The organism is Salinicola sp. LHM, assembly GCF_034479735.1.
Classification (GTDB): Bacteria; Pseudomonadota; Gammaproteobacteria; order Pseudomonadales; family Halomonadaceae; genus Salinicola; species Salinicola salarius.
Genome location: NZ_CP140261.1, coordinates 3,612,220 through 3,726,859, shown reverse-complemented (window position 1 = coordinate 3,726,859; position 114,640 = coordinate 3,612,220). Strand labels below are relative to the sequence as shown.

General features: G+C 62.0%; 102 protein-coding genes, 4 pseudogenes and 1 CRISPR repeat array (2 of these 107 running past the window's edge). Of the genes and pseudogenes, 46 read left to right on the top strand and 60 right to left on the bottom strand.

The features are described from left to right. Positions 1 to 657, bottom strand: the 5' portion of a protein-coding gene (locus tag R5R73_RS16945; RefSeq protein WP_322528135.1) for a metal ABC transporter ATP-binding protein. Its footprint begins 54 nt before the window's first position; 657 of the gene's 711 nt are visible here — the first part of the coding sequence; it begins with the start codon at positions 655 to 657; the stop codon falls past the left edge of the window. Next, on the bottom strand, positions 657 to 803 hold the full coding sequence (locus R5R73_RS16940) for a hypothetical protein (RefSeq protein ID WP_322528134.1): 147 nt from the start codon (positions 801 to 803) through the stop codon (positions 657 to 659). Before R5R73_RS16940 ends, R5R73_RS16945 begins: the two co-directional genes overlap by 1 nt. A gap of 168 nt (positions 804 to 971) precedes the next feature. On the opposite strand from R5R73_RS16940, the gene cas1f reads away from it, so the two are divergent. Then, entirely contained in the window at positions 972 to 1,955 is a 984-nt protein-coding gene (gene cas1f / locus R5R73_RS16935) for a type I-F CRISPR-associated endonuclease Cas1f (RefSeq protein ID WP_322528133.1), read from the top strand. After that, entirely contained in the window at positions 1,952 to 3,994 is a 2,043-nt protein-coding gene (cas3f, locus tag R5R73_RS16930; protein WP_322528132.1) for a type I-F CRISPR-associated helicase Cas3f, read from the top strand. The genes cas1f and cas3f overlap by 4 nt, the downstream gene beginning before the upstream one ends. Positions 3,995 to 4,053: 59 nt before the next feature. Here the strand turns inward: cas3f and istB (R5R73_RS16925) are convergent, their stop codons facing one another. Both istB (R5R73_RS16925) and istA (R5R73_RS16920) read right to left on the bottom strand, forming a co-directional pair. Further along, a complete protein-coding gene (gene istB, locus R5R73_RS16925) occupies positions 4,054 to 4,833 on the bottom strand; it encodes an IS21-like element helper ATPase IstB (RefSeq protein ID WP_322528131.1) in 780 nt (259 codons plus the stop codon). Beyond that, positions 4,830 to 5,852: an IS21 family transposase gene (gene istA / locus R5R73_RS16920; RefSeq protein ID WP_322528130.1), complete on the bottom strand. Its 1,023-nt coding sequence runs from the start codon at positions 5,850 to 5,852 to the stop codon at positions 4,830 to 4,832. The genes istB (R5R73_RS16925) and istA (R5R73_RS16920) overlap by 4 nt, the downstream gene beginning before the upstream one ends. A 108-nt stretch (positions 5,853 to 5,960) precedes the next feature. Here istA (R5R73_RS16920) and R5R73_RS16915 point away from each other — a divergent pair, with 108 nt between their 5' ends. From R5R73_RS16915 to R5R73_RS16880, 8 genes are all read left to right on the top strand, one after another. Then, a complete protein-coding gene (locus tag R5R73_RS16915; protein ID WP_322528129.1) occupies positions 5,961 to 7,343 on the top strand; it encodes a hypothetical protein in 1,383 nt (460 codons plus the stop codon). A 402-nt stretch (positions 7,344 to 7,745) separates the two neighbouring features. Then, positions 7,746 to 9,098 (top strand): type I-F CRISPR-associated protein Csy1, encoded by a 1,353-nt coding sequence (gene csy1 / locus R5R73_RS16910; protein WP_071230851.1) that lies wholly within the window; start codon positions 7,746 to 7,748, stop codon positions 9,096 to 9,098. Beyond that, on the top strand, positions 9,095 to 10,105 hold the full coding sequence (gene csy2 / locus R5R73_RS16905; RefSeq protein ID WP_071230850.1) for a type I-F CRISPR-associated protein Csy2: 1,011 nt from the start codon (positions 9,095 to 9,097) through the stop codon (positions 10,103 to 10,105). The genes csy1 and csy2 overlap by 4 nt, the downstream gene beginning before the upstream one ends. A 19-nt stretch (positions 10,106 to 10,124) precedes the next feature. Further along, positions 10,125 to 11,156: a type I-F CRISPR-associated protein Csy3 gene (csy3, locus tag R5R73_RS16900; protein WP_071230849.1), complete on the top strand. Its 1,032-nt coding sequence runs from the start codon at positions 10,125 to 10,127 to the stop codon at positions 11,154 to 11,156. Between the two features lie 3 nt (positions 11,157 to 11,159). Next, a complete protein-coding gene (gene cas6f / locus R5R73_RS16895; RefSeq protein ID WP_322528128.1) occupies positions 11,160 to 11,729 on the top strand; it encodes a type I-F CRISPR-associated endoribonuclease Cas6/Csy4 in 570 nt (189 codons plus the stop codon). A gap of 414 nt (positions 11,730 to 12,143) precedes the next feature. Then, a complete protein-coding gene (gene istA, locus R5R73_RS16890; protein ID WP_416221188.1) occupies positions 12,144 to 13,667 on the top strand; it encodes an IS21 family transposase in 1,524 nt (507 codons plus the stop codon). Next, entirely contained in the window at positions 13,660 to 14,433 is a 774-nt protein-coding gene (gene istB, locus R5R73_RS16885; protein WP_322527534.1) for an IS21-like element helper ATPase IstB, read from the top strand. The genes istA (R5R73_RS16890) and istB (R5R73_RS16885) overlap by 8 nt, the downstream gene beginning before the upstream one ends. A 65-nt stretch (positions 14,434 to 14,498) precedes the next feature. Then, positions 14,499 to 18,726: a CRISPR direct-repeat array (repeat unit 28 nt; unit sequence GTGCGCTGCCGCCCAGGCAGCTCAGAAA). 216 nt (positions 18,727 to 18,942) lie between these two features. Further along, on the top strand, positions 18,943 to 19,317 hold the full coding sequence (locus tag R5R73_RS16880; RefSeq protein ID WP_071230847.1) for a hypothetical protein: 375 nt from the start codon (positions 18,943 to 18,945) through the stop codon (positions 19,315 to 19,317). 217 nt (positions 19,318 to 19,534) lie between these two features. Here R5R73_RS16880 and R5R73_RS16875 read toward each other — a convergent pair whose 3' ends face one another. After that, a complete protein-coding gene (locus R5R73_RS16875) occupies positions 19,535 to 20,653 on the bottom strand; it encodes an NAD-dependent formate dehydrogenase (RefSeq protein ID WP_071230846.1) in 1,119 nt (372 codons plus the stop codon). A 434-nt stretch (positions 20,654 to 21,087) separates the two neighbouring features. Here R5R73_RS16875 and R5R73_RS16870 point away from each other — a divergent pair, with 434 nt between their 5' ends. After that, positions 21,088 to 21,465: a hypothetical protein gene (locus R5R73_RS16870; RefSeq protein WP_322528127.1), complete on the top strand. Its 378-nt coding sequence runs from the start codon at positions 21,088 to 21,090 to the stop codon at positions 21,463 to 21,465. Between the two features lie 153 nt (positions 21,466 to 21,618). On the opposite strand, the gene R5R73_RS16865 is transcribed toward R5R73_RS16870, so the two are convergent. The 4 genes from R5R73_RS16865 to R5R73_RS16850 all read right to left on the bottom strand — a co-directional run bounded on the left by R5R73_RS16865 (position 21,619) and on the right by R5R73_RS16850 (position 24,779). Continuing rightward, positions 21,619 to 23,001, bottom strand: a complete 1,383-nt coding sequence (locus R5R73_RS16865; protein WP_071230844.1) for an alpha,alpha-trehalose-phosphate synthase (UDP-forming) — start codon at positions 22,999 to 23,001, stop codon at positions 21,619 to 21,621. A 217-nt stretch (positions 23,002 to 23,218) separates the two neighbouring features. Continuing rightward, complete coding sequence (gene otsB / locus R5R73_RS16860) at positions 23,219 to 24,022, bottom strand: trehalose-phosphatase (protein WP_083387230.1); 804 nt, start codon at positions 24,020 to 24,022, stop codon at positions 23,219 to 23,221. 198 nt (positions 24,023 to 24,220) lie between these two features. Beyond that, positions 24,221 to 24,490, bottom strand: coding sequence for a hypothetical protein (locus R5R73_RS16855; protein WP_071230842.1), 270 nt, complete (start codon positions 24,488 to 24,490; stop codon positions 24,221 to 24,223). Beyond that, the gene (locus tag R5R73_RS16850) at positions 24,474 to 24,779 is read right to left on the bottom strand and encodes a hypothetical protein (protein ID WP_071230841.1); all 306 of its coding nucleotides are present in this window, start codon (positions 24,777 to 24,779) and stop codon (positions 24,474 to 24,476) included. Before R5R73_RS16850 ends, R5R73_RS16855 begins: the two co-directional genes overlap by 17 nt. 273 nt (positions 24,780 to 25,052) lie before the next feature. On the opposite strand from R5R73_RS16850, the gene R5R73_RS16845 reads away from it, so the two are divergent. Next, the gene (locus R5R73_RS16845) at positions 25,053 to 26,255 is read left to right on the top strand and encodes an ABC transporter substrate-binding protein (protein ID WP_322528126.1); all 1,203 of its coding nucleotides are present in this window, start codon (positions 25,053 to 25,055) and stop codon (positions 26,253 to 26,255) included. A 148-nt stretch (positions 26,256 to 26,403) separates the two neighbouring features. Here R5R73_RS16845 and R5R73_RS16840 read toward each other — a convergent pair whose 3' ends face one another. From R5R73_RS16840 to typA, 5 genes are all read right to left on the bottom strand, one after another. Further along, complete coding sequence (locus R5R73_RS16840) at positions 26,404 to 27,783, bottom strand: branched-chain amino acid ABC transporter permease (protein WP_322528125.1); 1,380 nt, start codon at positions 27,781 to 27,783, stop codon at positions 26,404 to 26,406. Beyond that, on the bottom strand, positions 27,783 to 28,781 hold the full coding sequence (locus tag R5R73_RS16835; RefSeq protein WP_322528124.1) for a branched-chain amino acid ABC transporter permease: 999 nt from the start codon (positions 28,779 to 28,781) through the stop codon (positions 27,783 to 27,785). The genes R5R73_RS16840 and R5R73_RS16835 overlap by 1 nt, the downstream gene beginning before the upstream one ends. Positions 28,782 to 28,874: 93 nt before the next feature. Further along, entirely contained in the window at positions 28,875 to 29,579 is a 705-nt protein-coding gene (locus tag R5R73_RS16830) for an ABC transporter ATP-binding protein (protein WP_322528123.1), read from the bottom strand. Positions 29,580 to 29,646: 67 nt separating this feature from the next. Beyond that, complete coding sequence (locus tag R5R73_RS16825) at positions 29,647 to 30,417, bottom strand: ABC transporter ATP-binding protein (protein ID WP_303856477.1); 771 nt, start codon at positions 30,415 to 30,417, stop codon at positions 29,647 to 29,649. A 298-nt stretch (positions 30,418 to 30,715) separates the two neighbouring features. Beyond that, positions 30,716 to 32,569 carry a translational GTPase TypA gene (typA, locus tag R5R73_RS16820; protein ID WP_322528122.1) on the bottom strand — a complete coding sequence of 618 codons (1,854 nt, stop codon included), beginning with the start codon at positions 32,567 to 32,569 and terminating at the stop codon, positions 30,716 to 30,718. Between the two features lie 556 nt (positions 32,570 to 33,125). Here typA and R5R73_RS16815 point away from each other — a divergent pair. Then, positions 33,126 to 33,674, top strand: a complete 549-nt coding sequence (locus R5R73_RS16815) for a nucleotidyltransferase family protein (protein WP_322528121.1) — start codon at positions 33,126 to 33,128, stop codon at positions 33,672 to 33,674. A 20-nt stretch (positions 33,675 to 33,694) separates the two neighbouring features. Here R5R73_RS16815 and R5R73_RS16810 read toward each other — a convergent pair whose 3' ends face one another. Next, positions 33,695 to 34,684 carry a polysaccharide deacetylase family protein gene (locus R5R73_RS16810; RefSeq protein ID WP_322528120.1) on the bottom strand — a complete coding sequence of 330 codons (990 nt, stop codon included), beginning with the start codon at positions 34,682 to 34,684 and terminating at the stop codon, positions 33,695 to 33,697. 421 nt (positions 34,685 to 35,105) lie between these two features. On the opposite strand from R5R73_RS16810, the gene glnA reads away from it, so the two are divergent. The 5 genes from glnA (at position 35,106) to R5R73_RS16785 (ending at position 40,759) form a co-directional block, all read left to right on the top strand. Continuing rightward, positions 35,106 to 36,512 (top strand): glutamate--ammonia ligase, encoded by a 1,407-nt coding sequence (gene glnA / locus R5R73_RS16805; protein WP_087720099.1) that lies wholly within the window; start codon positions 35,106 to 35,108, stop codon positions 36,510 to 36,512. A 221-nt stretch (positions 36,513 to 36,733) separates the two neighbouring features. Next, complete coding sequence (locus R5R73_RS16800; RefSeq protein WP_322528119.1) at positions 36,734 to 37,306, top strand: DUF4124 domain-containing protein; 573 nt, start codon at positions 36,734 to 36,736, stop codon at positions 37,304 to 37,306. Between the two features lie 141 nt (positions 37,307 to 37,447). Then, positions 37,448 to 38,491: a nitrogen regulation protein NR(II) gene (gene glnL / locus R5R73_RS16795; RefSeq protein WP_322528118.1), complete on the top strand. Its 1,044-nt coding sequence runs from the start codon at positions 37,448 to 37,450 to the stop codon at positions 38,489 to 38,491. A 324-nt stretch (positions 38,492 to 38,815) separates the two neighbouring features. Beyond that, positions 38,816 to 40,225 carry a nitrogen regulation protein NR(I) gene (glnG, locus tag R5R73_RS16790; protein WP_071230829.1) on the top strand — a complete coding sequence of 470 codons (1,410 nt, stop codon included), beginning with the start codon at positions 38,816 to 38,818 and terminating at the stop codon, positions 40,223 to 40,225. Positions 40,226 to 40,312: 87 nt separating this feature from the next. After that, entirely contained in the window at positions 40,313 to 40,759 is a 447-nt protein-coding gene (locus tag R5R73_RS16785; RefSeq protein ID WP_416221198.1) for an alpha-amylase family glycosyl hydrolase, read from the top strand. A 6-nt stretch (positions 40,760 to 40,765) separates the two neighbouring features. On the opposite strand, the gene R5R73_RS16780 is transcribed toward R5R73_RS16785, so the two are convergent. The 6 genes from R5R73_RS16780 to merT (R5R73_RS16755) all read right to left on the bottom strand — a co-directional run bounded on the left by R5R73_RS16780 (position 40,766) and on the right by merT (R5R73_RS16755) (position 43,863). Beyond that, positions 40,766 to 40,900, bottom strand: a complete 135-nt coding sequence (locus tag R5R73_RS16780; protein WP_008957399.1) for a hypothetical protein — start codon at positions 40,898 to 40,900, stop codon at positions 40,766 to 40,768. 81 nt (positions 40,901 to 40,981) lie between these two features. After that, positions 40,982 to 42,631 carry a mercury(II) reductase gene (merA, locus tag R5R73_RS16775; RefSeq protein ID WP_008957401.1) on the bottom strand — a complete coding sequence of 550 codons (1,650 nt, stop codon included), beginning with the start codon at positions 42,629 to 42,631 and terminating at the stop codon, positions 40,982 to 40,984. Then, complete coding sequence (gene merF / locus R5R73_RS16770) at positions 42,624 to 42,869, bottom strand: mercury resistance system transport protein MerF (RefSeq protein WP_006911916.1); 246 nt, start codon at positions 42,867 to 42,869, stop codon at positions 42,624 to 42,626. The genes merA (R5R73_RS16775) and merF (R5R73_RS16770) overlap by 8 nt, the downstream gene beginning before the upstream one ends. Before the next feature lie 73 nt (positions 42,870 to 42,942). Further along, positions 42,943 to 43,200, bottom strand: coding sequence for a mercury resistance system transport protein MerF (gene merF / locus R5R73_RS16765; protein ID WP_021031449.1), 258 nt, complete (start codon positions 43,198 to 43,200; stop codon positions 42,943 to 42,945). Between the two features lie 2 nt (positions 43,201 to 43,202). Then, complete coding sequence (gene merP / locus R5R73_RS16760) at positions 43,203 to 43,499, bottom strand: mercury resistance system periplasmic binding protein MerP (protein WP_006911918.1); 297 nt, start codon at positions 43,497 to 43,499, stop codon at positions 43,203 to 43,205. Between the two features lie 13 nt (positions 43,500 to 43,512). Further along, positions 43,513 to 43,863 (bottom strand): mercuric ion transporter MerT, encoded by a 351-nt coding sequence (merT, locus tag R5R73_RS16755; protein WP_006911919.1) that lies wholly within the window; start codon positions 43,861 to 43,863, stop codon positions 43,513 to 43,515. A 73-nt stretch (positions 43,864 to 43,936) separates the two neighbouring features. Between merT (R5R73_RS16755) and merR (R5R73_RS16750) the strand changes: the two genes are divergently transcribed. Continuing rightward, on the top strand, positions 43,937 to 44,383 hold the full coding sequence (gene merR, locus R5R73_RS16750; RefSeq protein ID WP_006911920.1) for an Hg(II)-responsive transcriptional regulator: 447 nt from the start codon (positions 43,937 to 43,939) through the stop codon (positions 44,381 to 44,383). Positions 44,384 to 44,461: 78 nt separating this feature from the next. Beyond that, entirely contained in the window at positions 44,462 to 45,763 is a 1,302-nt protein-coding gene (locus tag R5R73_RS16745) for an ISL3 family transposase (protein WP_022997615.1), read from the top strand. A 49-nt stretch (positions 45,764 to 45,812) separates the two neighbouring features. Here the strand turns inward: R5R73_RS16745 and R5R73_RS19310 are convergent. Beyond that, positions 45,813 to 45,977 (bottom strand): annotated as a pseudogene (locus R5R73_RS19310) (DUF4158 domain-containing protein); the annotation flags it as partial. Positions 45,978 to 46,125: 148 nt separating this feature from the next. Between R5R73_RS19310 and R5R73_RS16740 the strand changes: the two are divergent. Then, the gene (locus R5R73_RS16740) at positions 46,126 to 46,893 is read left to right on the top strand and encodes a citrate/2-methylcitrate synthase (RefSeq protein WP_322528117.1); all 768 of its coding nucleotides are present in this window, start codon (positions 46,126 to 46,128) and stop codon (positions 46,891 to 46,893) included. A 358-nt stretch (positions 46,894 to 47,251) separates the two neighbouring features. On the opposite strand, the gene R5R73_RS16735 is transcribed toward R5R73_RS16740, so the two are convergent. The 8 genes and pseudogenes from R5R73_RS16735 to merT (R5R73_RS16700) form a co-directional block, all read right to left on the bottom strand. Next, positions 47,252 to 48,298 (bottom strand): alpha/beta fold hydrolase, encoded by a 1,047-nt coding sequence (locus R5R73_RS16735; RefSeq protein WP_322528116.1) that lies wholly within the window; start codon positions 48,296 to 48,298, stop codon positions 47,252 to 47,254. Positions 48,299 to 48,551: 253 nt separating this feature from the next. After that, positions 48,552 to 51,311: pseudogene (locus tag R5R73_RS16730) on the bottom strand (Tn3-like element IS1071 family transposase); the annotation flags it as partial. A 95-nt stretch (positions 51,312 to 51,406) separates the two neighbouring features. Then, positions 51,407 to 51,541, bottom strand: coding sequence for a hypothetical protein (locus R5R73_RS16725; RefSeq protein WP_008957399.1), 135 nt, complete (start codon positions 51,539 to 51,541; stop codon positions 51,407 to 51,409). 81 nt (positions 51,542 to 51,622) lie between these two features. Further along, positions 51,623 to 53,272 (bottom strand): mercury(II) reductase, encoded by a 1,650-nt coding sequence (merA, locus tag R5R73_RS16720; protein ID WP_008957401.1) that lies wholly within the window; start codon positions 53,270 to 53,272, stop codon positions 51,623 to 51,625. Beyond that, positions 53,265 to 53,510, bottom strand: a complete 246-nt coding sequence (merF, locus tag R5R73_RS16715; RefSeq protein WP_006911916.1) for a mercury resistance system transport protein MerF — start codon at positions 53,508 to 53,510, stop codon at positions 53,265 to 53,267. The genes merA (R5R73_RS16720) and merF (R5R73_RS16715) overlap by 8 nt, the downstream gene beginning before the upstream one ends. Positions 53,511 to 53,583: 73 nt before the next feature. Next, positions 53,584 to 53,841 carry a mercury resistance system transport protein MerF gene (merF, locus tag R5R73_RS16710; RefSeq protein WP_021031449.1) on the bottom strand — a complete coding sequence of 86 codons (258 nt, stop codon included), beginning with the start codon at positions 53,839 to 53,841 and terminating at the stop codon, positions 53,584 to 53,586. A gap of 2 nt (positions 53,842 to 53,843) precedes the next feature. Further along, positions 53,844 to 54,140 carry a mercury resistance system periplasmic binding protein MerP gene (gene merP, locus R5R73_RS16705; protein ID WP_006911918.1) on the bottom strand — a complete coding sequence of 99 codons (297 nt, stop codon included), beginning with the start codon at positions 54,138 to 54,140 and terminating at the stop codon, positions 53,844 to 53,846. 13 nt (positions 54,141 to 54,153) lie between these two features. After that, complete coding sequence (gene merT / locus R5R73_RS16700) at positions 54,154 to 54,504, bottom strand: mercuric ion transporter MerT (protein ID WP_006911919.1); 351 nt, start codon at positions 54,502 to 54,504, stop codon at positions 54,154 to 54,156. 73 nt (positions 54,505 to 54,577) lie between these two features. Here merT (R5R73_RS16700) and merR (R5R73_RS16695) point away from each other — a divergent pair, with 73 nt between their 5' ends. The 3 genes and pseudogenes from merR (R5R73_RS16695) to R5R73_RS16685 form a co-directional block, all read left to right on the top strand. Continuing rightward, complete coding sequence (gene merR, locus R5R73_RS16695; protein ID WP_006911920.1) at positions 54,578 to 55,024, top strand: Hg(II)-responsive transcriptional regulator; 447 nt, start codon at positions 54,578 to 54,580, stop codon at positions 55,022 to 55,024. 78 nt (positions 55,025 to 55,102) lie between these two features. Further along, positions 55,103 to 56,404, top strand: a complete 1,302-nt coding sequence (locus R5R73_RS16690; RefSeq protein ID WP_022997615.1) for an ISL3 family transposase — start codon at positions 55,103 to 55,105, stop codon at positions 56,402 to 56,404. Positions 56,405 to 56,461: 57 nt separating this feature from the next. After that, positions 56,462 to 57,847: pseudogene (locus R5R73_RS16685) on the top strand (alpha-amylase family glycosyl hydrolase); the annotation flags it as partial. Between the two features lie 60 nt (positions 57,848 to 57,907). On the opposite strand, the gene R5R73_RS16680 reads toward R5R73_RS16685, so the two are convergent. Beyond that, complete coding sequence (locus R5R73_RS16680) at positions 57,908 to 59,020, bottom strand: cobalamin-independent methionine synthase II family protein (RefSeq protein ID WP_276233103.1); 1,113 nt, start codon at positions 59,018 to 59,020, stop codon at positions 57,908 to 57,910. Positions 59,021 to 59,376: 356 nt separating this feature from the next. Between R5R73_RS16680 and R5R73_RS16675 the strand changes: the two genes are divergently transcribed. The 5 genes from R5R73_RS16675 to R5R73_RS16655 all read left to right on the top strand — a co-directional run bounded on the left by R5R73_RS16675 (position 59,377) and on the right by R5R73_RS16655 (position 67,054). Continuing rightward, positions 59,377 to 60,240, top strand: coding sequence for an isocitrate lyase/PEP mutase family protein (locus R5R73_RS16675; RefSeq protein ID WP_071230826.1), 864 nt, complete (start codon positions 59,377 to 59,379; stop codon positions 60,238 to 60,240). Between the two features lie 247 nt (positions 60,241 to 60,487). After that, complete coding sequence (locus tag R5R73_RS16670; RefSeq protein ID WP_071230825.1) at positions 60,488 to 61,822, top strand: deoxyguanosinetriphosphate triphosphohydrolase; 1,335 nt, start codon at positions 60,488 to 60,490, stop codon at positions 61,820 to 61,822. A gap of 765 nt (positions 61,823 to 62,587) precedes the next feature. Next, entirely contained in the window at positions 62,588 to 64,651 is a 2,064-nt protein-coding gene (gene betT / locus R5R73_RS16665; RefSeq protein ID WP_071230824.1) for a choline BCCT transporter BetT, read from the top strand. Positions 64,652 to 64,800: 149 nt separating this feature from the next. Continuing rightward, positions 64,801 to 66,426, top strand: a complete 1,626-nt coding sequence (locus tag R5R73_RS16660; RefSeq protein ID WP_322528115.1) for a sodium:solute symporter — start codon at positions 64,801 to 64,803, stop codon at positions 66,424 to 66,426. Then, positions 66,419 to 67,054: a hypothetical protein gene (locus R5R73_RS16655; RefSeq protein ID WP_322528114.1), complete on the top strand. Its 636-nt coding sequence runs from the start codon at positions 66,419 to 66,421 to the stop codon at positions 67,052 to 67,054. The genes R5R73_RS16660 and R5R73_RS16655 overlap by 8 nt, the downstream gene beginning before the upstream one ends. An 18-nt stretch (positions 67,055 to 67,072) precedes the next feature. On the opposite strand, the gene R5R73_RS16650 is transcribed toward R5R73_RS16655, so the two are convergent. Then, positions 67,073 to 68,053, bottom strand: coding sequence for a sugar kinase (locus R5R73_RS16650; RefSeq protein WP_322528113.1), 981 nt, complete (start codon positions 68,051 to 68,053; stop codon positions 67,073 to 67,075). Between the two features lie 125 nt (positions 68,054 to 68,178). Continuing rightward, positions 68,179 to 69,102 carry a nuclease-related domain-containing protein gene (locus R5R73_RS16645; protein ID WP_071230820.1) on the bottom strand — a complete coding sequence of 308 codons (924 nt, stop codon included), beginning with the start codon at positions 69,100 to 69,102 and terminating at the stop codon, positions 68,179 to 68,181. 221 nt (positions 69,103 to 69,323) lie between these two features. Between R5R73_RS16645 and R5R73_RS16640 the strand changes: the two genes are divergently transcribed. Then, on the top strand, positions 69,324 to 70,184 hold the full coding sequence (locus tag R5R73_RS16640; RefSeq protein ID WP_322528112.1) for an NAD-dependent protein deacetylase: 861 nt from the start codon (positions 69,324 to 69,326) through the stop codon (positions 70,182 to 70,184). Between the two features lie 55 nt (positions 70,185 to 70,239). On the opposite strand, the gene R5R73_RS16635 is transcribed toward R5R73_RS16640, so the two are convergent. The 14 genes from R5R73_RS16635 to R5R73_RS16570 all read right to left on the bottom strand — a co-directional run bounded on the left by R5R73_RS16635 (position 70,240) and on the right by R5R73_RS16570 (position 83,285). Then, a complete protein-coding gene (locus R5R73_RS16635; RefSeq protein ID WP_322528111.1) occupies positions 70,240 to 71,232 on the bottom strand; it encodes an aldo/keto reductase in 993 nt (330 codons plus the stop codon). A gap of 88 nt (positions 71,233 to 71,320) precedes the next feature. Next, the gene (locus R5R73_RS16630; RefSeq protein ID WP_322528110.1) at positions 71,321 to 71,740 is read right to left on the bottom strand and encodes a YbaY family lipoprotein; all 420 of its coding nucleotides are present in this window, start codon (positions 71,738 to 71,740) and stop codon (positions 71,321 to 71,323) included. A gap of 130 nt (positions 71,741 to 71,870) precedes the next feature. Next, positions 71,871 to 72,245 carry a translation initiation factor Sui1 gene (locus R5R73_RS16625; protein WP_071230817.1) on the bottom strand — a complete coding sequence of 125 codons (375 nt, stop codon included), beginning with the start codon at positions 72,243 to 72,245 and terminating at the stop codon, positions 71,871 to 71,873. A gap of 213 nt (positions 72,246 to 72,458) precedes the next feature. Continuing rightward, positions 72,459 to 73,139, bottom strand: a complete 681-nt coding sequence (locus R5R73_RS16620) for an HAD family hydrolase (RefSeq protein WP_322528109.1) — start codon at positions 73,137 to 73,139, stop codon at positions 72,459 to 72,461. A gap of 256 nt (positions 73,140 to 73,395) precedes the next feature. After that, positions 73,396 to 74,703 (bottom strand): TRAP transporter large permease, encoded by a 1,308-nt coding sequence (locus R5R73_RS16615; RefSeq protein WP_071230815.1) that lies wholly within the window; start codon positions 74,701 to 74,703, stop codon positions 73,396 to 73,398. Next, positions 74,700 to 75,308 (bottom strand): TRAP transporter small permease, encoded by a 609-nt coding sequence (locus R5R73_RS16610; protein WP_322528108.1) that lies wholly within the window; start codon positions 75,306 to 75,308, stop codon positions 74,700 to 74,702. Before R5R73_RS16610 ends, R5R73_RS16615 begins: the two co-directional genes overlap by 4 nt. A gap of 12 nt (positions 75,309 to 75,320) precedes the next feature. Beyond that, on the bottom strand, positions 75,321 to 76,319 hold the full coding sequence (locus R5R73_RS16605) for a TRAP transporter substrate-binding protein (protein WP_322528107.1): 999 nt from the start codon (positions 76,317 to 76,319) through the stop codon (positions 75,321 to 75,323). Continuing rightward, positions 76,316 to 77,374: a LacI family DNA-binding transcriptional regulator gene (locus R5R73_RS16600; RefSeq protein WP_322528106.1), complete on the bottom strand. Its 1,059-nt coding sequence runs from the start codon at positions 77,372 to 77,374 to the stop codon at positions 76,316 to 76,318. The genes R5R73_RS16605 and R5R73_RS16600 overlap by 4 nt, the downstream gene beginning before the upstream one ends. Before the next feature lie 556 nt (positions 77,375 to 77,930). Then, positions 77,931 to 78,917 carry a 2-hydroxyacid dehydrogenase gene (locus R5R73_RS16595; RefSeq protein WP_071230811.1) on the bottom strand — a complete coding sequence of 329 codons (987 nt, stop codon included), beginning with the start codon at positions 78,915 to 78,917 and terminating at the stop codon, positions 77,931 to 77,933. A gap of 212 nt (positions 78,918 to 79,129) precedes the next feature. After that, a complete protein-coding gene (gene msrQ / locus R5R73_RS16590) occupies positions 79,130 to 79,768 on the bottom strand; it encodes a protein-methionine-sulfoxide reductase heme-binding subunit MsrQ (RefSeq protein WP_322528105.1) in 639 nt (212 codons plus the stop codon). Further along, positions 79,768 to 80,799, bottom strand: coding sequence for a protein-methionine-sulfoxide reductase catalytic subunit MsrP (gene msrP, locus R5R73_RS16585; protein ID WP_322528104.1), 1,032 nt, complete (start codon positions 80,797 to 80,799; stop codon positions 79,768 to 79,770). Before msrP ends, msrQ begins: the two co-directional genes overlap by 1 nt. A 163-nt stretch (positions 80,800 to 80,962) precedes the next feature. Next, a complete protein-coding gene (locus R5R73_RS16580) occupies positions 80,963 to 82,342 on the bottom strand; it encodes an SLC13 family permease (RefSeq protein ID WP_322528103.1) in 1,380 nt (459 codons plus the stop codon). Between the two features lie 74 nt (positions 82,343 to 82,416). Further along, positions 82,417 to 82,818, bottom strand: coding sequence for a DMT family transporter (locus R5R73_RS16575; RefSeq protein WP_322528102.1), 402 nt, complete (start codon positions 82,816 to 82,818; stop codon positions 82,417 to 82,419). Then, complete coding sequence (locus R5R73_RS16570; RefSeq protein ID WP_322528101.1) at positions 82,731 to 83,285, bottom strand: DMT family transporter; 555 nt, start codon at positions 83,283 to 83,285, stop codon at positions 82,731 to 82,733. Before R5R73_RS16570 ends, R5R73_RS16575 begins: the two co-directional genes overlap by 88 nt. Positions 83,286 to 83,495: 210 nt before the next feature. On the opposite strand from R5R73_RS16570, the gene R5R73_RS16565 reads away from it, so the two are divergent. Next, on the top strand, positions 83,496 to 84,320 hold the full coding sequence (locus tag R5R73_RS16565; protein WP_322528100.1) for a sugar phosphate isomerase/epimerase family protein: 825 nt from the start codon (positions 83,496 to 83,498) through the stop codon (positions 84,318 to 84,320). Positions 84,321 to 84,338: 18 nt separating this feature from the next. Here R5R73_RS16565 and R5R73_RS16560 read toward each other — a convergent pair whose 3' ends face one another. After that, positions 84,339 to 85,280, bottom strand: coding sequence for an AEC family transporter (locus R5R73_RS16560; protein WP_322528099.1), 942 nt, complete (start codon positions 85,278 to 85,280; stop codon positions 84,339 to 84,341). A 185-nt stretch (positions 85,281 to 85,465) separates the two neighbouring features. After that, the gene (locus R5R73_RS16555; protein WP_322528098.1) at positions 85,466 to 86,251 is read right to left on the bottom strand and encodes an IclR family transcriptional regulator domain-containing protein; all 786 of its coding nucleotides are present in this window, start codon (positions 86,249 to 86,251) and stop codon (positions 85,466 to 85,468) included. Between the two features lie 710 nt (positions 86,252 to 86,961). On the opposite strand from R5R73_RS16555, the gene R5R73_RS16550 reads away from it, so the two are divergent. Both R5R73_RS16550 and R5R73_RS16545 read left to right on the top strand, forming a co-directional pair. Further along, entirely contained in the window at positions 86,962 to 88,296 is a 1,335-nt protein-coding gene (locus tag R5R73_RS16550; RefSeq protein ID WP_322528097.1) for an adenylosuccinate lyase family protein, read from the top strand. 333 nt (positions 88,297 to 88,629) lie between these two features. Then, positions 88,630 to 89,100 (top strand): MarR family transcriptional regulator, encoded by a 471-nt coding sequence (locus tag R5R73_RS16545; RefSeq protein WP_322528096.1) that lies wholly within the window; start codon positions 88,630 to 88,632, stop codon positions 89,098 to 89,100. A 165-nt stretch (positions 89,101 to 89,265) separates the two neighbouring features. On the opposite strand, the gene R5R73_RS16540 is transcribed toward R5R73_RS16545, so the two are convergent. The 5 genes and pseudogenes from R5R73_RS16540 to R5R73_RS16520 form a co-directional block, all read right to left on the bottom strand. Continuing rightward, the gene (locus R5R73_RS16540; protein WP_322529618.1) at positions 89,266 to 90,528 is read right to left on the bottom strand and encodes an FAD-dependent monooxygenase; all 1,263 of its coding nucleotides are present in this window, start codon (positions 90,526 to 90,528) and stop codon (positions 89,266 to 89,268) included. A gap of 65 nt (positions 90,529 to 90,593) precedes the next feature. Continuing rightward, positions 90,594 to 91,367 (bottom strand): IS21-like element helper ATPase IstB, encoded by a 774-nt coding sequence (gene istB / locus R5R73_RS16535; protein WP_322527534.1) that lies wholly within the window; start codon positions 91,365 to 91,367, stop codon positions 90,594 to 90,596. Beyond that, positions 91,360 to 92,883, bottom strand: a complete 1,524-nt coding sequence (istA, locus tag R5R73_RS16530; protein ID WP_416221188.1) for an IS21 family transposase — start codon at positions 92,881 to 92,883, stop codon at positions 91,360 to 91,362. The genes istB (R5R73_RS16535) and istA (R5R73_RS16530) overlap by 8 nt, the downstream gene beginning before the upstream one ends. A gap of 89 nt (positions 92,884 to 92,972) precedes the next feature. Beyond that, the gene (locus R5R73_RS16525; protein WP_322528095.1) at positions 92,973 to 93,674 is read right to left on the bottom strand and encodes an FAD-dependent monooxygenase; all 702 of its coding nucleotides are present in this window, start codon (positions 93,672 to 93,674) and stop codon (positions 92,973 to 92,975) included. Between the two features lie 409 nt (positions 93,675 to 94,083). Then, positions 94,084 to 95,140 (bottom strand): annotated as a pseudogene (locus R5R73_RS16520) (IS3 family transposase); the annotation flags it as partial. 541 nt (positions 95,141 to 95,681) lie between these two features. Here R5R73_RS16520 and R5R73_RS16515 point away from each other — a divergent pair. The 11 genes from R5R73_RS16515 (at position 95,682) to pcaG (ending at position 106,658) form a co-directional block, all read left to right on the top strand. Further along, complete coding sequence (locus R5R73_RS16515; RefSeq protein WP_322528094.1) at positions 95,682 to 96,500, top strand: CoA transferase subunit A; 819 nt, start codon at positions 95,682 to 95,684, stop codon at positions 96,498 to 96,500. Continuing rightward, positions 96,497 to 97,309, top strand: a complete 813-nt coding sequence (locus R5R73_RS16510) for a CoA-transferase subunit beta (RefSeq protein WP_322528093.1) — start codon at positions 96,497 to 96,499, stop codon at positions 97,307 to 97,309. Before R5R73_RS16515 ends, R5R73_RS16510 begins: the two co-directional genes overlap by 4 nt. After that, entirely contained in the window at positions 97,306 to 98,523 is a 1,218-nt protein-coding gene (pcaF, locus tag R5R73_RS16505) for a 3-oxoadipyl-CoA thiolase (protein ID WP_322528092.1), read from the top strand. Before R5R73_RS16510 ends, pcaF begins: the two co-directional genes overlap by 4 nt. Positions 98,524 to 98,560: 37 nt before the next feature. Next, positions 98,561 to 99,877, top strand: coding sequence for a short-chain fatty acid transporter (locus tag R5R73_RS16500; protein ID WP_322528091.1), 1,317 nt, complete (start codon positions 98,561 to 98,563; stop codon positions 99,875 to 99,877). A 31-nt stretch (positions 99,878 to 99,908) separates the two neighbouring features. Next, positions 99,909 to 101,090 (top strand): alpha/beta fold hydrolase, encoded by a 1,182-nt coding sequence (locus tag R5R73_RS16495; protein WP_322528090.1) that lies wholly within the window; start codon positions 99,909 to 99,911, stop codon positions 101,088 to 101,090. Between the two features lie 125 nt (positions 101,091 to 101,215). Continuing rightward, a complete protein-coding gene (locus R5R73_RS16490; RefSeq protein ID WP_322528089.1) occupies positions 101,216 to 102,235 on the top strand; it encodes a TRAP transporter substrate-binding protein in 1,020 nt (339 codons plus the stop codon). Between the two features lie 13 nt (positions 102,236 to 102,248). Then, positions 102,249 to 102,767, top strand: a complete 519-nt coding sequence (locus R5R73_RS16485; protein WP_322528088.1) for a TRAP transporter small permease — start codon at positions 102,249 to 102,251, stop codon at positions 102,765 to 102,767. Beyond that, the gene (locus tag R5R73_RS16480) at positions 102,764 to 104,056 is read left to right on the top strand and encodes a TRAP transporter large permease (RefSeq protein ID WP_322528087.1); all 1,293 of its coding nucleotides are present in this window, start codon (positions 102,764 to 102,766) and stop codon (positions 104,054 to 104,056) included. The genes R5R73_RS16485 and R5R73_RS16480 overlap by 4 nt, the downstream gene beginning before the upstream one ends. Positions 104,057 to 104,185: 129 nt before the next feature. After that, complete coding sequence (gene pcaQ, locus R5R73_RS16475; RefSeq protein WP_322528086.1) at positions 104,186 to 105,112, top strand: pca operon transcription factor PcaQ; 927 nt, start codon at positions 104,186 to 104,188, stop codon at positions 105,110 to 105,112. 172 nt (positions 105,113 to 105,284) lie between these two features. Continuing rightward, positions 105,285 to 106,022, top strand: a complete 738-nt coding sequence (gene pcaH, locus R5R73_RS16470; protein ID WP_322528085.1) for a protocatechuate 3,4-dioxygenase subunit beta — start codon at positions 105,285 to 105,287, stop codon at positions 106,020 to 106,022. 3 nt (positions 106,023 to 106,025) lie between these two features. After that, the gene (gene pcaG, locus R5R73_RS16465) at positions 106,026 to 106,658 is read left to right on the top strand and encodes a protocatechuate 3,4-dioxygenase subunit alpha (protein ID WP_322528084.1); all 633 of its coding nucleotides are present in this window, start codon (positions 106,026 to 106,028) and stop codon (positions 106,656 to 106,658) included. Between the two features lie 258 nt (positions 106,659 to 106,916). On the opposite strand, the gene R5R73_RS16460 is transcribed toward pcaG, so the two are convergent. The 4 genes from R5R73_RS16460 to R5R73_RS16445 all read right to left on the bottom strand — a co-directional run bounded on the left by R5R73_RS16460 (position 106,917) and on the right by R5R73_RS16445 (position 110,385). After that, a complete protein-coding gene (locus R5R73_RS16460; protein ID WP_322528083.1) occupies positions 106,917 to 107,849 on the bottom strand; it encodes a DMT family transporter in 933 nt (310 codons plus the stop codon). A gap of 34 nt (positions 107,850 to 107,883) precedes the next feature. Next, the gene (locus R5R73_RS16455; RefSeq protein WP_322528082.1) at positions 107,884 to 108,327 is read right to left on the bottom strand and encodes a hypothetical protein; all 444 of its coding nucleotides are present in this window, start codon (positions 108,325 to 108,327) and stop codon (positions 107,884 to 107,886) included. A gap of 13 nt (positions 108,328 to 108,340) precedes the next feature. After that, positions 108,341 to 109,234 carry an ABC transporter substrate-binding protein gene (locus tag R5R73_RS16450; protein WP_322529617.1) on the bottom strand — a complete coding sequence of 298 codons (894 nt, stop codon included), beginning with the start codon at positions 109,232 to 109,234 and terminating at the stop codon, positions 108,341 to 108,343. 185 nt (positions 109,235 to 109,419) lie between these two features. Then, positions 109,420 to 110,385 (bottom strand): PDR/VanB family oxidoreductase, encoded by a 966-nt coding sequence (locus R5R73_RS16445; protein WP_322528081.1) that lies wholly within the window; start codon positions 110,383 to 110,385, stop codon positions 109,420 to 109,422. Positions 110,386 to 110,478: 93 nt separating this feature from the next. Here R5R73_RS16445 and R5R73_RS16440 point away from each other — a divergent pair, with 93 nt between their 5' ends. Together R5R73_RS16440 and R5R73_RS16435 are read left to right on the top strand one after the other, a co-directional pair. After that, a complete protein-coding gene (locus R5R73_RS16440) occupies positions 110,479 to 111,795 on the top strand; it encodes a Rieske 2Fe-2S domain-containing protein (RefSeq protein ID WP_322528080.1) in 1,317 nt (438 codons plus the stop codon). A 923-nt stretch (positions 111,796 to 112,718) separates the two neighbouring features. Then, the gene (locus tag R5R73_RS16435) at positions 112,719 to 112,943 is read left to right on the top strand and encodes a hypothetical protein (protein WP_322528079.1); all 225 of its coding nucleotides are present in this window, start codon (positions 112,719 to 112,721) and stop codon (positions 112,941 to 112,943) included. 189 nt (positions 112,944 to 113,132) lie between these two features. Here the strand turns inward: R5R73_RS16435 and R5R73_RS16430 are convergent, their stop codons facing one another. Further along, a complete protein-coding gene (locus tag R5R73_RS16430; RefSeq protein ID WP_322528078.1) occupies positions 113,133 to 114,047 on the bottom strand; it encodes a LysR family transcriptional regulator in 915 nt (304 codons plus the stop codon). A 51-nt stretch (positions 114,048 to 114,098) separates the two neighbouring features. Continuing rightward, positions 114,099 to 114,640, bottom strand: partial view of an IS66 family transposase gene (gene tnpC, locus R5R73_RS16425; RefSeq protein WP_023004967.1) — the end only. Its footprint extends 898 nt past the window's final position; the window shows 542 of its 1,440 coding nt (coding positions 899-1,440); its start codon lies off the right edge, out of view — the gene reads right to left on this strand; it ends in the stop codon at positions 114,099 to 114,101.

The window sequence follows — 114,640 nt, the reverse complement described above, 5'->3', positions numbered from 1 at the left end:
CCAGATCCCGTGCCCACGTTCCAGCCGCAGGACGCGATCGGCCAGCCGCGTCATCTGATCGTGATCGTGCAACACGATGATGATCGCCGCGCCCTCGGCCGCCATGGCGCGAAGCACATCGATCAGGACCTCGACCGTGGCGGCATCGACATTGGCAAACGGCTCGTCGAGCAGCAGCAGCTGAGCCTCCTGCATCAGCGTACGGCCGAGCAGCGCGCGCTGGCGCTGGCCGCCGGAGAGTTCACCCAGCGGCCGGTGTTCGAACGACTGCAGGCCGAGGCGCTGCATCACCGCCTGGCCGCGGCGATACTCCGCCGGCCCGTAGCGCTTGAAGCTGCCGTGGGTCGGCCAGCAACCGCTCATGACCAGCTCTTCGACGCTCATGGGGAAGGTCAAATCCAGCGCCAGCTGCTGCGGCAGCCACGCGCGCCGCGCATTGGGAACCTCGCAGCGAACGCGGCCGCTGACCGGGCGCAGCTCGCCCATGATCCCCTGGACCAGCGTGCTCTTGCCGGCGCCGTTGGCCCCCACCAGCGCAGTGATGGTGCCGGCCTCGAAATGGCCGTCGATATTCTCCAGCACCATACGGTTGCCCTGCGCCAGCGACAGGGATTCCAGCGCCAGCAACGTGTCGGGCTTTGCTATCGAACGAGCCATCAACCGAACACCCCGGCAGCCCAGCCCGCGACGAGCCACAGCACGGCCAGAGGAATGAGCGCGAGCAACACGCGCCGCCCGGCGCCCAGCGACATCAGAGAAAAGTGACACGGCCCATCGGGGCGGTGCCGGTGACGATGTGACATGAAGAGACCCTTTGGATGAGGCAGAAAGGTTATATCATAACAAAATTGGTGCCAAGCGGAGATTGGCTGACACCATTTGTAAGAGATCCCTGACAATCCTTTTGGCGGGCTTGTCGGTTCGTAAAATTTGCGTTACCAACGGTTACAAGACAGCTGGCAGGTGACGCCATGATGGAAGATCTCTCTTCAAGCGATCTCAAAACGATCCTGCACTCGAAGCGTGCGAACCTGTACTACCTGCAGCACTGCCGCGTATTGGTCAATGGTGGGCGTGTCGAATACGTCACCGACGAAGGCAAGCGCTCGAAATACTGGAACATCCCCATTGCCAATACCACTTCGCTGCTGCTGGGAACCGGCACCTCGATTACCCAGGCGGCGATGCGCGAGCTAGCCAAGGCCGGCGTGCTGGTCGGCTTCTGCGGCGGTGGTGGTACGCCGCTGTTCGCAGCCAATGAAGTGGACGTGGATGTCGCCTGGCTGACTCCGCAGAGCGAATACCGGCCGACGGAATATCTACAGTACTGGGTTCGCTTCTGGTTCGACGACGACAAGCGGCTGGAAGCGGCCCGATGTTTCCAGCGTGCCCGGCTCGCTCAGGTCGAACGCCTCTGGACGGCGCCACGCTTCCAGCGCGATACCGGCTTTACCCCCAGCAAGGCAGAACTGGACGCATTGCTCACGCGTAGTCGGCAGGCGATCGACTCGGCTCCCGATACCACCGCGCTACTGACCGAAGAAGCTCGGCTCACCAAGCAGCTGTTTCGGCTGGCAAGCCATGCTGCCCAGTATGGTGAGTTTATCCGCGTCAAGCGCGGGCAGGGCGCCGATCCGGCCAATCGCTTCCTCGATCACGGCAATTATCTGGCCTACGGGTTGGGCGCTACCGCGACCTGGGTGCTGGGGATTCCACATGGCCTCGCGGTGCTGCATGGCAAGACACGCCGGGGTGGCCTTGTCTTCGATGTCGCGGATCTGGTCAAGGACGCCGTGATCCTCCCACAAGCGTTCATCTCGGCCAGCCGCGGGGATGAAGAACAGGAATTCCGCCAGGCGTGCATCGATAGGCTCACGCAGGTGGAAGCCCTGGATGTGATGATCGATACCCTGAAGGCGACGGCCGAACGCCTCGGCCATGGGATCACACCATGAACGTGCTGTTGGTGTCGCAATGCAGCAAGAACGCGCTCAAGGAAACGCGCCGTATTCTCGACCAGTTCGCCGAACGTCGCGGCGGACGCACCTGGCAGACCTCGATTACCCAGGCCGGGCTCGACACACTACGCAAACTGTTGCGCAAGACGGCCCGCAAGAATACCGCCGTGGCGTGTCACTGGATTCGCGGCCATGACCACAGCGAGCTGATGTGGGTGGTAGGCGATGCCTCGCAGTTCAACACCCGGGGCGCGACGCCGACCAATACCACACGGCGCAATATTCTGCGTACGGAAGATGAGAATGATTGGCACACGGCAGAAGATATCCGCTTACTCGCGCAAATGGCGGCGTTATTGCACGACTTGGGAAAAGGGAGTGTTGCCTTCCAGGACCGTCTGGATGGCAAGCTAAAGGAGAAAAACCTTTACCGGCATGAGTGGGTGTCGCTGCGCCTGTTCCTGGCTTTCGTCGGTCTGGATGATGATGAAGGCTGGTTACAGCGGCTAGCGGATCGAGACGGTTTCAATGAACGGGAATGGATCGCTTCTGGCCGTTATCAACGCGATGGGCTGGATGCTGACAACAAGTATCCGTTCCGTGACCTGCCTCCACTGGCTGCCGCCATTGCCTGGCTGATTGTAAGCCATCACCGCTTGCCGGTAGTGCCGGTCAAGAATGCCGATGGGACACAAGAGCGGCTTGGAAAACGCTCGCAAAGTCACAACTCGCTCTGGTTGGAAAAACCGCTCTCGCTGGTCGCCCACGATTGGAACGAGATCCGCCAATCTGCCGAGCGTGCGCAAATCAAGCCCTACTGGCAATTTGCCGGTTCGCTGCCGATGAGTGAACCAAAGTGGCGTGAGATAGCGGCACGGCTCGCCAGGCACCTCTTGGCGTTACGTCAGCGTCGTAACGACGAGTGGCTCAGTAACCCCTATGTCATGCACTTGGCCAGGCTTAGTCTCATGCTGGCCGACCATTATTATTCGGGGCTGGGCTTGGACAAGGAGGATAAGCCTGTTTGGGAGCGTAAGCGGTTCCTGGATTCCGAAGCATCGCTGATGGCCAACACGACACGAGACCGACATGGTTCTACGGTAGCGAATCAGTCGTTGAACGAGCACCTGCTTGGCGTGACTCACACGGCAGGCTTGATGGCTCATGCTCTGCCCGGTTTCGAGCGTTATCTACCACGATTGGCCAACCACCGTGGGCTGCGCAAACGAAGCAAGGTCGATCGTTTCAGGTGGCAGGACAAGGCAGCCGATGCCGCCACGGCGTTGCGCGAGTCGGCACGCGAAAATGGCGCCTTTATCGTCAACATGGCTTCTACCGGCTGCGGCAAGACCCTCGCCAATGCTCGCATCCTCTATGCATTGGCTGACCCTCAGCAAGGCATGCGTGCTACCTACGCTTTGGGCTTGCGTACCCTGACGCTCCAGACGGGGCGTAGCTATCGCACCGACCTTCATCTCGGTGATGACGAACTGGCTGTTCAGGTTGGCGGTTCAGCCAGCCGCAGTCTGTTCGAGTTTTACGAAGCACAAGCCGAAGCGCATGGTTCAGCATCGGTGCAGAACCTGATCGAGGAAGACAGCTACGTTCTCTACGAAGGCGTCACTGCCGATCATCCGTTACTGTCACGCGCGATGAGAGATAGCAATATCCACAAACTGCTGTCGGCACCGATACTGGCCTGTACCGTGGATCACATGGTGCCAGCGACCGAATCGCTGCGTGCCGGTCGTCAGATCGCCCCCATGCTGCGCCTGATGAGCAGCGATCTGATACTGGACGAACTGGACGATTACGATCTCAATGACTTGCCCGCGCTGACCCGATTGGTGCATTGGGCAGGCATGCTGGGTACACGGGTAGTGCTCTCTTCGGCGACCTTGCCGCCTTCGCTGGTGACCGGCATGTACCAGGCCTATCGCGCCGGACGTCAACAATATCGGCAGAACCGAGGCCGCGACGGCGGCCGTACCGACGCAATGGTAGAAGTGCCCTGTCTATTTGTCAACGCCGACTGAAAAGTGACCCTCTTTGGCTCTGAATCGCCGAAGTAATATTGACCCCCTGGATCCGTCGGTTATTCGGCTGCCGTTGCCGGCGGAGTGGTACCAGCTCTTCGCTTGTCCTTGAGACGGTAGCTCTCGCCGGTGATCTGCACGATGTGGGCGTGATGCAAGAGCCTATCCAGCATCGCGGCGGTCAGCGTCTGATCGTCGGCAAAGGTCCCGGCCCACTGCGTGAACGGTAGGTTGCTGGTCAGAATCATACTGCCGCGCTCGTAGCGCTTGGCAACGACGTTGAAGAACAGGTTCGCCTCGTCGCGCCCGAAGGGCAGGTAGCCGATCTCGTCGATCACCAACAGGCGCGGCCCCATCACTACGCGGTTGAAGTACTCCCTGAGCCGTTCCTGGCGGTGTGCCGCCGTGAGCTGCAGCATCAGGTCGGCCGCGCTGACGAAGCGCGTCTTGATCCCCGCCATGACGGCGCGGTAGGCCAACGCAATCGCCAGGTGGCTCTTGCCCACGCCGCTGGGGCCGAGCAGGACGATGTTCTCCGCGCGCTCGATGAAGCTGAGTGCCGCCAGTTCCTGAAGCTGCGCACGTGGGGCTCCCGAGGCGAAGGCGAAGTCGTAGTGCTCCAGCGTCTTCACCGCCGGGAAGGCGGCCATCTTCAACAGCGTCTGGCGCGAACGCTCGGCCCGGGCATCGGCTTCGGCGCTCAGCAACGTCTCGAGAAAGTCGGCAAAGCTCGCCTCGCCGTTGGCCGCCCGCTGCGCGAGGTGCGACCAATCGCTGCCGATGCGTTCGAGCTTGAGGCCCTGGCACAGCTCGCTGATGCGGTCGTGCTGCAAGTTCATGGGCGGGCCTCCAACAGCTGGTCATACACGGACAAGGGATGCTGCAGGCTCTCATGCGGTAACGCGCGCCCCGGCCGCAACGCCGGTACCGGAACGATGCTGGTGGTCGTCGCCGGCAGCGGTAACAGGACCCCGCGCTCCTCGGCCAGTCGCATCGCCGGCGGCACGCCGGTGGTGCCATGCACCCGCTGATGGGCGATCTCATCGAGCCAGCGGCCGATGTGGGCATTGGCCGTCGGCACGTCCAGGATCAATCCGGCGCTCTTGAGCGTGGCGGCCAACGGCGTGATGAAGCTGCCCTTGAGATAGCCGTTGAAGCGCTCGACCTTGCCCTTGGTCTTGGCCCGGTAGGGGCGACAGACCCGAGGGCGAAAGCCGTACTCCTCGGCCAGCGCCGCCAGGGCCGGATGCCAGCGATGCCGGCTGTCACCGTAGGCGTCGCGCTCGGTAATGATGGTGCCGGCGTTATCGAACAGCGCCTCTTCGGGGACGCCGCCAAAGTAGACAAACGCCTCACGCAGGCCGGTCAGCCATGCCTCGCTGTCCTCGCGTGTCGAGAAGCGCACGAAGGTCGCTCGGCTGTAGCCGAGTGTCGCAACGAAGGCCTTGAGCGGCTCGCGGCCGCGCCGGATCGTGGTGAAGTCGACCTGCAACTGCTTGCCCGGCGGCGTCTCGAAGCGCACGACCGGGTCCTCCGGTCGGCCCTTGAAGGGCGCCAGATAAGCCTTTAGCTGGCTGATGCCGCCGGCGTAGCCTTGCGCCTGAATCTCACGCATCAGCACGGTCGCCGGAATCCAGTGCGGGCGGGCCGCCGCGATACGTCCCTGAAGATAGGGCTTGAAGGCGTCGAGCTTGCCGGGTCGCGGTACTCGCGCCTTATAGCGTGGCAAGTCTTTCTCGCCGCGTAGGTACTTGCGGACGGTATTGCGCGAGAGCCCCAGCTCCCGGGCGATCGCCTTGATGCCATGGCCCTGACGGGCCAACACTTTGATCTCCACTGACTGCTCCTGGGTCAACATCTCGGCGGCTCAAAAGCCACCATCTTCGCCCAGAGGGGTCAAATTTACCTCGGCGTCAGGGGGTCAGTTTTACATTGGCGATGACATCTATGGACCGATGAGTTTGGTGTGCATACCGCCTCCTGCTCCAATGGCCGCGAGTTCCTCAGCGAGCACAACACGTTTGTCGGTAAACGCGCCACACAACTGGTAAACGCAGAGAAGAAAAGTGGGCCTTTGCGGCGCGGTGCAATCCTTCCCCTGACTATTGCCACCAATCTTCCAGGCGAAAAGATACACGCCGAGTTCGCTCGACAGGTGCGGGAGGCCTGCCTGCGGCTACACCAGGACCACGCCGAAACCGATCCCGTCAGCAGTAAGCAAGTCAGCTTCGGCTTGGTACGCATGGCCAACATCGACCCGCTGTTCGATGTGGCGCAAACCTTGTTCGCTCTCGGTGCGCCGGATGATACCCGCATTCATCTATGCGTTTATCATGCTCGCTTCCCGCTGGTACAGCGCTCGGCTATCGAGTATCAACTCGATGCCGCTTTCAACCGACGTGGCAAGGAAGGACAAGCGGTATACGAGTTGCCCAGCGTTCGCAATGCACTGGATGCTTATCCTGAAAAACATCATTTATTTATTGTCTTAGCGAGTCCTGTATGTGAGGTAGGCAGAGATTGGGATGCCGGCTGGGCCGTGGCAGAACCTTCATCAATGCGCTCGTTGATTCAGTTAGCGGGGCGCGTACAGCGGCATCGCGGCAAGTGCGGCGATAAACCCAACATGCTGATCTTCGACACCAACTTGAAGCATTTCAAGAAAGGCGCTCGGGATGGCGTGGCATATATCCGGCCGGGATTCGAAAAAACGGGAGGTGGTGAGCGCGCACACCATTTTCAGTTATCTACCCACCGATTGAGTGAGCTATTGACCGAGGAAGAGTACCGGGCAATCAATGCGTTGCCACGTGTCTTTCCCCGCCCAACAGAGGCTTGGCAACCTAACCGTAGTCTGGTCGATCTCGAACAGGCCAGAACGGCCACCAGCATGCTGCCACCCGCCCGCAAGCCCGGCGCCGAAGCGCCCCCTTTGGAGCTGGATGCAGCCTTCGCTACTTGGAAATACCCCGGCGCAGCCCTGACAGGTGTACTTCCTCAGCAACAACCCTTTCGTGACGATCCTTCTCGAACCACCACGCTGGTCTTCCTGCCGGATGACGAAGAAGAGATGTTGAAGCTGCACCGCATCGAAGATGACAAGACACGACGAGGCCAGAAGCTCTACCCGCTTGTCGAAGGCAACCAGCGTCACGATGTGGTGTTTGAATTTGGGGAACGTATCGGTCCGTGGGGCGAGTTTGACTTGATGAAGCTGCTGGCCGAGCAGGCTGACTATCTCGATTTGCCACTGTGTGATTGCGCTAAACGCATGGCAACAGTGGAAGTGCCTGCCAACGATGAAGGGTGGCGGTATCACCCGCAACTGGGCTTCGGAAAAAAACGGTAGGGGCCTTGCGGCCCCAGGCTGCCTGTGCGGCAGCTAACGTGCATGGACAGCATCAGCCATACAGTTTTCTGAGCGACCTATCCGGCCGTTAAGCAAATGTATCGCATTAACCAGACAGTGGTAAAGCATTAGTCAGACAGTGGCATTGACAGGCGGTAGGCAGGGTGTCAGGCTTAAGAACGCTCAGGAATCGCGCTAACGATTCCTGAGCTTAACAGCAAGCCGATTGAGCCCGGCTCCTACCCTACGCAAGCAGAGCTAAGGAGGAAGTGTGTTTTACCAACACATGATCAGAAGCGCCAAATAAAAGACTTTGGTCTTTTAGCAACGCCTCTACGGCGGCTTGCTGCCGTAGAGATTCTACATGCACGACCCGTTAGGGTCGAATGCAATGGAGTCTCAATGAGTAAAGAATCGAAACGTTCCGGGCACTTTCGCTCAGCCATCGCCGCCTTTATCGAGGCACGACGCGAGGTCAAGCTGAAAGGCAAGGAAGACGATGCCGAAGCGGCCGCAAAATATGAGTATGCGGCTTGGCTGGCCGATGCTGCCCGGCGGGTCACCCAGATTCAGGCTGTCACCCATGTACTCAAGGCCTCTCACCCCGACGCACGCGGTAGCAGCTTACACGCCGAACCTGAAACATTGCCTAGCCATGCCGAAGTTGGCTCCCATCTGTTGAGGGATAGCTACTCTGAGGACATCGTCGGCAATGCGGCAGCCTTGGACGTGTTCAAATTCCTCAAACTAGAGGTGGAGAACCGTCGCCTGCTGGATTGGATGCGGGATGGCGATCCCGATCTTCGGGACGCCCTGAGTGCTGATGCCGAGCTTGCTTCCGGCTGGATGGAAGCTTTTAGCAGCCTGGTGCGCAGTAATACCGCCCCTGTCTCGCATGAAATGGCTAAGCAGGTCTATTGGTTGATTGGCAATGAGCCGGCACGCAATGATCAGTATCACCTGCTACAACCGATGTTCTCCAGCAGCTTGGCACATGCCGTTCATGCCGACATTCAGGATGCACGCTTCGGTGAAGCCAACAAACTGGCACGACAGGCCTTCCGCGCAAAAGAAACTTATAACGAAGAGTATCGTGATTATCGCAATCTCATTGCGCGCAAATTAGGCGGCACCAAGCCCCAAAATGTCAGCCAGTTAAATAGCGAACGGGGAGGGGTGAACTATCTGCTGGCATCGCTTCCTCCCAAATGGCAGCAAGAACGTAAACCAAGGCTGCTCAATCTGGATTCGGCCGTAGAGCGGTTCGCGTGGTACGAGGGAGTGCCATTCCTGCTGCGCAAATTGGCAGCTTTCCTGAAATCCGTTGCCGACAAGCCACGCAATATGGATCTCGTCGAGAAGCGCGAAGCCATCGAGCAGGCATTGGGACAGCAACTGGCCCTTTTTGCCGTATCCATCCGCGCCAGCCTTGAACCGGGCTGGACCCGAGACCCTGACTGCACGCTGCCCTTGTGCGAAAAACTGTGGCTGGACCCGGAGCGCACCGAACTTCCTCTTCGCCGCGATCCCGAGCAGGCTGATGATGACCGTGCATTCAACGCAGCTTATACATTCGGCGACTGGCCGGATGAGGTCGCCGGCCGTTTTGCCAACTGGGTCAATGAGCGGCTGCGCGAAGCCGGGCTTACGGCGGTAAGCGAAGTCGAGTACCGGCATTGGGCCAAGCAGGCCATTATTGATGCCGCCTGGCCGGTGCCTATGCAACGGCGTGCCTCCGCGGGAGGTGAAGCATGAGCACCTGCCCGAACTTCAACCATTTGCTGGTACTGCCTCGCCTGCAGGTACAAAACGCCAACGCCGTTTCCAGCCCGCTGACCCACGGCTTTCCCTCGATGACGGCCTTCCTCGGTTTGATGTGGGCGTTGGAGCGCAAAGCGCATTCGGCGGGGTTGGACCTCAAGTTCAAAGCGGTCGGCGTGGTTTGCCACGACTACCAGGAACTCGTTACCGAGAGCGGATTCGTAAAGGCTTTCCGTCTGACTCGCAATCCCGTTGGCAGGGACGGCAAGCCGCCCGGCATCGTCGAGGAAGGCCGTATCCACCTGGATCTGAGCCTGGTGCTGGCGGTCGAAAGTAACCATTGGCAAAAGGAGCCGGAAGCTCGCCAGGACGATGCTGCGGCCGTGGCGGAATTACTTGCCAGCATGCGCATTGCCGGCGGTACGCTGATACCTCCAGCCCACCCTGGGCTTCCTCGTTATCAACCCTATGTACTCGACTTGACCGGCACGGAAGCCGATTGCGATGCCATTTTCCGCAAGGCACGCATGCGCTTACTGCCCGGCTTTACCTTGGTCTCCCGCGATGACCGGCTGAAAGAACGCTTGACCGAAATGCAGGCAAATGACCCGAAGGCCAGCCCGCTTGATGCCTGGCTTTCCTTGTCGCGCATCAACTGGCATTACGAAGTAGACGAGGAAACAGGTAAGGGTAAATGGCTCAACGATCGCCGGGGAAAAGGTTGGGTCGTGCCGATCCCCATTGGTTACGGTGCACTTGGCGAACTACATCCGGCAGGCAGCGTCAGCAATGCACGTGATGCCGAAGTTCCATTCCATTTTGTTGAAAGCCTCTATTCCGTAGGCGAATGGATAAGCCCACACCGTATCCAGTCTGCCCGGCAACTCCTCTGGTACGCCGACAGCCAGCCGGAAAATGACTTGTATCGCTGCCGCAACGACTATGACCAGGCCGCTGATAGCGAAGAGCCCGCTTACCACTTCGAATTCGATCTCGACTGACTAGACAAGGAATTTCATCATGGCTAAATCCAATAATGCTTTGACAACTGCCTCCGTCCTCGCCTTCGAACGCAAACTCGACCCCTCCGATGCGTTGCTCTACGCCGGACAGTGGGCGCAACGTAGTGATCTCGATGCCTGGCAGCCGATCGAAGTCCGCGAAAAATCTGTGCGCGGCACCATCTCCAATCGCTTGAAAGCCAAGGATCAGGACCCTGCTAAACTGGACGCCAGCATCCAGAACCCCAACCTGCAGACTGTCGATGTCGCCACCCTGCCCCATGAGGCTGATACGTTGATGGCGCGTTTCACTCTGCGGGTGCTGAGCGGTGCCGGCACCCCCTCGGCCTGCAACAATGCCGACTATCAGGCCAAGTTACAGCAGACCGTAGCGGGCTATGTAAATGAACACGGCTTCAGCGAACTCGCACGGCGCTACGCCCACAACCTCGCCAACGGGCGCTTCCTATGGCGTAACCGCGTCGGTGCCGAGCAGGTTGAGGTACGCATCCGGCATATGGAGCGTGGTCAGGTTGCCCAGGAATGGACATTCGACGCGCTGTCCCTTTCGTTGCGTGACTTCGGTGATGATGGACAGACAGCCGCACTGGCACAGTTGATTGCTGATGCGCTGGGAGGTAAACGCTATCTACTGCTCGAAATCGTTGCCTTCGCGCATGTCGGTGCCGGTCAGGAAGTCTTCCCCTCGCAAGAGCTGATTCTGGATCGCGGACGCGGCGACAAGAGCAAGACGCTCTATCAGGTCAATGGCATTGCCGGCATCCACTCCCAGAAGCTGGGTAATGCCCTGCGCACCATCGATACCTGGTATCCGGCGCCGGAAGACGGCAGCGACCTTGGCCCCATCGCCGTCGAACCTTACGGCTCCGTGACTACTCAGGGCACTGCCTATCGCCAGCCGAAGCAGAAGAAGGATTTCTACAACCTGCTCGATAACTGGCTACTCAAGGATCAGGCTCCCGCCCCCGAAGACCAGCACTTCGTGATGGCGACGTTGATTCGCGGCGGTGTCTTCGGCGACGCGGGGTAAGTCATGGACCACTACATCGACATTCGCCTGCGCTCCGATCCGGATTTCCCGGAATCGATGTTGATGGGCGCGCTCTACGGCAAGCTGCATCGGGCGCTGTTTGACCTGGAAGCGAACGATATCGGCGTCAGCTTCCCTGATCACAAGATCGGTGCGCGCGCCCGTACACCAGGTGATCGGCTGCGGTTGCATGGCAGCAAGGAACGGCTGGAGCAACTGATGGCGATGCCGTGGCTCGCCGGTATGCGGGATCATGTACAGCTAGAAGCCGTTCAGCCGGTGCCCGCCGAGGTGAGCTATCGGATCGTCCGGCGCAGGCAGTTCAATACGGGCAGCCCAAGCCGGGCAAAACGCTATGCCAAGCGCCATGGCATCGAGTTCGACGAAGCGCAACGCCTGATGGAGAAGCCCGCCGAACGGCAAATCGCCTTGCCCTTCGTACAAGTCAGTAGCCGATCCAGTGGCCAGCGTTTTGCGCTGTTCATCGAACACGGCGAGACGCAGTCGCAGCCCACTGCCGGTAGCTTCAATCACTACGGCTTGAGCTCGGAAGCCACAGTGCCCTGGTTTTGACCCTTTTTTATAGAATAAATATGGGTCTTTAAAAATCAATCATTTAGCGGCATTGCTCGAAAAAGGGGAATGTCGCTTTTTTTCATCCAAAGCTCTTTAACAATCAGGACGTTATTTGTAGTAATCTCTAGTGCGCTGTCGCCCAGGCAGCTCAGAAAGTGCCGTGCGCGTCACGCACGGCGGTGATCTGGTGCGCTGTCGCCCAGGCAGCTCAGAAAGCTCAACGTCGCGCCTGGTGACGAAGCCACCGGTGCGCTGTCGCCCAGGCAGCTCAGAAAGTCGCCGAGGCGACGCCGCACCTGCATGTCGCGTGCGCTGTCTATAGAGCGACAATTACTCTGGCCGGCCGACGACAACTACTGTGACCGGTTGCCCTAAGCTTGACCGCTTGTCCCGACCCACCAGGGAGCCGGTATGGCGGTCACCAGCCAACAGGTCACGCTCTATATGTCGCAACGTCAACAAGGCCAGACCCAGGAGGTCGCCGCCGCCAAGGCCGGCCTCTCCGTCAGAACCGCTCGCCGCCTCGAACGCCGGGCCGAGTCCTCCGAGCCGCCGGCATCACGGCACTGGCGAACCCGGCCCGACCCCTTCGCCGATGTGTGGGAGACCACGCTCGTCCCCCAGCTGGCCGCCGCCCCGGGCTTGCAGGCACTGACCCTGCTGGAGTGGTTGCAGGAGCAGCACCCCGGCCAGTACCCGGACAGCCTGCTGCGAACCCTGCAGCGCCGGGTCAAGGGCTGGCGAGCCGCGCACGGCCCGGAGAAAGAGGTAATGTTCCCGCAAACCCATGGCCCCGGGCTGCGCGGCCTCTCCGACTTCACCGAGCTCAAGGGGATTGTCATTACCGTGGCAGGGGAGCTGCTTGATCACCGGCTCTACCACTTCCGCCTGGCCTACAGCGGCTGGTGTTATGTCCGGGTGGTGCTCGGTGGCGAGAGCTACCCGGCGCTGGCTGAAGGCCTGACCCGTGCGCTGGAGCGGCTTGGCGGTGTCCCCGCGGAGCACCGCACCGACAGCTTGTCGGCGGCCTTCCGCAACCTCGGCCGGGAGGCGGAAGCCGACCTCACCGAGCGTTATGCTGCCCTGTGCGCTCACTACGGCATGACGGCCACCCGTAATAACCCAGGGCGCGGCCATGAAAACGCCAGCATCGAGTCGCCACATGGCCACTTCAAGCGGCGCCTGCAACAGCGCCTGACGCTGCGCGGCTCCCAGGACTTCGCTAGCCTCGATGACTACCAGGCCTTCCTCGATGAGGTGACCACCGCGATCAACCGCCGCAACGCGGCCCGGATCACCGTCGAGCGTGGCGCGCTGCAGCCACTGCCCAGCCGGCCCGGTACCGACTACAGCGAGGTGACGGTGCGCGTCACTACCTCCAGCACCATCCAGGTGCGCAAGGTGCTCTACTCGGTGCCGTCCCGGCTGATCGGCGAGAACCTGCGGGTGCACCTTTACGATGATCGCTTGGTGCTGCATCACGCACAGCAAGCATTGCTGACGCTGAGGCGGCTGCATGCCACGCCGGAAAGCGGCCGGTTGCGGGTCATCGATTACCGCCATGTGATCGGCTGGCTGGTCCGCAAGCCCCGGGCGCTGGCGGGGCTGACGTTCCGCGACGACCTGTTGCCGAGTGCGGAGTGGCGCGAGCTGTACGCCCGGCTGACCGCCGCCTTGCCGGTCGCCGAGGCCTGCAAGCGCATCGTTGGCGCTCTGGCGTTGGCCGCCGAGCAGGACCAGGCCGAGGCGATCGCCAGTTACTGGCTGGGCGCCCTGGCGCGCGGGAAGAGCCCGACGCTGGCCGAGCTCCAGGCCCGCTTCGCCGCCACGCCGAGCGCCACGCTGGTTTTCCCCCAGGTGACTCAGCATGACATCGCCAGCTACAACCATCTGGTGCCCAGCGTGCCGACCACAGAGGTGTGCTGCCATGCCTGATGCCCAGACGCTGCCGCTGCTACTGCGACAGCTCCGCCTGCCCACCATGGCCGCCTGCTGGCCCCAGCTGGAAACCCGCGCCCGAGCCGAAAACTGGAGCCTGCCACAAACACTGGCCGCCCTATGCGAGCACGAGCTGGCCGAGCGTGAGCGACGCCGGCTGGCCCGGCACCTCAAGGAGGCCCGGCTGCCGGTGGGCAAGACGCTGGAGTCCTTCGAGTTCGACGCCATCGCGGCCGAGCAGCGCCAGCAACTGAGCGCCTTGGCCGGCGACACGCAGTGGGTCGACCAGGCTCACAACCTGCTGCTGTTTGGGCCCTCCGGCGTCGGCAAGAGCCACGTGGCGGCCGGGCTCGGGCATACGCTGGTCGACCAGGGTTACCGGGTGCGCTACGCCACCGCCTCAAGCCTGGTCCAGGAGCTCCAGGCTGCCAAGCAGGCACTGCGCCTGAGCGACGCCCTGATCAAGCTCGACAAGTACGCCGTGCTGGTGATCGACGATATCGGCTACGTCCAACGCAGCGAGGCCGAGACGTCAGTGCTGTTCGAGCTGATCGCCCATCGCTACGAGTCGGCCAGCCTGATCATCACCGCCAACCAGCCGTTCAGCGCCTGGGACAGTATCTTCCCCGACAGCATGATGGCCGTGGCCGCCATCGACCGGTTGGTGCACCACGCCACGCTGATGGAGCTGAGCGGGGAGAGCTACCGTAAGCGTGCTTATCAACGACAATTACAAGGAGGAAAAGCTGGGTCGTCGGACTGACGACAACTACCCCACCCAACCGGCCATTTTAATTGTCGCCAAGCGGCCAAAGTAGTTGACGTCGCATACGCTGTCGCCCAGGCAGCTCAGAAAATGAGCTGCTGACCCTCGACGACCGTGCAAACGTGCGCTGTCGCCCAGGCAGCTCAGAAATGGCGAATCAGCCAGTCGATGGCCTCCTCGCTGTGCGCTGTCGCCCAGGCAGCTCAGAAATGGTCGCGCAGCTCCGCGAGCTCTCGCTCGTAGTGCGCTGTCGCCCAGGCAGCTCAGAAACGCGAGCTGGGGCGCGAGCTGTCGCTGCCGGTGTGCGCTGTCGCCCAGGCAGCTCAGAAAAAGTCGTCGCTCGAGTATTACGCCGCCGTAGCGTGCGCTGTCGCCCAGGCAGCTCAGAAATGGGAGGGTCTGCGCTTTGGCGATCCGCGCACGTGCGCTGTCGCCCAGGCAGCTCAGAAACTCCAGGTCACCGATATCGAATCGCCAGATCAGTGCGCTGTCGCCCAGGCAGCTCAGAAAATCGAGCAGATAACCACTGCCGTCGAAAATGAGTGCGCTGTCGCCCAGGCAGCTCAGAAATTGCGTGCTACACCGCTGAAGCGCTGATCAATGTGCGCTGTCGCCCAGGCAGCTCAGAAAATCGAGCAGATAACCGCTGCCGTAGAAAACGAGTGCGCTGCCGCCCAGGCAGCTCAGAAAACGTGCACGCCCCGTATCCACCGGCGTGCGGGGTGCGCTGCCGCCCAGGCAGCTCAGAAAGCCAACGCTGACAGGCTTCGCCCGTACCCCGGGTGCGCTGCCGCCCAGGCAGCTCAGAAATTGATGGCAGCGAAGACGCCTTCAGCTCGTTCGTGCGCTGCCGCCCAGGCAGCTCAGAAAAACTGGAAGCCGCCTTGGCTTGAAGGCGTGCTGTGCGCTGCCGCCCAGGCAGCTCAGAAAAGTCGATCGGCTCTATCTCGTTTTTTAACGTGGTGCGCTGCCGCCCAGGCAGCTCAGAAAAGCAAAACAATGCTTAACACGGATGCGGTACGGTGCGCTGCCGCCCAGGCAGCTCAGAAAAAGTGCCCCCGTGGCGATAGACAGCCTATCTGGTGCGCTGCCGCCCAGGCAGCTCAGAAAGCCGGTGAGTTCGATGCCGTCCCAGATCAGCAGTGCGCTGCCGCCCAGGCAGCTCAGAAATTCGTCGTAAGCCAGATTCAGGGCGTCGACAAGTGCGCTGCCGCCCAGGCAGCTCAGAAAATGGAGCAGCGCGCTCAGGATGTTGATGATAGGTGCGCTGCCGCCCAGGCAGCTCAGAAAATTGTTGCGACGTAGCTGCCCATCGCCTTGACGTGCGCTGCCGCCCAGGCAGCTCAGAAATTGACAGCGGGAAGAGCGCCGCCAAAGCTATCGTGCGCTGCCGCCCAGGCAGCTCAGAAAGACCCGAAGAACTTCTATCGCGACTACTACGCGTGCGCTGCCGCCCAGGCAGCTCAGAAAGAGCGAGGCCAGCAGCGCCTCGTTACGCAAAAGTGCGCTGCCGCCCAGGCAGCTCAGAAATGCTCGGACTGCCAACGCTGGGCACTGCTGCTGTGCGCTGCCGCCCAGGCAGCTCAGAAATTGCTATTACCTAGGTCGAGCGTGATCGAGAAGTGCGCTGCCGCCCAGGCAGCTCAGAAAGTCACGTTCTCGGCGCAGGATGACTCGCCGACGTGCGCTGCCGCCCAGGCAGCTCAGAAAGGAGATCCAAGGCGACGATATCGACGAAGACGGTGCGCTGCCGCCCAGGCAGCTCAGAAATGTGGGAAAACACGCTGGAGCGCATGGACGATGTGCGCTGCCGCCCAGGCAGCTCAGAAAGTTGTGGCCATCGTGATAAGGAAGAGAAACCCGTGCGCTGCCGCCCAGGCAGCTCAGAAATTCGGCTCGCTCACTCATACCGCACCTCCGCCGTGCGCTGCCGCCCAGGCAGCTCAGAAATTATGGTCATTCACCGTGCGCACAATGCGGTCGTGCGCTGCCGCCCAGGCAGCTCAGAAAGCCGCTCGGCTTGACCTGCACGCCGATATCGCGTGCGCTGCCGCCCAGGCAGCTCAGAAATTGAGCACCTCGTCGGCGAGCTCGTTGCCGGTGTGCGCTGCCGCCCAGGCAGCTCAGAAAACCATCGGCAACCAGGCCGCGCCGGTCATCGTGTGCGCTGCCGCCCAGGCAGCTCAGAAATGGAAGAACGCCCGCTCGCACCTGTACCGCATGTGCGCTGCCGCCCAGGCAGCTCAGAAACGGGGCCGGTTCGGGCCTCGACGCCGACAAGCGTGCGCTGCCGCCCAGGCAGCTCAGAAATCGACGGACAAGGCCCAGGCGAGATACGGCAGGTGCGCTGCCGCCCAGGCAGCTCAGAAAGGCATCGCTCTGCGCGACGTAGTCGATCGCGAGTGCGCTGCCGCCCAGGCAGCTCAGAAATGATCGGCGCCGCCCTGCCCGTGGGCGTGACCGTGCGCTGCCGCCCAGGCAGCTCAGAAAGCTGGGCTACGTGCGATCGAGGGCGTCAAGACGTGCGCTGCCGCCCAGGCAGCTCAGAAAGAACGCTACGACGCGATAGCGACCGTCAAGGCGTGCGCTGCCGCCCAGGCAGCTCAGAAACGCCAGCATTACCGCCAGCTACTGCATACCCCGTGCGCTGCCGCCCAGGCAGCTCAGAAAAACTGGACGTCGACGCCCCAGCGTGCCTTCTGGTGCGCTGCCGCCCAGGCAGCTCAGAAAAGACCAGCACCTCGTATTTCCTCAATATGTAAGTGCGCTGCCGCCCAGGCAGCTCAGAAAGCCGCGATGGCCTGGCAGCAACGCTGCGCAGTGTGCGCTGCCGCCCAGGCAGCTCAGAAATCTTCCGGTTGCCGTGTCATACCCTATGTAGCGTTCGCTGCCGCCCAGGCAGCTCAGAAACCGGACATGTCGCACAACCAGCACTCGTCGCGGTTCGCTGCCGCCCAGGCAGCTCAGAAAAGAGGCTCTAAACCCGTTTCCGCGCTACGCGCGTTCGCTGCCGCCCAGGCAGCTCAGAAAGTGATGAGAATGCCAAAGCTCGATGAGGTCAGGTTCGCTGCCGCCCAGGCAGCTCAGAAAGGTGACGTCGCCGAGCCCCTCGCCGGCGCCGGGTTCGCTGCCGCCCAGGCAGCTCAGAAAAGTCTCAACCGGCAGTTATCCGACTACCAGATGTTCGCTGCCGCCCAGGCAGCTCAGAAAATTGGGCGAGCGGTACCCAGGCGTTGGATAGCGTTCGCTGCCGCCCAGGCAGCTCAGAAATCAAGGACGCGACGGCGCTGACGGGGGAGCAGGTTCGCTGCCGCCCAGGCAGCTCAGAAATTTAACCTTGCCCTGCCCCCGCTTGCTGAGCAGTTCGCTGCCGCCCAGGCAGCTCAGAAAATCGACCTGTTCGACACCATCTGGATCGTCGGGTTCGCTGCCGCCCAGGCAGCTCAGAAAAACCGCCGCCGCTGCGGCAGCGTCACCGTAAAGTGCGCTGCCGCCCAGGCAGCTCAGAAATCAGCCATCATCATCGACCATCCGATGACCGGGTGCGCTGCCGCCCAGGCAGCTCAGAAAGTCGAGGCCGCCACCGGCGGGCGCTGCACGATGTGCGCTGCCGCCCAGGCAGCTCAGAAAATTGCTCAGGGCAGGCAGCGACACGGCGGTGCGTGCGCTGCCGCCCAGGCAGCTCAGAAACAGACCGCCAAGCCGACAGCCCGCGAGCCATTGTGCGCTGCCGCCCAGGCAGCTCAGAAATTGATGCGTTCATGCCATATGGTTTCGCAGGTGTGCGCTGCCGCCCAGGCAGCTCAGAAATGATGGACACGCAGTACGGGGTCAACGGCTACGTGCGCTGCCGCCCAGGCAGCTCAGAAAGCGATAGCTGGGCGGCGCAGATCAAGGATGCCGTGCGCTGCCGCCCAGGCAGCTCAGAAATTTTCGAGCGTGCGCTTGGTGGCCTCGCAGCGGTGCGCTGCCGCCCAGGCAGCTCAGAAATGCTTGCTGAGAACGAACGCCCGCGCTTCCAGGTGCGCTGCCGCCCAGGCAGCTCAGAAAACGCTTCCCACGCGCACTGAACGTGATAAAGCGTGCGCTGCCGCCCAGGCAGCTCAGAAATGTAATGTGCCTCGCAGTAATGCAGATCAGGCGTGCGCTGCCGCCCAGGCAGCTCAGAAAATCTACGCCGCTGCCGACGGCAACCTGCAGGCGTGCGCTGCCGCCCAGGCAGCTCAGAAAGGACTATCGCGGGCGAACGCCGGTCGGCACCGGTGCGCTGCCGCCCAGGCAGCTCAGAAAGGTTAATCCCCACGTTTGCGGGGAACGGATCGTATGCTGCCGCACAGGTAGTTCAATAGCATGGCAGGGGGTATGGCGGGCAGTTGGTGCCCATCAATCCCGCTGATACTCGACTTTGTGCCAATTTATTAGCCACCTAATTAGTTGGCCTCCATAATCTCGTCATCGGTTAGGCCAAGGGGCCTGCCACGCAAACGCAGATATTGGAGTGTCATCATGAAAACTCGCATTCTCGCCGCTATCGCACTGGTCGTTGCACTGCCTGCCGCCGCTCAGGCCAACAGCGTCATGGAAGAGCGCGCATTCGCCCAACAGCACGAAGCGCTGAATACCCAGACGACTTCCGGCTATCAGTTGCTGCCGACCGACTATCGCATCGATACCGTCAGCGGTGGTCATAGCACCGCAGCCGACCATTCACTGGCCTATGTCGCGGCAGTCACGCAGCGAGCAACCGATATCGCTGGCGGCAACGTTGGGCTCGTCGGCCAGGGTCAGAGCGTGGCCGCGGCGCAGGCGCTGCAGAACGTGAACGGTGGCGCCGATGCCGGCCAGGGCAATGTCGAAGTGACCTTCGCCAGCCTCGACTGATCGCGCCATATCAACGGTTGGCGCCCGAGAGGCGGGCGCCGAGCAGCGTGTCCCTCGATTTCCCCCATACCTCCAACTTCCCCGGTCCATCCCTTGGTCCGGGGCTTTTTATGGCTGGTGTTCGGGAGCTTCGGGATGCGCTGGCGTCAATGGGAGTCTAAGGAGCTGTTCGGGTTATCGCCGACCGTTCCCTCAGCGCCTCGCGGCCGGTCGGCGATCAAGGGTCGCCGACTTTTACATACTCTTCGCGAATGGGCTGACCGGCGAAGTAGGCTTCGAGAATTTCCCGTACGCCAGCGGCGTAGCGCGCCTGGGCCGGCAGCGTCGAGCCCGAGACGTGCGGCGTCATGTTGTTGTGCGGCATGGTTCGCCACGGATGATCCTCGGCCGGCGGTTGCGGATACCACACATCGCCTGCGTAGCCGGCGAGATGGCCGCTCTCCAGCGCCTCGACCACCGCGTCGCGATCGCATAGCTCGGCGCGGGCCGTGTTGATCAGATAGGTGCCGCGCTTCATCTTGCTGATCATCTCGGCATCGACGATATGCCGGGTCTCCTTGGTCAACGGCGCGTTGAGGGTGATCACGTCGCAGGTTCTGGCCAGTTCCTCCATGTTGTCGCACCAGGTCAGGCCATGTTCCTTTTCGAGTTCCTCGGAACGGCGATGGTGCGAGTTATAGTAGAGCTCGACGTCGAAGGGCTTGAGACGCTTGAGCACGGCGAAGCCGATTCGGCCGAGCGCCAGCGTGCCGACCTTCATGCCTTCCAGATCATAGGCGCGCTTCACGCAGTCGGCGATGTTCCAGCCGCCATCGACTGCCCACTGATGGGAAGGGACGAAATTGCGCACCAGGCTCAGGATCAGCATCACTACGTGTTCGGCCACGCTGATGCTGTTGGACTGAGTGATCTCGACGACTTTCACGCCGTGCTTCTCCGCGGCGTCCATGTCGACATGATCGGAGCCGACCCCGGCGGTGATCGCCAGCTTCAGCTGCCTGGCCTTTTCCAGCCGTTTGGCATCGAGATAGGCCGGCCAGAACGGCTGGGAGATGACGATATCGGCCTCTGGCAGCTCGCGCTCGAACTCCGAATCCTCGCCGTCCTTGTCGGAGGTGACGATGAGTTCATGACCGTTGTCCTCGAGGAATCGGCGTAGCCCCAGCTCGCCCGACACGTCGCCCAGCAACTCGCCGGGCGTGAAGTCGATATGGCTCGGCTTGGGCATGGCCTGACCGTCCGGATACTTTTCGAGCTTGGGGATGTCCTCACGGGCATATTCGGTGGGGTGCCCATCGATGGGATCGTCATACAGAACACAAAGCACTCTTGCCATAGCCTGCCTACCTCCTTGTAGAGAGTGAAACCGCACGCTGACTTTCAGTCGGCTGTCTTCATGCGGTCTAGATAGGCAGCGTAGAAAAGGATGGCGGGATTGATACACGCGCAGCGCGTAAAACAGGATTCAAAATGTATCTCGGTCAATAACCGGATACGACTGAACCGATCGAGCCGGAACCGCCAGTGATCGGCGATGGAGCCTATCGCTATCCCGCCCTACGCCTGGAGTGAATCGCTTCGAACGCCGGGCGCTCTGCCGCCAAGGCAGCGCGAAGTGGCAAGACGCTGACAGCGAGCCGCTATCCATCAATCCCGCTGATACTCGACTTTGCACCAACTGATTAGCCACCTAATGAGTAGGCCTCCATAATCTCGTCATCGGTTGGGCCAAGGGGCCTGCCACGCAAACGCAGATATTGGAGTGTCATCATGAAAACTCGCATCCTCGCCGCTATCGCACTGGTCGTTGCACTGCCTGCCGCCGCTCAGGCCAACAGCGTCATGGAGCAACGGGCATTCGCTCAGCAGCATGAAGCGCTGAATACGCAGACGACTTCCAGCTATCACGTGCTGCCGACCGAGTATCGTGTCGACACCGTCAGCGGTGGTCATAGCGTCGCAGCCGATCGCGCTCTGGCAAGCGTCGAAGACTCGACCCGGCACGGGACGCATCTCCTTGGAGGCAATGGCGAACTCGTCGGTCAGGGTCAGAGTGTTGCCGCGGCCCAGGCGCTGCAGAACGTGAGCGGTGGCGCCGATAGCAGCGGCCATGGCAATGTGGAAGTGACGTTCGCCAGCCTCGACTGATCGCGCCGTATCAACGGTTGGCGCCCGGGAGACGGGCGCCGAGCAGCGTCTCCCTCGATTTCCCCCACACCTCCAACTTCCCCGGACCCTCCCCTGGTCCGGGGCTTTTTTGTGCCTGGCCTTCGCCATTCTGGCAGGGCTCGTGATTCCCGGTCAGGTGGCGTCCGTATTCTGCTGGCTCAGGTGTTCGATGAAGCGCCGGCGCCATTCGAGCAGGCTGTTGCGCCTGAGCACGCCGATCATCTGCTGGTAGCGTTCCTGGCGTTCCTCGAGCGGCATGTTCAGGGCCTGTTCGATGGCGCTGGCGATGGCATGCACGTCGTAGGGATTGACCAGTAGCGCGCGGCTCAGCTCTTTGGCGGCGCCGGCCAGCTCGCTGAGTACCAGTACGCCGGGGTCTTCGGGATCCTGGGCAGCGACGAACTCCTTGCAGACCAGGTTCATGCCGTCGCGAAGCGGGGTCACCAGGCCGACCCGGGCGGAACGGAACAGGCCGATCAGCGCATCGCGGGGGAAGGTCTGGTTGAGATAGTGCACTGGCATCCAGTCGAGATCGGCATAGGTGCCATTGATATGCCCGGCCATCTCCTCGAGTTGGCGGCGCAGCTCGTCATACTCGGGGATCGCGCTGCGCGAGGGGCTGGCGATCTGCATGAAGATCGTCTTCTGGCGGCGATGCTCGAAGTTGGTGAGCAGCGCCTCGATGGCGTTGAAGCGCTGTACCAGGCCCTTGGAGTAATCGAGCCGGTCGGCGCCGATGATCAGGTCGCGTTCGCCGAGATCCGCCTTGAGCTGACGCGCCTGTTCGTTGTCGCGGGAGTGCTCGGCTTCGGCGGTTAGCTCGTCGACATCGATACCCACCGGGTAGACGCCGGTACGAATCTTCTGGCCGTTGCACTCGATGGTGTCGCCGGAAATCTCGGCGCCGAAGGTTTCGATCGCGGCCTGGCGGAAGGCGTGCAGATCGTTGTTGGTCTGGAAGCCGATCAGGTCGTAGTGGAGCAGGTCGTCGAGCAGTTCGCGGTAGCCGGGCATTGCGCGCAGCAGGTCGTAGCTGGGGAAGGGGATGTGCAGATAGAAGCCCATCGGGTCCTTGACGCCTTCCTTGCGCAGCGCCTTGCCCAGCGGCAGCAGGTGATAGTCGTGCACCCAGATCAGTTCGCCACCTTCGAGCAGGCTGCTCAGGGCGCCGGCGAAGCGGTCGTTGACCCGCTGATAGGCCTTGGCGTACTCCAGCCGGAAGTCCATGGCGCCAAGGTTGAAGTGGAAGACGGGCCAGAGGACTTCGTTGGAGAAGCCCAGGTAGTAGTCTTCATAGTCTTCCCGGGATAGCGGCAGGGTGGCGTAGGTGATGTTGTCGCGCTGAACGGTGGTGGGCTCGCTGACGGCCGTTTCGCTGACCTCGCCGTCCCAGCCGAACCAGAGCCCGCCGTATTCGTCGAGGGCGCCGGTGATCGCCACCGCCAGGCCGCCGGCCTGGGACTTGTCGGGTTCCGGGATGGATACGCGATTGGAAATGACGACGAGACGTGTCATATGGCCTCCTCCCGGTTACGACTGAAATGTGTTGCCGAGTCGGTCAACTCGACCATGCGGCAGGTCTGCGGGGAGAGGCTCCACGGTTCGTGATTCCCGGTGTGGAGGCCTTCGGAGAGCCGTCCTTTGCCGTTCCCCTGGTCCGGGAGCCGTGCGCCGATCCGAGGGTTGTCGATGAGGCCGGGTTCGAAAGTCCGGCCCGCATGACGAAGCGGGGTCAGGGATCTGGCGTTGTCAGAGTCTCCAGCCATGTCAGTACCTCCTGTACTGATTGCAGATGATAGGTTGCGGCAGTCTCATCCTGGCTGCCGACGCGTACGGAATGGCCACCGCGAGCGTTGACGGTGCGAAAGGCGTCTTCGTCGGTGACATCATCGCCGATGAACACCGGCGTGCGGGTCTGGAACGTTGATTCTTCATCGAGCAGGCGGGCAACGGCGGTTCCTTTATGATAGCCGCTGGGACGCAGCTCGAAGACGCACTTGCCGGGGATCAGCTCGAAGGTATCGCCAAGTGCGCGATGCTGGGCCTCGATGAACTCGCGACATGTCTCGGCGAGTTCGGGCGCGGTGCGGTAGTGCAGGGTCAACGAGACGCCCTTGTCTTCGTAGTGCAGGCCTGGGTGGGCCTCGACGAAGGATGCCAGGGCGTCACGACAGGAGGCCAGCTGGGCGGGCTGATCGACCGCCGTGTGCCGCGTGCCGTCGGGGTTGCGCCATTCCAGCCCGTGAATGCCTGCCATCGGTAGCGACACCGGTGCGAGCAGACGCTCGAGCTGGTCCAGCGGGCGCCCGCTGACCACGGCCACGGCGCCGTCGAAGGCTCTGTCGAGTTGACCAAGCAATGTCTTCAGGCGCGGCGATACGTGAACGTCGTCGGGATGGGCGGCAAGCGACACCAGAGTGCCGTCGAAATCCAGAAACAGCGCCCAGTCGCGGCTTGGCAGGGGGAGCTGCGAAGAAGGGCGTCGTGACGGAGAAGGGCGTCGCGACGAAGAAGAAGGCGTCGAAGATGTGGGCATTGGCTTGCGCGAACTCCTCTGGGTGAAAGGGCGGGTTCGTCTCCGTATCTTGCTCGGGTCGCTCCAGGAGAACGCCAGGCGCGGGCTCCATGATGAACGACTCGAGATGACGGTCGGCAACGCCGACCAGATTGCCAGCGCTGCCCTGGCGCGCCCTCGCCTTGGGCGCGAACCCGGTGGATGAGCGTGCCGTGCGGCCTAGTGCTCGGCCTGCTCGAATTGCTCGGCGGCACGCAGCGCCTCTTCCTGGCTTGCATGCTCGGAGACGACGTTCTCGTTGTCGGGCTGGCTTTCGTCGATGACCACCCAGCCGGTAATCGTCTCTTTCAGGTCGCTGCTGTCGAAAACCGGTTCGACGCGGGCTTGCTTTTGCATTCTCTCTTCCTCCATGAAGCAATAGGAAACCATCGTCTTGATGGCTTGATCGGGATTGGCGGCGTAGCCAGGCCGCTCAATCGTCTTCGTCATCGGCTGGCGCCTGGAAGGCCCGCTTGTCATCGGGGAGCCTTACCATATCGCCGAGACCGAGTCCGCCGTGGCTATCGTGACGTTTGCCGTCGTCATCGATCAGGGCGGCGACCTTGCCGATGCTGACGCCGTCCTTGTAGGCCTCGACCTGAACACGCACCGTGGCACCGTGATAGCGAGCGGTCAGCATCATGCCTGGCTGCGGGGTAACGCGATGCTGCTCATCCTTGGCGTAATGGGCATCGACACTGGCGCCGCCCGGGGTATCCCACTCGATATGCTTATGCATGTCGCTCTCCTTGTCATTGATGTGGATTCAGCGTAGCTGCCAATCGGCTGATTTGCTGCCAGTATAGCGTTCTCCCCGGCGCTCTCGGCGCAGTGAGAGCGCCGTCGGGAAAGTGGTCGGACACGCCGAAAGCCAAAGACACGAACGGTTACGAACGCTTGTCTTTTGGTCGGCGTGCCAGCAGAGTGAACATTGTCTTTCAATAGCCAATACAGTCTTTTGCAACCCAACCCAATACAGTCTTTTGCAACCCAACAAAGAGTGACAACAACGATGAAGAAGACAGTACTCGCCCTTGCCATTGCTGCCACCACGGCATGTGCCGGTGTCGCGCAGGCGGAGGTCAAGGTAGGATTTCTCGGCGGCTTCACCGGAGGTATCGAAAGCCTGACACCGCCGATCTTCGATGGTGCCAAACTGGCGGTAGCCGAGGTCAACGAGCAGGGCGGCCTGCTGGATGGCGAAGATATGGTGATGCCCTCCGGCGATACGACCTGCTCGGATGCGTCTGCGGCATCCAACGCAGCCGACCGGCTGGTGAACAGCGAGAAGGTGACCGCGATCGTGGGGGCGCTGTGTACCGGTGCGACGATCGCGGCGGCCAACAATGCCGCAATCCCCGGTGGCGTGGTGATGGTGTCGCCGGCTTCCACGGCGCCGGCGGTGACGGATCTGGACGACAACGACCTGGTCTTCCGTACCGTGCCTTCCGATGCGTTCCAGGGCGTGCAGCTGGCCAAGCTGTTGCTGTCCAAGGGGATCGAGGACGTGGCGGTGACGTTCGTCAACAACGACTACGGCCAGGGGCTCGACGACGCTTTCACCAAGACCTTCGAAGCCGAAGGCGGCACGATTTCCGCCAACCTGGCGCATGAAGACAACCGCGCCGACTATCGTTCGGAGATCGGCCAGCTTTCGTCCGGCGGTTCACAGACGCTGGTCGTGCTGGCCTACGCCGACACGTCCGGCCAGACGATCCTGCGCCAGGCCTATGAAAGCGGGGCGTTCACCCAGTTCGCCGGCGGCGACGGCATGGTCGGCAACTCGCTGGTCGATGCCGTGGGGGCGGATGTGCTCGAGGGCATGATCGCGACACGTCCGGGTTCGCCGGATGTGCCGGGGGCGGATGTCTTCAACGGTCTGGCCGAGAAGGCCGGTATCGACCCGAGTGCGGTGTTCGCGGCGCAGTCCTACGATGCCGCCTTCCTGCTGGCGCTCGCCATCGAGAAGAACGGCAGCGCGGATCGCGAAGGGCTTTCCGCGGCGCTGCGCGATGTCGCCACGGCGCCGGGCGAGACGATCCTGCCGGGCGAGTGGGAGAAGGCCAAGCAGTTGATCGCTGAAGGCAAGGAGATCGACTATCAGGGTGCTTCCGGCAACCAGGAGTTCGATGACAACGGTGACGTGCCGGGCATCGTGGTCGAGATGGCCGTGGAAGACGGCAAGTTCGTGACCAAGGGCGCGATCGAGAAATAATCCTCGTCGACTTCAGGCGTCGACTCCAGGGCAACGCCCGGGAAGACAGCGCCAGGACCCAAAAGCCAAGACACAAAACCCCGAGCTCAGGCTCGGGGTTTTTGCGTTCTAGTGTTGCGGTTCGCGTTCGGCTGTTCGAGCGTCGCGATCAGTCGTGATGCTTGACCTTCTCAGGTATCAGCCCGCGCGGCGCGAAGCGCAATACCAGCAGGATCAGCAGGCCGATCACGAACACTCTCGCCTGCAGGGCGCGGCTGTCGAGGTTACCCGGCTGCCAGTCGAACCAGTGGGCGCCCAGCGCGGTGACGGCGTGCATCACGGCCAGCGCCATCGGCCCCGACATGATCCAGATCACGTAGACCAGTACCGCGCCGAACAGCGTGCCCAGGTTGTTGCCGGGGCCGCCGAGAATCACCATCACTAGCACCAGGAAGGTGTGGTTCAACGGCAGGTAGCCCTGCGGGTCGAACAGGCCGTTGAAGCTGGTCAGCGCCGCGCCGCCGATCCCCATCAGGATACAGCCGAAGACGAAGATCTCCTGGCGGCGGCGATTGATCGATTTGCCCATGGCGGCGGCGGAGACTTCGTTGTCGCGGATGGCGCGGATCATGCGGCCCCAGGGCGCGTGGTAGGCGCGATGGAGCAGGAAGAAGATCACCGCGATCATCACCACCGTCACCGACAGATAAAGCGCGCGGGCGGTCAGGAAGCCGACTTCGCCGGGGTCCGAAACCGGCCACGGCAGCGGCGAGATGGTCGCGGTGCCACGGGTCAGCCAGTCGGAGTTCTTGAGGAAGGCCTTGATGATCTCGGCGATGCCCAGCGTGGCGATGACGAGATAGTCGCTGCGCAGACCGAGACAGATGTGGCCGATGAAGTAGCCGACACCGCCGGCCAGCGCGCCCCCGACGATCCAGCCGAGCCACACCGGCAGGCCCAGGCCACCGATGAACTCCACCTGGGATTCTATGTCGCCGGTGACGCTGCGCAGCCAGCTGATCACCACCAGATAGCCGACGAGCCCCGCGACGACCGCGAGGATGGTGCGCAGCAGCCTGGGAACGCCGATGCGGTCGAGGCGGCTGATGCCGAAGACGATCGCCGTGACCGCCACCATCGCCAGCAGCACCCAGCCCAGGCGTCCGGGCAGGTCGCTGGCCCAGAACTCGGGATTGACCGGGATGCTGAAGAAGGTGGCCGAGAAGCCGCCCAGGGCGACGAAGCCCATGATCCCGGCGTTGAACTGGCCGGCGTAGCCCCACTGGATGGTCAGGCCGAGCGCGAGGATGGCGTAGCAGGATGCTTCCACCAGCATGCGGGTGGAGTAGGCAGGCCCCATGGTCGCGAACACGGCAAGAACGACGATGGCCAGCCCGCCGAACAGCAGCAGCTCGCGAGCGGGGAGCGCGCGCGTCGGCGGCCCAGCGGGGCGCTGGGGTGCGGGCTGTTGTGGTGAAGGCTGTTGTGGTGAAGGCTGTTGTGGTGAAGGCTGTTGTGGTGAGGACTGTTGTTGTGAAGAAGCTGTCATCAGATCACCTTCCCTTTGAAGATGCCGGTCGGTCGCCAGATCAGCACCGCGACCAGAATGAAGAAGGGTACGACGATCTTGTATTCGGTACCCACCAGCGCCAGGTTGTTCGGCAGTTCCAGCCAGGTCGGCAGGCTATCGCGTATCGGTCTGAGCAGGACCGACCAGTTGAACACGGCCAGGGTCTCGGCGAAGCCGACCAGAAAGCCTCCGGCGATGGCGCCGTACGGATGGCCGACACCGCCGACGATGGCGGCGGCGAAGATCGGCAGCAGCAGGAAGAAGCTGAGATCCGGCTTGAAGGCGACGTCCAGCGACAGCAGGGTGCCGGCAATCGTGGCCAGCGAGCCGGCGATGACCCAGGTCAGGGTGATGATCAGCTTGGTGTTGATGCCGGAGGCCCGTGCCAGATCGGGGTTATCGGACATTGCCCGCATCGCCTTGCCCAGTCGCGCCCGGGTCAGGAACAGATGCAGCCCGACCACGGCGACGATGGTGACGATGAACAGGATGATCTGCGGCTCGGTGAGAATGATCGGCCGGGTGACGCCGGGCAGGTCGATGCGGAAGATATCCTTGCGCGCGTCGACGTAGAGGCTCTGCGCGCCGGTGCCGGAGAACAGCCGGATCAGGCCCTGCAGCATCAGGGTGACACCCAGCGAGGCGATCACCATCACGATCGGCTTCACGCCGTGGCTGCGCAGCGGCTGGTAGAACGCGCGGTCGATGCCGACGGCGATCAGCGAGGTGACGGCCATGGCGATCGGCAGCATGATGATGGCGGTGGGCAGACCCAGCGCATCGCCGGCATGGGGAAAGGCCATCGTCAGCAGCAGGACGATGAGGGTGCCGAGGGTCATCATGTCGGCATGGGCGAAGTGGGCGAAACGCAGGATGCTGTAGATCAGCGTCACGCCGACGGCGCCGATGGCGTAGATGCTGCCGGTGACGCTACCGGCGACCACGACGTAGTTGAAGAAGTAGATCAGCTCATTCACGACGAAATCTCTGTTGGAATCGGTTTGACGCTAGGCTTGATGTCTTCGAGCTTCGAGCCGGGCCGCGAACCTCGGGCGTTCCAGAATACGGCCTCAACCGCCGAGGAAGCTCTTGGCCACCTGCGGGTCGTTCAGCAGCGCCTCGCCGGTATCGGTAAATCGATTCTGGCCGGCCGCGAGCACGAAGCCCTTGTGGGCGATCCGCAGCGCCTGCTTGGCGTTCTGTTCGACCATCAGTACCCCGACGCCGGCGGCGTTGATGGTCTTCACCCGATCGAAGATTTCATTCATGTAGCGCGGCGAAAGCCCGGCGGTGGGTTCGTCCAGCAGCAGCACGCTGGGTTCGTTCATCAGCGCGCGCCCCATCGCGACCATCTGCCGCTGACCGCCGGAGAGTTCGCCGGCCGGTTGGCGGCGCTTTTCCAGCAGCGGGGGAAAGAACTCGTAGATCTGCGCCTTGAGACGCGAGGCGGTGGCGGGTTTGAGAAACGCGCCCATCTCCAGGTTCTCCTCGACGGAGAGACTGGGGAAGATGTTCTTCTCCTGCGGCACGAAGCCCATCCCCATCTCGACCAGCTTGTGCGGCGAAAGATTGGTGATGGGTTCGCCGCGCAGGCGGATCTCGCCCTGGGTGATCGTCAGCAGGCCGAAGACAGCCTTGAGCATGGTCGATTTGCCGGCGCCGTTGGGCCCGACGATGACGCCGATCTCATCGGACTCGATCGTCATGTTGACGCCATTGAGAATGTTCATGCCGCCGTAGCCGCCATGAACGTCGATTGCTTCGAGTAGTGGCATGTGTCGCTCTATGATTGTTGTGTCGCTGATGTCCCACGAGCCCGTCGCCTAGGGCCGGTTCGCAATCCTAGGCCGGTTCGGCGCCGAAGTAGGCTTCGATCACTTCCGGGTTGTTCTGGATCTCGGTGATCGAGCCTTCCATCATCACCTGCCCCTGGGCCAGCACGATGACGGGGTCGCACAGCCGTCCGATCATGTCCATGTCGTGCTCGATGACCAGGAAGGTGTAGCCCAGCTCGCGGTTGAGCCGCTCGATGTTGCCCATCAGGTCGCCGAGCAGCGTGCGGTTGACGCCGGCGGCGATCTCGTCGAGCAGCACGACCTGAGCGTCGGTCATCATGGTGCGGCCGAGCTCGAGCAGCTTCTTCTGGCCGCCGGAGAGATTGCCGGCCAGTTCGTTGCGCACGTGAGAGAGGCCGACGAAGTCGAGCACTTCGAGCGCCCGCCGACGCACCTCGTCTTCCTGGCGGCGGACTTCACCGGGCTTCAGCCAGGTACTGAACAGGTTCTCGCCCTCCTGACGGGGCGGCACCATCATCAGGTTTTCCAGCGAGGTCAGGTGGCTGAATTCGTGGGCGATCTGGAACGTGCGCAGCAGCCCCTGGTGGAAGCGCTGGTTGGCGGAAAGGTGGGTAATCGCCTTGCCGTTGAGCAGCACCTCGCCGCTGTCGGGCGCAAGGCTGCCGGCGATGATGTTGAACAGCGTCGATTTGCCGGCACCGTTGGGGCCGATCATGCCGGTGATCGAACCCTTGGCGACCTGAATCGAGCAGTCGTCGATGACCGTCAGGCCCCCGAACGATTTGCGGATATTGCGGACATCGATGATGGGCGTCATCGCGTCTCCCCTGCAGCGTTATTGCTATTGTTCGTGAGAGCGCCGGTGGCGCAGCGCTCCTGGCCTCGTTGTAGCTGTATCGTTGTATCTGTACTGCCTACGGCGGGATACCCACGTCGGTACGGCGACGTACGATGAACGACGGTTGCCATTACCTGGGTACCCGGGATGTTGCCGATTGTACAGCCGTCTATCGGCATGAGTCGTGTTTCTTGAAGTACGAAGAGTCAACGCTATCGGCCCCAAACGACGACACCCGCCGAATGGCGGGTGTCGTGGATGCTGCAGCAGCGCGTGATCAGCCTTTCTTGCCGGCTCGCTTGCGCTCGTTTTCGGTCAGGTGCTTCTTGCGCAGACGAATATGGCTTGGCGTCACTTCCACCAGTTCATCGGAATCGAGGAATTCGATCGCCTGTTCGAGCGTGAACTTGATCGGTGGCGTCAGCACGATGTTTTCATCGTTACCCGTCGAGCGCATGTTGTCGAGCTTCTTGCCCTTGGTCGGGTTGACCACCATGTCGTTGGCACGGTTGTTGATGCCGATCAGCATGCCTTCGTAGACTTCCGTGGCGTGATCGATGATCAGCTTGCCGCGCTCCTGCAACGCGTAAAGCGCGTAGGCCAGTGCCTTGCCGCCGACCATGGAGACCAGCACACCGTTACGACGCTCGATGGAGGCGTCCGGCTTCAACGGGCCATAATGATCGAAGCGGCTGGTCAGGATGCCGGTGCCCGAGGTCAGCGTCAGGAACTGACCACGGAAGCCGATCAGACCGCGCGCGGGGATGATGAAGTCCAGACGCACACGACCCTTGCCATCCGGGTTCATGTTGGTCATCTCGCCCTTGCGATAGCCGAGCTCTTCCATGACCGCGCCCTGGTGCTGCTCTTCGCAGTCGATGATGACTTCTTCGTACGGCTCCTGCTTGACGCCATCGATCTCGCGGATGATGACCTCGGGGCGGCCGACGGCCAGCTCGAAGCCTTCACGACGCATGGTTTCGATCAGCACCGAAAGGTGCAGTTCGCCGCGCCCGGAAACCTTGAACTTCTCGGCGGACTCGCCCTGTTCGACACGCAGCGCCACGTTGTGGATCAGCTCCTGGTCGAGACGATCCTTGATGTTGCGGCTGGTGACGTACTTGCCTTCCTTGCCGGCGAACGGCGAGTCGTTGACCTGGAAAGTCATCGAGACGGTCGGTTCGTCGACGGAGAGTGGCGGCAGCGCTTCGACGACGTTGACGTCGCACAGCGTGTCGGAAATCGCCAGATTGTCGATACCGGTGATGCAGACGATGTCGCCGGCGGTGGCTTCTTCGGTCTGCACGCGCTCCAGACCCATGTGGGTCATGACCTGGCCGATCTTGCCCTTACGGGTCGCACCTTCCTTGGTGATGATGCTGATCTGCTGGCTGGGCTTGACGCTGCCGCGCTTGATGCGGCCGAGACCGATGACGCCGACGTAGCTGTTGTAGTCCAGCGCGGAGATCTGCATCTGGAACGGGCCGTCGAGTTCGACCTTGGGCGGCTCGACGATGTCGACGATGCTCTTGAACATCGGCGTCATGTCGTCGGCGAGCTGATCAGGTTCCATGCCGGCGATGCCGTTGAGCGCCGAGCAGTAGATGATCGGGAAGTCGAGCTGCTCGTCGGTGGCGCCGAGATTGTCGAACAGATCGAAGATCTGGTCGATGACCCAGTCCGGGCGCGCGCCGGGGCGGTCGATCTTGTTGACCACGACGATCGGCTTCAGCCCCTGCGCGAAGGCTTTCTGGGTCACGAAGCGGGTCTGCGGCATCGGGCCGTCGACGGCATCGACCAGCAGCAATACGGAGTCGACCATGGACATGACGCGTTCGACTTCGCCACCGAAGTCGGCGTGTCCCGGGGTGTCGACGATATTGATGTGGTAGTCCCGGCCGTTACCGTCGTTCCAGCGGATCGCGGTGTTCTTGGCCAGGATGGTGATGCCGCGTTCCTTCTCCTGATCATTGGAGTCCATGATCCGGTCTTGGCCTTCGGCCTTGCGATCCAGCGTGCCGGACTGGCTCAGGAGCTTGTCGACCAGTGTCGTCTTGCCATGGTCGACGTGGGCGATAATGGCAATGTTCCTAATGCTCTCGATGCGAGCGTTAGAGGCGTTGTCACTCATGGGGCGGTTTCCATCGTAAAATGTGTGCGCCCATGTCTAGGGGCTGTTGACGTTTCAGCGCGAACCGCGTTGCTGGGTCAAATGGCGCCAGGCCAGGCGCGGGATGCAGAGAAGGGTGGTTCCCTTTTCCAATCCCGCAACGCCGCATGGCGCCATTTGCCGCGCAACCCGAAGGGCCGGGCCAATTTTTGCACGTTGCTGCGTTATTCGTCGTGCATTTGGAATGACCAAACTACGCTCCTCACGCCTTGCCCCGCACAAAAACTGGCTCCGGCGCGGCCGTGCATGAAACGCCGACAGCCCCTAAGTCGATGATCCACGCTCTGCGCTGGATCGACGAGTCCCCTGGGCACTGAGTAGGAGGGTCGGGCGCGCATTGTACAGGCAAGCGCGCGACACTGGCTACTTTAGTCTATCGGCGTAGCGCAAGATCTTTTTTCACGGCGATCCTGCGGGCGCGAGAGAAGGTCGTTTGCCCCGGACCCGGTTCTGGCGCGCCTTTTATTGTCATCACAACTAGCTGAAAAATAGCGGTTTTTATTCTTGCGAGGATCCCGTGGAAGACGCTGAGCAGATAGGCGAGTGGATTCGTGACGACGCCTGGCGCATGGAGGCGCTGCGCCAGGCGCGGTCGCTGTGCCTGCCCGACTGGTGGCTGGCCGCCGGCTTCGTGCGCAATCTGGTCTGGGATCGCCTGCACGGCTATTCGCCATCCACGCCGCTGAACGATATCGATCTGATCTATTTCGATCCGGCCCATGCCGGCAAGCGCGCCGATCGCAAGTACGAACAGCGCCTGCAGCGCGCCTCGACGCTGCCCTGGTCGGTCAAGAACCAGGCGCGAATGCACGAGCGCCACGGGCATCGCCCCTATGAGTCTATAGAGGAAGCGCTGAGTGTCTGGGTCGAACGTGAGACGGCGGTGGGCGTCACGCTGGGCGATGATGATTGCCTCCGCCTGATCGCGCCGTTCGGTGTGGCCTCGCTGTTGGCCGGGCGGGTCACGCACAACCCGCGGCATGGCGATCGCGAAGAGTTCCGGCGCCGTGTCGCCGCCAAGGGGTGGCAACGACGGTGGCCGAAGCTCGACATTCCCGAGCTTTGAAGCCGGGCTCTGCGGCAATCTCAGGAGCGCAGGTTGCCCAGCAGCCAGTCGAACAGCCGCCCGGGGCTGTTGGCGACCGGTTGGGTAATGACGAAACGGGGCAGGAGTACCGTATCGACCGGTGGCTCCAGCCAGCCCGTACGGCGAGTCAGCACGTGTTCGATGCCCGCGCCGGTCGCGAGCCGTGCCAGGTCGTCGTCCTCGCCGCCACCGGCATAGGCGGCGATGGGCAGCGGATGGCGGCACAGAATGGCCAGCTGGTGCTGGCTCTCGCGTAGTCGGGCCAGCGCCCGGGCGTCCTGGGTCAGGAATCGTGGCGGCATCAGGCTGCCGAAACGGAAAAGCCCACCTTGTTCGAGCCGCCGGATGCTGAACGCGTCCAACGTCTCGTCGGAGAAAATCGCTTCGTTACCCAGCGTCGCGGCGACAGCGTACAGCGTCGCCGGCTTGTACGACTGGTCGAGCTCGTCAACGTAAGTCTTGATCGCTTGACTGTAATGCTCGTCCCGGCTGCCGGCGACAACCGGCGGCGCGGGCAGGCCGGCTTCGACCAGCTGCTGGGCGGCACGCTCGGCCGTGTCTTCATGCCATAGCGCTTCGCCGAACGCTTCATGCCAGGAACTCCAGGCTCGCTGAGTGACCGGGCAGGGGAGGAAGACGTTGGCCGGCAGTGCCATGCGTTCCAGCGTGGGTGCAACCTGCTTGAGCGTGTCACGCCAGCCGCCGTCGAACGTGAGTGCGATGCGGGGCAACTGATCGTGATGAAGCTGCAGCACGCTCTCCAGACTGACGATCTGCGCGCTGTCGCTGAGACTTTCCAGCAGCTTTTGAAAACTGTCCGGGCCCAGACACCAATCGGCGCGGTGGGGCAGGCGTGCCTCGGCTTCATCATCCAGTACCCGGCGCAGTGCGAGAATAGCGCTTCGGCCCCATAGCGGCTCGCTGAGATTGAGACGCCAGTGACCGCGTAGGCGCTGTACCACATCCTGTGTGCGATCCAGCCTGGGCATGGGTAGTTCCATTACTGAGTCATTGATCGCCATGAGTCACGGCGCGTACGAACAGTATCCGTCGCCTATCGGGTTTCGGCAAAGTTTCCGGCGACGACTCAATGCTCCATATTGGTGCATATGGGTGAAATGGTGCGCCAAGTTGGTGCTTTCAGCGATTCGTGATCCGGCGGGATGAACGGTTTGCGTGCATTCAGTCGCCGCTTAGCCTACGAATGGATGTCAAAATTATCTTTCTCGTCATGCGGTTATATCAGTCGCTCACTGTCCTGCTTCATTTTGGCACATTCTCTGCATAGCTATGTAAAAACGGTGTGCGCGTGGGCAAGAGCGCTAACTTCGTGCTACAAAACACGCATGCCAAAAAACGGTGTTGGATATTCGCCAACGAATCGAGCCATGGCTCACAGTGGAGGACAACATGTCTGAGAAAACCCTCGCCCTTATCGAAGAACACGACGTCAAGTGGGTGGATCTGCGCTTTACCGATACCAAGGGCAAGGAGCAGCACGTCACAATTCCTGCCAGTGCTGTCGATGCGGAATTCTTTGAAGATGGTCAGATGTTCGACGGCTCCTCCATCGAAGGCTGGAAGGGCATCAACGAGTCCGACATGATTCTGCGTCCGGAAGACGGGACTGCCTTCCTCGATCCGTTCACCGAAGACTCCACGCTGATCCTGCGCTGCGACATCATCGAGCCGGCCACCATGCAGGGCTACGAGCGCGATCCGCGCTCCATCGCCAAGCGTGCCGAAGCCTATCTGAACAGCACCGGCCTGGGCGACACCGCTTTCTTCGGTCCGGAGCCCGAGTTCTTCATCTTCGACGAAGTGCATTGGAAGACCGATATCGAAGGCTCCATGTACAAGATCTCTTCCGAAGAGGGTGCCTGGTCCACCGATCGTCAGGTCGAAGGTGGCAACCTCGCCCACCGTCCGCGCGTCAAGGGTGGTTATTTCCCCGTGCCGCCGGTCGACAGCTTCCATGACATCCGCAGCGCGATGTGTAACACGCTGCAGGCGATCGGTCAGAGCGTCGAAGTGCATCACCACGAAGTGGCCAACGCCGGTCAGAACGAAATCGGCGTCAAGTTCAACACCCTGGTGAAGAAGGCCGACGAAGTTCAGGAGATGAAGTACGTCATCCACAACGTGGCACATGCCTACGGCAAGACGGCAACCTTCATGCCCAAGCCGCTGGTCGGTGACAACGGTTCCGGGATGCACGTTCACCAGTCTTTCTGGAAGGACGGTACCAACCAGTTCGCGGGCGAAGAGTACGCCGGTCTGTCCGAAATGGCGCTGTACTACATTGGCGGTATCATCAAGCACGCGCGTGCTCTGAACGCCTTCACCAACGCTTCGACGAACTCCTACAAGCGTCTGGTGCCGGGCTTCGAAGCGCCGGTCATGCTCGCCTACAGTGCGCGTAACCGCTCTGCGTCCATTCGTATTCCGTACACTTCCAACCCGAAGGGCAAGCGCGTCGAGACCCGCTTCCCCGACCCGACTGCCAACCCGTACCTGGCGTTCGCAGCGATGCTGATGGCCGGTATCGACGGCATCAAGAACAAGATTCACCCTGGCGATGCCATGGACAAGAACTTGTACGATCTGCCGCCGGAAGAAGGCAAGAAGGTCCCGACCGTGGCCACCAGCCTTGATCAGGCGCTGGAAGCACTCGACGCCGATCGCGCCTTCCTGACCGAAGGTAACGTGTTCACCGACGACATGATCGATGCCTACATCGAGCTGAAGAGCGAAGACGTCGAGCGTCTGCGTCTGGCGACGCATCCGGTCGAGTTCGACCTCTACTACAGTGTCTAAGGTTCGCACCTTGGCCTGACAAAAAGCCCCACCTCGGTGGGGCTTTTTCGTGGATGGCTCTTATTTTGCCAGTGGTTGCCAGCGGTTCGTCTCTTGCTGGAATACGCGCACGGAGACGTTCGGTGGCTCGAGAGCCAGGCGGCGCCGGACACATTCAGGCCCTGGTCGGTGTCGGCCGATAAAGCGGTGTCATGAACGGTGGCAACAAGGAGAGGATAACGATGCAAGCACGACGGGTTGGGTGGATGGTCGGCGGTATGGCGGCGCTGCTTGTGGCGTTGCCGACACTGGCGGCTCCGGTCTATCGGCATGTCGATGCCAACGGCAACGTGGTCTACAGCGACGAGCCCGGGCAGGGCAGCCGGATCGATCTCAAGCCCATTACGGTGGTTGATCCCGCGGAGGTCGAAAGCCGCTCGCGCCCGGCCGACTCGACGACGACGTCGCCTTCGGCGGTCGATTACGACCGCTTTGCGATCGCCAGCCCGAGCAATGGCGAGACGCTGCCGACCGGCCAGGGCGGCAATGTTCAGGTGCAATTGGCGATCGAGCCCGAACTGCAGCCGGGCGACCGCGTTCAGCTCCGGGTCGACGGCAAGGTGAGTCAATCGCCGATGCATACCAGCGTGTTCGCGCTGAGCCAGCTCGAGCGCGGCGAGCACCAGATCCAGGCTGAGCTGCTGGACGCTCAGGGCCAGGTGCGGCTGTCGACGCCAGCGGTGACGCTCTACGTCCAGCGGGCCAGCGTCAACCTGCCCGCCAATCCCAATAACCCGAATTCGAATAATCGATAGGCAGCGATTTGAGAATTGCACCATTTTGGTGAATGAAGACTTGGTTGCTATTGAGCGTTTCCCGGTCCTGAGCGAAATCGGGGAGTGGCGCGGTTTTTGCACTGTATAAGCACATACCGGATCACCACGATGGAACGACGCATGTATCAACGTTTGCTGGAGCACTTGACGACCGCCGTCCTGCTACTCGACGAGCATCTGCACGTGCGCTGGCTCAACCCTGCCGCCGAGGCGCTACTGGCCGCGAGCCGGCCCCGGGTGGTCGGCCATTGGCTGGAGTGCCTGAACGGCGAGGACGGCAGCATCCGACAGGTACTGCTCAAGGCGATGAAGGAGTTTCATCCCTACACGCAGCGGGAAGCGGCGATGGTGCTGACCGCCGGGGAAGTGATCACGGTGGATTTCACCGCGACGCCGATCACCAGCCGCGAACTGCTGCTCGAGATCGAGCCGCGGGATCGGCTATTGCGAATTTCCCGCGAGGAGGCGCTGATCGCGCGCCAGGAGACGGTCAAGGTGCTGATGCGCGGCCTCGCCCACGAGGTCAAGAATCCACTGGGTGGCATCCGCGGCGCCGCGCAGTTGCTGGAGCGGGATCTCCCCGATCCGCAGTTGGCCGAATTCACCCGAATCATCGTCGAGGAGGCGGATCGCCTGCGGGATCTGGTCGATCGCATGCTGGGCCCGAATACGCTGGTGCACCACGAGCCGCTCAACGTTCACAAGGTGCTGGAGCGGGTTCGGGCGCTGCTCGAGGCGGAGCATCATCAACTGAGCTTCGAGCGCGATTACGACCCCAGCATGCCGGATCTGGTCGGCGACGAGCCGCAGTTGATCCAGGCCGTTCTCAATATCGCGCGCAATGCGGTGCAGGCCATGGAGGAGTTCGGAACGCCCGAGCCGCGCCTGCTGCTGCGTACCCGGGTTCGCCGTCAGTTCACCCTGGGCGCCGAGCGCCACCGGCTGGTGTGTGAAGTCGCGATCGTCGACAACGGCCCGGGCATTCCGGAGCACATCCGCGAGACGCTGTTCTTCCCCATGGTCTCCGGTCGCGCCGAGGGTAGCGGCCTGGGATTGTCGATCGCGCAGTCGATTCTGCATCAGCATCAGGGGTTGATCGAATGCGAATCCCAGCCGGGCGCCACGGAGTTCCGGCTGCTGATCCCGTTCGAGGCGCAGCAGTGAGATTGGCCGCATCCCTTCTTCGTACGCGAGCGCCTCGACCGGGTCGTGCGCGCGGGCCGTTGGCCCATGTTGTCGAGAGTATCGACGTTGTCGAGGGTATCGAAGCTATCGAGAGTATCGAAGTTATCGAGAGTCCCGAAGTTATCGAGAGTCCCGAAGTTGTCGAGAGTCCCGAAGTTATCGAGAGTCCCGAAGTTGTCGAGAGTCCCGAAGTTATCGAGAGTCCCGAAGTTGTCGAGAGTACCGAAGTTGTCAGGGTACCGAAGTTATCGAGAGTACCGAAGTCGCTGAGAGCGCGATTCACCGTTCTGCTGGAGAACTGCCATGACTGAAGTCGCTCGTATCGCGATCGTCGATGACGATCGTGCGATTCGCTGGGTTCTGGAAAGGGCACTGGCACAGCCGGACCTGGAAGTGCAATCCTTCGAGCGGGCCGATGCCGCGCTCGAGTCGATCGAACGCAACCCGCCGGACGTGCTGCTGACCGACATTCGCATGCCGGGGCTCGACGGGCTCGATCTGATGGCAAAAGTCCGCCAGATGCATCCCGACCTTCCCGTGATCGTGATGACGGCGCACTCCGACCTGGACAGCGCCGTGGCGTCCTATCAGGGCGGCGCGTTCGAATACCTGCCCAAGCCGTTCGATGTCGACGATGCGCTGGCGCTGGTTCGGCGCGGGGTGGCGCACGCCCGCGAGCGGCGTTCTCCCGCGGCGATGCCGGAGGGTCTGTCCGCCGAGATCATCGGTGAAGCGCCGGCGATGCAGGAGGTGTTCCGGGCGATCGGCCGGCTGTCGCAGTCGCACATCACGGTGCTGATCAATGGCGAATCGGGCACCGGCAAGGAGCGCGTCGCCCAGGCGTTGCACCAGCACAGCCCGCGTAGCGGGCACCCGTTCATCGCGCTCAACATGGCCGCGATCCCCAAGGATCTGATGGAATCCGAGCTGTTCGGCCACGAAAAGGGCGCGTTCACCGGCGCTGCCGCCCAGCGTCGCGGGCGTTTCGAGCAGGCCGATGGCGGCACGCTGTTCCTGGACGAGATCGGCGACATGCCCGCCGATACCCAGACGCGCCTGCTGCGCGTGCTGGCGGATGGCGAATTCTACCGGGTCGGCGGGCACGTGCCGGTCAAGGTGGATGTGCGGATCATTGCCGCGACGCACCAGAACCTGGAAAAGCTGGTGACGGAAGGGCGCTTCCGTGAGGATCTGTTCCACCGGCTCAACGTGATTCGCGTTCATCTGCCCCGGCTGTCGGAGCGCCGCGAGGACATTCCGCGCCTGGCCCAGCACTTTCTCGCCGAGGCCGCCAAGGAACTCTCCGCCGAGTCCAAGGTGCTGACCAAGGAGGCCGAGACGCATTTGACACGCCTACCCTGGCCCGGCAACGTTCGACAGCTGGAAAACACCTGTCGCTGGCTTACCGTGATGGCCTCCGGTCGCGAGGTGCTGGTCGACGATCTGCCGCCGGAGCTGCGCGAACTCGAAGGCAACGAGACGCCGAGCGGCGACTGGCGCAACGCGTTCCGCGAGTGGGCCGATCGGGCATTGGCCTCGGGGCATACGCACCTGCTCGAAGAGGCGGTGCCGGATTTCGAGCGCATCCTGATCGAGACCGCCCTGAAGCACACCGGCGGACGCAAGGGCGAGGCTGCCGAACTGCTGGGCTGGGGGCGCAACACGCTGACGCGAAAGGTCAAGGTGCTGTTGCCGGCACTGGCTGACGAATAGCCCGGTGGGCATCGGGCATGGCCGGGGGTTGTAGCAAGGCCGCAGCCGGCACGGCCGTGATCAAACGACATCAATGTGGGAAGTTCCATGTTCGACTCGACCCAATGGTGGCGTGGCAGCGTCATCTACCAGATCTATCCACGAAGCTTCATGGATGCGCGCGGCGACGGCATCGGCGATCTTCCCGGTATCACCGCCAAGCTGGACTACGTGGCCGAACTGGGCGTCGATGCGATCTGGATTTCACCGTTCTTTCCGTCGCCGATGAAGGATTTCGGCTACGACGTGACCGACTATCGCGGCGTCGACCCGATGTTCGGCGCCTTTCACGATTTCCAGATGCTGCTCGAGCGCGCCCACGGTCTGGGACTGAAAGTGATCATCGACCTGGTGCTGAGCCATACCTCCGATCAGCACCACTGGTTTCTGCAAAGCCGAAGTTCCGGGTATCCGGATTATCTGGTTGGTATGCGAGAGCTAAAGGTGGCCGACAAACTCAACCCACAACGGATTAGCTGGTTGATGGCTCGCTGAGTACGCTCACTTGCTAGAGAGCAGATACTTCACCAAACAGGCGATGCCGAGGACCAGTAGCAATAGTAGGGCAATTCCGATCACTGGCATTATCCAGCCCATCGCCCCCATCATCCCGCAATCTGGTAGTGTCGTGTTCATCGTGACAGGGCTCCCTGTGGTGTCCATGCCCAAAACCCGTGGTGCCGCCGCCCAGTGGCACCACGGTCGCGCTCATATCGTTCACCCGGCACAGCAGGACAACTGCGTCACATCCTTGGTGAAAGTCTGGGCACAGAGCTTGAGCCCTTCCACCATGGTCAGGTAGGGAAACAGCTCATTGGCGATGTCGTGTACGGTCATGCGTGCGCGTAGCGCCATCACCGCCGTCTGGATCAGCTCACCGGCTTCCCCCGCCACCGCCTGCACCCCCAGCAACCGGCCCGAGTCGCGTTCGGCCACCAGCTTGATGAAACCACCGGTGTCGAAATTCACCAGCGCACGCGGCACGTTTTCCAGGTCCAGCTCACGGGTATCGACGCTGAAGCCTTGCTCGATGGCCTCGGCTTCCGTCAGGCCGACGGTGGCCACCTGGGGGTCGGTGAAGATCACCGCCGGCATGGCGCTCAGGTCCAGGGTGGCTTCGCCCCCGGTCATGTTGACGGCAGCCCGGCTGCCCCCGGCGGCGGCGACATAGACGAACTCCGGCTGATCGGTGCAGTCACCGGCGGCATAGAGCCCCGGCACCGTGGTGTGCAGATGCTCATCGACCAGAATAGCCCCATGTGCGGTTTCCACGCCGAGGCTCGCCAGGTTCAGGGCCTCGGTATTGGGTGTCCGTCCGGTGGCCACCAGCAGTTGATCCGCCCGCAAGGTGCCGGCGTTGGTGTCGACAATGAATTCATTGTCGGTGTAGTCCACACGGCTCGCCTGGGTCTGCTTGAGGACCTCGATGCCCTCGCGGCGAAACGCCGCCTCCACCGCATCCCCTACCGCCGGGTCTTCCTGGGAGAGCAGGCGGCTGCGGGCCAGCACCGTGACCCGGCTGCCCAGCCTGGCGAAGGCCTGGGCCAGTTCCAGGGCCACCACCGAGGCGCCGATCACAATCAGCCGCTCGGGAAGAGTGTCCAGGGCCAGAGCACTGGTAGAGGTCAGGTAGGGGGTGTCGGCAAGACCCGGGATCGGCGGTACTGCCGGTCGGGCGCCAGTACCGATGAAGGCGCGGTCGAAGTGGACGACCTGCTCGCCGCCCTCGTTCAGCTTGACCATCAGGCTATGGGCATCGATAAACCGGGCCTCGCCGTGCAGGACAGTGATGGCCGGGTGGTCGCGCAGAATCCCCTCGTACTTGGCGTCACGCAGTTCCTCGACACGTCGCTGCTGCTGCTCGAGCAGCTTGGCCCGATCCACCACCGGCGCCTGGGCGCTCAGGCCTGCATCGAAGGGACTTTCCGTACGCAAGTGGGCAATATGGGCCGCGCGAATCATGATCTTCGAAGGCACACAGCCTGTATTGACACAGGTACCGCCGACGGTGCCGCGTTCGATCAGGGTGATCCGGGCGCCGCGCTCGGCGGCCTTCAGGGCCGCCGCCATGGCGGCGCCGCCGCTGCCGATCACCGCGATGTGCGGGGCGTCTTCATCACGGCCCTTGGACACCGATGCGCCTGCCGGGGAAGTGGGCCCACTGTTGGCCAGTCGAGCTTGGTAGCCAAGTCGGGTCACGGCAAACGTCAACGCCGAGGCCGGTGTCCCCGGATCAACGGCTACCGATGCCGTCCTCTGAGGATAGGATACCTCCACCGACTGCACGCCGGGCAGCTTCTCCAAGGCTTCCCTGACATGATCCGCACAGCGGTCACAGGTCATGCCGCTCACGTTGAGTTCAATCATCACGTTTCTCCGAGTCTTCATTAGTAAAGCCGGCATCCTGCTTCCGCTTGTGGTATCGCGCGTAGAGAGGTAAGCCGATGACGATGGCCAGGACGGCAAACAGCAGGTAATCGAGATAGCCTGCCAACGCGGCCAGGCCCGCCGTACCGAATAGCACCAGGGCGATTGGCCCGGCGCAACACAGCACCATCAACCCGGTGCCAAGCACGACGCTTAAAAATTTCTGCGAATCTTTCACGCTTATTCCTTCACCGTGACGGACAAGCTCGTAAACAACTCACCCGATGACCGCGATGTGCAGCTGCTTGATGTCACTCAGGGGGCGTATTCCTTGATTTGATAGAGCAGTTGTCACAACAGGCGTCGAACTGCTTCTTACGCCAAATCGCATAAATGGTCAGGCCGATGAAGAAGGCCAGGGCCGGCAATAACACAACGTCGAGATAGCCCGTCAGCGCCGCCAGGCCCACCGTGCCAAGCAGGATCACCAGGATCGGCGTAAAGCAGCACAATGCCACCAGGACGGTGCCGATCACGCTCACGCGCAGCAGGGTCTTGGGATTCTTCATGATCACTCTCGATCCGCTTGCGAGGATGTCGGGGTTGATGGATACCCAGCGTTGGTGGTGGCCTCGGTCAATGCCTCCACCGACGTTCGGGCGTCGTCAAAGGTGACCACGGCCTCGAGATCCGCGTAGCTCACGTCGACTTGCGAGACGCCGTCCACCTTGTTGAGGGCGGCCTTGACGGTGATCGGGCAGGCGGCACAGGTCATGCCCGGCACCGACAGCTTCACGGTCTGCAAGGCCGCTAAGGCGGGCGTGCTGAGCAGGGCGAGTAGCGCGATGAAGGCGAAACGAGCTTTCATGGTAGATCTCCTTTTAATAGAACAAGGGCAAGACGTAGGGGAATACCAGGGCGATTAGCACCAGCAGCGATACGAGCCAGAAGATCGCCTTGTAGCCCGTCCTGACCCGTGGCACGGCACACACCTCTCCCGGCTGGCACTTTTCCACTGGCCGAAAGACGCGACGCCAGGCGAAGAACATCGCCACCAGCGCGACGCCGATAAAGAGCGGGCGATAGCGCTCCAGCGACGCCAGATTGCTGATCCAGGCGCCGGAAACGCCCAGCGTGATCAGAACCAGCGGGCCGAGGCAACACGCCGAGGCCAGGAGGGCCGCGACTCCTCCGGCGGCCAGGGGCCCTCGCCCCGTTTTAGATGTCCGCATTGACGATTCTCCTTTCGGGATGGGGGGAGCTACGATAAGGTTACTTCCGTAGCTTGGTACGGAGTCAAGCATCATGAAGAGACATGCAGATAAAGTGGCGGACACCATGACCATTGGCGGCCTGGCCAAGGCGGCCGGCGTCAATGTCGAGACAATCCGCTATTACCAGCGACGAGGGCTATTATCGGAGCCCGAACGACCTCCCGGAGGTATTCGACGCTATAGTGCCGCCGATATCGACAGGTTGACGTTCGTGAAAACGGCGCAGCAGCTAGGCTTTAGTCTGGATGAGATCAGTGACCTACTTCGGCTGGAAGATGGCGCCCACTGTCAAGAAGCCAGTGCTCTCGCAGAGCACAAGTTAGGGGACGTTCGCGAGAAGATCGACAGGCTTGAAAGAATTGAGAAGGTGCTGAGCGAAATGGTCGACCGATGCCATGCACAACAAGGCAATATCACTTGCCCGCTAATTGCGTCATTGCATGAAGGGCTCAGAGAAGCAGAAGACCCAAGGGAGTAACTCACCTTCAGTTCGTAGAAAACAACGCGGTCAAAGAGTCGCGATCATCTATAGACCATGTCGACAAGGAAAGTTTGCATGACCAGCTTGCCTGACAACATCCTTCACCTTCCCGAGTACCACGTCCTAGCCACCAAGATGGAAGAGCATGATCTCCACTACCAGGTTGAAGCTCCTGAGCCTCTAGCTTGCGAGGAATGCGGCGTTGAGAGTGAGTTTGTCAGGTTCGGTAAGCGCGATGTGGCCTATCGCGACCTACACATCCACGGAAAGCGGGTCACCCTCTGGGTGGTCCGTCGCCGCTACACCTGCCGGGCGTGTGGAAGGACGTTCCGGCCAGCTCTTCCGGAAATGGTAGACGATCACCGCATGACGCGGAGGCTTTACAACCACGTCGAGAAGGAAGCCTTCAATCACCCCTACGCCTACGTGGCTGATACCACGGGCCTCGACGAGAAGACTGTCCGCGAGATATTCAAGAAGAAGGCTGAGTTCCTGGCAGCCTGGCATCGCTTCGAGACACCCCGCTGCCTGGGGATCGACGAGCTGTACCTGAACCGCCGCTACCGCTGCATCCTGACCAACCTGGAGGAGCGTACCCTACTGGACCTGCTGCCCGGTCGCCAGCAGGACGCGGTGACGAGGCGCCTCATGAGCATGACCGAGCGCCACCAGGTCGAGATCGTCAGCATGGATATGTGGAAACCGTACCGCCGTGCTGTCCAGGCGGTGCTGCCGCAGGCTCGCATTGTGGTCGATAAGTTCCACGTCGTGCGAATGGCCAACGAGGCCTTGGAAAAGGTCCGCAAGGGGCTCAGGAAAAAGCTGACGTCCAACCAGCGCCGAACCCTCAAGGGTGACCGGAAGATCCTGCTGAAGCGCGCTCACGATGTCTCAGATCGCGAACGGCTCATCATGGAGACCTGGACAGGGGCATTCCCCCAGCTCTTGGCGGCCTACGAGCACAAGGAGCGGTTCTTCCACATCTGGGACGCCACAACCCGGCGTGACGCCGAGAAGGCGCTGACTGCCTGGATTGACGACATCCCACAGGGGCAAAAGGAGGTCTGGAAAGATCTCGTCAGTGCTATCAGTGGCTGGCATGAGGAGATGCTGACCTACTTCGAGACCGACATCCCGATCACCAACGCCTTCACGGAGTCAATCAACCGGCTGGCCAAGGATAAGAACCGCGATGGCCGTGGCTACTCATTCGAGGTGATGCGGGCCCGGATGCTCTACACCACCAAGCACAAGAAGAAGGTGCCGCAGACCAAGGAATCCCCCTTCCTGGGCAAGGCCACCATGACCTACAGCATGGGTCTTCCCGAGCCTGAGATAAACTACGGCGTCGATCTATCAACCTTCTGGGAGAGTTAAGGGTTCGAAGGAGCAAGGGGGCTCCATCTACCACTTAATCCGAATACCCGAAACCAATATGGAGCGCCAGACCAAGCTTGTGGGAATCACCTCGGCGTGCATTGATTGCGTCGCGCTCGGCACCATCGAAGGTGAAAAATGCCTTCATCTCGAAGTCGCTGATATCGCGGGGGAGCCCACGCATCCCCAAAAACGTTGTGTGCCAACCCTGCATCGTGAACCTCAAAAGTGGGAGGCCACCATACCCGTTTACAAAGCGAACAGGAAAGTCAATGAAATCAACGGTCTACCCAGACCACCCCCGCGCCAGTGCTAGCTTTGCGTACCGTCACTTATTGCACTGAAAACGAGGAGACCCCCAGTTGGAGCGCACCCGCCGGATGTCGGGCGGCGGTGCCCAGGACGCGGGTGTCGCGCAAGAGGCGCGCCTGCTGATCTGTGCGGTGGCGCAAGCGCTGGGATGTGTCGGCCCGGCCAGAGCGCTGACGCTGCCGGATCGCTCCGAATCGATCGCATCGACGCTGATCCGCTCCTTCGGGTGCGAGACCACGCCCGCGCGGATCCGGGCGGTGAACGCGCTGCTCGTGCTTCTCGCTGACCACGAACTGCCGCCCGGCACCCTGGCCGTCCGCGCGGCGGCCTCGGGAGGCGCGAACCTTTTCGACTGTATCGCCGTGGGCATCTGCGCAAGCGCCGGCACCGAGATCGCCGGGCACTATGCGGTCGTGGACCGCTTCCTCACCGCAAGACCGTCCGCGACAGCGCTGCGTGACAAGGCCCTGCGGCTGCACCAGCGGGCGCAGCGGATCCCGGGCTTCACGCATCCGCTCTACATGGGCGGCGACCCGCGCGCGAGGCACCTGCTCGCCATCGCCGCGGAGCTGGCCGACGACTCCTTCAACATGCGACAGGTGACCGATTTCGTCGGGTGGGCGCAGGAGAATCTCGCGGACCATCCCAGGCATGAGTTCGCCGTCGTCTGCCTGGTGCGGGCGCTCCGGCTTCCCGTCTGGTCGGCTGCGGTCTTCTTCCTGGTGGCGCGCATGGCCGGCTGGGCTGCGCATGTGGAGGAGCAGCGCAGCGTGACCGGCCTTTGGCGGCCGCGCGCCCGTTACGTCCCCCGCCCATGAGCGTGGCGAGGCACGTGCGGGTCGCTCGCGCCGCCCTGTGTCGCTCAGAGCCGAGAGGCGGTCCTCTGCGAGAGCGGACTGGACGCCGGGCATTGCGGGCTAGCGGCGGCCGGCCTGCCGCTGCGAACTCGTGCGTCTTCTCTTTCCAGGGAGCAGTCCCCGATGATGGGCGATGGCCACGCCGCAGTTGCGCTGCGGCCTGCCAAACGGTGCGTCCGCGCAGTGGCGCTGCGCGAGGGGCGGTTGGAAGAGGGCATGGTGCGGGTGGAAGCCCTGCCGCGCGACACTGACCTGGCCTGCCTTAACAGCCTGCGCCACTGGATCGCGGCGGCGTCGGCCCGAGCGCTGTCCGGAGGTGCTAGGACGCCGAGGCGGTGAACTTGCCGGTCTGCAGCCAGGCCGCAATACCGGCTGCCAACTGGTCGCTGTTGCTCTCCATCATCATCATGTGGCCGTTGCCCTGGATGCCCCGGTCGCCCAGCGGAATGAACTCCGCGCGCGCGCCGATGTCGTTCAGCCAGTCGACGATGGGCTTGTCGATGGCGGCCGTGTGGTCCGCGTCATTGGTGCCCATGACCAGGGCCACGCGCTTGCCCTTGTAGCCCGAGGGGTCGGTCACGCGGGGCGCGCTGTTCTCATAGTTCACTCGCTCCAGCAGCAACCGGGGCGGAATGACGGTGAGGCTGGCCAGGTAGCTGTCCAGATACTCGCGCGGGAAGCGCGTGCTGCTGCCGACCGCCTTCTTGGTGGCCCAGCCCGGTTCGGCAACGAAGGGTAGCTTGCGGCTGAGCTTGAGCACCGGAGCGCCGGGCGCCAAGCGGACTTCCACGTGGTCCGGCGTGCTGGACAGGAACTCGGTCGGCGCGCTAACGTTGGCCGGCCCGCCAGGTGCGATTGCCACCAGGGAGACGATGCGGTCGCCGAAGAGTTCGAGCAGCTTCCAGCCGAAGGGGCCCGACATCGAATGCGTCATGACGATCGCCGGGCGGTCCAGCGTGGCCAGCACCTTGCCAAGGCCCTTCACCACCGTCTCGCCCGACAGCTCGTCGTAGGGGATGTAGCCGCTGCGACCGGTGCCTGCCCAGTCGGGCACCACCACCTGGTAGCCCTGGGCCGCGAAGAAGGGCGCCCAGCCCGGGCGGCCGTCGGCGGTCGCCATGTAGCAGGAGCCGGTGTGCGCCCCGCCGTGGATCATCACCATGGGCGGTTTGCGGGTCTTCGCGACCGGCTCCAGAACCTCGTAGTAGGTCGAAGGATCGGCCACAAAGCCGTTGCGCACCCGCACGGCAGCGTGGGCGCACGCGCTGGCACCGGACGCGCCGGTGCTGGCGGCGGCTAGGATGGCACCCATGCCAGCGCTGGTGCGGAAGAACTTCCGGCGGGATGCGGGGGGCGTGTTGTTCATCTTGTCTCCTGGTCCTCTGTGGAATTGGCATCGACTCTGGCACCGCCGGGCGGTCGCTGGGACGACTGGCGAGGACGGCGCAGCGCGGCCGACCCAGTTCGGCGCATTATGGGGTCTCCTCGTTTTCAGTGCAATAAGTGACGGTACGCAAAGCTAGCACTGGCGCGGGGGTGGTCTGGGTAGACCGTTGATTTCATTGACTTTCCTGTTCACTTTCAAATCTGCGATTCGTGGCGTCAAACCGTGGTCGGTTTCATCCATTGGTGCCAGTTATCGATGCATTTGGCCGCGAAGGCAGGATTTGGTCAGCATAGCGGTCAACCGGGAAGCGAAACACACCCCGCAAGTTGATGCTCTCCAGCCTGGTGGGCGCAATCTTCCCGATCAGTTCCGGTGGAATGACCTGGCGGCGGTTCGACCAGCGATCCAGGACCGCCTGCATCTGTGAGGTATTCCACGCCATCACGATGTTGGCCATCAGGCTCAACGCATCGGCCACAGCCTGCATTTCATCGACACGTTTGGCCTGCGCCGGGCTGATCCGGCCGGTATAAATGGCGCGCTTGAGGGCGTTAACAGCCTCGCCCCGATTGAGCACCCGGCGCAACTCGTTCCTGAAAGCGTCCTTGACAAAGTAGTCAGCCAAAAACGCCGTACGCAGCAACCGCCCCAATTGCACGCCAGCCTCATAGATTGGATCGCCCTGGGCGGCAGAACCGAACCGCGCAAGAGCTGCCACCGCACTGGCATGTCCGCTCATGACCGAGGCTGCCAGGTGCACCAGACTATCCCAATGCTTTTCGATCAAAGCGACGTCGACATTGGCTTCGCACACCGCAGCGATTTCTGCGGGCACTTTGGTGCCGCGTGGCACAAAGAGGTGGCGCTGTTTGAGTTCCTTCAACCGCGGGCAAAGATCAAAACCAAGCAAACGGGCATGTGACATGGCAAAGTCGGTGTAGCCATGGGTATCCACAGCAAGCTGGCTGGTCTCCAGCTTTTCTTGGCGGATGACACCTTCAATGGCCACGCCCGCCTGGCGCTCATTGAGCACAAAGGGCTGCGCATGGAAGATGCCCCACCGGTCTTTTACATGGGAGTAGATTCCAATGGAAGGTGTGTTGCGCCGAGGATCAAGCCGGGCTTGCCACACCCGTTTGGTGGTCTCCATGGTCATCATGTCAGAAGATGCCAAATCGGACCGCCCCCAGGTGGCGGCAATCGGGTGTCGCTGCATGAATTCCAGCACAGCCTGGCAGGCCTGGCTCAGACGCCGTTCGTCCCGCGCCCAGCGCATGGCCTGGCGAATGCTGGTGGCAGACAATTGCGGAATCATGCGCGCGCATTCGACCGCAGTCAGACTGGTGCCGTGGGCCATGATGCCGGCATAGACCATCAGCAGCTCGTCGGTAGAGCGCGGCTCACGTCCGAGCATGATCCAGCTAAAGCGCACCTGGGCGTCAACGGCCAGAATCACTTCCGGCAATTGAACCTCACCGATGCGGTGATCCAAAGCCGCGCGCAGCTTGGTCACTTCTGGGTCTTCGTCCTCTGCGGGCAATGGCGACAAATGGAGTTCATCATCCACGCGCAGTACGCCACTGCGGGCTGCAGCGGCCACCGCATCGACACCGGCAGTTACTCTGGCCAGCAAAGGCTTCAAGAAAGTGGCAGCCTTGCTGGGTAACGATAGACGGGCATAGTGTTTCTTGGACTCTGCCTGCCAACGCTCGTCCGTGAAGAACAAGCGCGCACGACCCCGAAAGCTCAGGCTGTGCTCAATCCAGACCGAGCCATTGCGCACCGCGCGGCGCAGGGCAAACAGGGTGGCCACCTCCAACGCCTGAAACGCCCGTTCCCGGTCTGGGCTGGAGATCGAAACCTGCCAGATCATTCCCAGACTTGGTGCCACCACTTCAACTGGCAGCTTTCTGGATCCTTTGAGATATAAAGCTTGCAGCTTGGCAAGGTACTCGATGGCAGGATGCTCGCCGGTGGCCTGCCAGGGCAGCTTTGCAATGGCGACGAGCAACGACCGCACGGGGCGAATTCCATCAATCAATCCCTCGCGGACCAGGGAGGCCCTGCTCGGTGGTTTGCGTTTCTGGGTTTCGGTGATCAAGGCTTCAAGACGGGCACGCAACTCAGCATCTGGCACCGCACCTTGCGCGCTCAAGGCAACAAGTTCGCCGAGCAGCGTTTTGTACATTGCGGCCCAATTGACGGTAGCGGGGACATCGGCGGCAGCCTGACGCCACAGATCGGCGATCCGGCGCTGCACCATAAGGATCAACTGGTCTGTGGTGGTGAACAGGCAATACCGAAGAAAGCATGCGACCTCCACGGTGCGCGCTGGCTCTTTGATCTTGGCTCCGGCTGAGGGCGGCCTGGAGACAAGTCGGCGCGCGTAGCGGCGCAAGATGAGATCGGGGATGTCTGCCAGGTGCTTATGAACGTCCAGCGTGTAAAGCAGGTCGATGCGCTCCAGTACCTCGCTGATTTGGCGGGTTGAGTGTTTCGCCGGTGCAGCCCATAGCCAACTCTGCTGGGTTTGTCCATCTGGGCGCAGCTCTGAAACTGAGGCTCGCCAGCGATCAAGTGTTGCTGGATCAACGCTGGCGGCGATGGCGGTGCCTGTTTCAACTTCAAGCTGGGCAAGTGCCGCCGCAATCAGTGTCCGAATTGCCCGCTCGTGCACGATCACCAGCTTGTTCTTGTACAGCCATTGACGCGCCCGCACGAGTAGCTGATCGCGGTCGGCGCAGCGCGCCACTTCGTCGCGCAGTTCACGTACCAGTGAGCGGCGCTGGTGCTCGCTCATCCACTGGAATCCAAGGACCGTGCAGGCTACTTGTTGGTGATCGAATAGCGTGCGCCCGCGTTCATACATGGCTCTCAGCGAGGCGACTTCTGGTGCTGCAATGCCAAGCTCGTTGCCAAGGTGGCGCCACAAGGCTACTGGAATTACCCGAAAGGCACCGAGCAAACGCCCACTCATGCGCAGGAAACCAAGGGTATCCGGATTATCTGGTTGGTATGCGAGAGCTAAAGGTGGCCGACAAACTCAACCCACAACGGATTAGCTGGTTGATGGCTCGCTGAGTACGCTCACTTGCTAGAGAGCAGATACTTCACCAAACAGGCGATGCCGAGGACCAGTAGCAATAGTAGGGCAATTCCGATCACTGGCATTATCCAGCCCATCGCCCCCATCATCCCGCAATCTGGTAGTGTCGTGTTCATCGTGACAGGGCTCCCTGTGGTGTCCATGCCCAAAACCCGTGGTGCCGCCGCCCAGTGGCACCACGGTCGCGCTCATATCGTTCACCCGGCACAGCAGGACAACTGCGTCACATCCTTGGTGAAAGTCTGGGCACAGAGCTTGAGCCCTTCCACCATGGTCAGGTAGGGAAACAGCTCATTGGCGATGTCGTGTACGGTCATGCGTGCGCGTAGCGCCATCACCGCCGTCTGGATCAGCTCACCGGCTTCCCCCGCCACCGCCTGCACCCCCAGCAACCGGCCCGAGTCGCGTTCGGCCACCAGCTTGATGAAACCACCGGTGTCGAAATTCACCAGCGCACGCGGCACGTTTTCCAGGTCCAGCTCACGGGTATCGACGCTGAAGCCTTGCTCGATGGCCTCGGCTTCCGTCAGGCCGACGGTGGCCACCTGGGGGTCGGTGAAGATCACCGCCGGCATGGCGCTCAGGTCCAGGGTGGCTTCGCCCCCGGTCATGTTGACGGCAGCCCGGCTGCCCCCGGCGGCGGCGACATAGACGAACTCCGGCTGATCGGTGCAGTCACCGGCGGCATAGAGCCCCGGCACCGTGGTGTGCAGATGCTCATCGACCAGAATAGCCCCATGTGCGGTTTCCACGCCGAGGCTCGCCAGGTTCAGGGCCTCGGTATTGGGTGTCCGTCCGGTGGCCACCAGCAGTTGATCCGCCCGCAAGGTGCCGGCGTTGGTGTCGACAATGAATTCATTGTCGGTGTAGTCCACACGGCTCGCCTGGGTCTGCTTGAGGACCTCGATGCCCTCGCGGCGAAACGCCGCCTCCACCGCATCCCCTACCGCCGGGTCTTCCTGGGAGAGCAGGCGGCTGCGGGCCAGCACCGTGACCCGGCTGCCCAGCCTGGCGAAGGCCTGGGCCAGTTCCAGGGCCACCACCGAGGCGCCGATCACAATCAGCCGCTCGGGAAGAGTGTCCAGGGCCAGAGCACTGGTAGAGGTCAGGTAGGGGGTGTCGGCAAGACCCGGGATCGGCGGTACTGCCGGTCGGGCGCCAGTACCGATGAAGGCGCGGTCGAAGTGGACGACCTGCTCGCCGCCCTCGTTCAGCTTGACCATCAGGCTATGGGCATCGATAAACCGGGCCTCGCCGTGCAGGACAGTGATGGCCGGGTGGTCGCGCAGAATCCCCTCGTACTTGGCGTCACGCAGTTCCTCGACACGTCGCTGCTGCTGCTCGAGCAGCTTGGCCCGATCCACCACCGGCGCCTGGGCGCTCAGGCCTGCATCGAAGGGACTTTCCGTACGCAAGTGGGCAATATGGGCCGCGCGAATCATGATCTTCGAAGGCACACAGCCTGTATTGACACAGGTACCGCCGACGGTGCCGCGTTCGATCAGGGTGATCCGGGCGCCGCGCTCGGCGGCCTTCAGGGCCGCCGCCATGGCGGCGCCGCCGCTGCCGATCACCGCGATGTGCGGGGCGTCTTCATCACGGCCCTTGGACACCGATGCGCCTGCCGGGGAAGTGGGCCCACTGTTGGCCAGTCGAGCTTGGTAGCCAAGTCGGGTCACGGCAAACGTCAACGCCGAGGCCGGTGTCCCCGGATCAACGGCTACCGATGCCGTCCTCTGAGGATAGGATACCTCCACCGACTGCACGCCGGGCAGCTTCTCCAAGGCTTCCCTGACATGATCCGCACAGCGGTCACAGGTCATGCCGCTCACGTTGAGTTCAATCATCACGTTTCTCCGAGTCTTCATTAGTAAAGCCGGCATCCTGCTTCCGCTTGTGGTATCGCGCGTAGAGAGGTAAGCCGATGACGATGGCCAGGACGGCAAACAGCAGGTAATCGAGATAGCCTGCCAACGCGGCCAGGCCCGCCGTACCGAATAGCACCAGGGCGATTGGCCCGGCGCAACACAGCACCATCAACCCGGTGCCAAGCACGACGCTTAAAAATTTCTGCGAATCTTTCACGCTTATTCCTTCACCGTGACGGACAAGCTCGTAAACAACTCACCCGATGACCGCGATGTGCAGCTGCTTGATGTCACTCAGGGGGCGTATTCCTTGATTTGATAGAGCAGTTGTCACAACAGGCGTCGAACTGCTTCTTACGCCAAATCGCATAAATGGTCAGGCCGATGAAGAAGGCCAGGGCCGGCAATAACACAACGTCGAGATAGCCCGTCAGCGCCGCCAGGCCCACCGTGCCAAGCAGGATCACCAGGATCGGCGTAAAGCAGCACAATGCCACCAGGACGGTGCCGATCACGCTCACGCGCAGCAGGGTCTTGGGATTCTTCATGATCACTCTCGATCCGCTTGCGAGGATGTCGGGGTTGATGGATACCCAGCGTTGGTGGTGGCCTCGGTCAATGCCTCCACCGACGTTCGGGCGTCGTCAAAGGTGACCACGGCCTCGAGATCCGCGTAGCTCACGTCGACTTGCGAGACGCCGTCCACCTTGTTGAGGGCGGCCTTGACGGTGATCGGGCAGGCGGCACAGGTCATGCCCGGCACCGACAGCTTCACGGTCTGCAAGGCCGCTAAGGCGGGCGTGCTGAGCAGGGCGAGTAGCGCGATGAAGGCGAAACGAGCTTTCATGGTAGATCTCCTTTTAATAGAACAAGGGCAAGACGTAGGGGAATACCAGGGCGATTAGCACCAGCAGCGATACGAGCCAGAAGATCGCCTTGTAGCCCGTCCTGACCCGTGGCACGGCACACACCTCTCCCGGCTGGCACTTTTCCACTGGCCGAAAGACGCGACGCCAGGCGAAGAACATCGCCACCAGCGCGACGCCGATAAAGAGCGGGCGATAGCGCTCCAGCGACGCCAGATTGCTGATCCAGGCGCCGGAAACGCCCAGCGTGATCAGAACCAGCGGGCCGAGGCAACACGCCGAGGCCAGGAGGGCCGCGACTCCTCCGGCGGCCAGGGGCCCTCGCCCCGTTTTAGATGTCCGCATTGACGATTCTCCTTTCGGGATGGGGGGAGCTACGATAAGGTTACTTCCGTAGCTTGGTACGGAGTCAAGCATCATGAAGAGACATGCAGATAAAGTGGCGGACACCATGACCATTGGCGGCCTGGCCAAGGCGGCCGGCGTCAATGTCGAGACAATCCGCTATTACCAGCGACGAGGGCTATTATCGGAGCCCGAACGACCTCCCGGAGGTATTCGACGCTATAGTGCCGCCGATATCGACAGGTTGACGTTCGTGAAAACGGCGCAGCAGCTAGGCTTTAGTCTGGATGAGATCAGTGACCTACTTCGGCTGGAAGATGGCGCCCACTGTCAAGAAGCCAGTGCTCTCGCAGAGCACAAGTTAGGGGACGTTCGCGAGAAGATCGACAGGCTTGAAAGAATTGAGAAGGTGCTGAGCGAAATGGTCGACCGATGCCATGCACAACAAGGCAATATCACTTGCCCGCTAATTGCGTCATTGCATGAAGGGCTCAGAGAAGCAGAAGACCCAAGGGAGTAACTCACCTTCAGTTCGTAGAAAACAACGCGGTCAAAGAGTCGCGATCATCTATAGACCATGTCGACAAGGAAAGTTTGCATGACCAGCTTGCCTGACAACATCCTTCACCTTCCCGAGTACCACGTCCTAGCCACCAAGATGGAAGAGCATGATCTCCACTACCAGGTTGAAGCTCCTGAGCCTCTAGCTTGCGAGGAATGCGGCGTTGAGAGTGAGTTTGTCAGGTTCGGTAAGCGCGATGTGGCCTATCGCGACCTACACATCCACGGAAAGCGGGTCACCCTCTGGGTGGTCCGTCGCCGCTACACCTGCCGGGCGTGTGGAAGGACGTTCCGGCCAGCTCTTCCGGAAATGGTAGACGATCACCGCATGACGCGGAGGCTTTACAACCACGTCGAGAAGGAAGCCTTCAATCACCCCTACGCCTACGTGGCTGATACCACGGGCCTCGACGAGAAGACTGTCCGCGAGATATTCAAGAAGAAGGCTGAGTTCCTGGCAGCCTGGCATCGCTTCGAGACACCCCGCTGCCTGGGGATCGACGAGCTGTACCTGAACCGCCGCTACCGCTGCATCCTGACCAACCTGGAGGAGCGTACCCTACTGGACCTGCTGCCCGGTCGCCAGCAGGACGCGGTGACGAGGCGCCTCATGAGCATGACCGAGCGCCACCAGGTCGAGATCGTCAGCATGGATATGTGGAAACCGTACCGCCGTGCTGTCCAGGCGGTGCTGCCGCAGGCTCGCATTGTGGTCGATAAGTTCCACGTCGTGCGAATGGCCAACGAGGCCTTGGAAAAGGTCCGCAAGGGGCTCAGGAAAAAGCTGACGTCCAACCAGCGCCGAACCCTCAAGGGTGACCGGAAGATCCTGCTGAAGCGCGCTCACGATGTCTCAGATCGCGAACGGCTCATCATGGAGACCTGGACAGGGGCATTCCCCCAGCTCTTGGCGGCCTACGAGCACAAGGAGCGGTTCTTCCACATCTGGGACGCCACAACCCGGCGTGACGCCGAGAAGGCGCTGACTGCCTGGATTGACGACATCCCACAGGGGCAAAAGGAGGTCTGGAAAGATCTCGTCAGTGCTATCAGTGGCTGGCATGAGGAGATGCTGACCTACTTCGAGACCGACATCCCGATCACCAACGCCTTCACGGAGTCAATCAACCGGCTGGCCAAGGATAAGAACCGCGATGGCCGTGGCTACTCATTCGAGGTGATGCGGGCCCGGATGCTCTACACCACCAAGCACAAGAAGAAGGTGCCGCAGACCAAGGAATCCCCCTTCCTGGGCAAGGCCACCATGACCTACAGCATGGGTCTTCCCGAGCCTGAGATAAACTACGGCGTCGATCTATCAACCTTCTGGGAGAGTTAAGGGTTCGAAGGAGCAAGGGGGCTCCATCTACCACTTAATCCGAATACCCGAAGTTCCCGCGACAATCAGCGCGCCGACTGGTACGTCTGGGCCGATCCCAAGCCCGACGGCACGGCGCCGAACAACTGGCTGTCGTTCTTCAGCGGCAGCGCCTGGACCTTCGATAGCCGGCGACGCCAGTACTACCTGCACAATTTCCTGTCCTGCCAGCCGGATCTCAACTTCCACAACCCGGCGGTGCGCAAGGAGCAGCTCGACAACGCCCGTTTCTGGCTCGATCTCGGCGTCGACGGCTTCCGGCTGGATACCTCGAACTTCTACTTCCACAGCCTGGGGCTGCAGGACAATCCGGCGCTGGGCAGCGGTGAGCTGAAGACCCCTAGCGTGCCGGCATCGAACCCCTATTCGATGCAACGCCATCAATTCGACATCAGCCAGCCGGAGAACATCGGGTTCCTGAACGAACTGCGCGCGCTGATGGACGAGTATCCCGGCACCATGACGGTGGGGGAGATCTCCGACGACCGGCCGCTGGAACGCATGGTCGAGTACACCATCGGTAATGACCGGCTGCACATGGCGTATACCTTCGATCTGTTCGATGCCGAATTCAGCGCCCAGCGACTTCGCGACATCATCGAGCATTTCCAGTATTACGCGGGCGATGCCTGGCCCTGCTGGGCGCTCTCCAACCATGACGTCATGCGCGTCGTGTCGCGCTGGACCGAGCACGAGAACCTGGAGCAGCACGGGCCGCTGGTGGCCAAGGTCGCCACGGTCATGCTCTGCTCGCTCTATGGCAGCATCTGTCTCTATCAGGGCGAGGAACTGGGATTACCGGAAGCGGACGTGCCCTACGAGCGGCTGGTCGATCCGTATGGGCTGGCGCTGTGGCCGGATTACAAGGGGCGTGACGGCTGCCGCACACCGATGCCGTGGACGAGCGGCGAATACGGTGGCTTCACGTCGGTGGAGCCGTGGTTGCCGGTGGATGGACATCATCGCCAACTGTCGGTCGAGAAGCAGCACACCGATGCGGAAAGCACCCTGAACGTGACGCGTCAGTTCCTGCATTGGCGCAAGTCTCAATCGGCGATGGTCGACGGCACGCTAATCCTGAGCGACTTCGACGACGAGCTGCTGGGCTGGCTGCGGGTCTCTCACGACCAGGCGATCCTGGCGGTCTTCAATCTCACCGATGAATCGCGTTTCACCAGTCTGCCGGCCGGTGCCGGCGAGATCGTCTATCAGGCCGGGTTCACGGCGCACCTGGGCGAGGACGGGCTGACGCTACCGCCCTTTCAGGCGGCGTTCGTACATATCGACCGGGAGAGCATCGATCCCAGGGCGCTGATCGAGCAGGAGCCCGATCCCGAGCGGAAGGGCTTCCTCAGCCGTCTGCTGGGGTCGCTCATCCGCCACGACGAAAGCGAGCCCCGCTAGCCGGCGGCCCTGCCGGGGAGACGTTGCGTCTCACCGGCAGGGCACGATCTTCGTGGGCTTTCAACCCTGGCCCCAGTAGGCGTTGGCGATCTCCAGCGTCAGCCGGATCTTTTCCCACTGCGCCTGCTCGGCAAGGTTATTGCCTTCTTCGGTGGAGGCGAAGCCGCATTGCGGGCTCAGGCAGAGCTGCTGCTTGTCGACGAACTGCGTGGCCTCGTCGAGACGCGCCCGGACGGCCTGCGGATCTTCGAGTTCGCCCACCTTGGTGGTGATCAGGCCGAGCACCGCCTGTTGATGGCCTTCCGGAATGAAGCGCAACGGATCGAAGCTGCCGGCACGGTCGCTGTCGTATTCGAGGAACCAGGCATCCACGCCGACCTTGCCGAACAGCGTCTCCGCCACCGGCTCGTAGCCACCTTCGCTGATCCAGGTGGAGCGGAAGTTGCCGCGGCAGACATGGAGCGAGACGTAGAGGTCGTCCGGCTTGTCGGCCAGGGCGTGATTGAGCATCTCGGCGTAGATCGCCTGCAACTGGTCGGGGTCGTCGCCGCGGTCCCGCGCGGCCTGCAGCTCCTTCTCGGAGCAGAGGTAGGCCCAGACGGTGTCGTCGAGCTGCAGATAGCGGCAGCCGGCGTCGTAGAATGCGCGGATGGCATCGCGATAGGCATCGGCAGTGTCGGCGAAGAAGGCATCCAGGCTGGGGTAGACGCCGCTGTCGATCTTTTTGCGACCGCCACGGAAGTGCAGCACGCTGGGGCTGGGGATCGTCATCTTGGGCATGACGTTGGCGACGCCGGCCAGATAGCGGAAATGATCCAGCATCGGGTGTTCGGGATTGAATCCGACCTTGCCGTCGACGCGGATCTGCTTGGCACTCGTCTGCACGCCCTGGAACTGGATGCCCTGATCGCCCTGGTATCCCGTGACGCCGTCGAGCTGCTCGAGGAAATCGAAATGCCACCAGGCCCGGCGGAATTCGCCGTCGGTCACCACCTGAAGACCGGCAGCTTCCTGCTGTTCGACCACGCGACGAATTTCGTCATCCTCGATCTTTTGAAGTACCGAGGCATCAATGGCGCCGCGCTGAAACTGGAGGCGGGCTTCCTTCAATGCGGCCGGACGCAGAAAGCTGCCGACGATATCGGCTCGGAATGGGGGATGCGTTTGCAACATGGGATTTCCTTTCGAGAGACGCCGACCCGATGGTGGCACGTGGATCAAATATCGATACTGAGGCCGCTAATGATGCGGGTTGGAGGGAATTTCGGCCAATGAAGCGCGCTCACGATCATCATGCATGACATTCATCGATCGTCAGGCGGCGCCCGGTACCAGCGTCGTTTCTCAAACTTTAGTGGTAGGATTGTCGGTCCGCGCCGATGCCTTCATCGCGGTTTCATCGGCTATCGGCGGGCGCCCGAGTGTGCCAAGGGCGAAAGCATCGCCTTCATGAAAACCATGTTTCCCGGGTGAAAGAAAGGTCCCCAGGGAAGCAAAGCCCGCAAGGGTGATAGAGATAGGAGTGTTTCGTGACAACCCCCTCGCAACACGATTTGCGTAACGCGTTCCGCAAGCTGCTGGCCAGCGACGCGTGCTACTACACGGCGTCGGTCTTCGATCCGATGTCGGCTCGTATCGCCGCCGATCTCGATTTCGAAGTCGGCATTCTCGGGGGCTCGGTCGCCTCGCTGCAGGTACTGGCAGCACCGGACTTCGCCTTGATCACGCTGAGCGAGTTCGTCGAGCAGGCGACCCGCATCGGCCGCGTGGCCCGCCTGCCGGTGATCGCCGATGCCGATCACGGCTATGGCAACGCGCTCAACGTGATGCGCACGATCACCGAGCTCGAGCGGGCCGGCGTGGCGGCGTTGACCATCGAGGACACGCTGCTGCCGGCGCAGTACGGCCACAAGTCGACCGATCTGATTCCGGTCGAAGAGGGCGTCGGCAAGATGCGTGCGGCACTCGAGGCGCGTATCGATCCCGCCATGTCGATCATCGCGCGCACCCATGCCGGCCAGCTCGACGACGATGCCGCCATTGCGCGCATTCGTGCCTACCAGGCCGCCGGTGTCGATGCCATCTGTCTGGTCGGCGTGCGGGATTTCGAGCATCTGGAAAAGCTCGCCGCACCGCTGACGGTGCCCTTGATGCTGGTCACCTACGACAACCCGGCGCTGCGCGACCGCGAACGGTTGGCGAGGCTCGGCGTACGTATCGTCGTCAACGGCCACGCGGCCTACTTCGCGGCGATCAAGGCGACCTACGACTGCCTGCGCGAGCAACGCAACATCGCCACCAACGATCTGGATGCCTCGCAGCTGTCGACGCGTTATTCGACGCTCGACGAGTATCGGATCTGGGCGCGCGAATACATGGACGTCAAAGAATAACGAGCTACGAGCTACGAGCTACGAGCTACGAGCTACGAGCTACGAGCTACGAGCTACGAGCCAAGAGCCAAGAGCCAAGAGCCAAGAGCAGGGATGATGGGCCGCAAGCCGGGCGTGGATGCTTTTCTTTCCGCGACCCGGGCGGCATCCTAGTCGGTTCGAAGCCCTAAGCCCTAAGCCCGAAGCCCGAAGCCCGAAGCCCGAAGCCCGAAGCCCGAAGCTGCCTTTACTGTCAACGGAGACCAAGATGACCACCATGCAATGGGAGCGCCTGCTCGATCCCGTCCGTCTGCACGATGCCCGGACTTCGCGTGGTGAAATCGGTCGTAGCCCTTTCCACAAGGACTACGATCGCATCGTCTTCTCCGGTTCCTTCCGCCGGCTCGGGCGCAAGACCCAGGTTCACCCGCTGACCGACAACGATCATATCCACACCCGGTTGACGCATTCGATCGAGGTGGGCTGCGTCGGCCGCAGCCTGGGGATGATCGTCGGCGAGCAGCTGCGCGACAGCCTGCCGGGCTGGGTGACCCCCGCTGATCTCGGCGTGATCGTCCAGGCGGCCTGCCTGGGGCACGATATCGGCAATCCGCCGTTCGGCCACGCCGGCGAGTACGCGATACGAGACTGGTTCAAATGGGCCGAGCTGCAGGGCAGTGGCCTGCTGGAAGGGCTCGACGACGCGCAGCGCCGCGACCTGCTGACCTACGAAGGTAACGCCCAGGGTTTCCGGGTCGTGACCCAGATCGAGTACAACCAGTTTCGGGGCGGCATGCGGCTCTCCGCCGCGACGCTGGGCACCCTGCTCAAGTATCCGTGGACGGTCGAGCACGGTGGTCAGATGGGCAAGTTCGGTTGCTACCAGTCCGAGAAGCAGCTACTGGTCGAGGTGGCCGAGCGTCTGGGGCTGAAGGCGGTCGACGAGTCGAAGTGGTGTCGGCATCCGCTGGCCTACCTGGTCGAGGCCGCGGACGATATCTGCTATGCGCTGCTCGATCTGGAGGATGGTCTGGAAATGGGCATCCTGCGCTACGAGGAAGTGGCGCAGGTGCTGCTGCAGATCGCTGGCGAGCCCCCGGCCGGCTACGAGCAGATGGCCGCCGATGGCGTATCCCAGCGTCGGCGTATCGCGGCGCTGCGGGGGGCGGCGATGGAGCGGGCAGTCAACGAGGTCGGGGATGTCTTCGTCCAGCACGAAAGGGCGCTGCTCAATGGCACGCTGAACGATGATCTGCTCGAGCTGTGCCACCCGGACCTGACCTGGGGCGTCTCCTCGGCCAAGCAGTTGGCCCGCGAGCGCATCTTCCAGAACGAGCGCAAGGCCAAGCTCGAGATCGGCGCCTACACCACGCTCGGCATTCTGCTCGAGGCATTCATCGGGGCGGCCCACGAGCTGCATCACACCGGCCATTCATCCTTCAAGCATCAGCGTGTGCTGGCGCTGATCGGCGAGAATACGCCGAAGCCGAACTGGCCCCTTTACGACAGTTACCGCCGGATGCTCGATTTCATTGGTGGCATGACCGACCACTATGCCGTCGAGCTCGCTCAGGAAATGGGCGGGCGCCTCAAGGCCGAGTAAGTCCGCGTTCTCTTTTCATCTCTCTTTCAGCTCCTTTTCCCTTCCCTTTTGCTTCCCTTTTGGTTCCCGCTGCGACGTCGGATCCGTATCCGGCGTCGTCGCTTTCGGTGCTCTGGCCCTCGCGGCTGCTCGAGAGTCTGACGGTGTGGCTGTTGAAAGTTGATTCATAACGCCGTATTTTAATTGAACGATCAATCAATAAAAATCACGTCATCGGTAGCGTCGTCGATACCGAATGGCGCCGACGCCAGCGTGCGTCGAAACCGCGTACCAACCTGCCGAGCCTTCAAGAGTTCGATGTGAAGCGCTTTGTCACGAAGGGCTTTGACACGAAGGGCTTTGACACGAAGCGCTTTGACACGAAGCGCTCGACGGCAAGAGCCGATGAGGCAAAGCGCTGGGAATTCGAGCGGTGAAATAGCACTCGCATTTGTGCCGCAATGGATCATAGTTCAAGCATTGGCTCGGCCCGACACCGGGCGATTACAGGAGCATCGGCAGTGGTAGCGATTCCCTGGTCAGGTGGTTGCAGGACAAGGCAAGAGGCCGGGGAGAGTGGATCGGGTCGGCGACTTTCGTTGAAGACAGCGATGGATTCGACGACCGAATCGATCTGACTCGATCCGAGGTCGCAAGGCCTCGCGGCGGTAAAACGGAAACGAGTGAAGGGCCATTATCGCGCAGCGACCCCCGCAGGCCGGTACGGGCTTCCGGGGCGCCCTGACCTCTCGTCAACGCAAACTATCTGAACATGATGGGAGCCGCATGAGTACAAGCCCCGATAATAATTCCACGACCGAGGACAGGCTGAATCCAGTCGTCTTCTATGGGTCGGTCATTGGTATCGTCCTCTTCTCGCTATGGGCGATGGTCGCTACCGAACAGGCCAGCGGCATCATCAATGCGCTGCTGGGTTGGATCTCCAACACTTTCGGCTGGTATTACTTTCTGACGGTCGTCATCTATCTGGCGTTCGTGCTGTTCGTGGGGGTGTCCCGCTTCGGCAGGATTCGCCTCGGGCCCGAGCATTCGCGACCCGATTTCAACATCTTCTCCTGGTCGGCAATGCTGTTCTCCGCCGGTATCGGGATCGGGGTCATCTTCTTCGCCCTGGCGGAGCCGCTGACCCAGTTCTACAACGCGCCCAATGCCCCCGATGACCAGATCGCGGCCGCGCGCCACGCGATGCAGCTGACCTTCCTGCACTGGGGGCTTTCAGGGTGGGGCATCTATACCCTGGTGGGGATGTCGCTGGCCTTCTTCAGCTATCGCCACAACCTCCCGCTGACCATCAGTAGCGCCCTCTATCCCATTTTCGGCAAGAAGATCTACGGCCCCGTTGGCCACGTGGTGGATATCGCCGCCGTGCTGGGAACCGTGTTCGGCATCGCCGCCAGTCTCGGGATCGGTGTCATCCAGCTCAACTACGGTCTGAACTTCATGTTCGGTATCGCGGAGAGCGCCTGGACGCAGACGATCCTGGTCCTGCTGATCGTGCTGTTCGCCACCATTTCGGCGGTGACGGGTGTCGAGAAGGGGATCCGTCGGCTTTCCGAGTTCAATGTCCTGCTGGCCATCGCGCTGTTGCTGTTCGTGCTGTTCGCCGGCAAGACGGTGTTCCTGCTCAACGCGCTGGTGATGAACGTCGGCGACTATCTGTCCAACTTCATCTCGATGTCGTTCGACACCTACGCCTTCGACCGCCCGACGGAGTGGCTGAACGGCTGGACCCTGTTCTTCTGGGCCTGGTGGATCGCCTGGGGCCCGTTCGTCGGCCTGTTCCTGGCGCGCATCTCGCGTGGCCGCACGATTCGTACCTTCGTGGCCGGTACCCTGACGCTGCCGATCGCGTTCATGATGATCTGGATGTCGATCCTGGGTAACAGCGCCCTCGACATGGCGATGAACGGGGCGGCGGACTTCGGCCAGCAGGTCATGGAAACGCCGCCGGCGGGGATCTATCTGTTCCTGCAGGAATATCCGTTCCCGGTCATCACGACCGTTGCCGTGAGCATTCTGGCGATCGTGTTCTTCATCACCTCCGGCGACTCGGGTGCCCTGGTGCTGTCGAATTTCACCTCCAAGCTCAAGGACGTTAACAGCGACGCGCCCATCTGGATGCGTATCCTGTGGTCGGCCGTGATCGGGATTCTGACCCTGTCGCTATTGCTTGCCGGGGGGCTGTCGACGCTGCAGAGCGCGGTGGTCATCACCGGGCTGCCCTTCTCGATCGTGCTGTTCTTCATGATCGCCGGGCTCTACAAGGCACTGAAGGTCGAGGCATTCAAGGAAGACAGCCATCGCCTGAGCCTGTCCGGCTCGCTGTCGGGCCGAATGTCTACCGGTGGCCGCGATCGCCCTTACGACTGGAAGATGCGACTCAAGCGCGCCATGTCCTTCCCCAATCGCCAGCAGGCGCAGCAGTTCCTGGAATCGACCGGGCGCCCGGCGATGGAAGCGGTGCGTGAAGAGCTGTTGAAGCAGGGCGTTCAGGTCGACATCAGCGATGGCAACCAGAACGACGACGACTACCTGTCGCTCTACGTCGATCTCGGCAACGAGCAGAACTTTGCCTACCAGATCTGGACGCATCCGTTCTCCACGCCGTCCTTCGCCATGCGCACGCCGCGGAGCAGCAACCGTTACTACCGTCTGGAGGTGTATCTGCTGGAAGGGAGTCAGGGTTACGACCTGATGGGTTATACCCGTGAGCAGGTCATCGATGACATTCTCGACCAGTACGAGCGCCATCTGCAGTTCCTGCACCTCAACCGCATGGAGCCGGGCAGCATCAACATGCCCGACAGTCCCGAGCAGCCGCCAGGCTGAGATCGCTCCGTGTTGCACCGACTCCGACTCCGACCCCGGCCACCTGGCCGGGGTTTTTCGTTTCAGCAGTGCCGGCGAGCGGGTCCGGTCACACCGGAAACGACGTGCTACGCTGAATTTGTCGATAACAAAAAAGCGAGGACTCGGATGTGGGAGCCTTTACCTGGTGGGACACCGTCGTTCTGATCGTCTACGTGGTGGGGATCGCCTGGGTGGGCGCCCGCTTCGGCAAGGATCAGGAGAGCACGCAGGACTACTTCCTCGGTGGTCGCAAGATTCCCGGCTGGGCCATCGGACTGTCGGTCATGGCGACGCAGGCCAGTGCCATCACGTTCATCGGCGCGCCCGGCTGGGGTTTCGAAGGCGGGCTGGAGCGCCTGGCGACGTTCATCAACGTACCGCTGGCGATGGCGGCGCTGATCGTGATTCTGGTGCCGATCTTCCACCGCGCCGGGATCTACAGCATCTACGAGCTGCTCGAACGTCGCTTCGGGGCGCTGACGCGGTCGCTGGCCGCGCTGCTGTTCCTGGTCGCCCGCGGTCTCGCCACCGGCGTCGTACTCTACGCGCCAGCGCTGGTGCTGTCGGTCGTCACCGGCTGGAACGTCAACCTGACCATCGTGCTGATGGCGGTCATCGCCGTGAGCTACACCGTGCTCGGCGGGATCAGCGCGGTGATCTGGACCGACGTGATCCAGATGTTCGTGCTGTGGCTGGGGGCGATCCTGAGCATGGTGCTGATGGTCTCGAGCCTGCCCGGCGGCTGGAGCGACGTGTTCGCCTACGGCGCCGCCAACGGCATGTTCGATACCCTCGACCTGTCGCTCGATCCCACCGTGACCTACTCGCTGTGGGCCGGGTTGATCGGCGGCGTGGTGATGCATATCGCTTATTTCGGTACCGACCAGAGTCAGATCCAGCGAGTGCTGACCAGCCCGTCGATCGCCGAAGGGCAGCGTTCGTTGCTGATCGGCGGCTATCTGCTGGTGCCGCAGATGCTGCTGTTCCTGTTCATTGGCGTGATGCTGGCGGCCTACTACCAGCAGCATGGCCTGACCGCACCGGACAACCTCAACGAGCTGTTCCCGCGCTACGTGGTCAACGCTTTCCCCGTCGGGATTACCGGGCTGGTGATTGCCGGTGTCTTCGCCGCGGCGATGTCTAGCCTGGATTCCGCGCTCAACTCGCTCTCCGCGGTGACGGTTCGCGATTTCTATGCCCGCTACGTCAAGCCCGATGCCGACGAGAAGCACTATCTCAAGGCGTCGCGCTGGGCCACCATCTTCTGGGGGCTCTATGCCACGATATTCGCCTTCTTCGCTGGCAACCTCGGGCCGGTCATCGAGGCGGTCAATCGCATTGGCTCCTGGTTCTACGGGGCGCTGCTGGGCACTTTCCTGCTGGCCGTGCTCAGCCATCGCAGCAATGGGCGCGGGGCGGTCGCCGGTATCGTCCTCGGCATGATGGCGGTGTGGGCCGTCTCGCAGACGGACATCTCCTGGCTCTACCAGAACTTCGTCGGGCTGATCGTGTCGGTGGTCGTCGGCTACCTGGTGAGCCTGACGGCACCGGCACCGTCGGCGGCTCAGCTGTCGGATGTGGTGATCGACGAAACCGCGCCGGACATGCAGGCGATGCTCAAGGGGCGCCATGACGGTGCCGCCGAGATCGGCCGTGATGCCCGCCTGACGCGACGTCGCTGCATCGGGTTGGTGGCGTGGTTCTTCGTCTCGCTTGCTGCGCTGGCGCTACTTCAAGGGTGGGCCAATGGATGAGCTAAAAGCCGCGATGCCGGAACCGCTATTGCGGCTGCCTCGGCGCGTGAACGCCGCCGTCGCCGAACCCAGGCTGCGCCGCTTTGGCGCCGAGCGGTTCGAACCGGCGTGGCTGTCGCTGTGGGCCGTGGAGATCGGCCGCGAGGCGGCAACGCCGCTGGCCTGGCTCCTGGCCGCCGAGAACCTGCCCCGGGCGTTGTTGGTGGCGGGGGAGCTGGACCTGCAGCCGGCAGAGGACGATGACGCCCTTGCGCTTGGCGGCGGCCAGCGGCCGACGGTTGCGCAGTTCGAGCGCTGGTGGCTCTGGGAGCGGCTGGCCCGGCCACGCCGCTGGTCGCTGCGTGTACAGCCGTCGACGATGCGCGCCGTCGAGCTGCCTCTGTGGCTGGGTTATTCCCAAGGGCGGCCGGGCTATTCGCAAGGACGACAGGGCTATTCGCAAGGGCAACAGAGCTATCGGCAGCGCCGCCAGACGCGGCTCATCGTTCTCAGCGGGCTCTCGGGCGAAGCGCTGGGAGCGCTCAAGCCCGCGGTGCTGGCGGGGCTTCGCGATTGCCTGAACGCGAAGCCGTACGCCACGAATCATACGAGCCGGCAGGTTCGCGACGACGATCCCGTGCCGGGTTAGATCGCCTCGCCGCCAGGGTTAAATTGCTTCGCCGCTACGTTCCATATCGACCAGCTGCTCCCGGCTGGGCAGGCCTTCCATGTCGCCGATGACCTGCACCTGGCGGGCGCCGATCAGGTTGCCGCGATGCAGCGCGGCCCGCCAGTCCAGCCCGTCCAGATAGGCGCTGACGATGCCCACCGCGAAGCCGTCGCCGGCGCCGACGGTATCGATGACCTGCTTGACGGGCGAGCCCTCGACGGTGCCTTCGCTGTCGGCGGTGCGGAAGTAGCTGCCTTCCGGGCCCAGCTTGATGACCACGACCTTGGCGCCCCGGTCGAGATAGTCTCCGGCGATGTCGTAGGCCGTGTCGCGGCCGGTCAGCAGGCGCCCTTCGCTGAGCCCCGGCATGACGATGTCGGCCTCGGCGGCCAGCGCGTTGAGCGTTTCGATCATGACCTTTTCGCTGGGCCACAGGCTGGGCCGCAGGTTGGGATCGAACGAGATCGACAGGCCGGCGCTGCGCGCCCGGCGCAACAGATGAAACGACAGCTCTCGCGCCGACTCGGAGATGGCCGGCGGGATCCCGGTGGCGTGAAGGTGGCGCGCGGATTCCAGCGCCACGCCTTCGCTGTCGGCGACGTTGAGGTAGCTGGCCGCGCTGCCCCGGCGAACGTACTCGACGTGAGGGTCGGCACCGTCGACGGCGCGCTCCTTGAAGACCAGGCCGGTGGCGTGGGTGTCATCGCGCTGCACATGGCGGCAGTCCAGCCCTTCAGTCTCCAGCGCCCGCTGCAGGAAGGTGCCGTTGTGATCCGCGCCGACGCGACTGAGCCAGCGCACATCGAAGCCCAGTCGTGACAGCCCGATCGCCACGTTGGTATCGGCACCGGCCGTGCGGCGGTGGAATCGCGTGACCTGGTCCAGCGGGCCGTCGTCGTCGGCGACGAACAGGGCCATGGCTTCACCGAAGGTCAGCACATCGTAGCGAGAATCGTGGCGGGAATCGGAACGGGGCATGGCGTCTCCTGGCTTGTGGAAAAGTTTTTAGGCCTCTTTGAGAGGTCGTTTTGAAGCTTTTGTTTGAAGCCCTTGTTTGAAGCGCTCTCTGGAAAAAGCCTGGGAAAAGTCCGAGGCGGAGACTTTCAGGCTCCGTCAGTTGGCCGGCGCTTGCTCTCGAAGCGCCGATAGCGGGCATTCAGGGTATCCACCAGATGCTGGCGCTGGGCGTCGTCGATGACTTCGACCTGGGCGGTGCCGAGCTGGGTGGCGAGATCGACGCCGTCGACCACACGAATGTCGCGGCTGTCGCCGAGATGCTCGGTTTCGTCATCGATGATCCAGCCCGGAAGCACGAGGATGCCTCTCACCGGCACGCTCAATTTGGCGTGGCGCGACAGCCACTGGCGCAGCCAGACCGTCGACAGCTGAACCTTGCGCAGGATCTGACGTTCGCTCCAGCCGCGGAAGCGCAGGCGTTCGTTCTCTACCGATACGGTGTTGATGGGGTGACCCTCGAGATCGAGCGGAAAGTCGCGGGCCACGGTCTGGATCACGAACACGCCCTGGGGCGTTACCAGCACGTTGTCGATACTGTAGCTGTCGGCGGGAAAATCATGAAAGACGAAGTAGGGCTTGGCCAGCGGCCGGATCAGATGATCCAGTGCCTGGCCGACCGCCAGCTCGCAGGCCAGACTGCGCGTCAGGCGACGGAGACGCTGCACGTCGCGCAGGATCAGAAAGCAGAACAGCATGGCCAGCAGCGTGCTGACGACGCCATACAGCGACCATTCCAGCCAGCTCTGTCTTTCGGCGAACAGCATGCGGCCCATGCCGTAAACCAGTGGCATCAAGGTGAGCGTCGGCGCCAGCGTGGCATCGAGGAAGAACGTCATACGGGCTTTCTCGAGACGGTCGCGATGGGCCTGGGCGATCTCGCGGATGGGCTTGCCGTCATGCGGAGAGCGAAGGCCGACGGTCTGCACGTCGCGCAGAGTGATCGCCACCAGGGCGGCGGCGCCCAGGGGAGCGAGGAAGATCAGCGGCAGCACGTACTCCAACCAGGCCATGAGCGGGTGTCCTTGCGGCGTGGGCGGGAAGAGGTCCCATTCTAGCCGAGGTCGAGCATCGTCTGCGATGTCGATGGATTCGCCGGTCGAACCGTGGCGATGCCCGGTGGCTCATCACGACGGCATGATGCGGGGGCCGGTGCGACATGATCGGCCATCCGGCATGCTACGGTGAATACTGCAAGCGGGTCGATGAGAAACGTCTTTCGATGGAAAACATCATGTTCGAAGATACCAGCCAGGACGTCGAGGCGCTGGCCGAGTTTGTCTCGCGCCATCGACGGCTATTCGTGCTCACGGGGGCCGGGGTGAGTACCGATTGCGGCATTCCCGACTATCGCGATGCGCGCGGCGACTGGAAGCGGCCGCCGCCGGTCAGTCATCAGGCTTTCATGGGCAGTCACGGCGTGCGGCAACGCTACTGGGCCCGCAGCCTGGTCGGTTTCCGGGCGCTGGCGGCCGCCCATCCGGGCAAGGCGCACGCGGCATTGACCGCGCTGGAGCGTCAGTCGCGAATCACTTCGCTGGTGACCCAGAACGTCGATGGCCTGCATCAACGCGCCGGCGCCCGCCGCGTCATCGACCTGCACGGTCAGGCCGATGTGGTGAAGTGCATGAACTGTGACGCGACCCTGATGCGTCATGCATTGCACGACGAACTGGCACGACGCAATCCCGAGTGGCTGTCATTGAGCGCCGAGGTGGGGCCGGACGGCGACGCCGATCTCGACGGTTACGACTTCTCGACGTTCGACGTGCCGAGCTGCCATCGCTGCCGCGTCGGCGTCTTCAAGCCGGATGTGGTGTTCTTCGGCGACAACGTGCCCAGGGCCCGTGTCGAACAGGCTTTCCAGGCGCTGGAGGAGGCTTCGGGGATGCTGGTGGTCGGCTCGTCGCTGATGGTCTATTCGGGGTTTCGCTTCGCCCGTCAGGCAGACAAGCTCGGCAAGCCGATCGCCTGCGTCAATCTCGGCAAGACGCGCGCGGACGCGCTGTTCGATCTCAAGGTCACCGCACCGATCGGCCCGACCCTGACGGCACTGATCGACGCGCTGGAGCCGCTGCAACGCCTGGCGCGCTGAAGCGACAGAACCCGGCCGAGGCCGGGTTCCAGATTGGCGATGAATCACTTCACGTTCATTGACGCGTCGGCGGCGCCATGAATTCGGGGCCGACTGGATCCTTGACGTGCCGGGTCAGAATGGCATCGATGTCGGCCATGTCCTCGTCGCTCAGCTTCCAGCCGGTGATATCGCCCAGCGGTTCGACCTGCTCCGGCTTGCGGGCGCCCCACAGCGCGACGATGTTGGGTGAGCGATCGAGAATCCAGCGCACGGCCAGCGCCAGCACGCTCTTGTCATGACGCGTGCGAGCCAGTTCGGCCAGCGCATCGACGGCGGCCAGATACTGGGCGAATCGCGGCGACTGGAACTTGGGATCGCTGTTGCGCAGATCGTCACCGTTGAAGGTATAGCCTTCGTGCATCTTGCCGGTGAGCAGCCCGCGGCACAGCGCGCCGTAGGTTAACAACGTCAGGTCGTTGTTTTCGGCGTAGGGCAGGATCTCGCGGTCGATGTCGCGCTCGAACAGATTGTAGGGCGGCTGAAGGGTATGCAGCGGCGCCGTCTGGCGGAAGGTGTCGCACTGCTCGGGGGAGAAGTTGCTGACGCCGATTGCCCGGATCTTGCCCGCGCGATGGAAGCGTGCCATCGCCTCGGCGGTCTCCTGAATGTCGACCAGCGGGTCCGGCCAGTGGATCTGGTAGAGATCGATGTGATCGGTGTTCAGCCGACGCAGCGAATCGTCGAGCTCCTTCTCCAGCCGCTTCGCCGTGGCGTTGCGGGCGACGCTTGCGTCGTCGTACCACTCCAGGCCCGCCTTGGTCGCCAGCACCAGCTTGTCACGCTGGCCGGCCTGGGCGATGGCCTTGCCGACGACCTCTTCCGAGTGACCGAAGCCATAGGCCGGAGCGGTATCGATCAGGTTGACGCCCTGGTCGATGGCGGCATGAATGGTGCGGATGGCGTTGGGATCGTCGGTGCCGCCCCACTGGCGGCCGCCCATGGCCCAGGTGCCGAGGCCAATGCGCGATGTGACGATATCCGTACCCGGTAATGTCAATGTTTCCATCTTGTCCTCTTTGACGATGAATCGAGTCCCTACAGAGTGGCGGGGCATGTCGTCTTCGGCAAGCCGTACCTTGGGCGAGTCAGGCGCTTCAGCGGTTCGTTTCGACACCCGTGGTCGACACCGGAATGTCCGGCTCGGCGGGGTCGCCGTCGGCGAAGACCGATACCGGCTCCGGATTCAGGTAGAGAATGCGATCGCCGTCGCGGATCTGCGCGCTGAGGCGGTAGAGATCGTCCGGGTCGATCGCCTCGGTGGCGTACTGCAGGGTGATCGGAATCGGCAGCTGGCCCAGCCGTTCATAGCGGCTGCTGGCCAGCACGTCTCCCGTGGAGATGTCCTTCAACTGGACCTCCAGCGTGGCGGACTCGGGCAGCGTGATCGGCTTCTCGGATACCACGCGGGCGGCCAGCGTGTCGAACTGGGGCCCGCCGGCGCAGCCCGCCAGCACGACGAGCGCGAACAGGATGGTGACGAGACGCAAAAGTCGCGGAACCGTGGGCGAAAGCATCGGAACCCCTCGAGGTGGAACGGTGGAACTTGGGAAAATCGGCGTCGACGCGGGCGGCACGACGACCGTGCGGCTATGACAAGCCAGCGTGCGGGAAATTCCCGGTGGCGGGAAAAGCGACGAGCCCCGATCAGCCGCCGGCGAGCTTGACCTTGAAACCGCGCGACTCCAGCTCGGCCTTGAGCACGTCGCGATGATCGCCCTGGATTTCGATCACGCCATCCTTGACCGCGCCGCCGGTGCCGCAGCGCTTCTTCAGCGTCTTGGCCAGGGTTTTCAGCTCGTCGCTGCCCAGCGGGACGCCCTGGATCGTGGTGACGCCCTTGCCCTTGCGACCGCTGGTCTCGCGCCGAATGCGCACGATACCGTCGAGTGCGGCGATGCGTTCGGCTTCCTCGCGGTCGCGGCATTCGCACTGGGCCACGGGTTGGCGGCAGTCGGGGCAGGTCTCGCCGTGTTCGGTCGAGTAGACCAGGCCGCGCAGCTGATCCTGTAACGAAGGCATGGGAACTCCGAATCGAGACATGAAAGCCCTATCATAACGCGGCGATCCGCCTGCGAACGACCACTCGAAGCGACCGAACCGATATCGACTGAACTAAAACGACCGGCCAAAAACGACCGGGCCAAAAACGATCGCGGCCCGAGCGTTTGGCTCGGGCCGCGATCGTCGTTCTGCCATTGAGACTGGTCGGCGTCGGTACCTGAACCGAGCCGATTAGAGATTGCTCACCGCCAGGGCGGGCATCAGCTTGTCGATCACGGCCGGCAGCTCGCGCATGTCGCGAATCCCGATAGCGCCGGCCGGGGTGGGTTCGAGATCGGCAAAGCGGTTGATGTGGACGACCCGCATGCCGGCTGCCAGCGCGGCGCGTACGCCGACCTGGGCGTCATCGATCACGATGCATTCGCCCGGCTCGAAGCCCATGTCGCGGCCGGCATGAAGGAAGAGCCCCGGCGCCGGCTTCCAGCTGCCCACGGTGTAGGCGCTGTAGATATTGTCGCCGAAGAAGCCGCGCAGTCCGGTGCTGTCCAGGGCGCGGCGAATCTTGGTCTCGGGGCCGTTGGAGGCGACGCAGCGCGGCAACGAACCCAGTGCGTCTAGCGCTTCCCGCACGCCAGCGATCGGCTCGAGCTCGTCCGCCATGCGCTCGTGCATCTCCTGGCGCATCGCTGTCTCTATCCGCTGGCGAACGGCGTCATCGAGATTCCCGTGCATCCGCTCGAGATGGGAGACGATGCTGGCGAATCGCGCGCCGCGAAAATCCGTCATGTAATCATGGGGCTGAAAGGGCAGGCCGGCCTGATTCAGATACTTCGCCATGACTTCGGCGAGAAGCGGTTCGCTGTCGACCAGGGTGCCGTCGCAATCGAAAAGCAAGCAGAGGGGATCGGGCATGATGGGTCGCCTCGAGGGCGCTGTCAGTGAATAGGTATGCAGGTCGTCGATAAAGCGGCCTGCCGATGACTGGCTCCAGTTCTGTCGTTTCCAGTTCCGTTGTTCCAGTTCTACCCTTATCGGCATCGCAATCCGGAAATGCAGGATTATGGAACACTGTTTTCAATCTATCTTGCAACTTTAGTCGCCCCGGCTGTCGTTGACAAGCCGGAGCGAATGACTCCCCAGAAATTGCACACTTTATGATCGGCCGGTTTCAGCCCGCGTCCGGACCGAAAGTCTGAGGCAGATAGAGCGTCAGCTCGGGGAAGGCGATCAGCAGGCCGATCACCACCAGCATCACCAGCAGGTAGATCATCGTCGTGCCCAGCGCCTTGAGCAGGGGGATGCCACCGATCTTGGCCGAGATCATCAGGCAGAGCCCGTAGGGCGGGGTGATCAGCCCCAGACCGAGTGCCATGACGCTGATCACGCCGAACTGCAGCGGGTCGACGCCGGCCTGGGCCGCCAGGGGCTGGAAGATTGGTGCCAGGATCGCCATTGCCGGCAGCGAATCCATGAAGGTGCCCACCAGCAGCATGACGATGGTCGCGATGATCAGCAGCGTGGTCGGATCGCTGATTTCCACGCCGGCCATCAGCTGCGGTGGAATCCGATAGAAGCTGATCAGGTAGCCGAAGATCGCCGCGCCGACGAGACTGAACAGCGACAGCGAGCACAGGCGCACCGTGTCGGTGGAAGCGTCGAGAACGCTCTTGAAGGTGAGTTCGCGATAGACGATGAAGCCCAGCAGCAGCGCGTAGAGCACCGCCATGACCGCGGCCTCGGTGGGCGTGACGATGCCCAGGGTGATACCGCCGATGATCAGCACCGGGATGCCGGCGGCGAGCAGGCCATCCTTGCCGGAACTGGCCAGTTGCCTGAGCGTGGCGCGCTTTCTTGTCGGCACGTCATAGCGGCGTACGTAGCCGAGGTTGAGCAGCAGCTGCGCGGCGGCGATCAGAATCCCCGGCACGATGCCGCCGAGAAACAGCCCGGCGATCGAGGTGCTGGTGAGCGCGCCCCACACGATCATGTTGATCGACGGCGGAATGATGATCCCCATCACCGAGGAGGCGGCCGTCACCGCGACGCTGAAGTGGGTCGGATAACCCTCTTTTTTCATGGCCGGAATCAACACCGTACCGATGCCTGCACTGTCGGCCGTCGATGACCCCGAAACCCCGGCGAACAGCATGCTGACCAGCACGTTGACGTGGGCCAGCGCCCCTTTGACATGGCCGACCAGATGCAGGCACAGCGTGATCAGGCGGTCGGTGATTCGGGCGGCATTCATCAGGTTGCCGGCGAGCAGGAACAGCGGCACCGCCAGCAGCACGAAGGAGTCCATGCCGTAGTACATGCGCTGGAACAGAATCCACGGCGTCAGGCGCGGATCGAGCACGATGATGCCAAACGAGGTGAGCACCAGCGACATCGCGATCGGCACGCCCAGCACGATGAGGACGCCGAGCAGCGCGAACAGCAGCCACGGCAGCAGGTAGAGCCAGTCGGCAGGCATCATCGCGAGGTCTCCTTCTCGTGTGACGAGGGCAAATCGAATTCTTGCGTGGGCGGGGCGCTCGCATGGTCCGGATCGATGAGCTCGTCGATCTCGGAAGGCGTGTTGAGCTCGCTTTCCATGGCATCGACGCCCTGGCTGGCGGTCACCAGCAGGCGCTGCAGGCTGAACAGCACGATCAGCACGCCGCTGACGAGGAAGGTCGAATAGGTCACGACCATCGGCAGCTGCGAGGCGCTGGCAATCCGGTTGAAACCGGAAAGGGCGAAGGCCTGGCCGAAGACGACGAAGATCAGCCCGACGATCAGGCAGGCGACATCGCGGATCACCCGGGTCACCCGGTCGGGGCGGGAGCCGCGGGGGAAAGCCTCGAGCACGAAGTGATCGGCATGCAGCACGCCGATCGCGGTGCCCAGCATGATCATCCACTGGAAGGCGAAGCGGCTCATCTCCTCGGTCCAGTAGAGCCTCGGCAGGAAGCCCAGGTTGCGGCTGACGATCTGATAGACGATCAGCACGATGAAGCTGGCCAGCAAGAACAGCAACACCCCGTGAAGGAGGCGTTCCAGCTGGCGGTTGACGCGGCCCAGGGCCGTTGCGAATGCCATGACACGACTCCTTTACTGGGTATTGATGATGAGTTCGTAGAGATCGCGCAGCGCCATGTCATCGATCACCTGGCCCAGCGGGCCGGCGACGATCTGCTGCATGCGCTCGCGATCCATCGGGTAGAAGGTGGCGCCTTCGGCCTCGAGCTTGTCGCGGGACTCCTTGTCGAGGCGGATCTGCAGGTTCCGCGCGTACTGCTCGCTCTCGTCGGCGGCGGCCTGAACCGCCTGCTGCTCGGAGGGCGTGAGCGACTCCCAGGTATCGTCGGAAATGGTCAGCAAGCGCACGGTGATGTCGTGTTCGGAAAGCCCGATATGGGGCGCGACTTCATGGAAGCGCATGCGGTAGATCCACTCCGCCTCGTTGAGCAGGCCGTCGATGGCGCCCAGCTGCAGCCCGGTGTAGATCTCCTTGTAGGCCATGACCGTGGGCTGGGTGCCCAGCGCCGCCCAGGCCGTGATCACCGGCCGGGTCGGGTTGGTGCGCAGCTTCATGCCCTTGAGATCGTCTAGCGTTTCCAGCGGGCGGGTACTGACGATCTGACGGGTGCTGCCGCCGTAGTAGGCGAGCACCTTGACGCCGGTTTCCGCCTCGATGCGCTGGGCGATCTCCTGGCCGGCCTCGCCATCCAGCACGTGCCGCCAATGATCGAGATCGCGATACAGAAACGGAATCGAGAAGATGCTGGCGGTATGCGAGAACTCCGAGATCAAGCCGGGATTGATGATCGAGAAATCCAGCGCACCAGCGGTCTGCTGCTCGAACATCTCGGTTTCATGACCGAGCACCGAGTTGCTGTAGAGGTTAACCGTGAGTTCGCCGTCGGTTTTCTCTTCCAGCAACTGTTTGAAGCGCTCCGCGCTCAGGTGGTAGGCGGTATCCTCCGTGGCGCCGTGGCCGAAGATCAGCTCGCGGGCTTCGGCCGGCGTGGCGAGCGCGGCGAAAAGAAGGCCCGTGGCGACGATGAGCCGCCAGCCGGACAGATAGCGTGGAACCTCGTGAAATCTCATGGTGACTCCTGGGGGCGAGCGAGCGAGGGTTGGGAGCTGGCGCGAACCATCAAGGGTGCCTCGAGAACGATGCGTTCGCGTTCGCCGTCGGGCGTCCGTATCCGCTTCAGGGCCAGTTCGGCGGCGCGGCGGCCGATCGACCGCGGGTGGGTCGCGATACTGGTCAAGGCGGGGTCGGTGAGGGCGGCTTCATCGATGTCGTCGACGCCGACCACTGCGCAGTCCTGCCCCGCACGCAGGCCAAGATGGGAAAGCGCCAGCAGTGCCCCCAGCGCGACCAGATCGTTGTGGCAGATCAGGGCCGTGGGCGCGTCGTCGCCACGCATCAGCTCGAGGGTGGTCTCGCGCCCTGCGCAACGGGTCAGGGGGCCGCGAACGATGCGCGACAGGTCATCGAGTCCGGCCTCGCTCATGGCCTGGCGGTAGCCCGCGAGCCGTTCGCGGTCGGCGGAATGATCGGCGGTCCCCGCCAGAAGGGTGATACGACGATGCCCCAGGGCGACCAGGTGACGAACGGCGTTGGCGATGCCCGTCCGGAGATCCGCGCCGACATAGTCGCCGAGCGGTGACGGGCCGACGTGCCGCATGACCTCGATGCAGGGCATGCCCCAGTCGGCGATCGTTTCGATCAACGACGCAGGCGTCTCCTCCGCGGGGCACAGCAACAGCGCATCGACCCGATGTTCCCGCATGCGTGCCAAAAAACGCGCCTGGCGGGTCAGGCTGTCGCCGCTGCTGACCAGAAAGGGAACGTAATCGGCGTCCTGCAGTGTTTCGTCGATGCCCGCCATCAGGGCACCGAAGAACGGATTGGCGATATCGTGAACCACCACGCCGATGGTCGCGGTACGTGGACTGCGCAGCGTGGCGGCGCCACGGTTGTAGACGTAGCCCAGTGCGTCGATGGCATCCCGCACTCGCTGGCGTGTGGACTCCGCCACCAGCGAGCTTTCCTGCATCACCAGCGACACGGTCGAGCGCGAGACGCCGGCATGGGCCGCGATATCTCTCAGCGTGACGCGAGGGCGGGAAGAGACTCTGAGGTTTTCGGGCATGCTGCATTCCGTTTTGGATCGATCCAAAAAGCTGTCAGCAGGTTAGTCGCGCCCCGGGAATGCGCCTATTCGTCTTTAGTGGCAAACGATGTCGGTGAACTACAGCAGTGTCCGAGCGGGGATCTTCGTCACGAGAGACAGGCAAGGGCGTCACGGACTTCTGTCACGCCATGTCTCGATGGCATGAGGGCGAGACGTGGGCGACGAGCTGCCGCCCACGCAATTTGCATGCTCGCTACTTCTTGCATGCTTGCTACTTCGTCTGACATTCCGCTTCGGCCTTGGCCGAATTGGCACAGTCATCCGTTTCTCCCCAGTGGGAGATCATGTAGATACAGCCAATCAAGCTCAGCACTAAAACCACGATGGCTATTTTCATGGTGTCCCTTAGTCGCTATTGGACGTCGCTATCGGAAAGACTCAATCATCGTAGTTCAAGTCCGATAGAAGCCACCTGGCATCTTGCCTATTCGTAAACGCGATTCCCGAATCATGAAGGTCGCGTTTTACCTTGATCAATGGCCAGGCGCCGCTTTCCATGAAACGGGAGGGTGTATCAGTTCAGCCTGTCGCTCCAGGCTTCCTCGTTGAACGGGCTGATCGGTCGTTTGCCGTCCAGCGCGAGCATGATGTTGTCGACCGCGCGCTGGGCCATGGCGGTGCGGGTCTCGTGAGTGGCGGAACCGATGTGCGGCAGCGCGACCACGTTGGGCATCTTGGGCAGCGGAGAATCCGCCTGGAGCGGTTCCTGCTCGAACACGTCGAGACCGGCGCCGCGAATCTGGCCGCTTTCGAGGGCCTGGATCATGGCCTGTTCGTCGACCACCTGCCCGCGGGAGATGTTGATGAAGATGGCGCTCTCCTTCATCAGCTCGAACTCGCGGGCGCCGATCAGTTGGCGGGTCTCCGGGGTCAGCGGCACGATAGCGCAGACGAAGTCGGACTGCTGCAGCAGCTCGTCCAGCTCGCAGCGGCGGGCGCCCAGTTCCGCTTCCAGATCCGGTTTGGGCGAGGCGTTGGAGTAGAGGATCTTCATGCCGAAACCGAGAGCGCCGCGGCGGGCCACCGCCTGACCGATGCGTCCGAAGCCGACCATGCCCAGCGTCTTGCCATGAACGTCGCTACCGAACTGTTCGGGGCCGATGCTCGACTTCCAGTCGCCGCGCTTGACGTACTCGGCCAGCTCCACCACCCGGCGGGCGCTCGCCATGATCAGCGAGAAGCCGGTGTCGGCGGTGGTTTCGGTGAGCACGTCCGGCGTATTGCAGAGCAGGATGCCGCGGCGGGTCAGCTCCTCGACCGGATAGTTGTCCACCCCCACCGAGATACTGGCGATCGCTTCCAGGTTGGGCGCGGCATCGAGCAGTTCCGGGGTCATGTTGACCCCCGCGCCGATCAGCCCGTGAGCTTGCCCCAGCGCCTCGCGGAATGCCGGATCGTCGGCCGATTCGAGCTTGCCGAAGTAGTCGACGTGAAAGCGTTCGCGTAGCTGGTCGAGTTGCTGGTCGTTGAGGCGACGGTACGCCAGGATGCGCTTGCTCATGAAAGACTCTCCGGCTGAAAAATCGAATATCCGCAGGCGACGACATCGCCGCCTGCGAGGTGAGGGACGCACGAGCTTACCGACAAACCCGGCCCCCTGAGGCAGTGCTTCGACGAAAGTCTAGCGGGAAAGAGGCGCTCGGAGACAAGTCCAAACGAAGGAATTGGGGTGCTTGTTCCCCGATCATGCGCCCGGCAGCGGTGCTCGACGCGTTACGCGGAGGCTCGGCCGGGCCGCTTGATCAGTTGGCGGAATTTCGGCAACTGCCGGGCGATGGGCGGAATGCGCAGAATCATCAGGAAGGCGCCGACGGCGGCATAGAGGCTCCACTGTTCCATGTCGGCGCGGACCACCCAAAGGAAGTGCAGCAGGCCGAGCCCCAGCACCAGGTAGACAACTTTGTGCAGGGTCTTCCAGCGCTTGCCCAGTTTGCGCATCGACCATTTGTTGGAGGTCACGCCCATCGCGATCAGCCCGACGAGGGCCAGCATGCCGACGATGATATAGGGCCGGCGGACGATCTCGCTGCCGAGTCGCGACAGATCCAGCCCGAGAATGAAGACGGCGTAGCAGAACAGGTGCAGCAACGCATAGGCCAGCGTCCACAGGCCGAGCTGGCGGCGGATCAGCGCGAAGCCTTTCCAGCGGGTCAGCTTGGTCAGCGGAGTCAGGCTGAGGGTGGAAAGCAGCATCCACAGTATGCCCTGGCCGATGTTGAGCAGCAGGTAGCGGCCGGGCTCCGGGCCGGCGGCGTTGATGGCGACCTGGGAGCTCCACCAGGCCAGCGGCACCAGCGCGGCGATGAACACCGCGATGCGCCAGAGCGTCAGCGTATAGCGCGGCATCGCCATCAGAAGTTCTTCCTCAGGTCCATGCCCTGATAGAGACTCGCGACCTCCTCGGCGTAGCCATTGAACATTCGCGTATCGATGATGTTGGGATTGAATAGACTGTTGGGCAGCCGGCGTTCGGTGGCCTGGCTCCAGCGCGGGTGGTCGACCTCGGGATTGACGTTGGCGTAGAAGCCGTACTCGTCAGGGGCGATTGCCTGCCAGGAGTTGACCGGCTGCTCCTCGACCAGCGAGATCCTGACGATCGACTTGATGCTCTTGAAGCCGTACTTCCACGGCACGATCAGCCGGAAGGGGGCGCCGTTCTGGTTGGGCAGCTCACGGCCGTACATGCCGAGCCCGAGAATCGCCAGCGGATGCATCGCCTCGTCCATGCGCAGGCCTTCGGTGTAGGGCCAGTCGATCAGCGCGAACGAGGAGTCCTGCCCCGGCATCTGGTCCGGCGCCACCAGCGTTTCGAAGCGCACATACTTGGCTTTCGAGGTTGGTTCGGCGCGTTTGATGACGTCACCCAGCGGGATTCCCAGCCAGGGGATCACCATCGACCAGGCCTCGACGCAGCGCAGCCGGTAGATGCGCTCCTGCAGGCGGGAAGGCTTGGCGATATCCTCGAGATCGAAGCGCCCGCCGTTATTGACCTCGCCGTCGATCACCACGCTCCACGGCTGGGTCTTGAGCGCATCGGCATTGCGGGCGGGGTCGCCCTTGCCGGTGCCGAATTCGTAGAAATTGTTGTAGTGGGTGGCGTCGTCGAAGGGCGTGAGCTTGTCCAGTTCCCGATCGGCAGGCACCACACTCTCCCACTCGGCATTTTCCAGCTTGAGCTCGAACCAGCCTGGCGGATTGCCGGCCGGCACGTCCTGGTAATCGGAGGCGGCCGCCAGGGCACGTCCCGACAGTGCCAAGCCTGCTCCTGCACTCAGACCCAGGCCAGCCAGCCCGCCCATGAAGCGGCGACGCGAGAGGTAAACCGATTCCGGTGTGACGTCCGATTCGCGCAGGTCGCCGGGTTTGGCAATCTTGATCAACATGATGAGTCTCCAACCGCCGATGATGGCATGTGGTGGATACGCTGGCGGCGCGCGCCTGGATGCGTGTACCGAGACTCCGGCGTACGCCGTGACACCGCATGACGCTCAGTCTAGGCGATCTATTCCCGCGACCGATATGAAACCGGAAAAAGCCTCGAGCGGATCAGATCACGCCCAGCCAGCGCCACCAGACGAAATCGAGTGGCCACAGCAGCAGGATCGTGATCACCGCCAGCGGCAGCGTGATGCGCATGGCCTGGCGGATGCTCACGCCGGAGGTGAGCAGGCCGATGATCAGCGGCGGCGACTGATAGGGGAACACCACGGTCGAGAATCCGATCACCTGAGACATCACCACGGCGGATGGCGACCAGCCGGTGACATCGGCCAGTTGCGGGGCCAGCGGCATCATCACTGCGGGAACACCGGGCAGCGTGACCAGCATGCCCAGGATCGTGGCGATCACCGAGAGCCAGGCGAAGTTGCCGACGGTCGATTCCGGCGATAGCGGCAGCACATCGAGAAGCTGGCCGGCGATCGCCTCGCCCAGCCCGCTGCCGTGCGCCAGCGCGCCCAGACTGACGATCCCGGCGATATAGATGAACGGTTCGAGGTTCATCTGCTGCAATGGCCTGGCCGGCAGCAGGCCGCTGCCCGGGAACAGGCAGACCAGCCCCACCAGCATGCCGATCCAGGCCGGCGAGATGCCGTGCCAGGCATCGGTCATCCACATCACCACGGCAAAGGCCAGCAGCACGCTCATCAGTCTGCCGCCGCGGTCGAGCTCGGATGACGTCTCGGTCGTGAAAGGGGATGGCGCCGCGGCGCGGAACTGCCACAGGATCAAGCCCATGATCAGCACCCACTTGAGCAGCCCCAGAACGGGAAAGTGCAGCAGCAGATATTCGCCGTAGCTGGGCGAGAAGCCGAGCACTGCTTCGCTGGCCCCCATCAGCACATTGTTGGGCACATTGGCCGGCAGAATGGTGAAGGTCGGCAGAAAGCTCGACATGATGCCGCTGAGCAGGATGCCGGCGCGGCCAGGATTGCCGGGCTCGTAGCCGAACCGCTCGACCAGGGTCAAAAGAATCGGCACCAGCAGCACGATCCGGCCCATCGCCGACGGCATGACGAAGGAAGCGATCAGCCCCAGCAGGCCCACGCCGACAACCGCCTGTGGATAACCTGACGCGAGATGAGGTCCGATCCGGGCGGCGACGCGTTCGCCCAGGCCGGTGTGATTGATCGCGGCGCCGATCACCATGCCCGAGAACACCAGCCAGGTCGCGGCCGACTCGAAGCCGGCAAACACGGTGGCGGCCGGGGCGACTTTGGCCACGACACAGAGCGTGAAGAAGATCAGCGCCGTCAGCCATTGTGGCAGCCAGCCAGTGGCCCACAGACCGATGCAGAGCACCACGACGATCCCGGCCTGCAGGACCGAGCCGTCGGCGCTACCCAGCAACAGCCAGCCGAGCGCACCCAACAGAGCCAGCAGTGACATTCCCTGACGCCAGGGGAGAACGGTAATCGAAGAGGACATCGCGACAGATCCGAAGGCGAGCGAGGCGGCAGTATACCAGCGTGCAAAGCGACCATCGGCCGAATCGGGGCGGATCAGCGCTGCAGGCTCAGCAGGGTAATGGTGACCAGAATGATCGCCATGCCGAAAAGCTGCAGCGGGGCGAGCGTCTGTCCCAGCACGACGAATCCGAACAGCGAGGCCGTGACCGGCTCCACCATGGCGATCATCGAGGCCGCCGAGGGGGACGTCCGTCTCAGCCCGGGCAGATAGAGATAGAAGGAGATGCCTGCGCCGAACAGGCCGAGCAGCAGGAATCCGTAGGCGTCGTCGGTGAACGGCACTTTCTGCATCTGCCCGACGTCGACGAACGCGAACAGCAGCAGCGTCAGGGTCAGGAAAGCGATCGTCAGGACCGCCTGCGCGGGGCCTTGGGTCCTGGCGTAGCGAAAGCCGAAGATGAATAGCGCATAGGACAAGCCGGAAAGCAGGCGCAAGCGATGCCCCAGACCGAAACCTGGCCCGTGCCGCTGCGCAGGATGTCGGTCAGCAGCACGATACCGACCATCACCGCCGTGATCGACGCCCATTTGCCCAGCGTCGGCTTCTCCAGACCGCATGCGAACGACACCAGAAAGACGAACAGCGGCGCGGTGTACATCAGGGTGGCGGCGATCGCCACGTTGGCGTTCGAGATGCTCAGGAAATAGAAGGTGAAGTTGCCGGCCACACCGACGCCAGCCACGACCGACCAGGCGATGAGCCGCCAGTCGAATCGCAGGTTGCGCAACGGATGGAGGACGAACCAGGCTAGCATGCAGATCAGGCCGATCGCGCCGCGATAGAACGAGATGACGTAAGGGTCCCAGCCCTCATCCATCAACAGGCTCGCAAGGCCGCCCGATAGGCCCCAGAACATGGCCGCAAGCGTGATGTAGACGGTGCCCTTCACCGAACTCGACATGGTGTGATGCGCTCCTTGGCAGATGTTGTCTGTCGCCAGCGCTTCAGTCTGTCGCCAGCGCTCCGGATTGCGCCGGCTCGGGCGCGCGACCCCGCCGTCAGCGTAGATGAGGAATCGGATTCGCGAACCTGTGGCGTCGTGACGGTTTCCTTCTAGGCTGAACATCCAGACGAGCCAGATTGGTGGCTCCTGCCAGCCAGGAGAGAACGCGTGAAGCAGGTAACGACAACCGCGATGGCGACGCTTTGTCTGAGCGGAGGATTGACGAACAAGCTGGAGGCTATCGCGCGGGCTGGCTTCGACGGCGTGGAGATTTTCGTCGACGACCTGCAGTCGAGCGGTCTGGCGCCGCGAACCGTGGGGGAGCGTTGTCGGGAGCTCGGGCTGACGGTCATCGCGCTACAGCCGTTCCACGATGTCGAAGCGCTGCCGCCGGTACTGCATCGGCAGATGCTGGAGGAGGCCAGGCGCCAATTCGATACGCTGGCCGATCTCGGCGGCGACTTCCTGCTCGCCTGCAGCAATACCCGCGAAGAAGCCGAGAACGACCGGGGCCGAGCCGCCGACAGCCTGCGCGACCTGGCCGAGCTGGCGGCCGAACGGAAGATGCGCGTGGGCTTCGAGGCGCTGGCCTGGGGGCGGTATGTCTTCGACTATCGCGAGGCGTGGCGGATCGTGCAGCAGGCGGATCACCCGGCACTTTCCATCGTGCTGGACAGCTACCACATCCTGGCTCGCGAACTCGAGCTGGAAACGCTTGCCTCGATCCCCGGCGACAGGATCGGCCTGGTGCAACTGGCCGACTCGCCATGGCCGCGCGGGCAGGATCTGCAGGCGTTGAGCCGCCATCGGCGGGCGTTTCCCGGCGATGGTGAATTACCCATCGAACGCTTCATGGAAGCCTTGGGCAGGACAGGGTATGCCGGGCCGCTGTCGCTGGAAGTCTTCAGCGACGCGCTGGCGGTCATGCCGACGGGAATGGCAGCGCTCCAGGGCAGGCATGCGCTGGATTCGTTACTGGCTGCGCAGCGGTAGGTACGCCTCGGCCGGCGGTTATGCCAGCCACAGATGGCTCAACCAGATTCCCAGCGCCAGTGTCAGCGCCGACAGTATCGTCGCCATCACCATCGCCGCCGTGCCCAGTTCGCCGAATCCGTAGCGCTGGCCCAGCAGCGGATACATCGAGAGCATCGGCGCACAGGCGAAAACGATGGCGGCAGTGGCGAATATCGGATCGAGCCCCGGGATCAGCAGCGCCATCAGCAGTATGCAGAGCGGGTGCAGGGTGAGCTTGGCGAGCGCAATCCGGGTCACACGCTTGACCATGCCGCGCACGCGCAGGCCGCACAGCGTGCCACCGATCACGAACAACGCCACCGGCGACGACGAGGCGGCGAGCATCTCGAGCACCCGGGCAATCGGGGCCGGCGGATGCAGGTTCAGGGCGGCGAGCAGCGTACCCACGGCGATGGCGATGATCAACGGATGGCGCAGGATGCGCAGCGCGACCGGTTTCGCCGTCTTCCACACGCCGCCTTGGGCCTGGCGGCCGAGTTCGGCGAGTACCAGCGCCGTAGGGATCACCAGCAGATTCTCGATCAGCATGTTGAGCGCCAGGGCAATGCCTGCCGTGGGGCCGACCACCAGCACTGCCACCGGATAGCCGATGAAGCCGCTGTTGGAGGCCGACGTGCCCAGGGCGTACATTGCCCGGCGCTCCAGCGGTGCGTTGCCGCGCAGTGTCACCAGGCCGAAGGTAAGAGCGAAGGCGAGCCCGGAACCCAGCCCGTAGACCAGCAGGTAGGGGACGTTGAAGACCTCGTCCAGCGGTCGCTGGAGCAGCGCCTGGATCACTAGCGCGGGCAGGGCGATATTGATCACATAGCGGCCCATGCCCTGGATATGGGCCTTGTCGACGATGCGCTTGAGCACCGCGAGATAACCGATGCCCAGCAGGATGAAGATGGGAATGATGGCGCCGAGGATGGTGTTCACGAAATGTTGATCGCTGCCAATTAGACTTATGCCTAATAGCATGAGCCCATGATGGGCTACCGGCAAGTGGATTCACTCGCACGGCGCCCGCCAGCAGGACTCTCGTTCAGCGTTGCCAGCCGATGACCTCCAGGGCGCGCTGGCGATGCGCCTCCGTGATCTGGCCGACTGCCCGTCGCGAGTTTTCAGTTGACCTGCTGGGCTATCAGTTTCGCCTTCTCGCGAAGCAGGGGCAGGAAGTCTTTCGTTAACGTCTGTATGTCGATCCGAGCCGCGTTGGTGCTGATATTGATGGCGCCCAACAGTTCGCCATTGGCGTCGAAGGCCGGGATTGCCAGAGAGCGGAGCCCCGAATCCAGCTCCTGATCCACAATACAGTAACCCTGCTCGCGAATCTCGATGAAGAGCGCCGCCAGTGTCGCCTTGTCGGTAATGCTGTGTTCGGTGTGCCGCGAGAGCGTGACCCGCTCGAGATAGGCGGCGCGCTCTGCATCCGGTAACTGCGCCAGCAGAATCCGACCCATGGAGGTATAGGCTGCCGGAAGGCGGGTGCCGATCGACAGTGAAATGGACATCAAGCGGTGATGAGCCGCCGATCGCGCCACATAGGTGACGTCGTCGCCATCGAGTACGCCCATCGACGAAGACTCGCCGGTAACATCGGTGATGTCCTCGAGGTGTTGTTGAATGACGCTGCGATAACCGTTCGAGGAGAGAAAGGCATAACCCAGCTGTAGCGCCTTGGGCGCCAACTCGAACGAACGATGTTGTTTACGCACGTAGCCCAGCGCGTGCAGCGTCAGCAGAAATCGACGGGCACGCGCACGATTCATTCCCGTCTTGGCAGCGACCTCGCTCAACGTCATCCGTGGTGACTGCTGATCGAACGCGAGTATCACCTCGAGTCCGCTGGCCAGTGCGGTGACGAAGTCGCGATCATCAGGGGTGAGCATTTCATCCTTGCTGGGCATGCCTGAAATTCCTTGCCGTCTGTCGAATCGATGGTTACGAGCTTAAGGGGTAAAAGAAAAGTTCGAAAGCCGAACATCTGTTCTAACATGATTCGCTGCTGAAGCGGGGAGATCATCGCTGGCAAGAAGAGGTCTAGAAGGGATTTCGCCAGACGATTACCACGGACTTCGGATACAGATGAGACCAAAGTCGTGGTTCGGCCTCAAGTCGCGCAGTTGCTGTGTTCTACCCGAATTTCAATGAGCGACGATAGCGGATCGCCGGGTGGAACTTGACACCCGCCGATAGTGAAAGTTCATAATGCGAACTTATTGACGCTATTCGAACAATCGGACGCCGAGCGTATCTGTCGAGCCGGCATGCCTGTCCCGACTGTCAGCGGTTATTGCCAACAGTGAGGTCATGGAGGTCATCATGCGAGCCATTGCCACCGTCTGTCTGAGTGGGGATCTGCACAGCAAATTGGAAGCCATTGCGCGAGCCGGCTTCGATGACTCTACAACGAGGTCTTTCGTGCAGTGCCTACTGATGGCCACCCTAGACGGCCTGTATTCAAAATTGTCGTGCCGACACGCGGGCTCGTGACCATGCGTATGCCGTGTTGCCCATCTATCACTATCGGCAAACGCTTCGCTTGATAAGCCGTGTATTCGCTAGGCTGATAGCCATATTATGTCAGGTGCCAAAAAGCGCCGGATAGGAACTCCACATGTTCGATCACTTCTTTCGCCATCCCTTCATGAGTCGCACGGGAATTGTTGCCCTGCGTGCCGAATGCGTCGTCGCCGCCCTGTGCAGGGTAGAGCTGGCGCTGGCCCAGGCCGAGGAAACCGCGGGAGTTCTGCCCGCAGGCACCACCGAGGCAATGACCGACGCGCTACGGCCCGAAGCGTTTGATCTCGAGGCGCTGGCGGATGATGTCGGCAAGGGTGGCAATGTCGCCATTCCTTTCGTCAAACAGGCCAAGGCGATGTTGCCGGAGAGGCTCAAACCGGCCTTTCATCACGGCGCCACCAGTCAGGACATCGTCGATACCGCACTGATGCTGCTGATAAAGCCACGCTTGCAAGCTTGCCTGTCGCATCTGGCGAAGCTGCGGCAGGCGCAGGGCGAGCTGATGCGACGTCATCGGGATACGCCGATGATCGGGCGGACCCTGATGCAGCAGGCGCTGCCGATCACCTTCGGCGCCAAAGTCGCTCAGTGGGCTTGGGGGCTGGCTCAGGCGGAACGGCGATTGCAGACAGTGGCCGACACGGGGCTCTACGTGCAGTTCGGCGGCGCCGTGGGAGTTCATTCCGGACTGAACGCGAGCGGGATGACGATCATGGCCGATCTCGCGCGAATCCTGGCGCTGGCCGAACCTGTATTGCCCTGGCATACCGACCGCCAACCGATTCTGGAACTGATCGGCGCCGTGGATGCCGTGGCGGTCGCGGCGGAGAAGACGGCGCTGGACATTGCGCTGCTGTGCCAGAGCGAGGTTGGCGAGCTCAGCGAGCCTGCCGCGCCGGGAGTGGGCGGTTCCTCGTCGATGCCGCATAAACGCAATCCGGTCGCCTGCGCCCGCATCCGTGCCGCCGCGCGCCAGATTCACGGTCATCACGGCGTGATCCTCAACGCCGGGGCGCAGCCGCTGGAACGGGGCTTGGGGGAGTGGCACGCTGAATGGGCGCCGCTGCTGGATGCCGTGATCAGCCTGGAAGGGGCGCTGGAATCGATGATGCCGCTGATAGAAGGACTGGAAGTCCACGAAGAAGCGATGACCCGCAATCTGCGTCTTAGTGGCGGGGCGATCATGGCCGAGCCGGCGACGTGTCTGTTGTCGCGCATCATGGATTTCGACGAAGCGCGGGATCTGGCGCAACGAGCCGGTGACAAGGCACGTCACGAACGTCGCGATTACGCTGAAGTGCTGCTCGAAGAACCTGACGTTGTCGGCCGTCTCGATGCCGATGGCGTGCGCGCGGCATTGGCCATCGACCTATACATTGGTAGTAGTGGAACCCAGGTGGATCGCCTGCTTTCTTGTCTCTCATATTAATAGCTTTTCAATTCAAAATAATAAAAGCCGTTATGACTAAAGGGTCCGTTGCGAAGTTGTACGAAAAACACCGTCCTAGGTTGGCAAGAAAGCCGTGGATTCGCCGGAGATGGTTGAGCTGGGCCTCGGTAAGGTCTAGGCGGATACCGTTAGCCAAAAGCCTTTGCCATCCGGCGATTTGCGCAGCTCTATATTTTGCCTATCCGAATAAAGGTAGGTCCTTATCCTCATTTAGCATGATACGGTGGCCTAGATTCGATTACTCAAGCTAACCAACCGGCTGGTCACTCTCATGGGTTGACCGACCGTAGTCCAAGTTTTGGATGGCCAACTATGAACGATTTTCCTCTCACCGAAGCCAATGTCTTGCCGGGTAACCTTCTCAGACGTTGTCACCAGATCAGTGTGGCGATTTTTCTTAGGAAATGCGAAGCCTTTAGATTAACACAATTACAGTACGTGATTCTTTCCGCCTTGGAGGAAATGGGGGCGCTAGATCAAATCACGCTTGGCGGCTTCACGGCGCTAGATCGCAACACGGTGGCCGTGGTGGTGCGCAAGCTTGAGGAGCGAGGTCTGGTCACACGACGCCGCAACCCGGAGGACCGACGCTCGATGCTGGTCACTCTCTCCGATGTTGGACGCAGCCTGCGCCATGATGCCGAAACAGCCGTCAGAGAGACCCAAAAGGACATTCTTGCACCACTCGACGACGATGAGCGGGAAATTTTGAGCAAACTTCTACGAAAGATGGCGGATACCAACAATGAGCTTAGTCGGGTGCCGATAAAGGATACTGGTTAATAGAAAATAGCGTCTTTAAGCCGGAAGGCGCTGCTATTGAGGCCAACAATACCGCTGCTACTAAGAATAGCCAGCGGAGCGCTCAATAAGCTGAGCGAGAGCCGATGCGCTCTCTGCCCAGAGATTACCATGAACCGAGTCAGCCCTTGGGCCAAGACGCATATGTCAGTCTGCATCGAGCATAAAGCCAGCGAAGAATGCCGCTAGTTCTTCATGAGCATCGAGTGGTAAGACATGGGCAATGTGCTGATCCGGCCTCACGATCACCATGCACCCTTTTTCCCGTTCAATGGCCCGCATATCAAAGATATCTTGGCCACTCTTCAGGTCTGGGCAAAATACCTTCTCGTAGTCATGTAGACCATAGCGTCCTTTCCTAGGCCATAGCATGGCCGGGAAGACATCGAGAGAGAGCTTCCTAAAACTCTGCTGGCAAATAGCGCGCACGTCGATCACCGAATCAATATCTGCACCTGATGGTGTATAACGTCTGATAGGCGAGTCCGATGATTCGCAGAGGAACTTACACAGAAGATAAATAGCCGAATCTATCTTGGTGGGATCACCTGACCCCGCGAAGAGGAAAAGCCGCCAGCGACCATCTGCCTTTACCGTATGGCCCAGATGAATAGGCTTGGCATCCGCCAAGCGGATGACCGGTGCAGAATGAAAGCGTTTACCGATTTCAAGACCTTTTGCGAGATGCTGATAGGTCGGTTCGACGGAGATAAGCGAAGGGTAATACTGGATTGCTGTCCCCGCTGTAAAACGCCCCTGCTGTACGAAGTATTTCTGAAATTCCGCCGGATCAATGCCGTTGCCCTTGTCTTCGGGCGATCCCTTGGGTGGGGCGCTGAACATCTTGGCAAACTCTCGATCGAAATCGATCAACTCCTTCGCCACGGTCTGACGTTCCGTTGTATAGGTATGCAGGATCTGCGGAGAGCACCGTCCCAGGAGTACTGAAGCCAGTTTCCATCCTAAATTGAATGTATCCCGCATCGAGATATTCATGCCCTGGCCCGCTTTCGGGCTATGAGTGTGGCAAGCGTCCCCGGCGATAAATACATGAGGCAAGCGATCGTTAACTGCTTCTGCCGGGACATCATCGAATTTTTCACACAGACGCTGCCCAATCTCGTATACCGACCACCAAGCGATCTCTTTCACGTCTAAAGTATAGGGATGCAGGATGCGCCGCGCCGCGGCCACCAGTTGATCGGAAGTAATGTTGCGGTTAGCGACTCGTTCGTCCTCTTTGAGCTTGTCGAGCTCGATATACAGCCGCACCAAGTAACCACCTTCCCGAGGAATAACCAGGATATTGCCTTCATTGGCGGAGTGAATCGCCGCCTTCATGCGGATATCTGGAAAATCCGTCACTGCCAGTACATCCATAACTCCCCAGGCCTGATTGGCGGAATCTATGCGACGTCAACTACTTTGGCCGCTTGGCGACAATTAAAATGGCCGGTTGGGTGGGGTAGTTGTCGTCAGTCCGACGACCCAGCTTTTCCTCCTTGTAATTGTCGTTGATAAGCACGCTTACGGTAGCTCTCCCCGCTCAGCTCCATCAGCGTGGCGTGGTGCACCAACCGGTCGATGGCGGCCACGGCCATCATGCTGTCGGGGAAGATACTGTCCCAGGCGCTGAACGGCTGGTTGGCGGTGATGATCAGGCTGGCCGACTCGTAGCGATGGGCGATCAGCTCGAACAGCACTGACGTCTCGGCCTCGCTGCGTTGGACGTAGCCGATATCGTCGATCACCAGCACGGCGTACTTGTCGAGCTTGATCAGGGCGTCGCTCAGGCGCAGTGCCTGCTTGGCAGCCTGGAGCTCCTGGACCAGGCTTGAGGCGGTGGCGTAGCGCACCCGGTAACCCTGGTCGACCAGCGTATGCCCGAGCCCGGCCGCCACGTGGCTCTTGCCGACGCCGGAGGGCCCAAACAGCAGCAGGTTGTGAGCCTGGTCGACCCACTGCGTGTCGCCGGCCAAGGCGCTCAGTTGCTGGCGCTGCTCGGCCGCGATGGCGTCGAACTCGAAGGACTCCAGCGTCTTGCCCACCGGCAGCCGGGCCTCCTTGAGGTGCCGGGCCAGCCGGCGTCGCTCACGCTCGGCCAGCTCGTGCTCGCATAGGGCGGCCAGTGTTTGTGGCAGGCTCCAGTTTTCGGCTCGGGCGCGGGTTTCCAGCTGGGGCCAGCAGGCGGCCATGGTGGGCAGGCGGAGCTGTCGCAGTAGCAGCGGCAGCGTCTGGGCATCAGGCATGGCAGCACACCTCTGTGGTCGGCACGCTGGGCACCAGATGGTTGTAGCTGGCGATGTCATGCTGAGTCACCTGGGGGAAAACCAGCGTGGCGCTCGGCGTGGCGGCGAAGCGGGCCTGGAGCTCGGCCAGCGTCGGGCTCTTCCCGCGCGCCAGGGCGCCCAGCCAGTAACTGGCGATCGCCTCGGCCTGGTCCTGCTCGGCGGCCAACGCCAGAGCGCCAACGATGCGCTTGCAGGCCTCGGCGACCGGCAAGGCGGCGGTCAGCCGGGCGTACAGCTCGCGCCACTCCGCACTCGGCAACAGGTCGTCGCGGAACGTCAGCCCCGCCAGCGCCCGGGGCTTGCGGACCAGCCAGCCGATCACATGGCGGTAATCGATGACCCGCAACCGGCCGCTTTCCGGCGTGGCATGCAGCCGCCTCAGCGTCAGCAATGCTTGCTGTGCGTGATGCAGCACCAAGCGATCATCGTAAAGGTGCACCCGCAGGTTCTCGCCGATCAGCCGGGACGGCACCGAGTAGAGCACCTTGCGCACCTGGATGGTGCTGGAGGTAGTGACGCGCACCGTCACCTCGCTGTAGTCGGTACCGGGCCGGCTGGGCAGTGGCTGCAGCGCGCCACGCTCGACGGTGATCCGGGCCGCGTTGCGGCGGTTGATCGCGGTGGTCACCTCATCGAGGAAGGCCTGGTAGTCATCGAGGCTAGCGAAGTCCTGGGAGCCGCGCAGCGTCAGGCGCTGTTGCAGGCGCCGCTTGAAGTGGCCATGTGGCGACTCGATGCTGGCGTTTTCATGGCCGCGCCCTGGGTTATTACGGGTGGCCGTCATGCCGTAGTGAGCGCACAGGGCAGCATAACGCTCGGTGAGGTCGGCTTCCGCCTCCCGGCCGAGGTTGCGGAAGGCCGCCGACAAGCTGTCGGTGCGGTGCTCCGCGGGGACACCGCCAAGCCGCTCCAGCGCACGGGTCAGGCCTTCAGCCAGCGCCGGGTAGCTCTCGCCACCGAGCACCACCCGGACATAACACCAGCCGCTGTAGGCCAGGCGGAAGTGGTAGAGCCGGTGATCAAGCAGCTCCCCTGCCACGGTAATGACAATCCCCTTGAGCTCGGTGAAGTCGGAGAGGCCGCGCAGCCCGGGGCCATGGGTTTGCGGGAACATTACCTCTTTCTCCGGGCCGTGCGCGGCTCGCCAGCCCTTGACCCGGCGCTGCAGGGTTCGCAGCAGGCTGTCCGGGTACTGGCCGGGGTGCTGCTCCTGCAACCACTCCAGCAGGGTCAGTGCCTGCAAGCCCGGGGCGGCGGCCAGCTGGGGGACGAGCGTGGTCTCCCACACATCGGCGAAGGGGTCGGGCCGGGTTCGCCAGTGCCGTGATGCCGGCGGCTCGGAGGACTCGGCCCGGCGTTCGAGGCGGCGAGCGGTTCTGACGGAGAGGCCGGCCTTGGCGGCGGCGACCTCCTGGGTCTGGCCTTGTTGACGTTGCGACATATAGAGCGTGACCTGTTGGCTGGTGACCGCCATACCGGCTCCCTGGTGGGTCGGGACAAGCGGTCAAGCTTAGGGCAACCGGTCACAGTAGTTGTCGTCGGCCGGCCAGAGTAATTGTCGCTCTATACGGAATCGCCATGTAGAGAGCGTCCCAGCGAATTCCGAACTGCACTACGTGCCCCGTCGCAACCCACCACATAGCGAGCACGTACGGTTTCCCTTTCTCCTTCATTAGCCAGGTCAGTGCGTTCAAGGACCGCCTTTACTGGATAGTCGACCGCACCGAGCGTTACAGCCGCAGACTTGTCTGGGTCGATTTCAAGGTCCACTAACCGACGGGAGTAGTGGGGCCTCAGTCGGGAGGGAGAATGGCGCATTACATCCAGATAGAAGTCATGAACCCGTGCCTGGTTGAGTACTACATGAGGAAACTCGGAAAGCCCGTCTTCGGTGTCCTGGATTCGGCCGCTGCGAACAATGTTTTGCCGGTTAGTCTCATCCGGCTTCCAGAATACTGTCTCGCTGATCCAACAGGCCTCCTTCAGCACCCGCTCGCTGAAGCCGAAGGCCTCAAACATTTCCATGGTTCGGCAGGCGATGCCATCTGCCTGGCCAAGCTTCAGAGGGCCATCCTTCTGCTCAACGATAAGCGTCTTGATTTCTGGGAAAGCTGACAGCTGTGCCGCCAAGGTCAGGCCTGCCGGACCGCTTCCGACTATCAGGACATCAACTTCCTTGGATAGCCGATCAGTGTCAGCGGACTCACCGTTAGCGTCATGAATGGCGGGGTCACCGGTTTGAAGGCCGTTGAGATGAAATTGCATGGGATACCTCTACAGGAACATGTCGATGGGCTGTTCTAAGAATATTGATCACTATTGTGATTAATCGTGGTGCATGCAATTAGACGTTTTGCCAATCAAACGACGATGTCACAACGATAGTTGAGATTCCATTGATTGAGCGACTCAACGCTCGGGCTTGTCTGAAGGTGCGTATCACCTGCCAAGCCCCTAATGTTCAACATGCTGCAGAGAGCAGATAGTGCTGGGCGAGATTGATCTGTTTGCGGGCTCGGGACGGCGTACACCAAACAGGAATTTTTCACCTGCTGCATCAGGAGTGACCTGCCACTGAACTTTCATCCGGCAGCTATTGGAGTCCGATCAGCGTTCGTGCCAATAGGCACGCTTGTGAGAGCCTGCGCATAAGCTGCTGGCGTTTCATAGCCCCTGGCGTTTCATAGCCCAGCGCCGAGTGCGACGTTCCGTATTGTAGTCATTCGCCCAGGCAGCGATCACGACTCGCGCATGAGCCAGGTTCCCGAACAGGGTCTCGTTGAGAAGTTCGTCCCACATCTGGCCGTTGAAGCTCTCCAAGAAGCTGTTCTGCATCGGCTTGCCCGGTGCGATGTGGCGCCATTCGATTCGGTGCTCGGTGCACCAACACAGGATTGCATGGGAAGTCAGCTCCGTGCCGTTATCCGAGACGATCATTCAAGACTTTCCGTGGCGCTCGATCAAGGCTGTTAATTCACGAGCGACTCGCCGCCCTGAGGTCGAGGTGTCCGGGATAGCGGCAAGGCACTCACGGGTGACGTCATCGACCACATTGAGCACTTGGAAGCGCTGGCCATGGGTAAATTGGTCGTGGACATCCAGTGACCACCGCGCGTTGGCGCGCGGCTCGACCAGGATTGGCGCCCGTGTCCCGACGGCTTTACGTCGGGCCTTTCGTTGGCGCACCGTTAGCCCTTCCTCGCGATAGAGCCGATAAATTCGGTTGATGCCAGAAAGTTCACCCTCGCGACGCAGCAGGACGAAGAGGCGCCGATAGCCGAACCTACGGCGCTCGTGGGCCAGCTCTCGCAGCCGATCACGCAGCGTTGTATCCGAGGCGCGGCGAGAGACGTAGCGAATCATCCTGCAATCCGCTCCGGCTAGCCGACAGGCCCGGCGCTCGGAGAGTCCAAGCGATAGCCTCAGATGCGAGACGGCTTCCCGCTTCGCGACGGGCGTCACCACTTTTTTGAGCGCAGCTCCTTCATCGCTGCCAGGTCGAGCATCTGCTCGCCGAGTAGCTTCTTCAGCTTGGCATTCTCGTCCTCGAGCGCTTCAGCCGTTTGGCTTCTGGCACGGTCATGCCGCCGAACTTGGATTTCCAGTTGTAGAAGGTGTCTTCTGACATGCCGTACTTGCGGCACAGGTCCGCGCATTTCGCACCGGCTTGGTGCTCCGACGGGATGCGGGATGCCGATGATCTGCTCTTCCGTGAATCTCGTTCGCTTCATTGTCCGTCCTTAGTTAGGTCGGACTCTAATCGACGAGGAAAATCCCGTGGCAGGTCAGGTCAGCGCAGGAAGCTCAGCAGGGTATTAGCTTCTATCTGATGAAACGTTACAACTGGCTGCGTCCTCATCAGTACAACGGTGACATGCCGCCCGCTCGTGCGGAAGAAAAACCAATCCACTGCCCGGGACCAGTTGAACACTACAACCGGTCCTATTACCAAGGAAAGGGCGGTATGCACCTGCGCCAAGGCTGGTATCGCCTCTGGTTGGCCATATCCGAGTAGCGACAGAGGTCGTCGATGGGCTCAAAAACCCCATCGCACGTTATACATTAGTCGTAATCACATAGTGCGAAGTCCTATGAGATGACTGTTAAGTAATGGCTAAGTAATTGATTAATTAGTCATTATTGCTTTCAGAGAATCTTTGACGGTGAGGTTTTTCGCTTTTGCCTCGTTTGACCGCAGGGGATCGAGACGATAGTTTGTTCGTATCACAAACCTGTGTTCGTTTAGCGAACATCATCGAGAGTCGAACGCACATGGCTGAATTTCTCTCTCTGCGCGACGCTGTTGCGCGTTACGTCGAGGATGGCGCGACCCTTGCCATGGAAGGGTTTACCCATCTGATTCCCTTTGCCGCCGGTCATGAAGTGATCCGTCAGCGCAAACGTGATCTCACGCTGATCCGGATGACGCCGGATCTGCTCTACGACCAGATGATCGGCGCCGGTTGCGCCAAGCGGCTGATCTTTTCCTGGGGCGGCAATCCTGGCGTCGGCTCGCTGCATCGGCTGCGCGATGCGGTCGAGAAGGGCTATCCCCATCCGGTCGAGATCTTCGAACACAGCCATGCGGCCATGGCATGTGCGTTCGAAGCCGGCGCCGCCGGGCTACCGCTGGCGGTACTGCGCGGCTATGTCGGCAGCGATCTGCCCAAGGTCAATCCCCAGATCCAGTTCATTGAATGTCCGTTCAGTGGCGAACGTCTGGCGGCGGTGCCGTCGGTTCGTCCGGACGTGGGCATCGTTCACGCGCAACGGGCCGACCGCCAGGGCAACGTACTGGTCGAGGGCATCATTGGCGTGCAGAAGGAAGTCGTGCTGGCGGCCGGGCGCAGTATCGTCACGGTCGAGGAGATCGTCGACGATCTCGCCGCCGGCCCCAACGCTTGCGTGATCCCGGGCTGGGCGATCGATGCCATCGTGGTGGCAAAACACGGTGCCTACCCTTCCTACGCCCACGGCTATTACCCCCGGGATAACGCCTTCTACAAGGCCTGGGATGCCATCGCCCGCGATCGCGAAACCTTCGATACGTGGCTTCAGGACCATGTCTTCAGTCAGGGAGACGACGCATGAGCGATACGACTGTCACTCGACCTTATACCGCCGCCGAAATGATGACCGTGACCGCCTCCCGGGCGCTGAGCAACGGCTCTACCTGCTTCGTAGGCATTGGCCTGCCCAGCGAGGCGTCCAATCTCGCGCGCCTGACGCACGCTCCGGAGGTGGTGTTGATCTACGAATCCGGCACCTTGCAGACCCGGCCCAACGTGCTGCCGCTGTCGATCGGTGATGGCGAGCTATGCGAGACCGCGCTGACCACGGTCTCGGTGCCCGAAATGTTTCGCTACTGGCTGCAGGGCGGCCACGTCGACGTCGGCTTTTTGGGCACCGCGCAGATCGATCGCTACTGCAATCTCAATACCACCCTGATCGGCGATTACCGCGAGCCCAAGGTGCGCCTGCCGGGCGGCGGCGGGGCGCCGGAGATCGCGACCAATGCCCGGGAAGTGTTCATTACGGTCAAGCACTCCAAACGCACCTTCGTCGAAGCGGTGGATTTCGTCACCACGGTCGGCTTCGGCCGCGACGGGACCGCGCGTGACGGTCTGCCCAACATCGGCCGCGGGCCGACCCGCGTCATCAGCGATCTATGCGTGATGAAGCCGGACCCCGAGACCAAGGAACTGGTAGTGGTCTCGTTGCATCCCGGCGTCACTCGCGAGCAGGTGCAGGAGGCGACCGGCTGGGAGATTCGCTTCGCCGACACGCTCGAGTCGACGCCGGAACCTGATGAGACTGAACTGACGATTCTGCGCGAGCTCAAGGCGCGCACCGATCGCCACCATGCGGGCGATCAGGCAGACAAAGGGGCCAAGGCATGAACGACGTCTATCTGTGCCACCCGCGTCGTACCGCCGTCGGCAAGTTCGGCGGTGCGCTGTCATCGCTCCGACCCGACGACATGGCGGCGCGCATCTTCGAAGCCGTGTTGCGGCAGGCGCCGGATCTCGATCCCGCCGCTATCGACGACGTCATCATGGGCTGCGCCAATCAGGCCGGCGAAGACAACCGCAACGTCGCGCGCATGTCATTGTTGCTGGCCGGGCTGCCCACCAACGTGCCGGGATCAACCATCAACCGCCTGTGCGGTTCGAGCATGGATGCGATCGGCACCGCAGCGCGGGCGATTCGCGCCGGCGAAGCCGAGCTGATGCTGGCCGGCGGGGTCGAGTCGATGTCGCGGGCGCCGTTCGTTGTCGGCAAGGCCGAGACCGCCTTCTCGCGCACCCAGGTCATGGAAGACACCACCATCGGCTGGCGCTTCATCAACCCACTGCTGAAAGCGCAGTACGGCGTCGACTCGATGCCGGAAACGGCGGAAAACGTCGCCGAGCAGTTCAAGATCTCGCGGGAGGATCAGGATCAGTTCGCTTTTGATTCGCAGCGCAAGACCAAGCTCGCTCAGGACAGTGGCCGCCTGGCGCTGGAGATCGAGCCGCTCGAGATCCCGCGCCGTAAGCAAGAGCCGCTGATCTTCGATACCGATGAACACCCGCGCGAGACCAGCCTGGAGAAGCTCGCCAAGCTGCCCACACCGTTCCGTGCCGCTGGTTCCAGCGTTGCCGGCACCGTTACCGCCGGCAACGCCTCCGGTGTCAACGACGGCGCGGTGGCAATGATCGTCGCCAGCGAGGCGGCGGTGAAGCGTTACAACCTGGTGCCAATGGCGCGCATTCACGGCATGGCTACTGCTGGCGTCGAGCCGCGCATCATGGGTATCGGTCCGGTGCCCGCTTCGCAGAAGTTGCTCAAGCGCTTGGGCATGACGCTGGATCAGCTCGATCACATCGAACTGAATGAAGCCTTTGCCTCCCAGTCGCTGGCGTGTCTGCGCGAACTCGGTCTCGACGACAACGATCCGCGCGTCAACCCCAACGGCGGCGCGATTGCGCTAGGCCACCCGCTTGGCATGTCGGGCGGACGCATCATCACCAGCGCCATGCACGAACTGCAGCAGAAAGGTGGTCGCTTCGCGTTGTGCACCATGTGTATCGGCGTTGGGCAGGGGATCGCTACCGTCATAGAGCGGATGTGATCGGCGTCGATAGATCGATTTTGGGGAAAAGGTTTCAATGGAAGCAGTTACGCGATTTTCGGTGCGTATCGTTCAGCGTTATCTGCCCAGTGCGTTCGTACTGGCGGTGATTCTGACCGCTATTGTCTTTGTTCTCGGCGTGACGCTGGGGGGCCAATCGCCGATAGCAATGGCCGGTTACTGGGGCGACGGCTTTTCGTCGCTGTTCAAGTTCGGCATGCAGATGGTGCTGGTGCTGTTGACCGGCTATGTGCTGGCGCTGACGCCAGTGATGCAGCAGCTGTTGAGCGGGCTAACGCGGCAGGCCAGTACGCCTCGCCAGGCGCTGGTGCTGACGATCGTGGTCAGTTTTGTCTGCTACTACCTCAACTGGGGCTTCGGTATGGTCGCGGGGGCGATTCTGGCCCGCGAGATGGGGCGCCGGGTCGCGATTCATTTCCCGTTGCTGGTTGCCGCCGCCTATGGTGGCGAGCTGGTGCGTGGTCCGTCCTCCTCGATTCCGCTGGTCATCGCCACGCCGGGGCACTTCATGGAGGATGCCATCGGCATCGTGCCGGTCTCCGAAACGCTCTATTCGAGCTGGAACATCCTTCTCACTCTGGCGCTGCTAGGATTGCTGGTGCTGTTTTTCCTGTTGCAGAAACAGCCCGACAAGGTCGTGCGTCTGGAAACCTCAGATGCCGACGACAAGGAGACCGAGTCGGATGCTCGCCACGATGGCAGTTTTTCCGATCGCATCGAGAATAGCCGTCTGCCGACGCTGTTCATGGGCCTGTTGGCGGCAGCCTATCTGATCGACCAGGTAATCGATCAGGGATTCAGTCTCAACCTCAATACCGTAATCCTGATCTTTCTGACGCTGGGTCTGTTGCTGCATAACAGTCCGGCTGCCTATCTCGGTGCCGTCGAGAAGGCGGTCGGCGCGGCGCGTGGCATCATCGTGCAGTTTCCGCTTTATGCCGGGATTGCCGGAATGATGACCAATGCTGGCCTTGTGACCCAGTTTTCGGAAATGATCATCTCATTGGCGACACCGGAAACTTTCCCGTTGTGGACGTTTCTTTCAGCTGGCGCGGTGAACTTCTTCATTCCCTCCGGCGGCGGTCAGTGGGCTATCCAGGGGCCGATCATGATGCAGGCCGCGGCCGCTATCGGTGCCGATCCCGCTCGCACGATCATGGCGTTCACTTGGGGTGACGGCTGGACCAACCAGATCCAACCCTTCTGGGCGCTGCCGCTACTGGGCGTCGCCGGGCTGTCAGCGCGTGACATCATGGGCTACTTGTTGATCTGGCTGGTGATATCCGGCGTGGCGATTGCCGGCACTTTCGTGGCGCTGGCGACCTTCGCCTGACAGGAAATACTGACTTCTCGAGGAGCGCGACATGCCTTTTGCCAACGTTGAAGAGCGTACCGTTGCCTACCGACTGCTGGGTGCCGAGGTCAACCCGCTGGTGGTTCTGGCCCATCCACTCGGAATGACTCAGGCGGTGTGGGACGACCTGTTGCCACAACTGCTGCCGCGCTATCGCGTGCTGACCTGGGATCTGCCGGGGCACGGTGCCAGTCAGGCCTGGCCGGCGGACGGCGGAGCAATAACACCGGCGCTGCTGGTCTCCGAAGCACTGGCGCTGGTGAAGCTCGCTGGCGTGGAGCGCTTCCACTTCGTCGGCACCTCGATCGGTGGCGTCATCGGTCAACAGTTGATCGCTGCGCATGGTGAGCGCCTGCTGACGGCCACCCTGACCAATACCGGCGCGGTGATCGGCAGTGCTGAGCTGTGGAACACCCGAGCCGGACGCGTACGTGTCGAAGGGCTGGCAGCGATGGCCGGTGAGATCGTGCCGCGATGGTTCGCGCCGGCACGCCTCGAGGCCGATCCGGCGCTCAAGGACGGATGGTGCGTTCAGATGGGGCGCGGCGACGCCGAGTCCTACGCCCGGCTGTGCGAGATGCTGGGGCGAGATACGTTCACCGGGCGCCTGCAGGGCAAGCGGGTGTCGATCCGTTTGCTGGGTGGCCGCGAAGATGCGGCGACCCCGCCGACGACGCTCGAAGCATTGGCTGCGGAGTGCGACGGCGCACCGCTGGAGATCTTAGAAGGTGTCGGGCACGTGCCCTCGGTGGAAGCGCCAGAACGGTTCGCGGCTTTACTGCTGGCGACATTGGCGGTGGAGCTTGGCGATGTCGGCGAGCGCGGCGTCGATTACTCGACCGGTCTGGAGACTCGCAAGCAGGTGCTCGGCGAAGAACATGTCGCCCGTTCGACGGAGAATGCCACCAGCCTGGACGCGCCCTTCCAGCAGATGATTACACGGCTGGCCTGGGGCGAGTTGTGGAGTAACAACGACCTGACCCGGCGGGAACGCAGTATGATCACTACCGGCATCTTGGCTGCGCTGGGGCGGGAGGAACTGGTGCTGCATCTCAAGACCGCCAAGCGCATCGGTCTGAGTGAAACCGAGCTTCGCCAAGTACTGATGCACGTGGCCATCTACGCCGGCGTTCCGGCAGCCAATCACGCATTCTCGCTGGCCAAGCAGCTGGGTTGGGGAGAGGGGAGCTAGCGAAGGCATTCGGCCTTCATGGAATTCGCCAAGCGAACTAACGTTCGTCTAATAGACGAAGTGTGGCTGAGCCGCAAAGGTGTAAGTCGAATATCGAAAGCCGCCGAATAACAGGGAACTCAACCATGAACCGCATCTTTGCTCGCACCATTCTTGCGCTCTCGGTAGCCGGAGCGGCCGCTGCCGCCCACGCCGACACCACGCTGCGCATGTCGCATTTCTGGCCAAGTGGTTCCGCCATCAACCAGCAAATCTTCGAAAAGTGGGCCAAGGCCGTCGAAGAGGAGTCGGGCGGCTCGCTCAAGGTTCAGAACTTCCCCTCGCAGACCTTGAGCCAGGCCGACGAGACCTACGATGCCGCTGTCAACGGCATTGCCGACATTGGCATCACCGCCCAAGGTTATACCAACGGGCGCTTTCCGCTCAGCCAGGTCGTCGAGCTGCCGGGCGTTGCCGAATCGGCTCCGCAGGGTGCCTGCGTGCTGCAGACGCTTTACGACGATGGCCGGCTGAGCGATGAGTACGACGATTCCCACGTGCTGTTCATGTTCACCACCGGGCCGGGCTACCTGCACACGAAGGACACCGACATACAGAAGCCCAGCGATCTCGAGGGGCTGCGCATGCGGCGTCCCACCGCGGTGGCCGGCGATATCATGAAGAACATGGGCGCACAGCCGGTGGGTATGCCCGCGCCGGATATCTATACCTCGCTGCAGCGTGGGGTGATCGATGGGTTGAGCATTCCCTGGGAGGGCGTCAAGAGCTTCCAGTTGGGCGAACAGCTCAACTATCACACCCAGGTACCGTTCTATACGCTGATTTTCGTCGCCACCATGAACAAGAACACCTACGAATCGTTGTCGCCGGAGCAGAAGAAGGCGATCGACGATAACTCGGGCATGAAGTGGGCCGAGAACGCCGGCCAGGTATTCGCTGCCGAGGACGAAGCGGGCCGCAAGAATGCCGTGGAGAAAGGTGACACCATCAATGTGATCGACAATCCACTGGAAAATCCGGACTGGCAGAAGCCGCTCAAGGATGGCATAGAAATCTATCTGAGCGATCTCGAATCGCGAGGCCTCGATCAGGCGCGTGACGTCTACCAGGCTGCGATGGATGCAGCCCAGTCCTGCAAGCAATAGCCGGAGCCGGTCCATGTATGCGCTTTTGCGACTCAGCCGTTGGCTGGAAGTCTTCTCGCGACTCATCGCCGGCATTGCCTTGGTTAGCCTGCTGGGGGTGACGGTCGTCGATGTGGCGCTGCGCTTTCTCTACCGCTTGAGCGACGGGGCCCTCTCGCTGAGCGTGGTAGGTAGCGTGGAGCTTGTCAGCTACCTGATGCTGTTCGCGTTGTTGGCGGCGATGGCCGCCAACGTCGAGAAAAGTCAGGTGGTGGTAGAGGCTTTCAGCCACGGCTTGCGTGATTCGCTCAAGGCGCGCATCGCCGGAGTCTATCTGCTGGGCTTCGTGGTACTGGGGCTGGTCCTGGCGTTTGGTCTATGGGATGCAGCGGCCAGCGCCGCGGCCCACGGCGAAACCACTCAGGATCTGCGCCTGCCGATGGCCCCGATCTATTACATCGCCTCGGGATTGTGCGTGCTGCTCGGCATACGCTGCCTGGTGCACGCCGTGCTCGGTGCGCTGTTCGCCCATCAAGTGGAGAGCGTCGAATGAGTAGCGAAATGATCGGCGCGCTGGGCCTGGGGCTGTTGCTGGTGCTGATGGTGCTGCGCGTGCCGGTGGCATTGTGCATGTTGATCGTCGGCGTCGGCGGCTTTGCCCAGGTGATCTCCTGGAGCGCGGCCATGTCGATGGTCAAATCGGTGCCGGTCGAAGTGCTGTCGAATTACAGCTTCAGCGCGATCCCCATGTTCATTCTGATGGGCGTATTGGCTGCGCATTCCGGCATGGCCGGCAAGCTGTTCAACTCCGTGCGGGTGATCTGCGGCGGCTGGAAGGGTGGCCTGGCGATCGCTGCGGTGGGCTCGTGCGGGATCTTCTCGGCAATCTCCGGTTCGTCGCTGGCCACCGCCAGCACCATGACCCGCGTCGCGCTGCCGGAAATGGAGCGTCATGGCTACAACCGCGGTCTGGCAACCGGGGCGCTGGCCGCAGGCGGTACGCTGGGGATCATGATCCCGCCGAGTATTGCACTTCTGATCTATGCCATCCTTACCGAGCAGTCGGTGGGCGACATGTTCATGGCCGGGCTAATTCCCGGCCTGATGGGGCTTTTATTCTATGCCCTGACGGTGACCGTGGTGGTGCACCTTCGGCCCTCGCTGGCGGCGTCGGGCGAGCGCACCTCGTGGCTCGAGAAGTTCGCCTCGCTGGCCGGGCTGCTGCCGTTTTTCGGCGTGTTCCTGGTGATCATCCTGGGCATCTATTTCGGGTTGTTCACGCCCACCGAGGGGGCCAGCGTGGGGGCCTTCGTCACTCTGCTCTATGCGCTCTTCAAGGGACTGCGCGGCAGAGAGCTGTGGGCCGCGGTACAGGAAACCCTGGCGCTGTCGACGGTGGTGTTCTTCATGCTGGTGGGCGCCGATACGCTGGGCTATTTCATCTCGGTGTCACGCATCTCGTTCTCGATCAGCGATTTCATTTTCGGTCTGTCGTTGTCGCCGATAGCGGTGCTGCTGTGCATTTTGCTGCTGTATTTCGTGCTGGGAATGTTCATGGATTCGATCGCCATGCTGGTGATCACTGTGCCGGTGGTCTACCCGATCGTCCAGGCGCTGGGCATTGACCCGGTCTGGTTCGGCATCGTCACCGTGCTCACCGTAGAGCTGGGTCTGATTACCCCGCCGGTGGGCATGAATGTGTTTGTGATAAAGGCGATGGCCCCGCACGTCGGGCTTGGCGAAATCTTCAAGGGCGTGGCGCCGTTCATTGTCTCGGACTTCGTGCGGCTGACGCTGCTGATCGTCTTTCCGTCGTTGAGTCTCTATCTGCTGACGCTGTAGAGACCGCTATTACCGGAAAGCCCGGAACGAGATCGATTGACGCGCTCTCGTGGCTGGGCTTTCATCGGTTCCAGTTGTCATCCGGGCCGCACTTTGGCCCGTCCGAGTTCATGCTTCAGGAACATCGCCATGCTCAATGCCCGCGTCAAGCTGCGTCATCTCATGGCGTTTCAGGAAGTGGCGCGGTTGCAAAGCCTGGCCAAGGCCGCGCAGGCGCTTTCCATTACCCAGCCGGCAATGTCCAAGACGATTCGCGAGCTGGAAGAGATTCTCGAGACGACGCTCTTCGAGCGCAGCCCGCATGGCGCGACTTTGACCGCCGCCGGCTTGACCCTGTTGCGTCACGCCGGCCCGGCGCTGCGCAGCCTGGGCGAAGGGTTTCAGGCGGTACGGGACGCCGCCCAGCAGGAAGCGGTGTTGCGTCTGGGCGCGCTGTCGACCGTCGAGGAAGGCCTGCTTCCTCGGGCGCTGCATCGCCTGCATGCTCAGGCACCGCAGTGGTGCGTTCATGTAGTGACGGGGCCCAGTGCGTACCTGCTCTCGCGTCTGCGAATGGGAGAACTGGATGCGGTGGCCGGACGCATGAGCGAGGCCCGCGAAATTCGCGGATTGCAGTTCGAGCACTTGTATTACGAGCCGCTGGTGCTGGTGGTGCGCGCCGGGCATCCGCTGTTGGCGCACGACACACTGGAAGGCGCAGCGATGACCGTCCATGCATGGATCGTTCCGCCGACATCGACCACCCTGCGCGATCAAGTCGAGCGCTTCTGGGTCGAGCAAGGCGCCGAGCCGCCGCGTATCGCGCTGGAAACCCTATCGCTCTCGCTGAGCCGACGTTACGCCCTGGCCAGCGACGCGCTTTGGGTCGCGCCTCTCGATGCGGTACGCGAGGATCTCCGCGATGGCCGCCTGGCACGCTTGCCCGTGCGTCTGGAATCACGGGGCGGCTCCGTAGGGGTATGCACCAACATCGCCCTGCCGCACAACCCCGGTGTCGACGCCTTGAGCGCGTGTCTGCGCGATATCGTCGCCGAGATGGCAGTGCCTTCGGTGTGACGGCGCTCGGTCGAATGCTTATTCCTTAGTCGCATAGACTTTTGGCCGATATATCCTATGGGTTATGGCGGTGGTCGGCCATTTCAATTGGCAGGCGGCGCTAGGCCCGGACAATGAGGCATGATATCGCGGCATTCGCTCGTGCCGCGGTCCTTTCGATCAGGAGATTCGCATGCCTCGCAACGATAACAAGCGCTTCGTCGAGCGCGACCGTAACTGGCATCCCCCGGCCTATGCGCCGGGCTACAAGACCTCGGTGGCGCGCTCCCCCAGCCAGGCCTACGTCAGCATGCAGGCGCCCAGTGTCTCGGAACTCGGCGGCCCCGACTTCTCCCGACTGCGCATGGGGCCGCACGACAATGACCTGCTGCTCAACTATCGTGAAGCTCCCGCGCTCGCCGGACTGCCTATCGGCGAGCGTATCATCATGTTCGGTCGCGTCGTCGACCAGTTCGGCAAGCCGGTGCCCAATACGCTGGTGGAAATGTGGCAGGCCAATGCCGGTGGGCGCTACCGCCACAAGAAGGACGGCTACCTGGCACCGCTCGACCCCAATTTCGGCGGCGTGGGGCGCTGCCTGAGCGACGACGAGGGCTGGTATCGCTTTCGCACCATCAAGCCCGGCCCTTATCCCTGGCCCAATGACGTCAATAGCTGGCGGCCGGCGCACATTCACGTTTCGGTGATGGGACCGTCGATTTCCACACGGCTGATCACGCAGATGTATTTCGAGGGTGACCCGCTGATTCCGCTGTGCCCCATCGTGCATACCCTGCGCGATCCCGAGGCCGTGGAGACGATGACCGGTCGTCTCGACATGGCGCGTAGCCGCTCGATGGATTGCCTGGCCTACCGTTTCGACCTGGTGGTCCGCGGTGAACTGCAAACCTATTTCGAGAATCAGGGGTAAACCATGCAACAGCCGAACTCACAGCCCTGCGCTGCAACCCTGCTGCGTGAAACCGCGTCACAGACGGCCGGCCCTTACGTGCATATCGGCCTGGCCCTGGATATCGCCGGCTTGCCGCCGCGCGAGGAAGAAATCTGGAATCGGCTCGCCTCTCCGGAGGCCGACGGTGAGGCCATCGAACTCGTGGGTCGCGTCATCGACGGCAATGGCGACCTGGTGCGCGACGCCTTGCTGGAAGCCTGGCAGGCGGACGCTCATGGCGACTACCAGTGCGAATTCGATCTACGTGCGCCTTTCAACAGCTTCGGACGCACCGCGACCACGGTGGAAAACGACGGCGAATGGTGCTTTCACACCATTAAACCGGGCCAGGTCGCGCGCCGCGATGGCCGCCTGATGGCGCCGCACGTCACGCTCGCGGTGTTCGCCCGTGGTATCAACATCCAGTTGCATACGCGTCTGTACTTCGAGGACGAAGCCGAGGCCAACGCGGCCTGCCCGGTACTCAACGCGGTCGAATCGCCCACGCGGCGCCAGACACTAATCGCCAAGCGCGAAGAGGGCGAGGGTAAGCCCCGCTATCGCTTTGATATTCGCCTCCAGGGCGAGGGCGAGACGGTGTTCTTCGATTTCTGAACCCGGATAGGATCTGAGCGAGCTGCCGTTGGCTTCAGATCCCAGACGCAGCGCTGGCGGAGGACCTTCGGGAAAGGCTTGCCGCTGCGCATGAAAAGGCGGGAGCCGTCGTTGGGCTAGGAGAAATCCGGCCTTTCGCTGATATGAGCGATGCGCCGGTTAGATGTCGAGTTGTCGCTTGGTCTCGAGCAGTAGGCTAGGTAGGCGAGCCCCTGTTGCAGCGCACTGTGACCGGTCAGGCTGCGGTATAAAGCCGGATTACGCCTTGGCCCGAGCAAGGGCCAGAACGATGACACCCGCAATGGCCAGCAGCGATGCGATGACAAAGCCGCGTCCCGGCCGTGGTTCGGTCTTGACGACGTAAGCGGCCAGCCAGACGGAAAGAAACACCTCGATCGTGCCGATGATGGCCACGACGGTCACGCTAGTAAATTTCAAGGCGACGAACTGTGAGGTCTGTCCGATCGAAATCGAACAGGCCGCCACCGTTTGCCATATCGCCGGTTTCCGGAACAGATCCTTGAGGTAACCGCGGTATTCCTCGCTGAACAGAGCGGCGAGACAGAACCACATCAATCCCGTCACGGCGCCGATGAAGGCTCCTGCCAGTGGGTCGGGCAGCCATTGCATGCCGAATTTCCGAGTCACGTAGGATCCACCATAGCTGGCCGCCGAGGTCACGGCGAAGGCCCGGCCGGTCGTTCGCTGCCTGCGCGCCCGTGCTGCGACTCCGGCATCCGTCCCGCGCCGAGGGGAGGCGGGGAAAACCGCGATGGCGACACCGAAAAACACCAGTACGAAGGCCAGCCCGATCCAGATCGTGATCCGTTCGCCCAGCAGGACAACCGCCAGAGCCGACGCGAAGACCGGAATCAGTCGGCGCATCAGCCCGGTTTCGATCGCCCCGACGAGTTCGACGGATCGGAAGAAGAAAAGCCGCCCCAGAACCGTCGACAGAATGCCTGCAAGGGCGAAATAGCCCACGCCCTTCAACAGGCTGAAGCCATCTCCAGACAAAGGCGGGCCCATAAACAGCCACAGCACGCCGGAGATTACAGCGGTCAACACGACCGACAGCAGCACGGCATTGCCGCTCCCGCCGTTATCGCGCGCGTTCTTGGCAATCGCGACCGATCCGAACGAATAGCAAAAAGCCGCGAAAACCGCGAAGAGCTCGCCGATCAGAGGCATCACTTGCCCTTTTTCCGCAAAGAACCGATCTCCATCAGGCGTCCGACAGCAGTTCTTCGAGGAAGCGGGTGGAGGACATGACCTCGCGCAGTGGCAGGGTTTTCTGCGCCTCGTCCAGTTCGGTGGCATAGGTCAGACCCCGACCATCCCAAAACCACCAGTAGACTATCTCGCCCTGCTTGTCGCGGATCGGCATCCGAAAGGTAGGAAAATTCCGCTCTTCCTGCGGCAGTGCGAGATGCCCGGCCTTCTCGTGCGCGAGGCCCAGCCTCTCCAATGCGCTGTCGAGCGGAATCATCGCGATGGATCGCACGTTTCCTTTGGCCAGTTTCTCGAGGTCGTCCGGGCGTGTTCGGTGGACTCCCTTCAGCAGGCGGACGACCGGCGGGTAGCTGGAGTGGTCGTGGGTCAGGTGGACGTAGGCGAACCCCCGATCTGTCTTGATCTCGACGATGTCGCCGGAACGGTAATTGGTCATTTCGGATCCTCGCTCACAGGCTGTAGGCTTCGAGGGTGGAGGGATGGAAGAGCTCCTCGATCTGCACCCTGCGTGGGGACAGCCCCTGCGCGGCGTGATAGTCCAGGAAGCGGTCGAGGACATGGGCATTGGCGCCCAGGCCGTAGCTCCAGGGATCGTCGCCCATCAGCGCGTGGACCCGGTTCAGCGTGTCCTCGACGAAGGGCATGGTGACCTTCGTCGCCGAGGTGTCCGACAAGGCTTCCTCGGCCAGACGCTTGGATTCGTTGAACGCCTTGAACAAGGCCGCCGGCAGGAACGGATACTGCTCGGCAAGGCTGCGGCGTAGGCCGAGGACGTGCATGATCGGGAAAATTCGTGTGCGACGGAAATAGTCCTCGGCCGCGCCGATGCTGTCAGAAAACAGCCGCCCGACATGGGGGTGTCCCTCGGCGAAGCAACGGGGCCAGCGTGGGCCGATGAAACCATCGATCTCGCCCGCGGCGAGCATGCCGTTGAGCGTCGCTCCTTGCGGCGCTTCCTCGACCGTGAGGTCGTCGGGTAACTGCACCTTGATCTTCTCGGGTCGGCCGGGTGTGTCCATTCCGCCACGGACCCAAGTCACGTCGGCGGGTTTGACGCCGTGGTTCTCTTCCAGGATGCCGCGAACCCAGACATTGGCCGAAAGCTGATACTCGGCGATGCCGATCCGGCGGCCTTTCAGATCCTCCGGTTTCTCGATGCCACGATCGGTTCGGATATAGACCGAGGTGTGTCGGAATGCCCGGCTGAGGAAGACCGGGATGGCGACATAATGCGGCTCGCCGCGCGCGACCGAGATCGAATAGGAGGAGAGTGAGAGTTCCGATATATCGAAGGCCTGGTGCCGAAAAGCGCGGAAGAACATCTCCTCCGGCGACAGCAGCATGGGCACGGGATCGACGCCATCGATTTTGACTCTTCCATCGACGATGGCCCGAGTCCGGTCGTAATTCCCCATAGCGAGGGACAGCTTTAGATCGGTCAACTTATGTCTCCTTGTTTATGCGATACCGCATTGACGCTTGAGCTTGCTGGCGCGGCCGAGCCCGGCGAGGCCCAGACGAACGGGAATTACAGGTCGAGAACCAGTCTTTCCGACTTGGCCCGCGAGACGCAGATCATGATGAAATCGTCTTTTTCCTCGCCCATCAGCACCATGTCACGGTGGTCGGGATTACCTTCCAGAAGGCGGGTCTTGCAAGTGCCGCAGGTGCCGCTTTCGCAGGAACTGACGGTCGCGAAGCCCGCATCCCGCAGTGTCTCCAAAATCGACCTGTCGTCGGGAATGGTCACGGTCTTGCCGCTTTTCTTGAGCTCGACCTCGAAAGGCGTATCGTCCTCGCGCACGACCTCGACCGGCTTGAAGTCCTCGAAATGCACGCGGCCTTCGGGCCAGTGTCCTGAAATCGCGTCGATTTCCTCCATCAGCGGTGCCGGCCCGCAGCAATAGACGTGCATCGGCTGCGGCTCCGCGAAGTGATCCCAGAAGTCATACACTTTCTCGGGGTCGCCGTCGTCGTGATGGACCGTGATCCTGTCGCCGAACTCGCTCGACAACTCGTCGAGATAGGCGGTTTCCTCTTCGCTCCGGGTGCAGTAGATGATCCGGAAATTCTTGCCCTGGCGCTCCAGATCGCTGGCCATCGCATAGATCGGCGTAATACCGATGCCGCCCGCGATGAGCAGGTATTCCTGTGCATCCGACGACATGGGAAAGTCATTCTCGGGCGGCTCAACATTCAGTTCAGTCCCCTTGGCCGCTTCGTCATGCATGGAGGCCGAGCCGCCGCGCGATTTGAACTCGCGCTTGACGGCAATGACGTATTCCTTTGGCTCCGAACCGTCATTGACGAGCGAATAGCGCCGCATCGCGCCGGAGGGCGTCTCGACGGTGATATGGGCACCGGACATGAAACCGGGAAGTTCAACGTCTTCAATAGGCTTCAACGTGAATTCGGTCACGCTCGGGGTCAATTCGCGCCGGCGTTCAACGCGCATTTTGATAAATTCCATACAGTTTCTCCAAAAAACCGTCATGCCACTTGCTAACTTAGATATCTAAGTATATGGTGTCAAGTGTCGCAAGATCGGCTAGCACAACCGACATAATTGGGTTGGAGGAGTGATCTCATGCTTACCCCCGAAGAAAATGAAGTTTTGACACGTGTCACTGGCGATGCGCCGATGGCCAGGCTTATGCGTCAGCACTGGACCCCGGTCTGCTTGATCGAGGAAGTCGCCGAACCTGATGGCAAGCCACTGCGCGTGGAAGTTCTTGGTGAAAGCTATGTCGCTTTCCGCGATACCAAAGGACGGCTCGGTTTGCTCGACGAGCGTTGCCCGCACCGGAAAGCCTCGCTGGTCTTCGGTCGCAACGAAGAATGCGGGCTGCGCTGCCTCTATCACGGCTGGAAGATGGATGTGGACGGCAACGTATTGGCCATGTCCTCGGAACCCGAGGGCAGCCCGCTGATGAACAAGGTGAAGGCACGCTCCTATCCGGTGCGCGAGTGGGGTGGGTTTGTCTGGGCCTGGCTTGGCGAGAAGGACGATATGCCCGAGTTTCAGCCTCCAGCCTTTGCCCCGGAGGAAGATACGCCGGTCTCGATCCTCAAAATCCGCGTGCCTGCCAACTGGGCGCAGATCCATGAAGGTCAGATCGACAGCGCGCACTCGTCGTCGCTGCATTCGTCCGACATGGTGCCGGCGAGGGTCGAAGGCGCCTCGGCCGATGACAAGTCCTGGTACCGGCCGTCCACCGACAAATCGCCGCGGATGCAGACCGAGACGACCAGCTACGGTTTTCACTATGCGGCTATCCGTAAGCCGATCAAGAAGGCAGCCACACACAATTATCTGCGTATCACCGAGTTTATTGCACCGTATTACTCACTGATTCCGCCCAACAACAATTACAAGGTGGCCAGCGTGATCGTCCCGATCAACGACGACGAGACCGCTTTCCACTTCATCGCCTTTGGCGGGCCGAACGTCCCCACGACCGATGAGTGGCGTAAGTTCGCTTACGCAGTCCCGGGTGTCGATGTGGATGATAAATGGCGTCCGGTCAGAACGCTGGAGAATGACTTTCTTCAGGATCGCGAGGCCATGAAGGAAGGCAACTTCACCGGGGTACCGGGAATCCCGAATCAGGACATCGTGATGTGGGTTTCCATGGGTAGCCGGGTGCAGCGCCATACCGATGTGCTGGGCGCTTCGGACTTGGCCATAGTCGAGTTTCGCAGGCTGATGGTGGATGCGGCGCAGAAGGTTGCCGGAGGAGGACGAGCCATCGGCACCGACTCACCGATTCGGCAGGCTAACATCGCCTCGCACGAGGGTGTCCATCCCAAAGAGATCGACTGGCGGACACTGGTCAATGCGTCGGAAGTGCCTCAAGCGTCGGACACTGTCCAGGCACAGGACATGGCCCAGACGGCGGAATGAACCCGTCGACTTTCTCACGAAAAATGTCCGCGCGATCTCCACGGCGATTGCGCGGGTCTTGTTTGACCGGGTGGAGCTCCCCTCCGGGCTTCTCATGTCGTGCTTCCGCCCTTTTCTCAGCGCTTCTAAGCGGTCAGTCCTCATTCGGCGCACGCCTCGTGGCCCAGTTTACGTGAATATCGATACCTCGTTTCAGGAAGCGAAACTGGAGACGGTGTTACCCGATCTCGACATAGGCCGTCGTACCGCACCGTTGCCGGGGATACCGGCGCCGACATTGGTGAGCGAGGCGACCCAGTTGTTGACCGAGGTTCGTCGCGTCGTCTTCCTGATGGGACGGCTGTCACGCAGCGAAGCGGACTGGCAGCGGCGCATTGCCTTGGTCGAGCGGCTGGGCGCCGAGGTGATTACTGATATCAAGACAGGGGCCACGTTCCCCAGCAGCCATCGTGCCAATATCGGACGTGCGGGGTATTTTCCCGATGCCGATGTGATCGTGAATCTCGACTGGGTCGATTTCGGCGGCACGTTGCGTACCGTATTTGGCGATCAGCCGGTGCCGGCGAAAATCGTTTCAGTCACGCTCGAGTCATATAACGCTCAGGGTTGGGTCAAGGATGGCGGTGCTCACGCATCGGCCGATATCTGCTTTCTCAACTCACCAGGCCAAGTCGTTGCCGCCTTGCACGAGGCGTTTGGAACTCCGCCACCATCGGCATCATTCGGGCACCGGCATGGCCGTGGGAGCCGCCCTTGCGCTACGCGATGCCGGATCCCCGTTGCTGCCCTTGGCGGTGTTGGGCGATGGGGACTTTGTGGACGGCGGTCAATCAGCGGGTTGCTGGTCGTGATCATCAATAACCGCTCCTTCTATAACGACGAGGTGCACCAGGAAGCGGTCGCCAAGGCAAGGGGGACGCCCGGTGGAGAACAAGCGGGTAGGAATCGTGCTGGACGAGCCCGGCATCGATGTCAATGCCATTGGCCAAGGTTTCGGTGCAACCACCTACGGCTTGTTATGTACGCCCGAAATGGTGCTTTCGGCATTGGCCGATGCGCTAGACGTGGTTGCCAATGGTGGCGTGGCGTTACTGGAAGTAGAAGCGGTCAAGGGGCACGCCCCGTCCATGGTCCAATCCATGCGTTAGGCTTTGTGCGAAAACTGCCTGCGCTTGCCCATACGGCGTTAAAAATTGGTTCGGAGTGCTCATTTTTAGATCGTAAGCTACTATTTTTAATATATTTTTTATTGTGTCTCACAGGGGTGTGGAAAATGCGTCGGTCCGTAGGGAACGGGCCTAGCCCAGGGCTTCGCTCGCCGACTTTTCGCGCAGAGCCTAAGCGTCTTGCTCGCGTAGGGAGCGGATCAGCTCTTTGCTCATCGTGCTCTGAAACCGGTTGAGAGTCTTGTTCTTGCGGCGCACCAGATACACGGGAACCTGCAAATCCATGCCCGGAGTATCGATGCGCTGCAAGACGCCCGAGGCTAGTTCGTCACGGATGGATGAGTGGAATAGAAAAGCGACGCCAGCACCGGTACGGACCGCTCGTTTGATCGCCTCGGGGTGGCCGAATTCCATCGGGATGTGACTGCGGGAAACGCCGTGCTCCATTAGCAGATATTCCTCGATGTTGCGTCTCGGCGTGCCATGCTGGGCGGTAATATAGGGGAGTTCGTTCAATAGGGTGCTTGCCGCCTGGATTTCGAAGTGACTTGCGGCGACCAGGATCAGGGGTTCATCGCGAACATGCTCGATCTGAAGATCCTGAATTTCTTGGCGTGGATCAAGGATTGTGAAAGCGAAGTCACACTCGCCTTGACGAATGGCGTCGGTGACCGATAACGAGGTCATGACGTGTACTGAAATCTGCCCCAGCGGGTAGCGCTGACGTATTGATGCGACAATGCTGGGCAACACATACGACCCCGGTGTCATCGAGGCGCCGACGCTAACTTTGCCGGCCACTCCAAGTTGTGTATCGATGAGTTCGCGCTCCAACTCGCGAGTCCGCACCACAACATCCAAGGCCCATCGATAGACACTTTGTCCTTCTTCGGTCAACTCAGTACGGCGACCGCTGCGCCTGGTCAACGTTACGCCCAGCTTTTCGGAAAGCGACTTAAGGTGGGTCGAGACCACTGGCTGAGCAATGTTGAGATGCTTGGCGGCGAGAGACACGCTTTGACGTTCAGCGACCGCGCAAAAGACTTCGAGTTTATGAATGGAGAGCTGAGAGGTAGATGAGCGCATTATAGCCTATTGGATATGAAATGGTAGGTAAATATATAGTAACTATTCAGGTCACGCTGCCTGATCCAGGCCGTCCCGACGCATGAATTCGGGCACTTCACCGGCAAACAACTGTTCCAGTGCGGTGTGCGCTGCCAGGCCCTGCTTGACCGCCGTCGAGAGGAAGCTGCGCATCCGGCAGAAGATCTCGGCACCTTCCCAGGAGCGGAAACAGCCTGAAATCTTCTGCTGGACCTTGGTCATCCGCAGGTCACGCTCCCCTTGGTTATTGGTGAAGGGCGCGGCGGGGTCGTCGAGGAAACGCAGCACGTCGTCCTCGTACGCCTGGAGACGTTCGAGCAGGTTACGTGCCTTGGTACGTTTGGCACGACCGCGCTTTCCCGGTGGTGGTGGGATCGGTGGCGGACACTCGGTCTCACCCTCTGTCAGGCACTGCCGATAGCGGACTCGCCAGCGTTGCGCCTCTTCGGGCGAGAGCGTGCCACCGGCAGCGTCAACGGCCTGATGCATCTCCAGCAGCAGATCATGCAGCGCCTTGGCCCACTTTTGGTGGTCATTTTCCCAGGCCGCAGTCAATTCACGCAGGTGATGGG

Bases quoted from the DNA above. Each gene is read 5' to 3' on its own strand.
- R5R73_RS16940 (WP_322528134.1), bottom strand. From the start codon at position 803: ATGTCACATCGTCACCGGCACCGCCCCGATGGGCCGTGTCACTTTTCT.
- cas1f (WP_322528133.1), top strand. From the start codon at position 972: ATGATGGAAGATCTCTCTTCAAGCGATCTCAAAACGATCCTGCACTCG.
- cas3f (WP_322528132.1), top strand. From the start codon at position 1,952: ATGAACGTGCTGTTGGTGTCGCAATGCAGCAAGAACGCGCTCAAGGAA.
- istB (WP_322528131.1), bottom strand. From the start codon at position 4,833: ATGAACTTGCAGCACGACCGCATCAGCGAGCTGTGCCAGGGCCTCAAG.
- istA (WP_322528130.1), bottom strand. From the start codon at position 5,852: ATGTTGACCCAGGAGCAGTCAGTGGAGATCAAAGTGTTGGCCCGTCAG.
- csy1 (WP_071230851.1), top strand. From the start codon at position 7,746: ATGAGTAAAGAATCGAAACGTTCCGGGCACTTTCGCTCAGCCATCGCC.
- csy2 (WP_071230850.1), top strand. From the start codon at position 9,095: ATGAGCACCTGCCCGAACTTCAACCATTTGCTGGTACTGCCTCGCCTG.
- csy3 (WP_071230849.1), top strand. From the start codon at position 10,125: ATGGCTAAATCCAATAATGCTTTGACAACTGCCTCCGTCCTCGCCTTC.
- cas6f (WP_322528128.1), top strand. From the start codon at position 11,160: ATGGACCACTACATCGACATTCGCCTGCGCTCCGATCCGGATTTCCCG.
- istA (WP_416221188.1), top strand. From the start codon at position 12,144: ATGGCGGTCACCAGCCAACAGGTCACGCTCTATATGTCGCAACGTCAA.
- istB (WP_322527534.1), top strand. From the start codon at position 13,660: ATGCCTGATGCCCAGACGCTGCCGCTGCTACTGCGACAGCTCCGCCTG.
- R5R73_RS16880 (WP_071230847.1), top strand. From the start codon at position 18,943: ATGAAAACTCGCATTCTCGCCGCTATCGCACTGGTCGTTGCACTGCCT.
- R5R73_RS16875 (WP_071230846.1), bottom strand. From the start codon at position 20,653: ATGGCAAGAGTGCTTTGTGTTCTGTATGACGATCCCATCGATGGGCAC.
- R5R73_RS16870 (WP_322528127.1), top strand. From the start codon at position 21,088: ATGAAAACTCGCATCCTCGCCGCTATCGCACTGGTCGTTGCACTGCCT.
- R5R73_RS16865 (WP_071230844.1), bottom strand. From the start codon at position 23,001: ATGACACGTCTCGTCGTCATTTCCAATCGCGTATCCATCCCGGAACCC.
- otsB (WP_083387230.1), bottom strand. From the start codon at position 24,022: ATGCCCACATCTTCGACGCCTTCTTCTTCGTCGCGACGCCCTTCTCCG.
- R5R73_RS16855 (WP_071230842.1), bottom strand. From the start codon at position 24,490: ATGACGAAGACGATTGAGCGGCCTGGCTACGCCGCCAATCCCGATCAA.
- R5R73_RS16850 (WP_071230841.1), bottom strand. From the start codon at position 24,779: ATGCATAAGCATATCGAGTGGGATACCCCGGGCGGCGCCAGTGTCGAT.
- R5R73_RS16845 (WP_322528126.1), top strand. From the start codon at position 25,053: ATGAAGAAGACAGTACTCGCCCTTGCCATTGCTGCCACCACGGCATGT.
- R5R73_RS16840 (WP_322528125.1), bottom strand. From the start codon at position 27,783: ATGACAGCTTCTTCACAACAACAGTCCTCACCACAACAGCCTTCACCA.
- R5R73_RS16830 (WP_322528123.1), bottom strand. From the start codon at position 29,579: ATGCCACTACTCGAAGCAATCGACGTTCATGGCGGCTACGGCGGCATG.
- R5R73_RS16825 (WP_303856477.1), bottom strand. From the start codon at position 30,417: ATGACGCCCATCATCGATGTCCGCAATATCCGCAAATCGTTCGGGGGC.
- typA (WP_322528122.1), bottom strand. From the start codon at position 32,569: ATGAGTGACAACGCCTCTAACGCTCGCATCGAGAGCATTAGGAACATT.
- R5R73_RS16810 (WP_322528120.1), bottom strand. From the start codon at position 34,684: ATGCCCAGGCTGGATCGCACACAGGATGTGGTACAGCGCCTACGCGGT.
- glnA (WP_087720099.1), top strand. From the start codon at position 35,106: ATGTCTGAGAAAACCCTCGCCCTTATCGAAGAACACGACGTCAAGTGG.
- R5R73_RS16800 (WP_322528119.1), top strand. From the start codon at position 36,734: ATGCAAGCACGACGGGTTGGGTGGATGGTCGGCGGTATGGCGGCGCTG.
- glnL (WP_322528118.1), top strand. From the start codon at position 37,448: ATGTATCAACGTTTGCTGGAGCACTTGACGACCGCCGTCCTGCTACTC.
- glnG (WP_071230829.1), top strand. From the start codon at position 38,816: ATGACTGAAGTCGCTCGTATCGCGATCGTCGATGACGATCGTGCGATT.
- R5R73_RS16785 (WP_416221198.1), top strand. From the start codon at position 40,313: ATGTTCGACTCGACCCAATGGTGGCGTGGCAGCGTCATCTACCAGATC.
- R5R73_RS16780 (WP_008957399.1), bottom strand. From the start codon at position 40,900: ATGAACACGACACTACCAGATTGCGGGATGATGGGGGCGATGGGCTGG.
- merA (WP_008957401.1), bottom strand. From the start codon at position 42,631: ATGATTGAACTCAACGTGAGCGGCATGACCTGTGACCGCTGTGCGGAT.
- merF (WP_021031449.1), bottom strand. From the start codon at position 43,200: ATGAAGAATCCCAAGACCCTGCTGCGCGTGAGCGTGATCGGCACCGTC.
- merP (WP_006911918.1), bottom strand. From the start codon at position 43,499: ATGAAAGCTCGTTTCGCCTTCATCGCGCTACTCGCCCTGCTCAGCACG.
- merT (WP_006911919.1), bottom strand. From the start codon at position 43,863: ATGCGGACATCTAAAACGGGGCGAGGGCCCCTGGCCGCCGGAGGAGTC.
- merR (WP_006911920.1), top strand. From the start codon at position 43,937: ATGAAGAGACATGCAGATAAAGTGGCGGACACCATGACCATTGGCGGC.
- R5R73_RS16745 (WP_022997615.1), top strand. From the start codon at position 44,462: ATGACCAGCTTGCCTGACAACATCCTTCACCTTCCCGAGTACCACGTC.
- R5R73_RS16735 (WP_322528116.1), bottom strand. From the start codon at position 48,298: ATGAACAACACGCCCCCCGCATCCCGCCGGAAGTTCTTCCGCACCAGC.
- R5R73_RS16725 (WP_008957399.1), bottom strand. From the start codon at position 51,541: ATGAACACGACACTACCAGATTGCGGGATGATGGGGGCGATGGGCTGG.
- merA (WP_008957401.1), bottom strand. From the start codon at position 53,272: ATGATTGAACTCAACGTGAGCGGCATGACCTGTGACCGCTGTGCGGAT.
- merF (WP_021031449.1), bottom strand. From the start codon at position 53,841: ATGAAGAATCCCAAGACCCTGCTGCGCGTGAGCGTGATCGGCACCGTC.
- merP (WP_006911918.1), bottom strand. From the start codon at position 54,140: ATGAAAGCTCGTTTCGCCTTCATCGCGCTACTCGCCCTGCTCAGCACG.
- merT (WP_006911919.1), bottom strand. From the start codon at position 54,504: ATGCGGACATCTAAAACGGGGCGAGGGCCCCTGGCCGCCGGAGGAGTC.
- merR (WP_006911920.1), top strand. From the start codon at position 54,578: ATGAAGAGACATGCAGATAAAGTGGCGGACACCATGACCATTGGCGGC.
- R5R73_RS16690 (WP_022997615.1), top strand. From the start codon at position 55,103: ATGACCAGCTTGCCTGACAACATCCTTCACCTTCCCGAGTACCACGTC.
- R5R73_RS16680 (WP_276233103.1), bottom strand. From the start codon at position 59,020: ATGTTGCAAACGCATCCCCCATTCCGAGCCGATATCGTCGGCAGCTTT.
- R5R73_RS16670 (WP_071230825.1), top strand. From the start codon at position 60,488: ATGACCACCATGCAATGGGAGCGCCTGCTCGATCCCGTCCGTCTGCAC.
- betT (WP_071230824.1), top strand. From the start codon at position 62,588: ATGAGTACAAGCCCCGATAATAATTCCACGACCGAGGACAGGCTGAAT.
- R5R73_RS16655 (WP_322528114.1), top strand. From the start codon at position 66,419: ATGGATGAGCTAAAAGCCGCGATGCCGGAACCGCTATTGCGGCTGCCT.
- R5R73_RS16650 (WP_322528113.1), bottom strand. From the start codon at position 68,053: ATGCCCCGTTCCGATTCCCGCCACGATTCTCGCTACGATGTGCTGACC.
- R5R73_RS16645 (WP_071230820.1), bottom strand. From the start codon at position 69,102: ATGGCCTGGTTGGAGTACGTGCTGCCGCTGATCTTCCTCGCTCCCCTG.
- R5R73_RS16640 (WP_322528112.1), top strand. From the start codon at position 69,324: ATGTTCGAAGATACCAGCCAGGACGTCGAGGCGCTGGCCGAGTTTGTC.
- R5R73_RS16635 (WP_322528111.1), bottom strand. From the start codon at position 71,232: ATGGAAACATTGACATTACCGGGTACGGATATCGTCACATCGCGCATT.
- R5R73_RS16630 (WP_322528110.1), bottom strand. From the start codon at position 71,740: ATGCTTTCGCCCACGGTTCCGCGACTTTTGCGTCTCGTCACCATCCTG.
- R5R73_RS16625 (WP_071230817.1), bottom strand. From the start codon at position 72,245: ATGCCTTCGTTACAGGATCAGCTGCGCGGCCTGGTCTACTCGACCGAA.
- R5R73_RS16620 (WP_322528109.1), bottom strand. From the start codon at position 73,139: ATGCCCGATCCCCTCTGCTTGCTTTTCGATTGCGACGGCACCCTGGTC.
- R5R73_RS16615 (WP_071230815.1), bottom strand. From the start codon at position 74,703: ATGATGCCTGCCGACTGGCTCTACCTGCTGCCGTGGCTGCTGTTCGCG.
- R5R73_RS16610 (WP_322528108.1), bottom strand. From the start codon at position 75,308: ATGGCATTCGCAACGGCCCTGGGCCGCGTCAACCGCCAGCTGGAACGC.
- R5R73_RS16605 (WP_322528107.1), bottom strand. From the start codon at position 76,319: ATGAGATTTCACGAGGTTCCACGCTATCTGTCCGGCTGGCGGCTCATC.
- R5R73_RS16600 (WP_322528106.1), bottom strand. From the start codon at position 77,374: ATGCCCGAAAACCTCAGAGTCTCTTCCCGCCCTCGCGTCACGCTGAGA.
- R5R73_RS16595 (WP_071230811.1), bottom strand. From the start codon at position 78,917: ATGAGCAAGCGCATCCTGGCGTACCGTCGCCTCAACGACCAGCAACTC.
- msrQ (WP_322528105.1), bottom strand. From the start codon at position 79,768: ATGGCGATGCCGCGCTATACGCTGACGCTCTGGCGCATCGCGGTGTTC.
- msrP (WP_322528104.1), bottom strand. From the start codon at position 80,799: ATGTTGATCAAGATTGCCAAACCCGGCGACCTGCGCGAATCGGACGTC.
- R5R73_RS16580 (WP_322528103.1), bottom strand. From the start codon at position 82,342: ATGTCCTCTTCGATTACCGTTCTCCCCTGGCGTCAGGGAATGTCACTG.
- R5R73_RS16570 (WP_322528101.1), bottom strand. From the start codon at position 83,285: ATGTCGAGTTCGGTGAAGGGCACCGTCTACATCACGCTTGCGGCCATG.
- R5R73_RS16555 (WP_322528098.1), bottom strand. From the start codon at position 86,251: ATGCCCAGCAAGGATGAAATGCTCACCCCTGATGATCGCGACTTCGTC.
- R5R73_RS16550 (WP_322528097.1), top strand. From the start codon at position 86,962: ATGTTCGATCACTTCTTTCGCCATCCCTTCATGAGTCGCACGGGAATT.
- R5R73_RS16545 (WP_322528096.1), top strand. From the start codon at position 88,630: ATGAACGATTTTCCTCTCACCGAAGCCAATGTCTTGCCGGGTAACCTT.
- istB (WP_322527534.1), bottom strand. From the start codon at position 91,367: ATGCCTGATGCCCAGACGCTGCCGCTGCTACTGCGACAGCTCCGCCTG.
- istA (WP_416221188.1), bottom strand. From the start codon at position 92,883: ATGGCGGTCACCAGCCAACAGGTCACGCTCTATATGTCGCAACGTCAA.
- R5R73_RS16525 (WP_322528095.1), bottom strand. From the start codon at position 93,674: ATGCAATTTCATCTCAACGGCCTTCAAACCGGTGACCCCGCCATTCAT.
- R5R73_RS16515 (WP_322528094.1), top strand. From the start codon at position 95,682: ATGGCTGAATTTCTCTCTCTGCGCGACGCTGTTGCGCGTTACGTCGAG.
- R5R73_RS16510 (WP_322528093.1), top strand. From the start codon at position 96,497: ATGAGCGATACGACTGTCACTCGACCTTATACCGCCGCCGAAATGATG.
- pcaF (WP_322528092.1), top strand. From the start codon at position 97,306: ATGAACGACGTCTATCTGTGCCACCCGCGTCGTACCGCCGTCGGCAAG.
- R5R73_RS16500 (WP_322528091.1), top strand. From the start codon at position 98,561: ATGGAAGCAGTTACGCGATTTTCGGTGCGTATCGTTCAGCGTTATCTG.
- R5R73_RS16495 (WP_322528090.1), top strand. From the start codon at position 99,909: ATGCCTTTTGCCAACGTTGAAGAGCGTACCGTTGCCTACCGACTGCTG.
- R5R73_RS16490 (WP_322528089.1), top strand. From the start codon at position 101,216: ATGAACCGCATCTTTGCTCGCACCATTCTTGCGCTCTCGGTAGCCGGA.
- R5R73_RS16485 (WP_322528088.1), top strand. From the start codon at position 102,249: ATGTATGCGCTTTTGCGACTCAGCCGTTGGCTGGAAGTCTTCTCGCGA.
- R5R73_RS16480 (WP_322528087.1), top strand. From the start codon at position 102,764: ATGAGTAGCGAAATGATCGGCGCGCTGGGCCTGGGGCTGTTGCTGGTG.
- pcaQ (WP_322528086.1), top strand. From the start codon at position 104,186: ATGCTCAATGCCCGCGTCAAGCTGCGTCATCTCATGGCGTTTCAGGAA.
- pcaH (WP_322528085.1), top strand. From the start codon at position 105,285: ATGCCTCGCAACGATAACAAGCGCTTCGTCGAGCGCGACCGTAACTGG.
- pcaG (WP_322528084.1), top strand. From the start codon at position 106,026: ATGCAACAGCCGAACTCACAGCCCTGCGCTGCAACCCTGCTGCGTGAA.
- R5R73_RS16460 (WP_322528083.1), bottom strand. From the start codon at position 107,849: ATGCCTCTGATCGGCGAGCTCTTCGCGGTTTTCGCGGCTTTTTGCTAT.
- R5R73_RS16455 (WP_322528082.1), bottom strand. From the start codon at position 108,327: ATGACCAATTACCGTTCCGGCGACATCGTCGAGATCAAGACAGATCGG.
- R5R73_RS16450 (WP_322529617.1), bottom strand. From the start codon at position 109,234: ATGCTGCTGTCGCCGGAGGAGATGTTCTTCCGCGCTTTTCGGCACCAG.
- R5R73_RS16445 (WP_322528081.1), bottom strand. From the start codon at position 110,385: ATGACGGTTTTTTGGAGAAACTGTATGGAATTTATCAAAATGCGCGTT.
- R5R73_RS16440 (WP_322528080.1), top strand. From the start codon at position 110,479: ATGCTTACCCCCGAAGAAAATGAAGTTTTGACACGTGTCACTGGCGAT.
- R5R73_RS16430 (WP_322528078.1), bottom strand. From the start codon at position 114,047: ATGCGCTCATCTACCTCTCAGCTCTCCATTCATAAACTCGAAGTCTTT.